This window comes from Nocardia sp. NBC_01327, assembly GCF_035958815.1.
In the GTDB taxonomy this organism is placed as follows: domain Bacteria; phylum Actinomycetota; class Actinomycetes; order Mycobacteriales; family Mycobacteriaceae; genus Nocardia.
In genome coordinates, this window is record NZ_CP108383.1 from 4,820,806 (window position 1) to 4,936,148 (window position 115,343).

61 protein-coding genes and 4 pseudogenes (2 of these 65 only partly in view) are annotated in these 115,343 nt (G+C 68.8%); 32 read left to right on the forward strand and 33 right to left on the reverse strand.

Features of this window, described 5'->3' with window-relative positions; all coding sequences use genetic code 11:
- Both meaB and OG326_RS22045 read left to right on the forward strand, forming a co-directional pair.
- Positions 1-604 carry the 3' portion of a methylmalonyl Co-A mutase-associated GTPase MeaB gene (gene meaB / locus OG326_RS22040; protein ID WP_327138991.1) on the forward strand. Its footprint begins 500 nt before the window's first position, so only the last 604 of its 1,104 coding nucleotides appear in the window; its start codon lies off the left edge, out of view; the stop codon is at positions 602-604.
- Between the two features lie 534 nt (positions 605-1,138).
- Positions 1,139-2,620 (forward strand): MFS transporter, encoded by a 1,482-nt coding sequence (locus OG326_RS22045; RefSeq protein ID WP_327138992.1) that lies wholly within the window; start codon positions 1,139-1,141, stop codon positions 2,618-2,620.
- A 12-nt stretch (positions 2,621-2,632) separates the two neighbouring features.
- Here the strand turns inward: OG326_RS22045 and OG326_RS22050 are convergent, their stop codons facing one another.
- Together OG326_RS22050 and OG326_RS22055 are read right to left on the reverse strand one after the other, a co-directional pair.
- Positions 2,633-3,268, reverse strand: a complete 636-nt coding sequence (locus OG326_RS22050; protein ID WP_327138993.1) for a response regulator transcription factor — start codon at positions 3,266-3,268, stop codon at positions 2,633-2,635.
- Positions 3,269-3,380: 112 nt separating this feature from the next.
- Complete coding sequence (locus OG326_RS22055) at positions 3,381-3,971, reverse strand: TetR/AcrR family transcriptional regulator (protein ID WP_327138994.1); 591 nt, start codon at positions 3,969-3,971, stop codon at positions 3,381-3,383.
- A 71-nt stretch (positions 3,972-4,042) separates the two neighbouring features.
- Here OG326_RS22055 and OG326_RS22060 point away from each other — a divergent pair, with 71 nt between their 5' ends.
- Positions 4,043-4,873 (forward strand): class I SAM-dependent methyltransferase, encoded by an 831-nt coding sequence (locus tag OG326_RS22060; RefSeq protein WP_327138995.1) that lies wholly within the window; start codon positions 4,043-4,045, stop codon positions 4,871-4,873.
- 38 nt (positions 4,874-4,911) lie between these two features.
- On the opposite strand, the gene OG326_RS22065 is transcribed toward OG326_RS22060, so the two are convergent.
- The 3 genes from OG326_RS22065 to OG326_RS22075 are packed head-to-tail and all read right to left on the reverse strand — an operon-like array spanning position 4,912 to position 8,071.
- Positions 4,912-5,787 (reverse strand): amidohydrolase family protein, encoded by an 876-nt coding sequence (locus OG326_RS22065; RefSeq protein ID WP_327138996.1) that lies wholly within the window; start codon positions 5,785-5,787, stop codon positions 4,912-4,914.
- Positions 5,784-6,863 (reverse strand): nucleoside hydrolase, encoded by a 1,080-nt coding sequence (locus tag OG326_RS22070; RefSeq protein ID WP_442790818.1) that lies wholly within the window; start codon positions 6,861-6,863, stop codon positions 5,784-5,786. Before OG326_RS22070 ends, OG326_RS22065 begins: the two co-directional genes overlap by 4 nt.
- Positions 6,863-8,071, reverse strand: coding sequence for an FAD-dependent monooxygenase (locus OG326_RS22075; protein WP_327138998.1), 1,209 nt, complete (start codon positions 8,069-8,071; stop codon positions 6,863-6,865). The genes OG326_RS22070 and OG326_RS22075 overlap by 1 nt, the downstream gene beginning before the upstream one ends.
- Positions 8,072-8,175: 104 nt before the next feature.
- Between OG326_RS22075 and OG326_RS22080 the strand changes: the two genes are divergently transcribed.
- Complete coding sequence (locus tag OG326_RS22080; protein ID WP_327138999.1) at positions 8,176-8,751, forward strand: TetR family transcriptional regulator; 576 nt, start codon at positions 8,176-8,178, stop codon at positions 8,749-8,751.
- Position 8,752: 1 nt separating this feature from the next.
- Here the strand turns inward: OG326_RS22080 and OG326_RS22085 are convergent, their stop codons facing one another.
- Both OG326_RS22085 and OG326_RS22090 read right to left on the reverse strand, forming a co-directional pair.
- On the reverse strand, positions 8,753-10,321 hold the full coding sequence (locus OG326_RS22085) for an MFS transporter (RefSeq protein WP_442790819.1): 1,569 nt from the start codon (positions 10,319-10,321) through the stop codon (positions 8,753-8,755).
- A 146-nt stretch (positions 10,322-10,467) separates the two neighbouring features.
- Positions 10,468-11,838, reverse strand: a complete 1,371-nt coding sequence (locus tag OG326_RS22090; RefSeq protein ID WP_327139001.1) for a CoA transferase — start codon at positions 11,836-11,838, stop codon at positions 10,468-10,470.
- Between the two features lie 18 nt (positions 11,839-11,856).
- Between OG326_RS22090 and OG326_RS22095 the strand changes: the two genes are divergently transcribed.
- Positions 11,857-12,642: a thioesterase II family protein gene (locus tag OG326_RS22095; RefSeq protein WP_327139002.1), complete on the forward strand. Its 786-nt coding sequence runs from the start codon at positions 11,857-11,859 to the stop codon at positions 12,640-12,642.
- Between the two features lie 237 nt (positions 12,643-12,879).
- Positions 12,880-13,578, forward strand: a complete 699-nt coding sequence (locus OG326_RS22100; RefSeq protein WP_327139003.1) for an alpha/beta hydrolase — start codon at positions 12,880-12,882, stop codon at positions 13,576-13,578.
- 34 nt (positions 13,579-13,612) lie between these two features.
- On the opposite strand, the gene OG326_RS22105 is transcribed toward OG326_RS22100, so the two are convergent.
- Positions 13,613-14,389 (reverse strand): O-methyltransferase, encoded by a 777-nt coding sequence (locus tag OG326_RS22105; RefSeq protein ID WP_327139004.1) that lies wholly within the window; start codon positions 14,387-14,389, stop codon positions 13,613-13,615.
- A gap of 304 nt (positions 14,390-14,693) precedes the next feature.
- Between OG326_RS22105 and OG326_RS22110 the strand changes: the two genes are divergently transcribed.
- Positions 14,694-15,509: a SigB/SigF/SigG family RNA polymerase sigma factor gene (locus OG326_RS22110; RefSeq protein WP_327139005.1), complete on the forward strand. Its 816-nt coding sequence runs from the start codon at positions 14,694-14,696 to the stop codon at positions 15,507-15,509.
- Between the two features lie 109 nt (positions 15,510-15,618).
- Positions 15,619-15,864: a microaggregate-binding protein 1 gene (mbp1, locus tag OG326_RS22115; RefSeq protein ID WP_327139006.1), complete on the forward strand. Its 246-nt coding sequence runs from the start codon at positions 15,619-15,621 to the stop codon at positions 15,862-15,864.
- Positions 15,865-16,088: 224 nt separating this feature from the next.
- On the opposite strand, the gene OG326_RS22120 is transcribed toward mbp1, so the two are convergent.
- The 4 genes from OG326_RS22120 to OG326_RS22135 are packed head-to-tail and all read right to left on the reverse strand — an operon-like array spanning position 16,089 to position 19,074.
- Entirely contained in the window at positions 16,089-16,676 is a 588-nt protein-coding gene (locus tag OG326_RS22120) for a class I SAM-dependent methyltransferase (RefSeq protein ID WP_327139007.1), read from the reverse strand.
- A complete protein-coding gene (locus tag OG326_RS22125) occupies positions 16,673-17,425 on the reverse strand; it encodes a PIG-L deacetylase family protein (protein WP_327139008.1) in 753 nt (250 codons plus the stop codon). Before OG326_RS22125 ends, OG326_RS22120 begins: the two co-directional genes overlap by 4 nt.
- On the reverse strand, positions 17,422-18,351 hold the full coding sequence (locus OG326_RS22130) for an acyl-CoA dehydrogenase family protein (RefSeq protein WP_327139009.1): 930 nt from the start codon (positions 18,349-18,351) through the stop codon (positions 17,422-17,424). The genes OG326_RS22125 and OG326_RS22130 overlap by 4 nt, the downstream gene beginning before the upstream one ends.
- A gap of 9 nt (positions 18,352-18,360) precedes the next feature.
- Positions 18,361-19,074, reverse strand: coding sequence for a glycosyltransferase (locus OG326_RS22135; protein WP_327139010.1), 714 nt, complete (start codon positions 19,072-19,074; stop codon positions 18,361-18,363).
- 165 nt (positions 19,075-19,239) lie between these two features.
- Between OG326_RS22135 and OG326_RS22140 the strand changes: the two are divergent.
- From OG326_RS22140 to OG326_RS22150, 3 genes and pseudogenes are all read left to right on the forward strand, one after another.
- Positions 19,240-19,487 (forward strand): annotated as a pseudogene (locus tag OG326_RS22140) (catalase); the annotation flags it as partial.
- Between the two features lie 1,007 nt (positions 19,488-20,494).
- The gene (locus OG326_RS22145) at positions 20,495-20,848 is read left to right on the forward strand and encodes a MerR family transcriptional regulator (protein ID WP_327139011.1); all 354 of its coding nucleotides are present in this window, start codon (positions 20,495-20,497) and stop codon (positions 20,846-20,848) included.
- A 103-nt stretch (positions 20,849-20,951) separates the two neighbouring features.
- The gene (locus OG326_RS22150) at positions 20,952-21,335 is read left to right on the forward strand and encodes a putative quinol monooxygenase (RefSeq protein WP_327139012.1); all 384 of its coding nucleotides are present in this window, start codon (positions 20,952-20,954) and stop codon (positions 21,333-21,335) included.
- Positions 21,336-21,803: 468 nt separating this feature from the next.
- Here OG326_RS22150 and OG326_RS22155 read toward each other — a convergent pair whose 3' ends face one another.
- Positions 21,804-22,358: a TetR/AcrR family transcriptional regulator gene (locus tag OG326_RS22155; protein ID WP_327146555.1), complete on the reverse strand. Its 555-nt coding sequence runs from the start codon at positions 22,356-22,358 to the stop codon at positions 21,804-21,806.
- A gap of 86 nt (positions 22,359-22,444) precedes the next feature.
- Between OG326_RS22155 and OG326_RS22160 the strand changes: the two genes are divergently transcribed.
- From OG326_RS22160 to OG326_RS22175, 4 genes and pseudogenes are all read left to right on the forward strand, one after another.
- Complete coding sequence (locus OG326_RS22160; protein WP_327139013.1) at positions 22,445-23,260, forward strand: alpha/beta fold hydrolase; 816 nt, start codon at positions 22,445-22,447, stop codon at positions 23,258-23,260.
- A gap of 525 nt (positions 23,261-23,785) precedes the next feature.
- Positions 23,786-24,552: pseudogene (locus OG326_RS22165) on the forward strand (IS3 family transposase); the annotation flags it as partial.
- A 113-nt stretch (positions 24,553-24,665) separates the two neighbouring features.
- On the forward strand, positions 24,666-25,709 hold the full coding sequence (locus OG326_RS22170; protein ID WP_327139014.1) for a hypothetical protein: 1,044 nt from the start codon (positions 24,666-24,668) through the stop codon (positions 25,707-25,709).
- Positions 25,710-25,948: 239 nt separating this feature from the next.
- Positions 25,949-26,506 carry a hypothetical protein gene (locus OG326_RS22175; protein ID WP_327139015.1) on the forward strand — a complete coding sequence of 186 codons (558 nt, stop codon included), beginning with the start codon at positions 25,949-25,951 and terminating at the stop codon, positions 26,504-26,506.
- A 76-nt stretch (positions 26,507-26,582) separates the two neighbouring features.
- On the opposite strand, the gene OG326_RS22180 is transcribed toward OG326_RS22175, so the two are convergent.
- The 5 genes from OG326_RS22180 to OG326_RS22200 all read right to left on the reverse strand — a co-directional run bounded on the left by OG326_RS22180 (position 26,583) and on the right by OG326_RS22200 (position 30,577).
- Entirely contained in the window at positions 26,583-26,993 is a 411-nt protein-coding gene (locus OG326_RS22180; protein ID WP_327139016.1) for a hypothetical protein, read from the reverse strand.
- A 257-nt stretch (positions 26,994-27,250) separates the two neighbouring features.
- The gene (locus OG326_RS22185; protein ID WP_327139017.1) at positions 27,251-27,703 is read right to left on the reverse strand and encodes a hypothetical protein; all 453 of its coding nucleotides are present in this window, start codon (positions 27,701-27,703) and stop codon (positions 27,251-27,253) included.
- Positions 27,704-28,191: 488 nt separating this feature from the next.
- On the reverse strand, positions 28,192-28,668 hold the full coding sequence (locus tag OG326_RS22190; protein WP_327139018.1) for a MerR family transcriptional regulator: 477 nt from the start codon (positions 28,666-28,668) through the stop codon (positions 28,192-28,194).
- A 10-nt stretch (positions 28,669-28,678) separates the two neighbouring features.
- On the reverse strand, positions 28,679-29,542 hold the full coding sequence (locus tag OG326_RS22195; RefSeq protein ID WP_327139019.1) for an SDR family NAD(P)-dependent oxidoreductase: 864 nt from the start codon (positions 29,540-29,542) through the stop codon (positions 28,679-28,681).
- Positions 29,543-29,758: 216 nt separating this feature from the next.
- Positions 29,759-30,577 carry an MBL fold metallo-hydrolase gene (locus tag OG326_RS22200; RefSeq protein WP_327139020.1) on the reverse strand — a complete coding sequence of 273 codons (819 nt, stop codon included), beginning with the start codon at positions 30,575-30,577 and terminating at the stop codon, positions 29,759-29,761.
- Positions 30,578-30,694: 117 nt separating this feature from the next.
- Here OG326_RS22200 and OG326_RS22205 point away from each other — a divergent pair, with 117 nt between their 5' ends.
- Together OG326_RS22205 and OG326_RS22210 are read left to right on the forward strand one after the other, a co-directional pair.
- Entirely contained in the window at positions 30,695-31,303 is a 609-nt protein-coding gene (locus OG326_RS22205; RefSeq protein WP_327139021.1) for a helix-turn-helix domain-containing protein, read from the forward strand.
- Between the two features lie 175 nt (positions 31,304-31,478).
- Positions 31,479-32,429, forward strand: coding sequence for a helix-turn-helix domain-containing protein (locus OG326_RS22210; protein ID WP_327139022.1), 951 nt, complete (start codon positions 31,479-31,481; stop codon positions 32,427-32,429).
- Positions 32,430-32,497: 68 nt separating this feature from the next.
- Here OG326_RS22210 and OG326_RS22215 read toward each other — a convergent pair whose 3' ends face one another.
- The 6 genes from OG326_RS22215 to OG326_RS22240 form a co-directional block, all read right to left on the reverse strand.
- Positions 32,498-33,322: an alpha/beta fold hydrolase gene (locus OG326_RS22215; RefSeq protein WP_327139023.1), complete on the reverse strand. Its 825-nt coding sequence runs from the start codon at positions 33,320-33,322 to the stop codon at positions 32,498-32,500.
- A 223-nt stretch (positions 33,323-33,545) separates the two neighbouring features.
- Positions 33,546-34,394: an alpha/beta hydrolase gene (locus OG326_RS22220; protein ID WP_327139024.1), complete on the reverse strand. Its 849-nt coding sequence runs from the start codon at positions 34,392-34,394 to the stop codon at positions 33,546-33,548.
- Between the two features lie 10 nt (positions 34,395-34,404).
- The gene (locus OG326_RS22225; RefSeq protein ID WP_327139025.1) at positions 34,405-35,187 is read right to left on the reverse strand and encodes an alpha/beta fold hydrolase; all 783 of its coding nucleotides are present in this window, start codon (positions 35,185-35,187) and stop codon (positions 34,405-34,407) included.
- Between the two features lie 364 nt (positions 35,188-35,551).
- Positions 35,552-35,713: a DUF2784 family protein gene (locus OG326_RS22230; protein ID WP_442791046.1), complete on the reverse strand. Its 162-nt coding sequence runs from the start codon at positions 35,711-35,713 to the stop codon at positions 35,552-35,554.
- 59 nt (positions 35,714-35,772) lie between these two features.
- Positions 35,773-37,182 carry a site-specific integrase gene (locus OG326_RS22235; protein ID WP_327139026.1) on the reverse strand — a complete coding sequence of 470 codons (1,410 nt, stop codon included), beginning with the start codon at positions 37,180-37,182 and terminating at the stop codon, positions 35,773-35,775.
- A 361-nt stretch (positions 37,183-37,543) separates the two neighbouring features.
- Positions 37,544-37,801, reverse strand: coding sequence for a helix-turn-helix domain-containing protein (locus OG326_RS22240; RefSeq protein WP_327139027.1), 258 nt, complete (start codon positions 37,799-37,801; stop codon positions 37,544-37,546).
- A 639-nt stretch (positions 37,802-38,440) separates the two neighbouring features.
- Here OG326_RS22240 and OG326_RS22245 point away from each other — a divergent pair.
- Positions 38,441-39,031 carry a DUF1877 family protein gene (locus OG326_RS22245; protein ID WP_327139028.1) on the forward strand — a complete coding sequence of 197 codons (591 nt, stop codon included), beginning with the start codon at positions 38,441-38,443 and terminating at the stop codon, positions 39,029-39,031.
- A gap of 167 nt (positions 39,032-39,198) precedes the next feature.
- Here the strand turns inward: OG326_RS22245 and OG326_RS22250 are convergent, their stop codons facing one another.
- From OG326_RS22250 to OG326_RS22260, 3 genes are all read right to left on the reverse strand, one after another.
- Positions 39,199-39,621, reverse strand: a complete 423-nt coding sequence (locus tag OG326_RS22250) for a hypothetical protein (RefSeq protein ID WP_327139029.1) — start codon at positions 39,619-39,621, stop codon at positions 39,199-39,201.
- A gap of 334 nt (positions 39,622-39,955) precedes the next feature.
- Positions 39,956-40,513, reverse strand: a complete 558-nt coding sequence (locus tag OG326_RS22255) for a Clp protease N-terminal domain-containing protein (RefSeq protein WP_327139030.1) — start codon at positions 40,511-40,513, stop codon at positions 39,956-39,958.
- 4 nt (positions 40,514-40,517) lie between these two features.
- The gene (locus tag OG326_RS22260) at positions 40,518-40,748 is read right to left on the reverse strand and encodes a helix-turn-helix domain-containing protein (RefSeq protein ID WP_327139031.1); all 231 of its coding nucleotides are present in this window, start codon (positions 40,746-40,748) and stop codon (positions 40,518-40,520) included.
- Positions 40,749-40,967: 219 nt separating this feature from the next.
- Between OG326_RS22260 and OG326_RS22265 the strand changes: the two genes are divergently transcribed.
- Entirely contained in the window at positions 40,968-41,276 is a 309-nt protein-coding gene (locus OG326_RS22265; RefSeq protein WP_327139032.1) for a hypothetical protein, read from the forward strand.
- Between the two features lie 278 nt (positions 41,277-41,554).
- On the opposite strand, the gene OG326_RS22270 is transcribed toward OG326_RS22265, so the two are convergent.
- Complete coding sequence (locus OG326_RS22270) at positions 41,555-42,166, reverse strand: TetR/AcrR family transcriptional regulator (protein ID WP_327139033.1); 612 nt, start codon at positions 42,164-42,166, stop codon at positions 41,555-41,557.
- A 144-nt stretch (positions 42,167-42,310) separates the two neighbouring features.
- Here OG326_RS22270 and OG326_RS22275 point away from each other — a divergent pair, with 144 nt between their 5' ends.
- Together OG326_RS22275 and OG326_RS22280 are read left to right on the forward strand one after the other, a co-directional pair.
- Positions 42,311-43,045 carry an SDR family NAD(P)-dependent oxidoreductase gene (locus tag OG326_RS22275; protein ID WP_327139034.1) on the forward strand — a complete coding sequence of 245 codons (735 nt, stop codon included), beginning with the start codon at positions 42,311-42,313 and terminating at the stop codon, positions 43,043-43,045.
- Between the two features lie 29 nt (positions 43,046-43,074).
- Positions 43,075-43,698 carry an NADPH-dependent F420 reductase gene (locus OG326_RS22280; protein WP_327139035.1) on the forward strand — a complete coding sequence of 208 codons (624 nt, stop codon included), beginning with the start codon at positions 43,075-43,077 and terminating at the stop codon, positions 43,696-43,698.
- Positions 43,699-43,866: 168 nt separating this feature from the next.
- Here the strand turns inward: OG326_RS22280 and OG326_RS22285 are convergent, their stop codons facing one another.
- On the reverse strand, positions 43,867-44,472 hold the full coding sequence (locus OG326_RS22285; protein WP_327139036.1) for a TetR/AcrR family transcriptional regulator: 606 nt from the start codon (positions 44,470-44,472) through the stop codon (positions 43,867-43,869).
- Between the two features lie 91 nt (positions 44,473-44,563).
- Here OG326_RS22285 and OG326_RS22290 point away from each other — a divergent pair, with 91 nt between their 5' ends.
- Positions 44,564-45,484: an SDR family NAD(P)-dependent oxidoreductase gene (locus OG326_RS22290; RefSeq protein WP_327139037.1), complete on the forward strand. Its 921-nt coding sequence runs from the start codon at positions 44,564-44,566 to the stop codon at positions 45,482-45,484.
- 216 nt (positions 45,485-45,700) lie between these two features.
- On the opposite strand, the pseudogene OG326_RS22295 reads toward OG326_RS22290, so the two are convergent.
- Positions 45,701-46,251, reverse strand: a pseudogene (locus tag OG326_RS22295) (transposase); the annotation flags it as partial.
- Between the two features lie 159 nt (positions 46,252-46,410).
- Complete coding sequence (locus tag OG326_RS22300; protein WP_327139038.1) at positions 46,411-46,881, reverse strand: hypothetical protein; 471 nt, start codon at positions 46,879-46,881, stop codon at positions 46,411-46,413.
- 505 nt (positions 46,882-47,386) lie between these two features.
- Here OG326_RS22300 and OG326_RS22305 point away from each other — a divergent pair.
- On the forward strand, positions 47,387-47,722 hold the full coding sequence (locus OG326_RS22305; RefSeq protein WP_327139039.1) for a histone-like nucleoid-structuring protein Lsr2: 336 nt from the start codon (positions 47,387-47,389) through the stop codon (positions 47,720-47,722).
- A gap of 26 nt (positions 47,723-47,748) precedes the next feature.
- Here OG326_RS22305 and OG326_RS22310 read toward each other — a convergent pair whose 3' ends face one another.
- Both OG326_RS22310 and OG326_RS22315 read right to left on the reverse strand, forming a co-directional pair.
- Positions 47,749-48,081 (reverse strand): hypothetical protein, encoded by a 333-nt coding sequence (locus OG326_RS22310; protein ID WP_327139040.1) that lies wholly within the window; start codon positions 48,079-48,081, stop codon positions 47,749-47,751.
- A 55-nt stretch (positions 48,082-48,136) separates the two neighbouring features.
- Positions 48,137-48,367 (reverse strand): hypothetical protein, encoded by a 231-nt coding sequence (locus tag OG326_RS22315; protein WP_327139041.1) that lies wholly within the window; start codon positions 48,365-48,367, stop codon positions 48,137-48,139.
- A 539-nt stretch (positions 48,368-48,906) separates the two neighbouring features.
- On the opposite strand from OG326_RS22315, the gene OG326_RS22320 reads away from it, so the two are divergent.
- The 9 genes and pseudogenes from OG326_RS22320 to OG326_RS22360 all read left to right on the forward strand — a co-directional run.
- Entirely contained in the window at positions 48,907-57,321 is an 8,415-nt protein-coding gene (locus OG326_RS22320; RefSeq protein WP_327139042.1) for a type I polyketide synthase, read from the forward strand.
- Positions 57,322-57,365: 44 nt separating this feature from the next.
- Positions 57,366-63,011: pseudogene (locus OG326_RS22325) on the forward strand (SDR family NAD(P)-dependent oxidoreductase); the annotation flags it as partial.
- Entirely contained in the window at positions 63,008-77,272 is a 14,265-nt protein-coding gene (locus OG326_RS22330; protein WP_327139044.1) for a type I polyketide synthase, read from the forward strand. The pseudogene OG326_RS22325 and the gene OG326_RS22330, both read left to right, overlap by 4 nt.
- Positions 77,273-77,443: 171 nt before the next feature.
- On the forward strand, positions 77,444-78,700 hold the full coding sequence (locus OG326_RS22335) for a glycosyltransferase (RefSeq protein WP_327139045.1): 1,257 nt from the start codon (positions 77,444-77,446) through the stop codon (positions 78,698-78,700).
- Positions 78,697-80,169 carry an NDP-hexose 2,3-dehydratase family protein gene (locus OG326_RS22340; RefSeq protein ID WP_327139046.1) on the forward strand — a complete coding sequence of 491 codons (1,473 nt, stop codon included), beginning with the start codon at positions 78,697-78,699 and terminating at the stop codon, positions 80,167-80,169. Before OG326_RS22335 ends, OG326_RS22340 begins: the two co-directional genes overlap by 4 nt.
- On the forward strand, positions 80,166-81,194 hold the full coding sequence (locus OG326_RS22345) for a Gfo/Idh/MocA family protein (RefSeq protein ID WP_327139047.1): 1,029 nt from the start codon (positions 80,166-80,168) through the stop codon (positions 81,192-81,194). The genes OG326_RS22340 and OG326_RS22345 overlap by 4 nt, the downstream gene beginning before the upstream one ends.
- A 62-nt stretch (positions 81,195-81,256) precedes the next feature.
- Positions 81,257-96,181, forward strand: coding sequence for a type I polyketide synthase (locus tag OG326_RS22350; RefSeq protein WP_327139048.1), 14,925 nt, complete (start codon positions 81,257-81,259; stop codon positions 96,179-96,181).
- Positions 96,174-108,170: an SDR family NAD(P)-dependent oxidoreductase gene (locus OG326_RS22355; protein WP_327139049.1), complete on the forward strand. Its 11,997-nt coding sequence runs from the start codon at positions 96,174-96,176 to the stop codon at positions 108,168-108,170. The genes OG326_RS22350 and OG326_RS22355 overlap by 8 nt, the downstream gene beginning before the upstream one ends.
- A 49-nt stretch (positions 108,171-108,219) precedes the next feature.
- Positions 108,220-115,343 carry the 5' portion of a type I polyketide synthase gene (locus OG326_RS22360; RefSeq protein WP_327139050.1) on the forward strand. Its footprint extends 3,184 nt past the window's final position, so only the first 7,124 of its 10,308 coding nucleotides appear in the window; it begins with the start codon at positions 108,220-108,222; its stop codon lies off the right edge, out of view.

Sequence of the window (115,343 nt, forward strand, 5' to 3'; positions counted from 1 at the left end):
CGGTGTGGCCAAGGCGACCCGCGAAACCATCGTGCTGCTCGAAGCCGCAGGCTACGACACCATTCTGGTGGAGACGGTCGGCGTCGGCCAGTCCGAGGTCACCGTCGCCAATATGGTGGACGTCTTCTGCTTCCTCACCCTCGCCCGCACCGGCGACCAACTCCAGGGCATCAAGAAGGGCGTCCTGGAACTGGCCGACCTGGTCGCGGTCAACAAGGCCGACGGCAAACACGAACTCGAAGCCAAATCCGCCGCCCGCGAACTGGCCGGCGCCATGCGCCTGATCCACCCCCGCCAATCCCTCTGGCACCCACCGGTGATCACCATGAGCGGCCTGGAAGGCACCGGCCTGGAACAGTTCTGGGACACCGTCCTGCAACACCGCCAGGTCCTCACCGACGCAGGCGAATTCGACGAAAAGCGCCGCCGCCAGCAAATCGACTGGACCTGGACCATGGTCCACGACCACCTCCTCCGCCGCCTCACCGACAACCCCGACGTCAAATCCCTCCGCCCCCAGGTGGAAAAACAAGTCCGCGACGGCTCCCTCACCCCCGCCCTGGCCGCCGAAGAAATCCTCCGCGTCTTCGACAACCGCCCCTGACCCATTCAGCTGCGAGCCAGACTTTGCCGAATCCCATCCAGCCGCAAACGGCGTGGCAGCGAGTCCGACTGTCACGCCGTCCGCTCGGACGGCACAGCCCGTGTCGCAGCGGTACAGCCGGGGAAGAGGTTGTACGGCGTTGAGACGGCCCGCACGGTCGGCTGACTGTCCGACCGCAGTGGCTAGGTGACGGCAGGTTCGAATCCGGCGCGGGTGTCGGCGCGTACGGCGCTTCATTCAACGGCACAGCCTGTGTCTCAGCGGCACAGACCTCGTAGAGGGTGTGCGGAGTTGAGACGGCCCGCACGGTCGGCTGACTGTCCGATTGCAGTGGCCAGGTGACCGTGCCGGTTCGAATCCGGAGAGGTGTTCGCTGGTACGCCGTTTCGCGTGACGACGCAGCCCGCGTCCTGGCTGCACAGACCGGGTGGAGACTGTGTGGCGTTGGGGCGGGCTGTGGCATCGAGGGAAGTGGGGGCGGGGTTTTCGAGCGTGTGGGGGATGGGTTCGGTGCGGTGCGTAGGGTCGGCGGGTGTGATTGGTTCTGTGAAGGCGTCGGAGGCTGTGGGGCACGAACGGGTGTGGGGTGCGCCGATTTTCGTGCTGGGTGGGTTGCAGTTGCTGGTGGTGCTCGACGGGACGGTAGTGGCGCTGGCATTGCCGAATATTCGGCGGGCGCTGGATTTGTCGGAGTCGGGTGGGAATTGGATCATTACCGCGTATGTGGTCGCTTTCGGCGGTCTCATGCTGCTGGGTGGGCGTTTGGGGGATACTTTCGGCCGTAAGCGGGTCTTTACGGCCGGTGTCCTGCTTTTCACCCTCACCTCGCTGCTGTGCGGAATTGCGTGGAATCCGGTTGTTCTGGTGATCGGGCGGGCGTTGCAGGGGGTGGCTGCCGCGATTGCGGCGCCGACGTCCATGGCTCTGGTGGCTACCACATACGCGCCGGGTAAGCCGCGCAGTCAGGCGTTCGCGGTATACGCGGCGCTGACGGGCGTTGGTTCGGTTGCCGGGCTGATCGCGGGTGGTGTGCTCACCGAATTGTCGTGGCGGCTGGTGTTCTTGATCAATGTGCCGATCGGTGTGCTTGTCACCGTGGGTGCGGTGCTGTGCCTGCGGGAGTCGCGCGGTATCCGCTCCGAGCTCGACGTAGCGGGCGCGATTCTGGCCACCGTCGGCGTCACGCTGGCGGTTTTCGCCATGAATGCGGGATCGGGTGGCTGGTCCCGCCCGATCGTCGTCGTGCCGGCGGTCGTCGGCGTTCTGACGCTGGCGGCTTTCCTGCTGGTCGAACGACGTGCCGCGCATCCGCTGCTGCCGTTCGGCCTGTTCGGCAATCGCAGCCGGGTCGCCGCGCTGACGGCGATCGTGCTCGCGGGCGCCATCATGATGTGCCTGGCGGTTTTCATCTCGCTGTATCTGCAAGGGGTGCTGCGTTATTCGCCGCTGCGGGCGGGACTGGCCGTCATTCCGTTCGCCTTCGGGCTCGGGGCGGCCGCCGCGCTCTCGTCGCGGCTCGCGCTGAAGTTCGCGCCGCGCTGGCTGGTCATCGCCGGGGGCGCGATCATCCTGACCGGTTGTTTGTACGCGAGCATGATCGTGTCGGACCGACCGGCGTACTTCCCGAGCATCGCGGTTCCGGTGCTGATTATCGGATTCGGGTTCGGCTTCGCGGTCATCCCGCTGACGCTGTCGGCCATTGCCGGTGTCGAAGCCTCCGAGATCGGTCCGCTGACCGCCCTCGCGCAGGTGGCCCAAAATCTCGGCGGCGCAGTCGGATTGGTGTCCGTCGGGGCGATCGTCTCCTCCCGCATCCTGTCGGAGGGCGGTTCGAACGCCACCCTGGTGAACCCCTCCGATGCCCAGCTGCACGCTCTGGCCAGTGGTTACGGGCTGGCATTCACCTGCTGCGCCGTCCTTGCCCTGGCTGCCGGAGTAGTCGTCCTGCTCATGCGATTCACACCCGAGGATGTCGCGGAGGGTCAATCCGCCCAGGAGTCCGCGCATTCCGGCTGACCGCCGCGAAGGTTATTGCCCCGTGCGCAGTTTCGAGGCCAGCACCGCCGCCTGGGTGCGGCGCTCCATGCCGAGTTTGGCGAGCAGACGCGAGACGTAGTTCTTGACTGTCTTCTCCGCGAGGAACATTCGCTCGGCGATCTGCCGGTTGGTCAGTCCGTCCCCCAGCAGCCCGAGCAGCTTTCGCTCCTGATCGGTGAGCCCGGCCAGCGGGCCGTCGGGCTGGGTACTGCGCCGCAGTCGCTGCATGAGGGCGGCGGCCGCGCGATTGTCGAGCAGCGAGCGCCCCGAGCCGACCTCCTTGATGGCCTTGGCCAATTCCATACCTTTGATGTCCTTGACCACATAGCCGCTGGCTCCGGCGAGAATGGCGTCCATCATGGCCTGCTCATCGGTGAACGAGGTCAGGATGAGGCAGCGCAGGTCATCGAGTTTGTCCAGGAGCTCGCGGCACAGCTCGATGCCATTGCCGTCGGGCAGCCGCACATCGAGCACCGCCACATCGGGGCGGAGTGCGGGAATGCGGGCCAGGGCCTCGGCGACATTGCCTGCCTCCCCGATGACGGTCAGTTCGGGATCGCCCTCCAGGAGATCGATCAATCCGCGCCGCACGATTTCGTGATCGTCGACGAGAAAGACATTGATCATGATGGGCCGTCCGATCTGTGGGGTCCTGCCGATCAACATAGACCCGGAACGCGCCCGTGACGATGGCCGAAAGTCCTCTCTTCGAAGGACAATCCGGAGGGTCGGTACCGTGCTATCGCACCAGGGCTCCGGCGACGACCGTGGTCACCACGGCGGTGACGGCCGCAGGTTCCGGCGGGGCGGCGGTGCGATCGGCGAAGAGCAGATGCCCGGCGCCGATGAGTGTGGGTGCGAGCGAGTCGATATCGGCATCACCGCGCACACGACCCAGCCCCTGCTCGGCGGCGAGATATCCGGCGACCATGGCAGTCGCCTCGGCCAGCAGCGGCACGCCGGTAGGTCGACGCTGCCGCAATCGCGCCCGCAGCTCGTCCCGGAAAATGACCAGGCTGACAATCGCCACGGCGAGAGATCCGAAGACGGTGGTCAGCGCCTCGGCCAGGTTGCCGACGACGGTTCCGGTTCCGGCGGATGCGCGTAAAGCCATGGCCTGCTGATCGATTCGGGTGATGCGGTCCAGTACCAGCTCGGCGAGGAAGTCGTCGAAATCGGCGAAGTGCCGGTGCAGGACGCCTTTCGCGCAGCCCGCCTCCGTGGTGACGGCCCGGCTGGTCAGCGCGCTCGGCCCGTCCCGGAGCACTACCCGCTCGGCGGCGTCGAACAATTGCGCCCGCACATCACGTATGGCCATCCCTGTCGGCACCGGGCATCTCTCCTTGCACTGTTCGCTCTGAACCATTGTCGAGTGGGCATGTGCCCACTTATAGTGGGCGCATGCCCACTATAAGCCCGGAACCCACCCCGCCCACACCGACTGCGCCGCACCAGTACCGGCAGGTCGCGGAGTCCTTCGGCACGAACCCCGAACGCTACGACCGGACCCGGCCCGAGTACCCCGCCGCCCTGATCAACCGGATCATCGCCGAATCTCCGGGACCGGACCTGCTCGATATCGGTTGCGGCACCGGCACCGCGGCCCGGCAGTTCCGAGCGGCCGGGTGCACGACGCTGGGAGTCGAACCCGATTCGCGGATGGCCGATTTCGCACGCCGCGGTGGAATCGACGTCGAGGTCGCGACCTTCGAGGCCTGGGACCCCGCCGGACGGACCTTCGATGCCGTCGTCGCCGGACAGGCCTGGCACTGGGTCGATCCGATTGCGGGAGCGGCCAAATCGGCACAGGTGCTGCGGCCCGGCGGCAGGCTGGCGCCGTTCTGGCATGTCTTCCAGCTGCCGCCGGAGGTGGCGCGGGCCTTCGCCGAGGTCTACGAACGCGTCATTCCCGGTTCGCCGTTCAATATCCAGCCCGAGCGCGGCCCGGTGCTGGGGGTGTATCAGCCGATATTGACGAAGGCGGCCGACGGGATCCGTGCGGCGGGCGGGTTCACCGAACCGGAGCAGTGGGGTTTCGATTGGGAGCAGCACTACACCCGGGACGCCTGGCTCGACCAGCTGCCCAGCCACGGACCCCTCACGCAGCTCCCGCCGGAGCAGTTGGCGCGGATACTCGACGGCGTCGGCGCTGCGATCGATGCGCTCGGCGGCGGCTTCACGATGCCGTACACCACGGTGGTCATCACCGCCGCGCGGACGGCTGCCCCGTGAGTGTCACCGAATAGCCAACGCTTGCAGCGCTATTCGAGTCAGGTGATCGCGAACTCCCGGGCGGCATTGCCGTAGCAGACCCCTCGCAGCCAGTCGTCGCCGAGCTCGAGGCGCTCCAGCGACTGCAGCGCATGCCCGTACGGGTAGGGGATATTGGGGAAGTCGCTGCCGAACAGAATGCGATCACCGAACTCGCGCAACCGCCCGCGCTCGCTGACCGGGAACGGATCGGCGGACTCGAAGAAATCGGTGAAATTCATGGTGGTGTCGAGCAGCACGCCCTCGTACGCCGCCGCGATATCGAGGAATTCGCTGTACTCGGGCGCACCCATATGGGCGATGATCAGCCGCAGTCGCGGAAACCGTTGCAGCAGTGCGGCAATGGGCTCCGGTCCGGTGAATTTCCCGGCGGTGGGCCCGGACCCGCAGTGTACGACGACCGGAACCTCGGCCTCCTGAATCAGCCCCCACACCTCGGTGAGCAGCGGATCGACCGGTGAGAACTGCCCGACCTGTATGTGCACCTTGAAGATTCGCGCCCCCGCCGCCAAGGCCTCGGCCACGTACCCAGCCGCACCGGGCTCCGGATAGAAGGTCGAGGTGTGCAGGCAGTCGGGTGTGCGGGCGGCGAAATCGGCGGACCACTGGTTGAGCCACGCCGCCATCTCGGCCTTGTGCGGATACACCATGGAGGTGAAGGCGCGAACCCCGAAGCCGCGCAGGGTCTTCAGCCGCACCTGCTCCTCATCGCGGTAGGCGATGGGCCAGCTGCGCCCGATCAGCGGCCCGGCGGAGTCGAAGTAGTCCCACACCTTGCGCAGCACCTGCTCGGGCATGAAATGCGTATGGATATCGATGATTCCGGACAGCCCGAGCCGGGTGCGGAAATCGGCGGCGTAGTCGTCCTCGCTCACCGGCTCCGCGGCCCTTCCTGCGGGGGATAGGTGGCCCGGGCCAGATCCCCGACGCGGCTGACGAGCAGTTCGAAGAACAACTCCGGATCGGTCCCGACCACAATGTCCGCATTGGGTTCCCGCTCCCACATACCGTCCCAATCGGCGACGGTGGTGGCGCGGGTGATGGTCCCGGCCAGTTCGACATCGACTGTCGCGGGCTTGGTGACGGCCAGTCGCGGATCCAATGCCACCGCCGCGGCGAATGGATCGTGCATATGGGCCAGATACACCTTTTCGTACAGCAGGTGGAAATCGAAGTAGAAGCGGATCGCATCGGTGAGATACCGGACGATCGGATTGCTCGCCGCCGACCGCGCCTCGGGCGGATCGGTCTCGGTCACCGTCTCCACCGGCTCGCTGCCGGCGCGTTCGGCCAAGAGCGCCAGATGCTTCGGCCGCATCTCGATGGTCTCGGTGATGTCCAGCGCGCACACGATCGGCCGCCGATCCGCCGGCGCCGCCGCGAACGCGTCGAACACCTCCTTGGCGGCCTCCGGGTCCACGTGCACATTCCACTCGTTGGTGGGTGTGGTGTTGCCGGGATGATTGAACGCCCCGCCCATGATCACCAGCCGCTGCAGCAACCGGGGGAGCTCAGGCTCGATACGCAGCGCCAGCGCGAGATTGGTGAGCGGCCCGGTGCACAGCCCGACGATCTCGCCCGGATGCTCACGGACCAGATCGACCCACATCTGCGCCGCCGAACGGTCCGACAGCCGGCGCGCGGAGACCGGCAGCTCCGCATATCCGACGCCCTGCGGTCCGTGCGTGTCCTCGGTGGTGCGCAGTGGAATGGCCAGCGGCTGCGCCGCCCCGAGCGCCACTTCGAGCTCGGGGGCCCGGCACAGGTCGAGCAGGGCGAGATTATTGGCCGCCACCCGGTCCGCGGGCACATTGCCCGCGGTGGAGGCGATTCCGACGATCTCGGCCTCGGGGGAGGCCAATAGGTAGAGCAGACCGAGGGAGTCATCGATGCCGGTGTCATTGTCCATGATGATCTTCTGCCGCACGGTTCGAGCGTAGTCGTCGCGCATCAGTAGCTGGGAAGCACATAGTCCTCCGTGGTGTCGAGCATCTTGGTCATGATCGGACGGAACGCGCGGGACATCATGAGCTTGCCGAACTGCAGCATCACCTTCAGTCCGACCTTGCTGGTCGGGATCATCATCTTGAGCCCGCCGCCCGGCAGCGTCTTGGCCTTCTCCAGGAACGGGTTCACGGCGGCCTCGTAGCGCACCAGTGCACCGTCGATATCGCCTGGGGTTGCCGCGATTTCGCCCGCGAGCAGATACGCGCCGACCAGTGCCATGGCGGTGCCCATACCGGTCAGCGGCGATCCGCAGTACCCGGCATCGCCGAGCAGGGTGATGCGCCCGGCCGAGAGCGCAGGCATATCCACGCGCACCAGTTCGTCGAAGTAGAAGTCGGTCGCCGCGTCCAGCTCCGCCAGAATCTCCGGTGCGCACCACCCGGCCGGGGCGAGCATCTCGCGAATGAGCCGCTGCTGTGCCTCGGTATCGCGGCGCAGCGCCGGATCCGCGTCGATGCGGAAGGTCAGAATGGCCTTCGAGGTTGCCGGATCGGCATCGGAGCGAACGCCGACCGAGACATGCGGGATCACGTGCATGGCCATCCAATCCGGTACGGCCGCTTCGGGAGTCGGGATGGTGTAGAAGGACATGTAGCCGCCGAGGTAGGTGGTGAACTGCTCCTCGGGGCCGAAGGCCAGCCTGCGCGTGGCGGAGTGCACGCCGTCGGCGCCGATGACCAGGTCGTAGCGCTCGCTGAGCCCGGAGGCGAAGCCGACTCTCACGCCGGTCCCGTCCTGGTCCAGGCTCTCGATCCAATCGCCGTAGCGGTAGTCGAGTTCGCCTGCGACACCGGCCAGTTCGGTGAGCAGTACGCCATTGAGGTCACCGCGGCTGATCTCGACCTCGGCGATCGCGCCGTTGCCCTCGAACATCTCCATCGGCATCTCGTAGAGGGTGCGGCCGTCGGCATCGACCTGGACCATGCCCTTCTCGTGCAACTGGTGCTTGCGTACGCCGTCCATCAGGCCCATGCGCTCGGCCACCTCGCGGCTGGGTCCGCGCAGATCGACCGCCTGGCCGCCCGGCCGGGGAGCGGTGGCCCGCTCGACGACGGTGGTGGCGATGCCGGCTCGAACCAGCTGCAGGGCAACGGCATTGCCCGCGATGCCGCCGCCGGCGACCAGGATGCGGAGTGTGGTGTCGGTGCTCATTCGAATCTCCCGTGGTGGTGAGTACGTCCGTCTAAGACATATGTCTAACAGACTTTGGCACGGCTGTCTAGAACAAATGTCTTAGACGCTGGTAGGGTGGGTTTATGGGAAATCGAGAAGACCTACTGACGGGCGCTCGCCAGGCAATCCTCGACCGTGGCCTGGCCAAGGTGACCGCCCGCGATATCGCCGCCGCCGCCGGGGTGAGCCTGGCGGCCATCGGCTATCACTTCGGCTCCAAGGATCGCCTGGTCATGGAGGCGCTCACCCTGGGCGTCGGCACCGAGATCGGTGATGAGATGGATGCGGCGATCAAGGCCGCGGGGGAGGGGCGGTCGCTCATGGACGCGCTCGCTCCCACCTGGAACGGTCTCATCGAGGTCGTCCTGCACAATCGCGAGAATCTCCTGCTGAGCCTCGAGAACGGTGTGCAGCTCGCGCGCGATGAGGAATCGCAGGGATTCATGGAGCAGGCGAGCGCCGGGGCGTACGCCGATATCGCCGAGGTGCTGCGCGCGACGCATCCGCAGCTGTCCGAGGTTCAGGCGGGCGCCCTGGCCAAAATGCTCTTCATGCTCTTTCAGGGATTGGCGATGCAATCGCTCATCGCGCCCGCCACCGTCGATCAGTTCACCGGGGACGATCTGGCCACCGCCGTCGCGGCCCTGTGCGGGAACTGAATCAGCCCGGCGGTATGTGCCGCAGCCGCAGGACCGCGATCACTGCCAGCAGCAGCGCGGCCACGGCCGCAATGGCGGAGGTCAGGTGCATGCCGGTGAGGAACGCGTGCTTGGCCGACTCCGCCACCGCATCGCCCAGTTTGCCGGGCAGCCCGTTCGCGACCTCCATGGCCGCGCCGAGGGTATCACGCGCGCTGTGCACATCGGCATCACGCAGTCCGGCGGGCAGCGTGGAGCCCAGCTGGCTGCGATAGATCGCGATACTGAGGCTGCCGAGCATGGAAATCCCCAGCGCCCCACCGAATTCGGCCCCGGTCTCGGACAGTCCGGAGGCGGCCCCGGCCTGTTCCGGCGGCGCGGTGCCGACAATGAGCTCGGTGGTGATGCCGAAGACCGGCGCCAGACCGAACGACACCAGCAGCGAGGCGATGATGGTCAATCCCACCCCGCCGGTCTCGGTGATCCTGGTCAGCAGCAGTAATCCGCCCGCCGCCATGACCATGCCGACCCCGATCATGTACGCGGGCCGTACCACCTTGCCGATCCTCGGGCCGAGCTGCGAACCGATCATGAAGCCCAAACCGGCGGGGATGGTGGCGATTCCGGCGCGCAGCGGTGACATGCCCAGCACCAGCTGGAAATACTGGCCCACGAACAGGAAGTAGCCGAACGCCGCGAAGATGGCGACCATGTTCACGGTCAGGGCCATGCGGAAACTGCTCAGCCGGAACAGTTTCAGATCCAGCATGGGCTCGGGCGTGGTGAGCTGCCGGCGAATGAACATCGACCCGATGACGAGCCCGGCCGCCAGCGCACCGACCGCCATGGGCACCGGGCCGTCCTGGGCGATCTCCTTCATGCCGTACACCACGAGCAACACCGCGCTGGTGCACATCAGCGCGCTCAGCAGATCCAGCCGGCCCGCACCCGGATCGCGGAATTCCGGCAGCACCCGCGGCGCGAGGATCAGCAGCAGCACCATGACCGGCACCGCCAGCAGGAATACCGAACCCCACCAGAAGTGCTCGAGCATCAGGCCGCCGGCCAGCGGGCCGATCGAACCGCCGACCGAGTACGAGCCCACCCACACGCCTACGGCCAGCGACCGCTGCTTGGTATCGGGAAACATGGTGAAGATCAACGAGAGTGTGGACGGCGCGAGCGTCGCCCCGGCGACGCCGAGCAGCGCCCGGCAACCGATGAGCACCGGGGCCGACGGCGCGAACGCGGCGATGATGGACACCGCCGCGAAGGCTGCCGCCCCGGTCATGAGTAGTCGCCTTCGCCCGATGCGATCGCCGATCGTGCCCATGGTCAGCAGCAGACCGGCCACCATGAACCCGTAAACGTCGATGATCCACAGCAATTGGGAACTGGTGGGTCGTAGTACCTCACTTATCTCCGGCACGGCGAGGTGCAGGACCGTGAGGTCCATGGAGTACACCAAACACGCCAGCGCCAACACCGCCAACCCGGTCCATTCCCGCCGACCAACTTTTGTAGTGGTCCCATCCGCCGGCACAGTCAGCAGGGGGCCTGGTATGTCCACGATGACGTCCTCCATCCGCATGCCGGCACAGGCGCCGGCATTATCGATGTCGGTTTCAGCATCTCACCTATTAACGACATTAAAACGATATGCGCGAAGGGAATTCGCATTGTTCGCCGATGTGTTTGCGGGTGTGCGTGCAGGCGATCGCACACCGGGTTCAGCTACTAAGAACCGTCCGGTCGGGCTGCCCAAATCGGGGCATGAGTGCCGTACTGCGAAGCCGGCCACGGATGATCGGGATATTCCATCAGCGCTGGTCTCGCTGTCGTCACGCCATCGTGGGTGACCGCGTACTCCGCCGCGGGCGTCTGCGCCGGTGGATGGCCGGGCGTGCGGCCCGGCGCCGTGAGCAGCCAGGAACCGGTACGCGCCAGTGCAACTCGCACATCACGCCCGAAACCGTCCTGCTCCCGCGCGGCGAGCGCGTCGAGCACGCCCGCGGCGAGCAGATATCCGCTGGCGTGATCGAGCGCCTGGGCGGGCAGTGCGCCGACCGCGGCCGTGGCGCTCCAATTGTCCTGTGCGCCTTCGATGAGAGATATTCCCGATGCTGCTTGCACAATACTGTCGAAACCCCGTCGATCGCCCCACGGTCCGCGCTCACCCCACGCGGAAACCCGGCCGTATACAATTCCTGGCCGAATATCGCTCGCTACCACACCGAGCCGTTCCAAGGCGCCCGGTCGGTAACCTGTGATCAATACATCAGTTTCGCTGAGAAGCTTCCGCAATACGGGAAGTTCGGTACGCAAATCCAGTAGGGTTGAGCGCTTACCCTGGCCGGTATCCAGAAATTGCCATTCGATCTCCGGGAGCTGCGGCGGATCGACCCGCAGCACGTCCGCGCCGAGCAGGGCCAGCGCCCGGGTCGCGACCGGTCCGGCGATGACGCGCGTGAGATCCAGTACCCGGATTCCGCGGAGCGGCAGCATCTGTGTTGCGGCAGTGGGGGATTGGATCTCGCCGCGATCGGCGCGCTGCTCGATGGCCACCAGCGGGCCGTCGGCGGCCGCCTTGCCCTGCGGGCTGTCGGCCCACTCCTGTTCGGTGCGCACCCGAACCGCGATGGCCCCGTATTCGGCCGCGCGCTCTTCGATGTCCGTGCCGGACAGCGCTGCGATGCGGGCCGAAGCGGCAGCCCGGTCGGTATCTTCCGGCAATCCGAGAACAGCCAGCAGCCGCGCGCGATGATGCGAATAGTTGGCGTGCGTTCGCACCCAGCCGTCCGCACTCGGGAAGAATCCCGACAGCTCTGCGAAGGCGTCCGGGGCCACGCCGTTCACCCGGAAGAGGCGCTCGCTGGAGAAGGCCGCCGCCACCCGGGCGGGGTCGAGAACGCTCCCCAGCGTCGTCAATCCGCAGGCCACTCGCCGTCTGTCGGCCGCGGCCGCGAAACTGGCCACCGCGCCGCCCGCGAGGGACCACACCGGCAGTGTCGCAGCCAGATTCGCGCCCGGATCCAGGGCGGGCATACTCGATCCGGTGATGCCAACCCCGGACTCGTAGTCGTGAACCAGCGTTGTATAGGCAGTCACGTATCCCGACCCTAGTCTGTGAAGGAGAAACCCGCCGTGGTGGTCATGCTCACCGGTACCGACTGGTTGCGCGTCCTGAAGCCCGAGGCCGAACCGCGAAACGTACTGGTGTGCTTCCCGCCCGGCGGCGGCTCCGTCACCGCCTACCGCCCGCTCGCCCAGCGTTTCGGCACGGGCACAGCCGTATTCGCGGTGCAGTACCCCGGCCGCCAGGATCGCCTGGGCGACAAGTCGATTCCCGACCTCACCGAACTCGCGGACCAGATCGCCGCGGACCTGCAGCGCTGGCCCGCCGCACCGCGACCGGCCCTGTTCGGCCACAGCATGGGCGCGACCCTCGCCTTCGAGACCGCCCGCCGCCTCGAGGCAGCCGGTCGGACCCCGGCCCACCTCTTCGTCTCCGGCCGTCCCGCACCGACCTTCGAAGAACCGGGCCGCCTGCACCTGGCCTCCGACGATGCCCTCATCACCGACCTGGAGCGCCTCGCCAACGACCCCGAACCGGTCCGCATCCTCCGCACCGAGCCGGCCCTCGCCGAACTGATCCTCCCCGCCGTCCGCAGCGACTACCAAGCGGTGGAGACCTACCGCTACCACCCGGGCGAGCCCCTGCGCACCCCGATCACCGCCCTGGTGAGTACCGCGGACCCCACCACCTCCGAGGCCCAGGCGGGCGACTGGCGCAACCACACCGCCGCCGATTTCGACACCGCCACCTTCCCCGGCGCCCACTTCTACCTCGACCTCCCCGAAAACCAGCCCGCCATAGCAGCTTTGATCACCCGTCGCCTGTCGCACACCTGAGTTGTGCGCCCCGCCGCTCCGTTCTCCTTCGGGGCGACGGACAGTGCCGTATCGGTCTTTGGGGCCGGTGAGCCCGGCATCGCCTCGGGAACACCGCATCTCAGTGAGGAGGTGGGGCCGGGAGAGGTTGCCGGCCCAGTCCGGGCCTCGATGATGCGATTAATTTCGGGCGGCCGGGGCGTCCATACTTGGAGGCGGGTCGATTCGCGGTCCGCCGGACTGCGACAAGGATTGACGATGGCGACATATGTGCTGATCCCCGGTGCCGGGTCCGACTCTTCGTACTGGTACCTCGTTACCCCGCTGCTGCAGGCGCTCGGGCACGAGGTGGTTGCCCCTGATCTGCCGTGCGAGGACGAGAACGCCGGTTTGGCGGAGTACACCCAGGTGGTGGTGGACGCGATCGGTGATCGCACCGACCTGGTGCTGGTGGCCCAGTCCATGGGCGGATTCACCGCTCCGCTGGTCTGCGAACGAGTGCCGGTCGAGCTGATGGTGCTGGTGGCGGCCATGGTTCCGGCGCCCGGCGAGACGCCGGGGGACTGGTGGGCCAATACCGGTCAGCGCGAGGCCCGGCGAGCACAGGACGCACGGGAGGGCCGCGATCCCGATGCGCCGTTCGACCCGATGGCCACCTTCCTGCACGATCTGCCGCCGGATGTGCTCGCGGTAGCGCTGCAACAGCGCCCGCTCGACCAGGCCGAGGCGCCCTTCCTGAAGCCCTGGCCGCTGCAGAGCTGGCCCGACGTGCCGACGAAATTCCTGCTGTGCCGTCAGGACCGCATGTTCCCGGCCGACTTCCAGCGCCGCGTGGTCGAGCAGCGGCTGGGTTTCACCCCGGACGAGATGGACAGCGGTCACCTCCCGGCCCTGGCGCACGCTCAGGAGCTCGTCGACCGGCTCGAGGCCTACCGCGCGGCCGCCGGGGTTCGCTGACGGGATCAGTTGTCCGGGAAGGGGTTCCGGTCCCTCATTCGCCGAGGTACTCGGATTCGAGCACGAGATCCTTCAGGATCGACTGGTACTCGACGTGGGTCTTGTGCTCGACGGTCCGCCAGGTGCGCCCTTCCTCCCGCCGCATGTAGGCGAGGTAGTCGGGGACTCCGGGCACCTTGACATTGTCGGCGACCACGATCGTGCCGGGATGCAGCCACCCGTTCTCCAGCATGGTCTTCAAGTCGGCCAGATAGGCTTCCTTGGCATGGTCGAGGAAGACGAATTCAACTGAGCCGGAAGAGAATCCGTGCTCGGTAATGAGTTTCTGCACGGTCTTGCCGCCGTCGCCGAGGGTTCCGACAACCACGGTGACACGATCCGAGAGTCCGGCGTGCGCGATTATCGCCCGCGCCACGTCGGCATTGGCGGCGTTGAATTCCACCGACACCAGGCGCGCCCCCGCCGGCAGCAACCGACCACTGCGTACAGCGCTGTAACCACAGTAGGTTCCGAGCTCGAGCAGTAGCCTCGGCTGTGCCCGGCGCACCGCGGCGTCGAGGATCAAACCCTTCTCGTCCCCGACATTGACCAGCATGCTGCGGGTGCGGGCGAACCTGTCGATGGTGACGAGCACACTCTCCGGATCGCCTGCCGTCGCATTCGCGAGCACGTAGTCGCGGGCCGCCGCTTCCCGGCCGTCACCGATCTGGCCGGTGTGAGTGAAATTCCGCATGCCCAGCGCCATCCGGGCCATCGAATACAGTTGGCGGCCTCGATCATTGAGCGTCGACACAATCGTCCTGCCGGCCATGGATTCTCCTGTGCTCACGGTGCACGGTCAGCGCGATTATGCCCGGACGTGACGCCTGCGGGACCGCCACGCCGGTCGGTGGAGCGACTGCTGACGATCTCTGCCCGATTCAGACCACTGCCTCTACCTGATCTCCCCGCCGGACTCCAGCTACTCTGTTCCCGTGCGTAGGCAATATCTACATCGTTGACAGTAGGATTACTACACTGACAATCAGACATAAGTCTTGATTCGTCCGTTTTGTATTGGTTAAGCTGGGCGCAGGAAGGACCACCCGTATCCGATCAGCTCCTCGGGGATTGATATGTCAACAGAACACGCCACCTCCGCCAGCGCACCCCGCGTCCGGGCCGACAGCGATTCCTACGACAACATCGAACCTTGGCTGGCGACGCTCGCGAGCATGGATCCCAGCGATCCGGCCCGTGAACGGCTGCGCCAGGACATCCTCACCACATGCCTGCCGCTGGGTGAGCACATCGCGCGCCGCTACACCGGTCGCGGAGTCGACTACGAGGACCTGGTCCAGGTCGCCGCGATGGGTGTGGTGTTGGCGGTCGATCGATTCGACCCCGGATATGGCGCTCCGTTCCTGGGATTCGCGATTCCCACGATCATGGGTGAGGTCAAACGCTACTTTCGCGACAGCACCTGGGCCGTACGGGTGCCGCGCAGCCTCAAGGAACTGCAGCAGCGGCTGATCACCGCGATCCCGCAGCTGGCCCAGGACCTGGGACACGAACCCACCGCGCGGGAACTCGCCGCGCATCTGCAGGTCGACCTCCTCGAGATCACCCAGGCGTTGATCGCGGCCAACAGCTATCACGCGGACTCCCTCGACACCTCCGATCGCACGGACGATGACGGCGTGGCGTTCTCGCCACTGGAATCGCTGGCCACCACCGACCCCGGCTATTGCCTGATCGAAGACTCGATCAGTGTCGGCCCCCTGCTGGCGGCGCTGCCCGACACCGAACGCGCCATCCTGATCATGCGATTCGGCCAGGACAAGTCCCAAGCCGAGATCGCTCAAATCCTGGGTGTCTCCCAGATGCAGGTTTCACGCATCCTGGCCCGCCTGCTGAGTGGACTACGCGCAGGTGTCCTGCGGGCCGCCTGACCACCGAAACCCTTGCGGTCTCGAATTGTTTTGTCCCAGGCCTGTTTTGGATGTGAACTCGCGGGTAGGACCAGTGTGTCCGTGCAATTCGACTGTGAAGGAACATCCCATGTCCGAGCATGACAAGAGTGGTCCGCGCGAAGGTATCGAAGGCGTCGTGGAGGATGTCAAGGGCCGGGTCAAGGAAGCCGCCGGCGCTGTTGTCGGTGACGACGACCTGCGCCAGGAGGGCCGGAGCCAGCAGGACAAAGCGGAATCTCAGCGTGAGGCCGCGAAGCATGAGGCGCTGGCGGAAAAGGATCGCGCTGAGGCCGAGGTGGAGGAAGCCCGTCAGCGCGCACATCAGGACCGTTGAGCAGAGAATTAGTGAACGCCGTAGCGTGCGAAGCATTTCCTCTCGGGCAGCCGGCCCTGGATGAGCGCTAGATTTCGTGTGGCGTTGTAATGCCGAAACGGGTTGCCGGGCGGGACGCCCGGCAACCCGCTCTCTGGTGGAGGATGTGGTTTGTCCTCAGCATTCTTGAAGAATGGCACGGATATCGCAAGGTGTGCGGGATGACACCCGGACCTGGATGCGGCTCAATCTCTTTCGGGGGACGGTATGACGATATCGATCCGTACATCGGCGTCGGCGTATGCGGCGGTGGGGGCGCAGTTCAGAGCGCTGAGGGCGATGTCGTTGGCTTGATCGCCGGTCAGGTGATGATCGTGTTCGGCGTGCCGCCAGTGTGACAACACAATGGTGGTGCCCGCGGTGAGTCTCTCGCTCATATCGCTGACTGTGGCAGCGAGTACGGGAGCGGGCAGATAATAGGCGACCTCGCTGAGAAAGACGAGGTCGAATTCGCGGTCCCAGCACCAAGGATCACCGAAAGCCCAGTGGTGAAAGGACACATTGGTAATGCCCGCGCAGCGATCCCGGGCAAGGGACAGGGCGTGCGGCGCGATATCGGTCGCGATGACCTGTCCGCAGCGCGTCGCCAGCGCACTGGTGATATGGCCATTGGCGCAGCCGGGCTCCAGTGCGGATCGGTAGTGCTGCTCGGGCAGTAGCGCCATCAGGAGGTTCCGTTTGCGAATCTCGTACCAATGGGTGTCGAATTTCCACGGGTCGGGATCGGCGCGATATTTGGCGTCGAAGAACTCGGAATCGGTGCGGGGGTTCACAAGAAGACCGTTTCGTTCAGTCCCAGGAGTCGTTCGATGACGTGCTCGGGGAGGATCGCGCGGTCGGCGGGGTGCGGGGAGAGCGGCTGCAACTGCGAGTGGAATGCCGCCGCGGCCCGGCGCTTGGTCCGCGAGCACCGATCCGGGAGGGCTACCCGCCGTGCACGGGTCCAAGCGATATCGGTGTCGGCCGGAAATGACCAGTGCCACAACCAGATCGGATATTCGATGACGCGCACTCGGCGCCTGCCGGCGGCGACCAGTGCGGCGCGGGCGGTGGCTTCGTGATCGGGATGTCCATCGTTGCGCAGCGGGATCGCGATCGTATCGGCGGACTCGATCGCGGTGTCGAGCAGTTCGGCCAGCCGCTGCTCGTGTTCGGTCACCGCACCGTCGGGGAGCCCGAGGCGCCGCACCTGGTCGATACCCAGGATCGTCGCCGCGTCAGCCGATTCCGCGGCACGAATCTCGGCGAGCTGAACAGGGGAGTGGGTCGGTGAATCCGGATGTGAGGCTTCGCCATCGGTGACGATGACGGCCGTCACTCGGACGCCGCGGGCCGCGAGGAACGATGCGAGGCCGCCGATTCCGAGCACTTCGTCGTCCGGGTGCGGTGCCACGATCTGCAGGTGCCGGTGCGCCAGCCGCGTCGGTTCCACCTCCGGTAGGCCCTGAATCCACGGCTGCCACACCGAGAGTGGGGTGCCGGGCGTGGTGATATCGCTGTCGGCGAACCGTTCCGTGCTCACCGCTGCTCCAGCAACTCGCCGAGGTCGGCGAGATCGTATTCGGCGTGGCTTTGTCTCAGGTACACCGTCAGATCCGCTACGCGGCGGGCATGTTCGCCGTCCAGGCTCAGTGGGCCGGCTCCGAGCGCCCTGCCCACATGCTCGAGGGTCGAGGAGGCGCTGTGCTCGACGACCGCGCGTACCCGCCGGGCCCGGATTCTCGCTGCCTGCTGATTCTCCGGATCGGCGTCGATTTCCATTGCGGCACTGTGTAATGTGCTGCGCGCGGCGTATAGCGTGGCGTCGACCGCACCTCGGTGTGCCCGCCGCAGGGGATCGCTGCCCGAGTCGTTGAGCAGCCGGTCCGCCACCCCCACTGCGGCGCCCAGCCAGCAGGCCGCGACACCGATTGCGCCGTGCCAGAACCCCGCGCGGGCAAGGTAGTCACCGGGCGCACCGACCGGTTCTGCCGGAACTCGGTCGAAGGAGACCGTCAGCGTGGACGACCTGGCCATGCCGAACCCATGCCAGGTATCAGGCACCACCCGCACCCCTGGATGTGACAGTTCCACCGCGTACAGTCGCACCCCCTCGGGCGCCTCGGCGGTGACCAGAGCATGGGTGCACAGCCCGGCTCCCGAACACCACATCTTCTCTCCTGAGAGTAAGGCGTTGTCGCCGTGTGGGTTTGCCCGCAGCACCGGTCGTGGTGGCTGTGCTGCCCACACCCCCCACAACTGCTGCGGCTGCGGCCCCGGGCTGTCCAGCTCATGGGTGATCGCGCAGGCATCGGCGTGCGCCTCGGTGAGACGGCCGACCACGACATCGCGCCGACTGATATCGATCAACGCTTGCCAGCGCCCGTCTGTCTCACCGCTGCCGGGCAACGGCCAGGTGCGAACAGCGTTGACCGGAATAATTTCGTGCACTGAGCATTCGGTGGTCATCAATCCTCCTTATGCGCAGTCCGAGGGCGCGGCTTCCAGTTCGCTCAGATACCCGGCGAATCCACCGCGTACACGGTTGCCGGATCGGTCGGAGGTGAGCACAGCGGGGGAGTCGAGCCATGCGATCCGCGCACCGGCGGCGCGGAAGCGGTCCACGAGATCCACGTCCTCATCGACTCCCTTGGCGGCGAATCCACCGATTCGGTGGTAGCGAGACGCATGAAACCCGAGATTGGCACCGTGCACATGGAGGTGCCGCCCTCCCCTCATCCCTCGCCGGTACCGTGCTTCATAGGCTGCGCGCACCGCAGGAGAACGCTCACGCCAGTCCACAACGACGGTGCCGACCGTCATATCCGCCGTCGCGGCATGGCTCAGCTGCGCGGCCAGCCACCGCGGCGGCACAACCGAATCGGCATCCGTGGTCGCGTACCACATGCCTTCGCCGACTGCCGCCTGCTGCGCGGCGAAATCGAATCCCGCCGCCCGCGCCGCCCCGACATTGCGGGCCTCGATCAGAATGCGCGCTATCGAGGACGGAATCATTTCGGCGGATCGGTCGGTGCATGAATCCAATACGACGACCGTGTGCACCGGCACCGCGACCAGGTGGGCGGCGCGCCGCACCGACTGCAGACATGCGGACAGGCGTTCCTGCTCGTTGTGCACGGGAATGACCACGGCGATCGAGTCAACGGGCTGCCCGGATCTGTGAAGGACCACGACACACTCCTGTCACCTTTCGATCTTCGGATTCGAGGAGGGTTATGCCACCGGATCAGGCTGGTAAACAACCAGTTCACTCATCCTGTTCTCGTTTCCGCCGGGCGCGCGGGCAGACCGGGGTATTCCGTGGAGCGGAATCCGGAAGCCGCTGGTGAACGGCCGCTGACGGTCATAGACCGCAGTAGGCGTCCAGTTCTGCTCCATGACGCGTATCTGATCGAAAAGATGGCGGCGTTCAACAGGGAGCGGGGTGCCTGAGCGGCAGCCACATGCCGCCGGGTAAGCGGACAGAGGTACTCGCTCGCTTTTCGACGGTCGCGGGTGAGCGCGGCAGCCCGGATACGTGGCGGGATCCGCGTGGATTCGCCCTCGAGTTCTGTACCGAACAGGGCAACTTCGACTTGGTGGGCCGCGTTCGTCGTCGGTGCCGGGTATGCGGCCAAAGAGCGTCGGTTGCTTTGGCGAGGCAGATAAGTTCGGCACAGCTGGTGCGTTCGATCGGCTGCGGCTCTGCCGGCCCGAGCCGCCTAGAACGCAGTGCCGGTGGTCGAGAGTCGCTCGGCCCATTGATCTTCCACGCACCCGCTCGGGCCGATTCGAAACGCGCGGGTTGCGGTATGACAGCTTCTTCGTCCCCTCCGGCGGCGGTCCGGCCGGGGGAGTACCGGACTTCGCTGCACCGGAGGGGACGGTCGAACCTCACGTTCCAGGCAGTTCCTCTGCCCAGCCACTGGATCTCTCCATCACAACGACAGCGAATATATGCCAAACCCGGTGGCATGTCTACACCCACCACAACAGTTTTTTACCACCCGCCAACGAGCGGTCCGTCTTTCGCGCGCCAGCACAGGCTGCGCTGTCAGGGGCTGCTGGCGTGCCGGTTGTATACGTCACCGACTGGGCACCTGACGCCGAAGGACCATGTGGCCGTTGCGAATCGCACGCACACCGTGTGGTTTCGGGACATCCAGTGACACTGGGCAGGTGCGCTAGCAGCACGTTTCCGTGTGACAAAAAATCTGTACTCATGGGTGTAGACAATCGATGCATCCGGTTGTACTGTCTCTCTTGTTCGACAAGCGGTAAGTCAAGGGCCCGGGAATGATGAACTCCCCGGAGAAGTTCGGTTTGGCCGTCCCCTGCCGGCGGGTGAAGTATTTGATCTTGGTAGTACCGCAGGAGGGGACGAAGAACCCCGCGAAAGCGCCGGGAGTCCCGTGAGGACTTCCGCAGTGGGACCGTGCCGGCAACATTCGGGTGCGGGGGTGCGCAACCTACGAGCCAGGAGGTGGTCCACGAGCACATACGTACGCAATACGCGTCCCTGTCAACACGTTCGGACGCGGTGTCTGTCAACGACCTCAGGCCCCGGCGCACTGCGCCGGGGCCTGAAGGCATGAAATTCCCGAGAGGCGCCGTGGAAGATCCACACGCGAGCCCGACCGACAGCACTCCCGCCGACCGACTCGACGATGACGACTATCCGGCCTACAGCATGGGCCGGGCCGCGGAGATCGTCGGAGTCACCCAAGCATTCCTGCGCGCTCTGGATGCCGCGAAACTGCTTACCCCGCAACGTTCCGAGGGCGGGCATCGTCGCTACTCCCGCTATCAGTTGCGGATCGCTGCGCGGGTCCGCCATCTTGTCGACGACGGTAATCCGCTCGAGGCCGCGTGCCGGATCGTCATCCTCGAAGACCAGCTCACCGAAGCCCAACGCATCAACAGCGAACTACAACAAACCCTCGACGACGGTCACCGCGGCGACTGACCGCCTACTATCGACACCAGCACGAGCACGGGTAATGGCGCTGCGTGTACGCCGAAATCATCACGGGCTCAATCGAATTGCCGACTCATGGTGGAATATCACCATGAGTTTCTTCGTACGAGCCCGTTTCGATGTCCGTGATGGCCGGCAGGCCGAATTCGAGGAGGCCGCGCTCGCACTGCGGACGCAGGCGCTCGAGGAGCCCGGGACTCTCACCTACCGGTGGTTTTCCGTGGTGCCGGGAAGCTATGTAGTGATCGAGGAGTACGTAGACTCCGACGCGGCCATGGCGCACAACGAGCGCGGTGCACGGTTGCTGGAGCGCGTAGGAGAGTGTGCGGAGATGGTTTCCGCTGAGCTTCACGGACCGGTCGGGTCTTGGGTGCGCGAGTGGGCCGGTGCACGCCCGCAGGTCACGATCTACCCGGACTTCCCTGGCCACGCGGATTCGAGCTGCGTGGACGCCGAAATGAATTCGGTCCGTTGATTTTCGGTCGTGCTGGGTGGTGCGGTCGGGCGGCCAAACAGCGGACCGGTAGCGAACACCATCCGCCACGACAACAGTGCCCCGCGGATTGACCGCAGGTTAATTCGTTACTGCCGCAACGTGATCGGTTGGGCGATACGCACTCTGGCCAATTAGTAGCGACCCGATCGTTCCGTACAGCATCATCAGCTTCCCCGGGAAGGTGTTCGACGACCCCCGCCTCATCACACGCCACATCGGTCCCTTCGTCCTGGTCACGCGACGAACCTCGGCACTGTGACCTCGCGATACTCACCTCACCGACCAGCGGTTGGCTCATTGTGGGCGAGTCCTGCTGACCTCTCGTTCGACTTCCGATCATCGGCATGAGTGCGCGCCAGGAAGTGCTGTCGGCCAACCAGTTTGGACAGACGACCAACGCGCGGGTCGCGGCAGAGCTGCGCGTTTCTTTCGGCGTGGCCTGCGGCTCTATGGCGCCTTTGGCGGGCTGGCGGCAGCGGCCAATTCGGCCAGAGGAATGAAGATTTCGTCGGTAATCGCTTGTGGGTCGACCTCGCCGATGTGATGGAGAAGGTCGTCGATGACAAGTGTGATGGGTAGGCGCAGCAATCGTGGGCTGATCGCGGCCGGATCCATCCCTGCGACCTGTAGGGCCTCGCCGAGTTGCGTGATTGCGTCCTGCGCGAGCTCGGGGCGCAGGCGGCTGCTCAACTCGGGGTCCACACCTGTCACCACCGATAGACCTCGATATCGAGCGACGACTCCGTCGAGAACTCGGAGCACGTCCTCGCGCAGATTGCCGGTCGGTGCCAGGCGCCCCAGTGCGGGGGTGCGTTGCTCGACGACAGCGCGGATGAGATCGAACTTGTCGGGCCACCGTCGATAAAGCACCGACTTCGCCGCGCCTGCACGTTCGGCGACGCCGGCCATGGTCATCTCCTGGTAGCCGACCTCGACCAGTTCGGCCCAGGCCGCGTCCAGTATCGCCTGCTCCAGGGCGGCGCCTCGTCGGCGTGTCTGCATCACACAATTAAGCTACCCGAGTTGCTTACGATCCGACGACTTGCTAGCGTCAATAAGCAACTACGGTAGCTTATGGCAGGTGTTTTATGACCGCGATACTCGACGCGCCCGGCGCGCAGATCTACTACAAGGTTCGAGGGACAGGCCCGGTGTTGTTGTTGCTGCCAGGCGGCGACGGCGATGCTGATGCATTTGACGGCCTTGCCCATCACCTGGAGCCGGACTTCACGGTGGTCACCTTCGACCGGCGCGGCCTGTCACGCAGTACGGCCACGACGGCTGCGGCGAGTCCTCGAACGCATGCCGACGACGCCGCGCTGGTCCTGGCTGCGTTGACCGACTCGCCGGCGCTGGTTTTCGGCACCAGCATCGGCGCCGTCATCGCAATGGAACTTGCAGTGCGCCACCAGGAGCGGGTTCGGATTGTGGTCGCCCATGAACCGCCCGTCGGAGCCTTGCTGCCGGACGCGGAGCGTACGGAATTGGTTCAGGCCCAGCTCGACGTCGAAGACGCGTACCGCCGCGACGGCATCGCAGCGGCCATGATGCTGTTTGTCCGGATCGCGGGATTCGATATCGCCGACCGCGAGCCCGATGTGCCTCTGGCGCCGCTGAATCCGTGCCGTATACGCAACCTCGAATATTTCCTCGCCCACGATGTGCCCGCAGTGCGCGAATACCATCCCGACACCGTCGCACTTCGTGCTGTGGCCGACTCGATCATGCCGGCGGTGGGAGAAACCAGCGTCGGTCCGGTGCCACGTTGTTCCTCGGTCCTGGCCCAGCTGCTGCGCAGCGAAATCGCGACGTTCCCCGGTGGTCATAACGGGCCATCTTTTCGGCCGCGGGCCTTTGCCGATCGGTTGCGAGAGATCCTGCGCTCGATCCCGTGCGCCGCCTGACCTCCATACCGCCTCAGCCTGTTGATCGTATTGTCCAGGTGCGACATCCCAGGCTATGCATGACGGTCGCCCGCTCATCGGGGTGCGGGCGTTCGGTCCCAGATAGATTCTGCCGGTTGATCTTCCGAGGCGCCGCGCTAGCCGTAGCGAACCGCGCGACATGCGCCATGACAGTGTGTTCGACGAGGGAGGTGGGGAGCACCTGTGGCGGACGAATACGAATGGAACGAACACGATTACGTCGAGCTGGTGGAAGGGGAGCGTCGGCGCTACGCATGGGTGATGGAGCGGTACGGCGGGCGGACTCAGGAAGAGGCGCAAGCCGAGGCTTCGGCGTTCTACTACTACGAGGATCCTGGTAAAGAGTGTCGCGGATTAGTCTTTGACGATGAGCGCATCAGCCGGGGTGAGCACCCTGAAATCCGCAGGAGAGGACGTTCGGAGGCACTGTCGGCCAACGAGTGTGGACGGCCGACCAACTGTCCATTCCCCACTGCTCCATGGGGTGAATTTCCACGGGGACACCAGCACGATCGGCAAGGACGAGGCAGACTGAACCGCCCCGGAGTGTCGGGAGACTTTCGCAAGTGGGTGCGCCAAGGCCAGATCGATACCGGAGTGCGTGCGGGTGTCGGGTCGGAGGCGTTGGCGGAGCTGAAGCGGTTGCGGCGCGAGAACGCAGAACTCAAGCGCGCAAACGGAATTCTGAAAGCCGCGTTCACGCAGAGAACTTCGGTGTCTACGGCGCGAGAAAAGTGTGGCTGCAACCGAATCGGGAAGGGCATCGGGAGGCCTGCTGCACCATCGAGCGCTTGATGGGCGAGCTCGGGCTGCGTGGCGCGGTCCGAGCTCGGGTCGAGCGCACCACGTTCGCGGATCCACTCGCACCGCGGGCGGCGGATCTGGTGCGAAGGAAGTTCGCCCCGCTGGCGCCGAAGTGGGATGTGAAAGATGTTGTGCACCATACCGGTAGAGGATCGCAATATACGTCCATTGCCTTTACCGAGTGGTTCGCCGAGTCCGGAATCCAGCCGTCGGTCGGTGCGGTCGGGTCCTCGTATGACAACGCGCTCGCCGAGACGATCAACGGTCTCCACAAGACCGAACCGATCAAGCCCGGAGGCCCCTGGCGCAGTGTCGATCACGTCGAGTTCGCGACCGCCGAATGGGTCGACCGGTTCCACCACCGCCGCCTCTACCGGTACTGCGGGGACATCCCGCCCGCCGAGATGGCGACGGCCTACTACGCTCAACAACCAGTCCAGCAACCTGCCGGGCTGTCACACCGATAAGTCTCCGGACTCGCCTGGGCGGTTCAGGGTCACCGAATCATGTTCCACGACAACTGAAAGCTGATCAGCTCGACGCGCGAAGCTTATTCGCCGTGCCATAGTCTGGGCGTTCGGTGACGAATGGGGAGCGCATGCGGTGGTCGCTGTGGTGGCGACGGACGTGGATCGCTGGACTGACGGTGCTGGGGCTCGTCATCGCCGTGGTCGTCGGAATGGTGGTCGCGCTGCGGCTGGAGTATGCGGGGACGCCGACGGCGCACACCAGGGGTCGGGACGCGCTGTGGCTGGGGCACGAGTGGATCGATGGTCGCAAAGACGAAGGCGACGTCGCCGCGTTGAAGGCGCAGTTGGCCGACACCGGCATCAAGGATCTCTACGTCTTCTCCGGTCCGCTCGACTCCGAGGGAAGTCTGCCCGACGACCGGCATCCCAACGCGTCGTGGTTCGTCGACGCCGTCCACCGCGAAATTCCCAATGCTCGAGTGCAGGCCTGGTTGGGAAACTTCGTCGCCCCGGAGTATCCGGACGAATTGCATCTCGACGCCCCCGACGTGCGGGGGAATATCCTCACGTCGACCCGGCAGTTACTGGATCTCGGATTCGACGGCGTGCATTACGATTTCGAGCCGATTCGCTCGGGCACCGCCGATTTCCTGACCCTGCTGGACCAAGCCCATGCCCTCACCACGGGGAGGCACGCGCTGCTATCGATCGCCGCGCCCCAAATCGACCCGCTCCCCGGATTGCACGCCCCCTACCTCGCTGTCGCTGGACATGAAAAGTGGTGGTCGCAAACGTATTTCGCCGCGGCGGCGCATCGGGTGGATCAAATCGCCGTGATGTCCTACGACACGGCCATGCCCTACCGATTCATGTACGGAGGCTACGTCGCCGAACAGACCACACTCGCCCTACAGGTAACGCCCCCATCCGTCGACTTACTGATGGGCCTACCGGCCTATCAGGTGGAGAACATCGCCCACCACAGCTCAGCGGAAACCGTTGACGTGGCAATTCGGGCGATCCGGCTGGGCTTGGGCCGCACAGACCCCGCACGGCCCGCTTTCGGCGTCGCCCTCTTCGTCGACTACACCGCCACACCCGCGGACTGGGCCGCCTACCGAGCCAACTGGGTGACCACCGCACCGACCAGGTGACCGAGTGGATTTCTCACCCTCGAAGTGATCGTGGGCCCACGGCGCCAGCGGAGACATCCGGACGGGGACATGCGTTCTGAGAGCTGGAGTGGCTCTGTCTCGGATGCTCGGGCCGACCGGGCGGTGCATGCAGGCAATCCTGCACAACTTCTCCACACCAGTGCCGAGATCTGCGACTGCCCAACGGATAACGTCGAATCTCGTATCAGGAACACGGGTGAGTAGGGAGTCTGGGGCGAATGCGGAAGGCGATCGGTGACGCCGGCGCAGTGCTGGCAGGCTTGGTAATTGGCTGTCTGATAATCATCGGGGCGATCTGGGTGCTCGTGCATTGGATGGAAAGAGCTGCCGCTGGTGAGGCCGCGGCTCCCACGATCACTGCCGACGAGGCCCGAGATCGGATGGACACGCTGCTTCGACACGCAGTTGCCACAATGGGACCCGAGGTGTCTCTGACGCAGACGAAAGTCGAAGTGACAGGGGCGGAGTGCAACTACGGCTGGCAGGGCGGCGATGGCCCGACCGGGGAAGTCGAGGTCTCTCTCAGCTATCTCCTGGGTGGCGTGACGCCGGATACGCAAGCTGGTGTGATCAGTGCCATGGGGATGGTGGGCCCCACCCATCACGAGGGAGACTATTTCCAGACGGTGGCAGACCCCGATCGTTCCGGCTCATATCAGTACGTGTTCACGCTGAAATACGAGCCTGACCATCAAATGTCGATCCACGCATACCACGACTGCCTCTGGGAGCATGGGACACCGGAGCCACTTCCAAGGCTGGGAACAACCAACTGAAGTGGACCGTCAGCAGGATTCGCGCGCTTCGAGCGCCGCGTTGGCAGGCCATCCGAACCTTCGACGATGCCTCGATTCACGAACTCGCCCGCCGCATGTTCGTGAAATACACCGCCGGTTCCCGCGTAATCAGCCCGTACCCGCCGTCCGGAGTCGCCGCGAACGGAGCGGGCAGATACAGCACCGGCAGCACCTCATCGATCAACGGCCGCTCCTCCCGCGTGATCCGATAACCGACCTCGACCACCGCGGGCACATCACCATCGACAACCGCACCGCCCTCGCGCCGGACGCACCGATACGGTTCGAGCCGCACCGTCCGAATAGCCGTCCGCGCCCATCGGAACAGCACCCACGTGCTCGCCGCCGGCCGCGCGTACTCCACCAACCCCACACCATCGCCCCAGAAGACGAACTGCTCATCCTCCATCGAGCTGTGATATCCGGCCTCGGCACTCCACTGTCCGATGATTTCGTCACCCTGCATCGAGCGATTGAACCACTGCGCCACCGTGCCCGGCGAGCACGTCCGCAAAGGCCGCGACCCGTGCGTTCTGAGCTGTCCGCTACTACCGAACGCAGCCGCCGGAGAGCGCACGCCTCTGCCGATGAGTGTGAATGATGAAGGAGCAACGTTGCTGTGCTGCAAGGCACCCTGCCTTGCTTCGTGGTGCCATTCGTCAGAGCCGGCCGCTGGCCGATTCCCTTCCGGCGCAACGAATTAATCCGTGCTCCCGGCTTGGGCTACTCCGGTGACCGCCATGCCCACGTGCCCGCGCCGTGGGACGGCGCGCAGACGACAGCGTGCCCGCTCGCGGCAATTCCCACCTGGTCGTCCTGCTTCCCATCGCATTTGTCGCCGAGTTCGTGTGTGCCGCTCACCGGCGTCACTTTCGTCCACTGCAGGCTCCGCGCCTCATTGGCCTGGGAACACATCAGTGTCGACCCGTCCGATGAGGTGGTGAGGTTTCCGACCTGATCCTGCTGACACGCGGCCCCCTGAATTTGGTTCTGGTTCAGCGGGCCACCTGCCGGAGCCTTGGTGGTATTCGCGTCGGATCCATTGCAGGAGTAGCCGATCGCATAGGAGTTGGAGTCGTTCTTGGCGAGGCAGCCGAACGGGACCGCGCCCGCTGAGCTGAGTTGCAGTGCGGTGCCCTGGGTTTGGTCGAGGCAGAGCAAGCCGGTTTGGTCCATGCGGCAGTCGTAGTCGTCGAAGGTGAGACGACTGCCGTAGCTCAGGGTTTCGCCGAAGCCGAGCGTGAACTGTCCGGGGTCGCCTGTGATGCGCCCGATGCCGACGGCGCAGCCTGTGCGGACGTGGTGGGCGCGGTCGAGGTCGCCGCGAATTGTGTTGCCGCCGCAGTGCTTGTGGACGATTTCCCGAGCTGTCCGCCCAGGTATACCCCGCCGACAGCGAGTACGGTCACCACCACCCCTGCGACCGCACCGATGATCAGATATCGCCGCGTCCGATCACTACGCTGGTGCTGCTTGATGTCGGCCGGTCCGACATCACCTCGCACAGGCTCGAACACATCTGTGTCCTGCGACCACAGATCATCGTTTCGCTGTCGTCCCGCCATCACCGGCGCCCTCACTCTCTCTCAAGCACAGGGCATTTCGAAGATTCCCTCCCGCCCCGCATCGAAGAATACAAGTGGAGGGCTGGTCCGACGCAGCAGTTAAACGTCGGGGCCGGTGCGGCCGCCGTAGGTGGCGATCTTGTACTCGGTCGCGGCGAGCGAGAGGGTCAGTTCGCGGATACGACGGCGGATCATGTCGCGGTGCTCGATCAGCATGTCGAGCCGTTCCGGCACGGTGTCCTCGCCGGCGTCGACGAGTTCGATGTAGTGCTGAAGATCGCGCATCGGCATGCCGGACAGCCGCATTCGGGTCAGGAATACCAGCCTCCGTACCGCTTCGGCGTCGTAGGCGCGGTAACCGCTGCTGTCGCGGCAGACCTCGATCAGCCCCGCGCGCTCGTAGTAACGCAGGGTGTGGGGCGAGACGTCGAGCATGTCCGCGACGTCGGCGATGGTCATCGGCGCCTCGATGTCCGCGGTATTCGAGAGACGATGAATCACCTCGATCGAGGCCAGGTTGTCGTCCTCGTCGCCGAGCATTGCCAGCGCCCGCTCCATCAATTCGTCCGTCGCCACGTCATCGAGCCTAAACGGGGCGAACCGCGGAGACGGCGTCGTCGAAATCGGCGCTGCGGGCGGTCTCGGCCCACTGCTCGACCTCGTGCAGGCCACGACGATAGGCGCCGGACAGCCGTTCGACCGCCTCCTGCCCGAGCGGCAGGCGCAGCGGGACGTGCTCGCTGTGCGCGAGGTGCACGATGATGCCGGCCGCTCGCACCGGATCGCCTTCCTGGACGCCGTCGGCGCCGGCCATGTCGGCCCGCAGCGCGGCAAGCGTGTCACGGTAGCTTTCCGACACCGCGCTGAACTCGAGCTCCGCGTTGAATGCGGTACGGAACCGGCTCGGCTCGACGATCATCACGCGCACCCCGAACGGTGCGACCTCGGCCGCAAGGGATTCCGACCAGCCTTCGAGGGCGAACTTCGAAGAGCAATAGGCCGACACACCGGGAAACGCCACCCGTCCGCCCTGGCTGCTCATCTGCACGATCGTGCCACTACCCTGGCCGCGCAGCACGGGCAGCGCGGCCCGCACGAGCGCCGCCGGGCCGAACAGGTGCAGGTCCATCAGGTCCCGCAATTGCGCGTCGCCGACTTCCTCGATCGCGCCGATCACGGCGCGGCCGGCATTGTTCACGAGCACGTCGAGACGGCCGAACCGGTCGAGGGTAGTGCTCACCAGACCGGCGGCCGCATCCGTATCGCGCGCATCGAAGTGAGCGAGCAGACAGGTGTCGGCGTACTCGGCCGCCAGGTCGGCCACGCTGTCCGGATTGCGCACCGCCGCAACGACATTGTCGCCCACCGCGAGTGCCGCCTCCGCCAGCGCGCGCCCGAAGCCCTTCGAAGCGCCGGTGATGATCCAGGTCTGGGTTGCGTGTGTAGTCATGACGGCGACGGTATGGCTTCGAGTGCGCTCAAAGGCAAGACCTTGCGAGAGATAGGGTTCCCACCTCCAGGCCGCTGGTCATCGGAATCCGAGATCGGCGAAGTCCGCAGCAGTGACCGAGGCGGGCTTGGTGCCGGACATCGTCTCCGGATTCCCTTGTGCTGCATGTGTTGTCGAGTCGGCATCAGGAGCGCGGTCCGTAGCCGGCGGACTCGATCAGCCGATCGGTGGTGCGAGGTATTCCAGCGCATAACCACCGCCCGAGGGAGTTATGCGGGCGATGCCGGGTGAGTCGAGGTGGGCGCCGGCCACATAGTGGTGTGGTCGGGTCAGTTGGTCGAGGAGGGCCGCTCGGGCGGCGCGGGCCTGAGACTGGTTGCCGTCGAACTCCCAGGACACGTTCGGCCGATCGAATTGCAGCGTGGGAACGTGCACTGTGTCGCCCCAGACCAGAAGGTGGCCGGTGCCGCTGTCGACGTCGTAGACGGTGTGACCGGGAGTGTGGCCCGGGGTGGGGATCGCGGTGATCCAGTCGTTGATCGCGACCTGCTCCGACACGGGGACTATCCGGTCGCGGATCGGCGCGAGCCGGCCCGTGAAGACGGAGGCGTCCGCCTCGCCGATCCATACGCGCTCGAGTTTGGTGAACGCCTCTGAACCGTCCGGCGCGATCAGGCCGCTCACGTGGTCTTCGTGGTTGTGGGTAATGGCCACATCGGTGATATCCGCGCGGTCGATTCCCGCTTCGCCGAGCGCGTCGTAGATCAATCCCATGGTGGGGTCGTGCCAGTTGTCGGACGCACCGGTGTCGATGAGAACCGACCGCGTGCCGTCGGTGACATAGAAGGCATTGACCGACAGTCGCAAGTTGCTGCCGGCCAGAGGCACCGTGGCCGGCAACTCATTAAGCGCGCACCCGTCTTCGTCGCGGAGCCGTGTGGCAGGCATGTCGATGTACCCGTCTCGCAGCGAGATCACCTGCAGGGCACCGAATTCGAACGTGGCATGGTGCTGGCCACTCGAGATCAAACGCATGGAACCGAACCTCCGTCGTGTCGGGCGCATATCGCCCAATCTCCGATAGAAGACAATATCTTCTTTAGAAGAAAGTTACACTACGGGCGGCGAGGTACTCATCGATCGAGGAGCACAGTGGTCGAGCAAGACGAAAACGCGGCGGAACCACAGCACGGTGACGATCTCGCCGGCGCGTTCGGCGGTAACGTGCGGCGACGCCGTGAGGAGGCCGGCTTGACGCTGGAACAGCTGTCGACACAGTCGTCGGTCAGCCGGGCGATGCTGTCCAAGGTCGAACGCGGCGAGAAGAGCCCGACGATCGGCGTTGCGTCCAGGATCGCCCACGCGCTCGACACGTCGCTCTCGGACCTGATCGGTGGTCAAGCTGCTGCCGCGTCCGGCGTGGCCGTTGTCATGCGCAAGCACGAACGCCCCGTTTTCCGTGACCCGGAAACCGGCTTCGAACGCCATATGGTGTCCGCGGCCCCGGGTGCGGGAGGAGGCGAGATGATCGTCCACTACCTTCCCGCACAGGTCTCGACCGGGCTACTGCCCGCGAATCCGACAGGTACGGAGAAACAACTCGTGGTGCTCGAAGGCACCCTCACCGTCGCGATCGGCGGAATCATCGAGACCCTGAACACCGGCGACTCCCTGTTCTTCCAGGCCGACGCGGACCACGGGTTCGCCAACCGAACGAATGCACCCTGCGAATACATCATGATCATCTCGCGCAGAACCTGAACGGCCCGGATCCGAACAGCCGGCCGAACGCACTCATCTGCCGCCGGATGTGCAATGGAAATCCCGGTGTGTGATGCCCTGAGACACACGGCAATTCATTTCTCGCAAACGCCAATGACTGGTTTACGCTCGTTCACGGTGTCGCCCTTCCTTGGAGGGGCCGTGGGAGGTGCGCATGGTAGTGGTGTTGGATACCGGTCTGCTCCCGATGGGCGAACGCATCGCGGCGGCGCAGGATATGCTGGCCGACAATGAGATTCCCTCGATCAATCAATTCGGCGCGGTCGCCGGCCAGTTGTGGCATCGATTCGCCGTGTGGGATCTGGGCGAGGGCGTGCACGCGACACAGTTCATCGGCACTGGCCTGAGCGTGCTGCGCGGCGCCGCGCAGTTGCGTGTGGCCGCACCCGAACGCGTCGGGCTCGGTGTGCAACTCACCGGATCCGGGACCTTCGAACACTGCGGCGCGGACCAGATCATCGACGTGGGCGAGCTCTCGCTCACAGACGGCACCAGCACCTCGGCGTACTCATCCAACGGTGTCGGCGGCTCGAAAGTGGTGATCTTCGATTACGACCAGCTGGCGCTGCCGGTGGAAACCGTTCGCAGCGCGGCCACCAAACTCAAATCGAGCCCACTGTACGGACTGGTCACCGCCCATATCGCCGCACTCGGCGAGCAAGGCGATATCGAGCCCGGACCCGCGCGGATCATGCTCAGATCAGCCACTACACAATTGGTTCGGGCCCTGATCACCACTGCCGCAGACGACCCTCGCCAGCGCGAGGACCTGCACGACACGCTCTATCTCCGCATAGCCGCGTATATAGAACAGCGTCTCTGGGATCCGGGCCTCAACCCTGACCAGATCGCGCGGGCACACAACATTTCGGTGCGGCACCTCTACAACATCTGGTCCGCGCGCGGAATCCCGTTGAGCCAGTGGATCGTCGGCGCGCGTCTCGAGGGTGCGCACGCCGACCTGGCGCGCCTGGGCCGAGGCACGCCTATCGGCGCCGTGGCGTGTCACTGGGGTTTCGCCAACCTCTCCCACTTCGCCCGGCGTTTCCGCGGTGCTTACGGTATGTCCCCCCGGGACTGGCAGCGAGCCAACGACCAACCCTGAACCACCTGCGCACACAGGTGGATTCAGGGCCGAGTTCCGTGACCGGGGGCGTCGACGAGTCTCGCTGCTCAGGAGCGAATGAATGCGAGCAGGTCGGCGTTGATGGTCGCGGCCTCGGTGGTCGGCATTCCGTGGGGGAAGCCCGGGTAGGTCTTCAGGGTGCTGTTGGGCAGCAGTTCGGCCGAGCGGATGCCGGCGTCGGCGATCGGGACCACCTGGTCGTCCTCCCCGTGCAGGACGAGGGTGGGAATCGTGATCTTCGTCAGTTCCTCGGTGAAGTCGGTCTGAGAGAACGCGACGACACCGTCGTAGTGCGCTTTGACGCCACCTGCCATACCTTGACGCCACCAGTTGGCGATCACCCCTTCCGAGGGCTGCGCGCCGGGCCGGTTGTAGCCGTAGAACGGTCCTTCGGCGAACGAGCGGAAGAAATCCGCCCGGCGGGTGGCGACTTGTTCTTGAATGTCGTCGAAGACCGACTTGTCCAAACCGCCCGGATTATCGGCGGTCTTCACCATGATCGGCGGCACCGAACTGATCAGCACGGCTTTGGCCGCCCGGTCCTGTCCGTGCCGCGAGAGGTAACGCACAACCTCGCCACCGCCGGTGGAATGACCGATATGAACCGCGTCGGACAGATCGAGATGGGTGACTACCGCGGCCAAGTCGTCGGCGTAGTGGTCCATATCGTGGCCTTCGGCAACCTGCGCGGAACGACCGTGGCCGCGCCGGTCGTGAGCAACAACCCGGAACCCGTGGGAGAGGAAGAACATCAGCTGTGTGTCCCAGTCGTCCGAGGACAGGGGCCAGCCGTGACTGAAGACGATGGGCTGTCCTGTGCCCCAGTCCTTGTAGTAGATGTCGACGCCGTCCGGCGTGGTGATGATAGGCATGGGGGACCCCTTCTGATCGGATAGTGGATGCGTTTCCCGAAGGCTCGCTGAGAGAGCTGGAACCTGTTGGACCACAGAGCTTCTGAATGATCGGCGCAGAATAAGTGTGCGCGTTCTCGGGAGCGTGCGCCCCCCTTTGTGCGCCACGAATACCGCATTTTCCGCCATGGACTCGTCTCGGATAGCGCTGGGCGCGTGTGGAGCGCACGTTCGAACAGGTGGGTCAGGCGAAGCGCTGGAGGAATTTGAGGCTGGATTCGGCTACCTCTTGCCAGCCGCTGTCGATGGTGAGGGCGTGGCCGCGGTTGGGGATTTCGAGGAACTCGGTGATGCCGGGGTTCTTGCGCTGCAGGTGGAAGGTGGCTTCGGAGATGGCGCGGGGGACGGTGTTGTCCTTCTCGCCGGAGATGACCAGCAGTGGGCCGCGTTCGGGATTCTCGGTGTCCACCTTGGCTTCCGACCAGGGGTTGAGATTGGCGGCGGCGGCCTGGAACAGCGGCGCGCCGGGGGCGGCCACGGCGAAGGTGTCGTACAGCTGGTGTGCCTCGTCCTCGCTGACCGCGTTGGCGAAGCCGAAGCGGAACTGGTCGAAGGTCAGTGGGACAGCGCGATGGCGGTTGGCCGGATTGTGCAGGACGGGGGCGGCCGAGCGCAGCGACGAGATCGGCAAGGGCAGCACGCCGCGGAACGGAGCGGCGTCGATCGCGACCGAAGCCGCCGACAGGCCACGGCCGGCGACGATCTGGGTCAGCAGTCCTCCGAAGGAATGCCCGATCACCGCGGGCTTGCGGGCCAGCTTGCCGATGATGTCCGCGACATGGTCGGCGACCTGGCCGACAGTCTTGTCCGCAAACACTTCCGGATGCTCGTGCGCCTCGGCGACGGTGGCCGGATCGTCGGGCCAGTCGGCGGTAACGGCCGCGTATCCGGCATCGGTGAAAAGCTCGGCCCAGCGGTCCCAGCTGCTGGCCAGCAGCCACAGTCCGTGCACGAAAACCACGGGGGTGCGGCCGCTTTCGTTGGCATGGGCGATCTGGTCGAGCGTGGATCGGTCAACCGGTGATGCGGTCATGGCAGTGTCCTTACTGAGCGGCTTGTTCGATGAAGCCGGCGACTACGGCCGGTTGGGAGACCAGTGAAGCGTGCGAGGCATCGACCTCGGCGGTGTGCGCGCCCATGCGCTGGGCGAAGAAGCGCTCGGCGGCGGGCGGGATCACGCGATCGGCGGCAGAGACCAGATACCAGGAGGGCGTGGTCGTCCAGGAGGCCGGACCGCTGGGTTCCAGCAGCGCGGTCGCGGCGATGGAATGCTGATGGGCGATCATATTCGCAGCGGTGGCGGCTGAAACATCCTGTGCGAAAACACTATTGAAAGAGCTGGGAGTCACGTACCCGTCGATTCCCGAGGCTACGGGCTCCAGTGCCAGTGCGGGCGGCTGCAATTGGCTGCCGGGGAAGCGGAAGGGGTCCATCGCGATCGCGATGGGTTCGCCCTGCTGTGGGGCGAAGGCGGCAATGTAGACGAGCGCCTTGACATCGGCATCGTGGACATTGGTGATCACGGCGCCGCCGTAGGAGTGTCCGACGAGGACGACCGGTCCGTCGATGCTCTCGAGTGTGTGCTCGATGGCGGCGGCATCATTGGCGGGACCGCGTAACGGGTTGTCGGGCATTACGACTCGGTACCCGTCGGTGCGCAAGGCGGCGGCGACGCCGTCCCAGCTGGTGACATCGGCGAACGCGCCGTGCACGAGCACAATGGTCGGGCGTTGTGCGTCGGCGTGCGCGGGCGCGGCGGACACGGCCGGCATGGCTGCCAGCGCGGCGGCGGCGAACGTTGCCCGCAAGCGTGTGTGAATCCGCATGACGGCTCCTTTCCGTTCGTGGGACGGTCTGTGACGAGCGGCGCGATTCATTTCGCGGTGGTTGTTGGCGAACAGACAGGATTCGGACGATAACGCGCGCATTGTCCGCGGAACGCCGTGCCGGTGAAATCCTGCACGGAGAGAACAGTTGTGATCGCTGCCGTGCGCGGGCAGCACATCGGGACCGCCGACTCGGGTATGTCATCGGTATGTCGGCCACACTGCGTGGTGCCGCACTGAGCTGACAAGGGGTCATGCCCCCCGGCTCGAAGTAGCGGTGCTCGGCCGCACCCTCACCCGAACCGTCAACGGCATCCCACCGGCATGATGTCTCTACCTGCGCAAACGTTCCCGCGGTGGCCGCTTACTCGATGGCCCGACCGTGTCGGCGATGCGAGGCACGGAACCAGAACCCGACCCAGGAGGCAAGCACGCAGACAGCAACCAGCACCCGGACCAGATCCAGGGCGCTGCGCGGGTACAGCACGCCCGTGATGTAGTGATCGATGAAGCCAATCTCTCCGATTGTTGCTGGTCAGTGGCTATTTCGCGGCGTGTAAGGCAAGCTCAGATGCGCCAGGTTGCCTAGAGCTTGCCAATTTGCCGTGCTCTGCGTGTGCCTTCCGGTCCGAAGAGCGCGGCTCCGGCCGCCTGCAACTCGTGCGGATGTGCGTGCGAGTAGATGCTCAACGACATGGCCGGATCGTGCCCGTGCCACGCCGCGACAATGTGCACCGGTATGCCCGAGGCGAGCATCAGCGACACCGACGTGTTCCGCAGCCCCTTCAACGGAATTCGGCGCAGTCCGGCGCGCGCACGGATGCGCTGGAACTCGGCCGAATACCACTCGGGCCGGACCGGGCTCCCGTCCTCGTGCACCGCGATCAGCCGATCCTCGGACCAGGGCACGCCCCGGGCCAGACACTCCGCCTTCTGCCGGGTCTTCAACGCGCGCAGCGCCGCCTCCAGATCCGGGGGCGGCGGAAGATCACGCCGGCTCCGGCGCGACTTGGGCAGGTTCTCCTCGGTCTCTCGGCCGATCGGGACCCGCCCCCGGCGCACCCGCACCGCGGTGGCATCGAGCCGGCGCCACCGCGCGCCCAGCACCTCCGAGCGGCGCATCCCGTAACAGGACATCAGCCAGCACGCAGCCAGGCGCTCCCCGGCGATCGCGGCCCGGAAGGCCCCGACCTCGCTCATGGTCCAGGACTTCGCGTTCGTTTCGTCGTCATCGGTGTCGGTGAGGACGTCAACCGGCCGGTCCACCAGCGCAATCACGTTGCGCGGCAACACACCCTGATCGACATAGGACTGCACCATCATGCTGAAGGTGCTCAGCGTCGACCGGACCGTGACCGGCTTAACCCCCGCCACCGCGGTGTTCGGCGGTGGTGTCAGGACATAAACAGCCCGTCGCGGGCGGGACACCCGACCTGCTTGGACGAGACCTGCCAGGCTATGGTGCACCTTCCTACCGAACTGGGCGGTGAGTTCGGCGGTCGAGATGCCTTCGGGGTGAAGCGCGATCAGTGCGGCGACCTGGGATGCCATGCTGTCGGGCCGAGACTGGCGGGGGGAGCGGCGTCCCTCGGTCAGCATCCACTGCACGAGTTCGTCCCCGTCCTTCTTGGTCAGTTGCGCCAGCTTCTTGCCGCCGAGTCGGCGGCGTACCGGCTTCAGTTCTTGGCGGCAGCGCTCGAGTGAGTTCCGCCGGATCCTCCGACGATCGGCCAGCCACTGGTCACACGCGTCATTGACGGTGAGCTCGGTGAGCGCGGCGAAGGTTCCGCGGGCGACTTCTGTGGTGATCCGGCGATATTCGCGCCGTGCCTCGGCCAAGGTCCGATAAGTGGACTGCTGTCGGTTGCGATTACCGTCCGGCTTGATTCCGATATCGACCTGGAACCGGTAGGTCACCGTGCCATTCTTCGCGACGTGTTTATTGATCGGCTCGGCTCGTCGTCTCCTCGGGGTCGGCGGTGGTGTGCCGGGCATCGGGGGCCTCCTCTCTACGGGTAGGTAATGCGGGGTGGATCGACGGTGGCGTTCTTGCCGTCGACTGGTGGCGTGCCAGCCGGACACGGCGAATTGCCTTTGGGCACAAGCAGTGCTGTGCCGAAGAGACGTCAACGATGCGCGGAGGCTTATGTGTGCGGGCGCGCCACTCAGGCGGTCGCATGCCGTTGTTGCCCTTGGCCGTGCAGGCGTGAACGGCAGGTGCGGGACCGCGGGATTACCCGTTCGGCCGAGCGGGAATTGGAGACCTACCGGTTATCCGGCCGCAGGGATGTGCGCTTGGTGGTAAGCGCGCGCGGCAGCTGTCGGCGGAATGCGGCGGTGGCCCGCCGCAGAAGCTCTACTGTGGGCTGATGTTCGGTTCGTCATCGACCCGAAGTGCTTGGCGAATCCATCGAGAAGGAATGCGCACTCGGCGGCCAACCCGAATAGCGGGCAGCTCACCCGATTTGGCTGCGGCATACACGGTGGAACGACCGATACCGAGGAGCCTGGCAGCGTCGGGAATCGAGACCGTCGGCTCGACCAGCAAGTGCCGCAATGCATCTCCCGCACGCGTGGCGGTGGCATCGTGTGGAATTTGAGGGTGTTCGGACATGGCGTGCTCCTGACGGGCTTGTGGCCAGGTCAGTCCCTCGCGATCTTCAGGATACCGTCCTATTCGCTCAGTGACCTCTGACCTGATCCGCTACCCATAGGGAAGGGTTGTGTCGTCGGGGGATCTCCCACAAGTTCGAGGTCGGTGCGAAGCGACTGGTCGACGGCGTCACCGATCCGACCCTGTCCAGTGGCGTGTTCTACGCCAGCGCGGCCAACAAATTGACGGGTCCCTTGGTCAACCAAGCGGAAATCTTCCCCGACTTGGCCAACCCGTCGTCAGGACCACGCCAATGAGGCCGTCCACCGCTTCATTTCATGACGACTCAATCGTGAAAACCCCCGAATTGTCCGGAAGTGGCAACGGATTTGGCAACCGGACACAGCGAAATCCGGTGGGCCCGTGGCACGCCGCGAGCAGTGCGGATGAGCGAAACCCCCGTTGGCAAGCGCAGAACGGGTTCGGGCGAAATGCGGAGGGATGGCGCGGGACGTGGCCTTCCCCCCGGAGTGGCGGGTCGCTGACAGCCCTCCACTCGGAAGCTGATTGCGAGCTGGCTTTAGTCAACTAAAGTGCGCGCTCATGCCGATTGCATGATGCTGAGATGAGACGATCCATAGCAAAATCTATGATCTTGCTATGGCCCTCGACGCCCAGTACCAGGCAATCCCCTACGAACCGCTACTGGAACGCGCGATGCGAGACCGTGAGGCCGCCGAGGACGCCATCCAGGTTTTCAGGAGCTTGGCCACCGCCGATGTCGCGAAGTCGCGCCATTGGGATGATCCGATCTGGCTGGAGCTAGCCCCGGTTGCTCGTCAGATCGTGAAGGAACGGCCCGGCATTCTGGACCGGAGGCTCTCCACGCGGGCTTGGGACGCGGTGTACTGGTTGCTCGCGCCCAACCGCCGGAACCAGGAAGGGCGCAACCCCACGGGGTTGGCCGAGATCACCGTGTTCGGGGCGGAGCCCTTCGCATCGGGTGCGACTGCGCCACAAGGGGTTACGCTCCGATTTGTTCGCCCGGATACCGCGCGGACCGTAGCCGACTACGTGGAGAACAGCCTGGAGAGTGCGTCACAGCTATTCGACGCCGAAGCGATGGAAGCGTCTGGTGTCTACAAAGGTCCGCGGGATCGCGACTACCTTCTCGATCTACTGGCCCAATACGCCACTTTCTATCGACTCGCCGCAGACCTGGACGAGTGCGTACTAGTAACGCTCGACTGAAACAATGATCAACTCGGACGTCCGCTCATGCCGCTTACAAGGCTGTTCGGACCCGCCAGGCCGAGGTCGGCCGAACGCACCATCATGCCCCGATGTGACGCCGTAATGGATGTCCCCGGCGCGTCTGCCGAGGTCGGTTGATCTGGCTACGAATGGTGGTCGGTGCTTCATTGCGTGCGTGGCGTCGGTGGATGTCCCCACCAATGAATGCCGCGGTCGTCGACTCGCAGATTGCCCGCTACGGTCCCCAGTGGTTCGCCTATATCGAAATCAGCGACATCGCGGCCGTACCGTTTCGGGTCAGGGGCTGTAGTCAACTCCGGGTCGAACATGGTCGAGAACGTGTTGTCCCGAGGGTCGTAGGTTGAGCGTCGCAACCCGAGCAGGCCGTCGAAATACGGCGATCGATAGACGACCACGAAGGTCCATTCATCCTCGACCCAGGCATCCTCCACAGCGATGAGGGCGGCTTCCGTGATCGTGCTCGACATGAGCCGTCTCAGGCATGCAGAAACGGCCTGCTCAGCCCACCGCGGAGATTCCACCGCAGCGAAGTGCTCGCTGAGCCGACGATGAGTCTCGGTGATCACACGCGGCGGAGGCTCACACCGATGGCTGGGCTCGGGATCCATATGGTCATTGTGCTGCCTTGGTGCTCGATCTCCGTGTACCAGCCCTTCCAGTAATGCGAGGCGGTTCGGGACGTGTCCACCGAACGCACTACATTGCCGCGTAGCGCGCTGACCGAAGCGGTCAGCGCGGCACCTCGGAAGATCAACCGGCAGTACCGATCTGGTGTCGGCCGAACGCGCGCTTCTGGCGATTCTGTGGCGATTACACAGGCGAAATCTCGAACCGGAACTCGGACATAGCGGTGCGCCACGCCCGTCCGTGTCTCAGTTCAAATCTGTTGGCGTGCTAGGTCTATGCGGCGTCGGTGAGGAGGATCAGGATGGCTGAGGACAGGGCAGCGGGCGTGGCTCCGGCCTTGTCCAGGACCTGGGACACCAGCTCGTCATCGAGACGAAGCAGCGCGAGGACCAAATGCGTTGGGTCAACGCGCCGGTGGTGCAGTTCGATCGAGACGCGTAGGGAGAGTTCGAGTGCGAGTTTCGCGGCGTCGGTGAACGGCGGTCGCCGACCCGGAGCCGAGGACGCGCGTCGGTCGGGAGCCGAATCCAAGGCCCCAACCCCGAAGGTCTCCTCGGCGGCCGCGCGGACCTGTTCGTAGTCGATGCCCACCGCGCGGAGCGCTTCTGGATCGATGCCGCCCGCCGTCTGTGGGGAGGGTCGGGGCAGCAGGGTACGAATAATTGCGGAGGTGACGCCGGCGTCGCGCAGTACGGCAGCGGTCTCGGTTCTGACCTCGGCGCACCCGTAGAGGAGATGGCCTACGCCGATCTCGCTGCTACCCAGTTCCTGTGCGAGGTCCTGTGCCTCGACGAGGATCGCTCGGGAAGGCTCAGTGAAGAGTTCGAACATGTCCTCAGACTCTTTTCGCTGTGGTGTCTCGCCCACCATGCTTCTGGTGAACGGATTGTTTGGTCACACCCAGCTCCGCCGCGATACGGGACCATGACCAGCCCAGTTCACGGGCTCGATCCACCTGTAGCGATTCCAGCTGTTCGGCGAGGCGGCGCAAAGACGCCACCGCGCGCAGCCCGACCGCCGGATCGGAGCTCCCGGCACCCGTTTCGAGTTCCATCGACGAAGCCATGCCGTCAGTTTATCCTGACGATCTGTATCGTCAAGATAAACTGACGATCAATCTTGTTGAAGCGCGGGGCCGTTGCCTTGGTGCGCCCATGCAACACCGCCGTCACCGATCGTTTTGGCTGCGCAGACTAGAGCGATCGCAACATCCTCTCCTGTCACATTGAGCGCGGTTACGGAGCGTCTCGGGCACACAGTGCCTGACCAGGTCGATCATCGTGTCATGGACGGCAAACCTCTGAAGGACATGCAGTTCCGGTTCTTGGTCGACAGCGTCTTCACGATCACGGGCCGCGGAACTGCGGTGATCGGAGTTATCGAGGCTGGCACGGTCTCGATAGGCGATCTGCTCAGGGTGATAAAGGCCGACGGAAAGCCCGGCCCGGCAGCCACTTGCAGAGCTATTGAGGGCGTGTATCGCGCCGGTCGGAATCCGGGGGACCCCGCGCCGGTCGGCCTCATCGTTCCGGAGCTCCAGAAGAACGATCTCGCGCCGGGTGATCTCTTGATCACCGAGGTCGAGGACCGGTAGTCGCGCCAGTTCGAACATCCTCAACTGCCGCTTACGGCGCTGACCGAACCGGCCAGCGCGGTACAGCCGAAGATCAACCGGCCGATCCGATCCGATGCCAGGGGAACGTCCGGAACTGCCGATTTCCGTGCATTCTGCGAGCCGCTGAGAGGCAGTTCTCTCCCACTCCGAGGGTTGCGCGGCGGTGGTCCGGCTGCCACATCGGCGGCCGGCGTCGTGTACCAGCGGGCGTAGCCACACGATCGGGAGCGCGTCCAGCTCGGCCGCAGAGGGTCCATTCAGCTGTGCATCTTCTCTCGTCGCCGGTCATCGGTGGTGGTGGCGGGGATGGCGTTGTCGATGAGGACGGCGGCGATGGCGGCGGCGGTGGGGAAGGCGTCGGCGTTGAGGACCCGGGTGCGGGCCGCGGCTCCGTCGATGAGCAGCGCGAGTTGCTCGCCGAGCTGTTCAGGGTCGGCGGCGCCGGCGTCGCGGGCGGTGTCGGCGAGCCGCGTGGCGACGGCTTTCTTGTAGTCGCGTGCGTACTGGGCTGCGGGGTGCTGGGGGTCGTGGAGTTCGACGGCGGCGGCGATGTAGGGGCACAGGGGGGTGGTGGGGGGGATGTCGAAGGCGGCGAGGAGCCGTTCGCGGGGCGTGAGGTCGGTGCGGTCGAACACGCCGGACAGAACAGCGGGGTCGAACCGGCGCAGGTACTCGGCGACGAGTTCGTCCTTGCCGGTGAAGTGCTGGTAGGCCGTGCGTTTGGACACCTGGGCCGCCGCGCAGAGCTGGTCCATGCCGGTGCGGTTGATGCCCTGCTCACGGAACAGTTGCTGGGACGCGCTGAGGATGCGCTCGCGGGCGCCCCGGCCGCGGCGGTGACCTGTGGGGCCCTTCTCCAACTCTGTCATGGGCCCACGGTACCCCAGCCCGGTAACGACCGGTGTACATAGCTTGCGCCCGGGCGGTCCGCCCGATACGTTAAGCACACAGATCGGTGTACATAACATCGTCACCCCAGGTGCACACGGCACCACCGACCCAAGGGAGCGACTATGGGAAAGCTTGACGGCAAGGTAGCGGTCATCACCGGCGGCACCACGGGCATGGCGCTGGCCGGCGCGAAGTTGTTCGTCGACGAGGGAGCGCACGTCTTCATCACCGGCCGCCGCCAGGACGCCCTGGACGAGGCCGTGAAGCAGATCGGCCGCAACGTCACCGGCGTGCAGGGCGACGCCTCCGATCTGGACGACCTGGACCGCTTGTACGACACCGTCAAGCGGGAGAAGGGAAGCCTCGACGTGCTGTGGGCCAGCGCCGGCGTGGGCGAGCCCGCCCCGCTGGGCGAGATCACCGAGGCCCACTTCCACGCCGCGTTCTACCTCAACGCCCGCGGCACCCTGTTCACCGTTCAGAAGGCGCTCCCGCTCTTCAACGACGGCGGCTCCATCCTCATGACCGGCTCCAACGCCTCCCTCGGCGCCTTCCCCGGCTGGAGCGTCTACGCCGGCAGCAAGGCCGTCCAGCAGGCCTGGGCCCGCGTCTGGCTCAACGAGCTCAAGGACCGCCGCATCCGCGTCAACGTCCTGACCCCCGGCCAGGTCGCCACCGCCAAGCAGGAAGAGCTCTTCGACGAGGCCACCAAACGCCAATACGAGTCCCTCATCCCGCGCGGCCAGATGGGCCGCCCCGACGAAATCGCCACCGCCGCCCTCTTCCTCGCCTCCGACGACTCCAGCTACGTCAACGGCATGGAACTCGTCGCCGACGGCGGCACCACCGCCATCTGAACCGAACAGCAACCAGGACAGGACATCTCATGAGCGACATCAGCATCATCGGCACCGGGAACATGGCCCGCACCATCGGCGCGCGGGCGGTAGCGGGCGGCAACACCGTCGAGATCATGGGCCGTGATCAGGCCAAGGCCGCTGACCTGGCCAAGGCTCTAGGCGGCGGGGCCACGGCGGGAGAATGGGGCACCGCCCCAGCCGGGGAGATCGTCATCGTGGCCCTGTTGTACGACGGTGTCGTGCCGGTCGTCGCGCAATACGGAGACGCTCTCGCGGGCAAGGTGATCGTCGACATCAGCAATCCCTTCAATTCCACGTTCGACGGGCTGGCCCACCGCCAGGAGACCTCGATCGCGCAGGAAGTCGCCAAGGTGGCCCCCGCCGGCGCCACCGTGGTGAAGGCGTTCAACACCGTCTTCCGTCAAGTCCTGGAGAAGGGTAGGCCCGACGTCTTCATCGCTGGCGATAATGCGCAGGCCAAGGCAAGCGTGGAGGCGTTCATCACGAGCCTCGGGCTGCGCCCACTGGACGTCGGCGGCCTGAAAATGGCGCACTGGCTCGAAGGAGCGGGTGTGGTCACGGTAGGCCTGGCCAACCACGGGGTGGGGAACTTGGACTTCGCCCTCAGCATCACCGAACTTCCCGTCTGAGAAACGGGTTGACAGACCACAGAACTACTTGACCAAGGACCTTCTCCGCCACGGCCCGCTCGATCCCCTTCAGTTTCCTGGACAGAGCGGTCCGCGTGCTCACCCCGCCCGGCACCACCGGGTACACCGCACCTGGCTCGCTGGTCAAGCCTCCACGCTCGGCTTGGCTCATCTGCCGATCATGAGATCGAGGACGGTATTGACTGCGGTTTCGAACGGACGGATGTCCCGTTGTACCTGGGCGAGTAGAAGCCCTCCTTGGAGCGTCGCGAGCAGCGTCGTAGCGAGGTCGTCCGGGTCGCTGTCGGGCGGGAGTTTCCCGTCGGCGTGAAGGGTTGCGAGTCCCTCGCTGATAGCGGCTGCCCACCGATCGAACCCTGCCGCGATGAGCGCTCGGGCCTCGGGGTCGCTCTCGGCGAGTTGACCACCGAGGGAACCGAGTTGGCAGCCGCCTATTGCTTGGGTGCGCCTGGCCGCAGCAATCACCATGTCCCGCCAGGCTTCGACGCCGTTCGCGCTGCCGAGCACGTGCGTGTTGCGTTCGACGATGGTGTCGGCTTGGTAGTCGATCACCGCCTGAACAAGCGCGTTCTTGTCGGGGAAGTAGTGGTACAGCTGCGAGCCGCTGACCTCTGCTGCCACCTTGACATCTTCCAAGGTGGCGCCCGCCACTCCGCGCTCATGGATCACAGCGGCGGCCGCCTCGACTATGCGCGCCCGGGTACGCGCCCCCTTGGCGGTGAGCCTGGGCCGGTCGGTCGTCTCGTCGAGCATGAGCCGAGATTAGCAGATTTTGGGTTTGACAACCCATTCTGTTGTGGTCATAGTGAGTTGTGTAACCCATTTTAGGAAGGGACACGCACGAATGACTGATCTGACAAGCAAGACCGCTCTGATCACGGGCGCCAATGCCGGGATCGGCAAGGACGTGGCCCGGCAACTGGCATTACGTCCCGAGATGGCGCGCATCTACCTGGCGTGCCGGAACGAAGACCGGGCGACAATGGCAAAGGCCGAACTCGAAGCCGCTACCGGCCGCCGCATCTTCGACATCGTTGTCATGGATGTCGCCGATCAGGGTTCGGTCCGAGCCGGCCTCGCGGCCATCGACGGATCCGTCGACGCGCTGGTCATGAACGCCGGTGTCATCGGCCCGTCGGCGATGGGATTGACCGCTGACGGGGTCACCACCGGGTTCGCGACGAACGTCCTCGGCCACGTCGTCCTCCTCGAAGGGCTCCTGGCCCAGGGGCGGCTCGGCGAGGTTGCGGTCCTCGCCGGAAGTGAAGCTGTCCGCGGAGTTCCGAAGTTGCGGATGAAGGGGCCATCCTTCGTCTCGACCTCAGCCGACGAACTCGCCACCGTCATCGACGGCAGCTACTTCGCCGGCAGAAAAGCCGACTTCAATCTGGCGTTCGGCCAGGCCAAGTACATCGGGGCCCTCTGGATGGCCTACCTGGCCCGCCAACACCCCGACCGCCGATTCATCACCGTGAGCCCCGGGAACACCACCGGCACCCAAGCCCCCAGCGACCTTCCCCTACCGATGCGGGTAGCCGCCAAATACGTCATGCCCGCCCTGGGTCTCGCCCACAAACTCGACGTGGGAGCGAAGCGACTCGTCGACGGCGTCACCGACCCGACCCTGTCCAGCGGCGTGTTCTACGCCAGCGCGGCCAACACGCTGACGGGTCCGTTGTTCAACCAAGCGGACTTCTTGCCCGATTTGGCCAACCCCACGTTTCAGGACCACGCCAACGAGGCCATCCATCGGTACATGTCATGACGACCCCTCGGCCGGGTGAGGAGTTCTTCGTCGACCTCGGCGCGACTGTGACGGCTGGCCGCTGCACCCTCATCCCACACCCTGGTCGAAGAGGCCAAACGTCACCGACCACTCAGTGCCACCTAGTTTGAAGATCGGAGACACGCTCCACGAACGCACGATAATGCCGCGACCCGCGTGTTCGGACTGACCGCCCGCCCTCGCAGAAGGCGCCACTATGCCCAGATAGATCGGGCGGTTGGCGACCTGACCGTCTCTGATCTTGACGTGGATGGCGTCGATGAACAGGACCGGATAGACGGCGTCGAGGGGCCGGTTGCACCAGTCGACCATCTCCGTGACCACATTGTCGGTGATCGTCGAGATCGTGTCCTTCGATACCGAAGTCCCGTAGACCTCGGCGAGATGCGCCGAGATCTCCCCGGTGGTCAAGCCTTTCGCGGTCAGCGACAGCACGATCTCGTCGACTCCCGACAGCCGCCGCTGACGCTTGCGCACGATCTTGGGTTCGAACGAGGAACTTGTATCGCGCGGGACATCGATCTCGACCGGCCGATCTCGGTGACCACGGTCTTGGCGCGAGTTCCGTTGCGGGAGTTGCCCGTTCCACGCCCGGCCGGGTCGTGCTTCTCATAGCCAACGTGCTCGGTCATCTCCGCTTCCAGAGCGGTTTCCAGCACGGTCTTGGTCAACTGGTTGAGCAGCCCGCCCGGCCCGACCAGATCGATGCCCTCTGCTTTGGCCTGGGCCAGCAGTTGCTCGGCCAGTTTCTTGGTGTCTACCGTGTCGTTTTCGGAGGATCTTGCTCGGCTCGGTGATCGGTTTGCCCGGCTTAGTAGCCGCCATCGGCAATGCTCAGGAGGGCTCGCGGTCTGGTCGATTTCCGAGATTGCGAGATATTGTGGCCGCAGAGTGCGACGGGTCGATCATCGTAATGGGGTTCGCGCTACCAGTTCCCGCCCCAGCTTCCGGTGGAGGGCGGTGCAGCTCGCACCGAGTGGAGCGCTCTGGACAACGTTGATCGGTCCCAATGTCAGCGATGGGCTGCCGAAGGCCATTGTCACATTGGTGTACGGGTATACCGTGAGGGTCGTCTGCCCTGCATATTCGGGCATCCAATCGATTGTCCAGTCCTGGCCGCTGGTCCAGGGCATTGAGCCCTTGGTGCTTTCGGTGCTGGAGACAAGGATGATTTGGTTGTAGGCCGGGTCCGTCTCCAACGGCACAGCGTCAGCAGCTGGCACGGTGATCGTGTACTCGGTGCGGACACAATAGGCTTGCGACGGTGTCACGGTCATGTCTGCTGATGCGGCCGTGGCTGAAGCGATGGTGGTCACCTCCATCACCGCAACAGCGGCGATACCGACTGTCGAATGCGCAAGGACCCGCATTTTCATACTTCGCTTCTCCCCGGTGTTGAAGACCCCCGTGCCGGGGGACCTTCGTAGCCTATGGGAGGTGCCCCTTACCTGGCCACGGTCAGTGAATCGCGTAGTGCAGTAACGGAATGCGCCGTCGCGGCCACATCGAGGACTGCTTGTCGGTCGGAAGTCGCTCGTCGCGTCGATCTTCCACATGTCTACCCTGGACGATTCGAAACGCGCAGGTCGCGGCAATACACGACCATGCCTGGCAGGCTTAGCTTGCTGGGCATCACAGTCAGTGGCAGCTGAGTGCGTTTTCGAACTCCGGTCGAAGTATCACCGCAGAAATCGCAGCAGGCGGCTCACCCCGCGTGTGCCGAGTCGCCATGGAACTGGGTAGTACTGCAACAGTATTCGATGAAGCGAGTACGGCGCTGAAGAGCCTCGGTGGCGCTCATCGACCTCGCGGTGGTGAACGGTGAAGTTGGGTTAGTAGCATTCAGCAGACTTCTTCACATACTCGAAGGGAACGCTGTCCATGGCACGCAAGGTCGTTGTGACTCTCGTTGATGACTTCGATGGAAAGTCCGAGGCGGAGGAGACAGTGTTGTTCGCGCTCGACGGCGCCGAATATGAGATCGATCTGTCGGGTGTGAACGCGGGCCGGCTGCGGAGTGAGCTCGAGGAGTGGACCGCGCACGCCCGGAAGGTGGGGCGGGCGCCGCGCGGTAAGGGCGGCCCGGCTCGCCCGGCTGTCGACCGCGAGCAGAGTGCCGCCATTAGGGAATGGGCCCGTAAGAACGGACATGAGGTGTCGAGCCGGGGGCGGATTCAGGCCGGAATCGTTTCGGCGTATCACGACGCCACAAAGTAGGAGGACGGCGCTTCGGTGCGTCGCGGTCATGCTGTGACGTATCGAAGCGGGCGCTCGACATCTTCGGCATCGTGTGTGGGCTGGCGGCGGTGGCGATCCGGGGAGCGGTTGACGTCGCTACTGCCCCGCAACTGGCGGCCGCGGTACAGGCCGGTCTGGACCGCATTCGTGGGTTGTACTGCATCCTCGATCTGGCCGATATGTACTTCTTGGACGGGGTGGGCTTGACCACGCTTGCTGCAACCAACCTCTAAGCCGAAATTCGCCGCGAACCGCTGCGGATCGTTGTCGATGCCAACCGCCCGGTCATCGGTCCTCTCGAGATCTCCGGCCTCGAGCATGTTCTGGCGCTCTGTCACACCGTCGAAGAAGCCTTCGCCGGCGGACCTGTACGGGCCGAGGCCCCGGCTGGGCCTATGAATCGCCGGGGGAGTCGGGCCGGTCCGGGTCGGGTGCGACGGCCATCGGGGGGCGGTGCGGGCGATCGAGGGTTAGCCCGGCCCATACCGTTTTGAATACGGCGTAGTGGATGACACCCCACGCGGTCGCAAGACGGTCGATGACGATCATTCCACGCACGCCCGCGAGGTCGGGGGTGCGGATGTGTGGGTCATGGGTGCTGTTGTCATTGACTTCGACCCGCAACCGAGTTGGGTTGGCTCGCAGGGAGAGTCGGCCACCTCATCGACGACCAGGACCGCGTCCTCGACGGTCACTCCTCTATCGGGGGCCAGCAACTCGCGCACCGTTCGCGGATCCGCCAACCCGGCACAACTACGCCGTCGGCGGGCCGATCGGAAGGCCAGGGCGAGTCCCCGTTCGGGGTTGCCGGCGGGCCGGTGCGGGGTGTCGCAGGCGTGGGCCGGCACCTCGAACCGCCTCCGGCGCCGCCGCCGAATAGATATCCGACGGTCGTCGCATTTCTTCCGCTACATATTTGTCGGTGGAATTCATCGTTCGCAGTGAGCGTCGATGAAAAGCCGGAATTTATTGTCTTCGCACCGATCGGTGATTGGATGACAAGGCCGCGACATGCGGTCTCGGTGGACGATATCGGGACGATATCGGCATGAGGAATGATCATGTTTCAGCGGATGTAAAGCTTCGATTGTCTTCACCAGAGGTAGTCAGAGGTAAAAGGAAGTCGATCTCGGCACAGCCGAGGAATTCGAGGCGTCGTTTTCATGAATTCCATCGTTCCCATCGCCGTCGTCGGCTACTCGTGCCGGTTCCCGGGAGCCGATGGCCCGGCCGAGTTCTGGCAGCTGCTGGCCGCGGGCCGGGATGCGATCACCGAGGTCCCGGCGGACCGCTGGGATCTCGTCGCGACCGCGGCGGCGCGCTGGGGGGCGTTCCTGGACGATCCCGGCCTGTTCGATGCCGGCTTCTTCGGAATTTCACCGCGCGAGGCCGCGGCGATGGACCCGCAGCAGCGCCTCGTCCTCGAATTGGGCTGGGAGGCAATGGAACACGCGGGAATCATCCCGGCGGCCGTATCCGGTAGCGGGACCGGGGTGTTCATCGGCGCGGCACTCGACGACTACGCCGTGCTCCGCGGCCGCCTGGGTGCGGGCGGCATCACCACCCATACCACCACGGGCACGCTGCGCAGCATGATCGCGAACCGGCTGTCCTACCTGCTCGGCGTGCGCGGGCCCAGCCAGATCGTCGACTCCGGGCAGTCGTCCGCGCTTGTCGCGATCCACCAGGCGTGCGAGAGCCTGCGCTCGGGCGAATGCACCGCGGCGCTGGCCGGCGGGGTGAATCTCAATCTCGCGGCGGAGACCGCGCTGGCCCTGGACGCCGCGGGCGCACTGTCCCCGGACGGGCGCAGTTACACCTTCGACGAACGGGCCAATGGTTACGTGCGTGGCGAGGGCGGTGCGCTGCTGCTGCTGAAGACGCTGGATCGGGCGCGTGCCGACGGGGATCGGGTGCGCTGCGTGTTCCGGGGCTCGGCGGTCAACAACGGCGCGGCCGCGGCCGCGCTCACCGTCCCGGAGGCGGAGATCCAGTGCGAGGTCATCGAACTCGCGCACCGCCGCTCCGGCATCACCGCACGGGATGTGCACTACGTCGAACTGCACGGGACCGGTACCGCGGTCGGTGACCCGGTGGAGGCGGCCGGGCTCGGCGCGGCGATCGGCGCGCATCGGCCTGCCGGGCAGCCGCTGCGGGTCGGGTCGGTCAAAACCAATATCGGTCACCTCGAAAGTGCCGCGGGCGTGGCCGGATTGCTGAAAGTCGTGCTCTCGCTGGAGAATCAGGCACTGCCCGCCAGTCTCAACTACCGCACGCCGAACCCGGATATTCCGTTGGCGCGGCTCAATCTGCGCGTGCAGCAGACGCTGGAACCGTGGCCGGCGTGCGGCGACATCCGCCGGGCCGGGGTGAGCGCCTTCGGGCTGGGCGGTACCAATGCGCACCTGATTGTGGAGGAAGCGCCGCGCGAGACGGGAACCGTTGCGGCGCTCCCGGAGTCGAGTTCCGCCGACCCGGCCGCGCCGGTGCTGTGGCCTCTGTCCGGGCGCAGCGCCGAGGCGGTCCGGGAGCAGGGCGTGCGGTTGTCCGCGTATCTGACCGAACACTCCGAGCTGACCTCGGCCGATATCGGCTGGTCACTGCTCGCCGGACGGACCGCCTTCGAATATCGCGCCGTAGTCGCGGGGCGCGACCGTGCCTCGCTGCTCAGGGGTCTGCAGGCCTTGGCCGAAGGCCGAACCGATGCCGCTCTGGTCGAAGGTGTGGCGGGTCCGGCTACCGGGCCGGTGTTCGCCTTCCCCGGCCGGTTGGCGCCGGGGACGCGGGCAGCGGCCCGTTTGCTCGACGAGTCACCTGTATTCGAGGCGCGAATCCTGGAGTGTGAGAACGCTATTCGCTCGCACGTCGGCTGGTCGCTCACCGCTGTGCTGCGTGGTGACGTGGAGGCGCCGCGACTGGATCAGGTCGATGTCGCGCAGCCCGTGCTGTTCGCCGTCTCGGTGTCACTGGCCGAGCTCTGGCGCTCGTACGGCGTCGCGCCCTGCGCCGTCGTGGGTCACGGTCAAGGTGAGATCGCCGCGGCGGTGGTGGCGGGCGCGATATCGCTCGATGACGGCGCGCGCCTCGTCGCGCTGGGCAGCCGGGCCTTGCGCGGGCTGGCAGGCCGGGGCGCGATGCGGGGTGTGGCCGCACCACTCGGCGAGATGTCGCGTCGCCTTGCGGCGTGGGGCGGGCGGGTCGCGGTCGCGGAGATCAATTCGCCGGGAAAGCTGACCCTCTCCGGTGATTCGGCGGAGCTGGATCGGCTGGGCGCCGAGCTGGCCCGGGACGGGGTGCTGTCGTGGCGGCTGCCGGGGGTGGCCTTCGCGGCCCATTCCATGCAGGTGGACGAGGTGCACACCGAGTTGCGGGAGGCCTTCGCCGCGATCGCACCACTGCGCTCGGAGATCCCCTTCTATTCGACGGTCACCGGCGGCCTGGTCGACGCCGCGGTTCTGGACGGTGAGTACTGGTTCCGGAATCTGCGTGCGCCGGTGGAGTTCGCGGCCGCGGTGTCGACCGTGCTGCACAACGGTCATGCGGCGTTCGTCGAGATCGGCCCGGAACCGGTGCTGGCGGACGGGCTGCGGGACGCGGTGCGGCGCACGGGCGGAAGTGGTTGTGTGGCAGGCCTTCCGGGCGACGATCGGGCCGGGCTCGACGGGTTCGTGATGGCGCTGGCGACAGCGCACGCGAACGGTATCGCGATCGATGGCGAAGCGGTCTTCGCCGGTTCGGGCGCGCGGCGGGTCGACCTGCCGACATATGCCTTTCAGCGGCGTCGCCACTGGCTCGGGCCGGTGGCCGGGTCCGGCGTATCGACGCCGATGCGGGCCGGGGTCGCGGCCGAACTGCCCGCGGCGCCTGAGCTCGCGCCGGAGCCGGTGCACGATGTGGCCGCGCTGGTCAGGTCACTGGTGGCGCAGGTGCTCGGTCACGACGAGGCCGGCGCCGTGTCGACCACAGGCACCTTCAAGGAACTCGGCCTCGACTCCCGGATGGGGGTGGAGCTGGGGGAGATGCTGTTCCGGCGCACGGGTGTACGTCTCTCGGGCACAGTGATTTTCGACTATCCGACTCCCGATGCCCTGATCGCGCATCTGCGCCGCAGACTGCTCCGGGCCGCCGGACCGCAGCCGGTGACCGGGTCGCAGACCTCGACCGCGGGGGACCTCGGCGCGACCGCTGCGCAGACCGGCGCCGCGCCGAGGTCCCCGGCGGTCACGGAGGACGATCCCGTGGCCATCGTCGGGATGGCGTGCCGGTTTCCGTCGGGAATCACGTCACCGCAACGGTTGTGGCAGGCCGTCGCCGAGGGTGTAGACGCGATCTCCGCGTTTCCCGATGATCGGGACTGGGAGCTCACCGCGCAGGGCTCGGCTGATCGGATCGGTGCGGCGCGCCGGGGCGGATTCCTCGACGGTGCGGCGGATTTCGACGCCGAGTTCTTCGGTATCAGCCCGCGTGAGGCCACCGCCATGGACCCGCAGCAGCGGATTCTGCTGGAAACCGCGTGGGAGGCCCTGGAGCACGCGGGAATTCGGCCCGACGGGCTGCGTGGCGGCCGGGTGGGGGTGTACGTCGGCGGGACCGCCATGGAGTACGGGCCGCGGCTGCACGAGCCGGTAGGAGACACCGAGGGGCTCCGCTTGACCGGGACGGCCGCCAGTGTCATGTCCGGTCGCATCTCGTATGCGCTGGGGCTGGAAGGTCCTGCGGTGACGGTGGATACGGCGTGTTCCTCGTCGCTGGTGGCTTTGCATCTGGCCGTGCGGTCGCTGCGTGCGGGGGAGTGCTCGCTGGCACTGGCCGGCGGTGTCGCGGTGATGTCGACCCTCGGCATGTTCGTGGAGTTCGGGCGTCAGCAGGGGTTGGCCTCGGACGGGCGGTGCAAGTCCTTCTCCGATGCCGCCGATGGGACGGGCTGGTCGGAGGGGGCGGGATTGCTTGTGCTGCAGCGGGTTTCGGAGGCGCGGCGCGCGGGTCGAACGGTGCTGGCGGTGGTGCGCGGTTCGGCGGTCAACCAGGACGGTGCGTCGAACGGACTGACCGCGCCGAACGGTCCTGCGCAGCAACGCGTTATCCGGGCGGCGCTGGCCGATGCGGGATTGACCACCGTCGATGTGGACGCCGTCGAGGCGCACGGGACGGGCACCCGGCTGGGTGATCCGATCGAGGCGCAGGCGCTGCTGGCCACCTACGGCCGGGACCGGCCCGCAGGGCGCCCGTTGTGGCTGGGGTCGTTGAAGTCGAACATCGGGCATGCGCAGGCGGCAGCGGGTGTGGCGGGCGTGATCAAGATGGTGCAGGCCATGCGGCACGGTGTGCTCCCGCGGACATTGCACGCGGAGGTGCCGTCGCGGCAGGTGGATTGGTCGTCGGGGGCGGTGCGGTTGCTGTCGCAGTCGCAGGTGTGGCCGGAGGCGGGGCGACCGCGGCGGGCGGGAGTTTCCTCGTTCGGGATCAGTGGGACCAATGCGCACGTCATCCTCGAATATCCCGGAAGCGGTAGCGAGGCAACGGTACCGGAGCATCGGCCCGTCGGCGGCGAGCTGATGCCCTGGGTGCTGTCGGCCGGCAGCGAGTCCGCGTTGACCGAACTGGCTGCGCGCCTGGGGAAGGTCGCCGCCGTGTCACATCCGCTGGATGTCGGCTGGTCGCTGGCGACGACGCGGGCCGCGCTGGTCCATCGCAGTGTGGTGCTCGGTCACGATCGAGACGAACTCCTGGACGGCCTGCGTGCGGTCTCGGAGGGCCGGTCGAGCGCCCGTGTCGTGCACGGACGGGCCGTGTCCGGCGGTGCCGTGTTCGTCTTCTCGGGCGAGGGCTCGCAATGGTCCGGCATGGCCGCGCGACTGCTCGAGATCTCGCCCGCCTTCGCGGACAAGATGGCGGAGTGCGCGGAAGCGCTTGCGAAGCACGCGGACTGGTCACTGCTCGCGGTGATCCGCGGCGAGGAGGGTGCGCCGTCGCCGGAGCGTGTCGACGTCGGTCAGCCCGTGCTCTTCGCCGTGAGTGTGGCACTGGCCGCGATGTGGCAGTCCTACGGCGTCCAGCCCGCCGCGGTGATCGGGCATTCCCGTGGCGAGATCGCCGCGGCGTGTGTGGCGGGCCTGCTCTCGGTACCCGACGCGGCCCGGTTGATCGCGGTCCGCGGACGGCTGCTGGCCGCGTCCGGGCTGGCGGGCCGGGGCGCGATGGTCTGGGTGGCGCTCAGTGCCGGTGAGGTGAGCGACCGGCTCACCGACGGGCTCGATATCGCCGCGGTGAACGCGCCCGGCTCGGTTGTGGTCGCGGGTGACCAGGAGGAAGTGGCCGCGTTCAGGCGGGCCTGCGAGGCCGACGGTGTTCGTACCCGTAAGACCTTCTCGGACTTCGCCTTCCACTCCGTGCAGATGAAGAGGGTGGCCGACGATCTGGCCGAGGCGGTCGCCGCCATCCGTCTCACGGCGGCGGCGGTGCCGTTCTTCTCCACCGTGACCGGCGGCGTGCTCGATGCCGAGGCCATGGACGCGGACCATTGGCGGCGGAATCTGCGCGATACCGTGCGATTCGAAGCCGCCGTCCGCGCCCTGCTCACCGGCGGGCATCAGCTTTTCGTCGAGGTCAGCCCGCACCCGGTGCTGATCCCCGCGATCGAGGAGACCGCCGAGGAACTGCGCGTGCCGATAGCGACCGTGCCGACGCTGACCCGCGGCGCGGACGATCGCGAGCGGCTGCTCACCAGCCTCGCCACCGCCTACGCGCACGGCGCCCCGGTCGACTGGACGGGCGCCTTCGCAGAATCGGATGCTCGGAGGGTCGAGCTGCCGACGTATCCCTTTCAGCGGCAACGATATTGGCTCGATTCCGGGGCCGCGGCGGCCGCTCGTGCGGTCGATCCGCAGGCGGGCGGGTTGCGCTCGGCCGCGCATCCGCTGCTGGCCGGTGCGGTCGATATCGCGGCGGTCGGTGCGGCGGTCGTGCTGACCGGACGGTTGTCGCAGCAGGCGCATCCGTGGCTCGCCGACCATGCGATCGAGGGCACCGTGCTGCTCCCGGGCGCCGCATTGATCGAATTCGCGCTCCGTGGCGGTCAGGAGATCGGGTGGGGCGTGGTCGAGGAACTGGTGCTGGAAGCACCGCTGCTCCTGCCCGCCGCGGGGGCGGTCGATGTGCAGGTGGTGATCGGCGAGGCTGCCGGAGATCAGCGGCAGCTCGGCATCTTCTCGCGCCCGGTGGAGGATCACGCCGATCACGCATGGACCCGGCACGCGAGCGGGACACTGGGCGTCGACACCCGGGCGCACCCGCCGAGCGATACGGCGCCCTGGCCACCGGCCGGCGCCGCGGTTATCGAGTTCGGCGACCTCTACGCGGGCTTCGCGGAACGTGGCTACGACTACGGTCCGGCATTTCGAGGACTACGGGCCGCCTGGCGGTCCGAGGACGAACTGTGCGCCGAAGTGGAACTACCCGTCGCCGCTGCGGCGGGTGAGTACGCCGGGGTGCATCCGGCGCTGCTGGACGCCGCTGTGCAAGCGGTGCTGCTTTCCCGGGGCGCGGACGAGGGAACCCTGCTGCCCTTCGCATGGGCGGGTGTCCGGCGATACGCCCGCGGCGGATCCGTGCTGCGGGTCCGGATCACAGCGGTCGCGGCCGATGCGGTGACGGTGACCATCGCCGATCAGCGGGGTGACCCCGTCCTGACGATCGATGCCCTGACCATGCGTGCCATCGCGCGTGGACAGTTGGCGGCCGGCGACCACGATCTCTTCGAAGTGCAGTGGGTCCCAGTGGAATCGGGCACCAGCACGCCCGTCGCCTGGACGGTATGGGCCGGTGACGCTACCCGTGCCGAGGCATCCGGGGGCGCGGTTGTGCTCGACGCGCGCACGTTCGGGCCTGGGCCCGACGCGGCCGGGTCCGGCCGGACATTGGCCGACGCCGCCCAGGGTGCGGTTCGGCAGGTGCTGGATGCGTTGCGGCGGTGGGTGAAGGACGAGGGCTTCGACGGTGCGCGTCTGGTCGTGGTGACCGCCGGTGCGACGGGGCCCGGCGCGACGGATGTCGTCGGCTCGGCGGTGCGGGGCCTGGTGCGCTCGGCGCAGGTCGAGTTTCCCGGGCGATTCGTACTCGTCGATGTGGACGGTTTTGCCGAATCCGCCACCGGCGCTGCCGAATCCGCCACCGGCGCTGCCGGGTCCTTCGGGCTGACGCCGCTGCTGGATGAGCAGGCGTTGCTGCGGTTGCCGGATTCGGAAGATCAACTGCTGGTGCGTTCCGGGCGGGTGTCGGTCCCGCGGCTGGGTCGTGTTGCCGCTGCGGGAGATTCGGGTTCGACCGTACCGGGTCGAGCTGCGGTGCAGGCAGACTCGAACGGGTCCGGGCTGGGTGACGGTGCGGTGCTGATCACCGGTGGCACCGGGACGCTGGGCAGCGTGCTGGCGCGGCATCTGGTGCGGCAGCGGGGTGTCCGGCATGTGGTGCTGATGTCGCGGCGTGGGCCGGCGGCGCCGGGCGCGCCGGACCTGGTGGCCGAGCTGGAGGGCATGGGCGCGCGGGTCGAGGTGGTGGCGTGCGACGTTGCCGACCGGGCAGCGCTGGCAGCCGCACTGGGCCGGGTGTCGTCGCTGTCGGCGGTGGTGCACGCGGCGGGGGTACTGCGGGACGTGACGCTCACGGGCATGTCGGCGCCTGATATCGATGCGGTGTTCCGGGGAAAAGCATTGTCGGCGTGGAATTTACACGAGTTGACCGCGGCGTCGGATCTCTCGGCGTTCGTGCTGTTCTCCTCGGTGATGGGTGTGCTCGGCGGTGCCGGACAAGGCAATTACGCCGCCGCGAACGCCTTCCTGGACGGATTGGCAACGCTGCGTCAGGCCTCCGGACTGCCCGCGGTGTCGATGGCATGGGGATTGTGGGACGCGGCAAGCGGTATGACGGGCGAATTATCGGCGGCGGACCGGCAGCGTATGGCACGCGGGGGCCTGGTCCCGATGCCGGACGAGCGCGCGCTGGCCTTGTTCGACACCGCTCTCGGCGCGGGACGGGCCGCGGTCGTACCCATGGGCGTGGACCTTGCCGCCCTGCGCCGCGGCGCGGCGGACCCGGCCCCGCTGTGGCGGGGCCTGGTTCGCCCTGCCCGCCGGGGCGCGGCCGTACCCGCGGCACCGCCCGATCTGCGGCGACAACTCGCGGCGCTACCGGTGGCCGAGGACCGGGAACGGCTGGTGACCGATGTCGTGCGGGCGGAGGTCGCGGCCGTGCTCGGGCAGTCGCACCCCGAATCCATCGACCTGCACCGCGCTTTCAAGGAAATCGGGTTCGACTCGCTGATCGCCGTCGATCTGCGTAATCGCCTGATCCGGGCGACAGGTTCGAGACTGCCCTCCACCCTCGTGTTCGACCACCCGCGCCCGATCGCGATCGTCTCGTATCTGCTGGGCGCGCTGATCGACACCGAAAGTGCCGCAACGGTCGCCGAAAGCGCTGCGGCGGAGCGGTATTCGACTCCGTCCGCACCGGATGAGGACGTGATCGATGGGCTGGGGATAGCGGATCTGATTTCGCTGGCGCGGGAAGGGGCTGAGCAGTGAAGGTTTCGGCGATGGGAAGTGACGTGCCGGGCGGGTCCGTCGAAGAGTTGGTCGGCGCACTGCGCGAGGCGGTGAAAGAGACTGTGCGCCTGCGTAAGCAGGTCGCGGCGGCCCGCGAGCCCATCGCGATCGTCGGGATGGCCTGCCGGTTGCCCGGCGGAGTGAGCTCGCCGGAAGGTCTCTGGGATCTGGTGGTCTCGGGCGGTGACGGAGTATCGGGATTTCCGGTCGACCGCGGATGGGATCTGGACGGCTTGTTCGACGCGGATCCGGATCGGGCCGGGCGGTCGTATGTGCGGGAGGGCGGGTTCCTGCACGAGGCGGCGGAATTCGACGCCGAGTTCTTCGGTATTTCGCCGCGTGAGGCGCTGGCGATGGATCCGCAGCAGCGACTGTTGCTCGAGACAGCCTGGGAGGCAGTGGAGTACGCGGGTATCGATCCGTCCTCGCTGCGGGGTTCGCGGACCGGCGTCTATGCCGGGGTCATGTACCACGACTACGAGCCTGCCCTGCTGGAACGGCTCCCCGCGGTCGAGGGTCAGCGCATTGCCGCTGCCACGAGTGTGATGTCGGGCCGGGTGTCGTTCGTGCTCGGGCTGGAAGGCCCCGCGGTGACCGTGGATACGGCGTGTTCGTCGTCGCTGGTGGCGTTGCATCTGGCGGCGCAGGCCCTGCGGCGGGGGGAATGCGATCTCGCGCTGGCGGGCGGTGCGACCGTGATGGCCCGGCCGGCGGTCTTCGTCGACTTCAGTCGTCAACGGGCGCTGGCCGCTGACGGCCGCTGTAAGTCGTTCGCCGCCACGGCGGACGGCACCGGCTGGTCGGAAGGCGTCGGTGTACTGCTGGTCGAGCGTTTGTCGGATGCGGTGGCCAATGGTCACCGGGTGCTGGCGGTGCTGCGCGGTTCGGCGGTCAATCAGGACGGTGCGTCGAACGGGTTGACGGCGCCGAATGGGCCTGCGCAGCAACGAGTCATCGGGGCGGCATTGGCCGATGCGGGATTGACCACCGCCGATGTGGATGCGGTCGAGGCGCACGGGACCGGTACCAAACTGGGTGACCCGATCGAAGCACATGCCCTGCTGGCCACCTACGGTCAGGATCGGCCCGCCGAGCGGCCGCTCCGGTTGGGGTCGTTGAAGTCGAACATCGGGCATGCGCAGGCGGCTGCGGGTGTGGCGGGTGTGATCAAGATGGTGTTGGCGATGCGGCATGAGTTGTTGCCGCGGACTTTGTATGTGGATGAGCCGTCGCCGTTTGTGGATTGGGAGTCGGGGTCTGTTTCGTTGTTGAGGGAGGCGGTGGGGTGGCCGCGTGGGGAGCGGCCTCGTCGGGTGGGTGTGTCGTCGTTCGGGATCAGTGGGACGAATGCGCATGTGGTGCTGGAGGAACCGGCCACCACGGACACCGCAGTCGATGGGAACAGCGAAACACCGTATCGCACTTCGGAATTCGTGTCAGCCGGCGGCGTCCTGTGGCCGATCTCCGCGAATACCGAACCAGCCCTGCGGACGCAGGCGCAACGTTTGCACACACACCTGGTGGACCGGCCGGAGTGGAGTCCCGCCGATATCGGCTTCTCGCTCGGGACTACGCGGGCATCGCTTCGGCATCGGGCCGTCGTACTCGGCGACGATCGTGAATCCCTGCTCGCGGCGCTGGCCGGACTGGCCGGGGCGGACACCGCCACCCGCATCGTGCGCGGCACACCGGTGGAAGGCGATCTCGCTTTCCTGTTCACCGGGCAGGGCGCGCAGCGACCCCGGATGGGTCGTGGGCTCGCCGCCCGGTTCCCGATCTTCGCGCAGGCGGTGGACGAGATCTGTGCCGCTTTCGGCGACCGGCTCGGCCGGCCGCTACGCGAGGTGCTCGACACCGAGGGGACGGAGCTGCTGGACCGCACGGTCTTCACGCAGGCGGGTCTGTTCACCGTCGAGGTTGCGCTCTATCGGCTGTTGCGGCACATCGGAATTCGGCCGAATCGCGTGGCCGGGCATTCGATCGGCGAGATCACCGCGGCCCATGTGGCCGGGGTCTTCTCCCTCGCGGATGCGGTCACCCTCGTCGCCGCGCGCGGCCGGCTCATGCAGGAACTGCCCGAGGGCGGTGCGATGATCGCCGTCGGGGCCACCGAGGCGGAGGTGGCCGAGCTGCTGGCCGGGCAACAGCGCCACGCCGGCATCGCGGCGGTGAACGGGCCACGGTCGCTGGTGATGTCCGGCGACGACGAGGTGGTGACCGGTATCGCGGAGCGGCTCGCCGCACGCGGTCACAGGACTCGCAGGCTGCGGGCCGGGCATGCCTTCCATTCTCCGCGCATGGCACCCATGCTGGACGAATTCGCCGCTGTGGCAAGCACTCTGACCTATCACACGCCCGGCATCCCGGTGGTGTCGAACGTGACCGGCGCGGCGGCGGGACCGGACATCTGCACACCCGGCTACTGGGTCCGGCACGTCCGCGAGGCGGTGCGCTTCGGGGCGAGTATCCGCCATCTGCACGAGCGCGGCGTCACCACCTATCTGGAGATCGGACCGGACGCGGTACTCACCGTCATGGGGCCAGAAAACCTCACCGGCGAGGAGGCCGGCACGTCCGAATTCGTTGCGGCACTGCGCAAGGACCTGCCGGAGGAGCTGTCGTTCCGGACCGCTGTGGCCCGGTTGCAGGTCCGTGGCTTCGAGCCGGACTGGACCGCCCTGTACACCGGGGCGCGCCGGGTCGAGCTGCCCACCTACGCCTTCGAGCACCAGCGGTACTGGCCGAGCACCACCGCCGGTGACGGCGCGAGCGGGCTGGGGCTCGAGGCCACCGGTCATCCGCTGCTCGCAGCCGTGGTTCGCCCGGCCGGCACCGACTCGGTGCTGCTGACCGGTCGGCTCGCGCTGGGTACGCACCCGTGGCTGAACGACCACCGGGTCTGGGATCAGGCCGTATTCCCCGGATCCGGCCTGATCGAACTGGCACTGGCCGCGGCCGATCGAGTGGGTGCGAACACCGTCGCGGAGCTGACCCTGACCACCGCGCTGCCGCTGTCCGAACACAGCGCGGTCGATGTCCAGGTCTTCGTCGCCGAAGCCGATGACGACGGTCAGCGGTCACTGACCGTGCACGCCCGGCCCGCACGCGAGGAGGCGACCGGCGATTGGACTGTGCTCGCCACCGGCACGGTCGCAAGCGATGTGGCGGTCAGCGATGTGGCCGCGGGCGGTGCGAACACGGCCGTCGACTTCCCGGCGCTGTGGCCTCCCGCGGATGCGCAGGCGGTCGACCTGACCGGCTGGTATGACGCGCTCGGTGCGAGCGGGCTGGAATACGGTCCCGCCTTCCAGGGGCTGCGCGCGGCCTGGCGCCGGGGCTCGGAGATCTTCGCCGAAGCCGGTCTCGCCGAGGAAGAGCGGCAGCAGGCGGACTCGTTCGGGCTGCATCCGATTCTGCTCGACGCGACATTGCACGCCCTCGGACTGGGTGCGCTGCCGGTCGCCGAGCAGGCTCAGGTGCCGTTCGCCTGGACGGGCGTGCGCCGCTGGTCGAGCGGGCCATCGGCGGTGCGAGTGCACATCAGGCCGGTCGGCGCGGCCGCGGTCGCGCTCACCGTGACCGATCCCGCCGGACGGCTGGTGGCGACCGTGGCCTCGCTGAGCGTGCGGCCGGTGACCGCCGATCAACTCGCTCCGGTCTCCGACTCACTGTTCGACATGCAATGGATACCCGTTGCGGCAGCACCGATCCCGCCGGCCGTCGCCTGGACCGTGGTCGGTGACGGCCTCGGACTGACCGAGCACTTGATCTCCGCCGGGCACACCGTCGACGCCTTCGCCGATCTCGAAGCCCTCGCCACCGCTCTCGCGGCGGGAGCGGCCATGCCGGAGGCGGTGCTGGTCCCGTTCGACGGCGATCCGGACAGCTCCGGGGATATGGCGGCCACTGTCCACACTGCATGCCATCGTGCCGCGGACCTGGCGCGACTCTGGCTGTCGGACAGCAGGTTCCGCTCCGCTCGCCTGGTCGTCGTCACGCGCGGGGCGGTCGTCGCGAGGCCCGGTGAGCACATCACCGACCTGGCGGCGGCGAGCGCGCGCGGGCTGCTGCTGTCCGCCCGTACCGAGAATCCGCACCGCTTCGCCCTGGTCGATCTCGACTCCGACCCGGCCTCGTACCGCGCCCTGCCCGGACTTCCGGCAACCGATGAGCCGCAATGCGCGCTCCGCACCGGAACCGTGCTCGGCGCGCGCCTGGCGAGGGCCGAAGCGGCGAGTGCGCAGCGGTCGAAAGCGACAGCACCGCAGCAGGAGTCGGCTACGCCACCGGCGGAAGCGGGTTCTCCGCGACCGGATTCTTCGCTGTCGCAGGTGGCAGCGGTCTCGCCGCATCCGGAATGGTCACGCCCGCAAGGGGAATGGCCCGCGGAGGGCACCGTGCTGATCACCGGTGCGACCGGTGCGCTGGGGCGGCTCATCGCTCGACACCTCGTGCGCGAATACGGTGTGCGGCAGCTGCTGCTGGTGAGCCGCCGCGGGGGACAGGCTGCCGGTATCGCGGAGCTGTACGCTGAATTATCCGGGCTCGGTGCCGAGATCGTGGTGGCAGCCTGCGATGTTGCGGACCGGGAAGCGCTGGCCCGGACGCTGAATGGAATTCCGGCCGCGCATCCGCTGACGGGAGTGATCCACGCGGCCGGAATCCTCGATGACGGCGTTACCGGTGTGCTCACCGCCGAGCGAATCGACGGCGTGCTGCGGCCCAAAGTGGATGCCGCATGGAATCTGCACGAGCTGACGCGGCATGCCCGGCTTGAGACATTCGTGCTGTTCTCCTCTGTGGCAGGAGTTTTCGGTACGGCGGGGCAGGGGAACTACGCGGCGGCCAACGCCTTCCTCGACGCGCTCGCGCGGCAGCGGCGGGCGGAGGGGCTGGCCGGTATCGCGCTCGGCTGGGGCGCCTGGGCCGAACGTGGCATGGCGGCGGAGCTGGGTACGGCGGAGCGCGCCCGCACCGCGCGGGCCGGGATAGGCGGCCTGAGCGACGTCGAGGGGCTGCGGTTGTTCGATATCGCCGTGCGACAGGATGTCGCGTACCTCGCGCCGATGCTGCTGGATCGCGCCTCGATCGTCGGCGAGACACCGCCGTTGCTGCGCGGCCTGATTCGCGCGCCTCGGGCGCGGCGACGCAACGCGGGAACCGGCGACCAGGACCTCCCGCAGCGGCTGGCTGGGCTGACGCCCGAGCGGCAGGAACAGGCGCTGCTGGATCTGATTCGCGCCGAAGCGGTTGCGGTACTGGACTATTCCGGATCCGGCCGACTGCCGGACGGACGGACGTTCACCGAGCTCGGCACGGATTCGCTCACCGCCCTCGAACTGCGCAATCGGCTCGCCGGGGCGACGGGGCTGCGGCTGGCGCCGACCGTTCTGTTCGACCATCCGACGCCGGCCGAACTCGCCCGCAAGCTGCGTGCGGATCTGTTCACAGCGGACCCGGAACCCGAGGACGAGGCGTTCGACGAGGACCGCTTCCGCCGGGAGTTCGCCGCTGTGCCGATCAGCAGGCTACGCGCCGCCGGGCTGCTGGAAGGGCTGCTCGCCGTGCTCGATTCGGGGCCCGGCGCCTCGGTAGTGGACGAGGACGTGATCGACGGGTTGGCAGTGGCGGACCTGATTTCTCTGGCGCGTGAGGGGGCTGAATCGTGAAGGATTCCGAGGCCGGGTCCGCCGAGTTGATCGGTGCTCTCCGGGATGCGGTGAAGGAGACTGTGCGGCTGCGCAAGCAGAATCGTGAGCTGGAAGCCGCGGCGCGGGAGCCGATCGCGATCGTGGGGATGGCATGCCGGTTGCCCGGTGGGGTGAGCTCGCCCGAGAGTTTGTGGGAGCTGGTGGCTTCCGGTGGTGACGGGATCTCGGGTTTTCCGGCCGATCGGGGCTGGGATCTGGAGAGTCTGTTCGATTCGGATCCAGATCGGGCGGGCCGGTCGTATGTGCGGGAGGGCGGGTTCCTGCACGAGGCGGCGGAATTCGACGCCGAGTTCTTCGGTATTTCGCCGCGTGAGGCGCTGGCGATGGATCCGCAGCAGCGACTGTTGCTCGAAACCGCTTGGGAGGCAGTGGAGTACGCGGGTATCGATCCGTCCTCGCTGCGGGGTTCGCGGACCGGCGTCTATGCCGGCGCCATGTTCTACGACCAGGGGCTCACGCTCCCCGGCGGCTTGTCGTCGATCGACGGGCAGCGGCTGGTAGGCAGTTCGGGGAGCGTCGTCTCGGGGCGACTGTCGTTCGTGCTCGGGCTGGAAGGCCCTGCGCTGACCCTGGATACGGCATGTTCGTCGTCGCTGGTGGCCTTGCATCTGGCGGCTCAGGCCCTGCGGCGGCGGGAGTGCGATCTCGCGCTGGCAGGCGGTGTCACCGTCATGTCCAGCCCCGCCGAGTTCATCGGCTTCAGCCGCCAGCGCGCCCTGGCACCCGACGCCCGCTGCAAGGCGTTCGCGGCGGCGGCGGACGGCACCATTTGGGGCGAGGGCACGGCCCTGTTGCTGGTCGAGCGTTTGTCGGATGCGGTGGCCAATGGTCACCGGGTGCTGGCGGTAATGCGTGGTTCGGCCGTGAACCAGGACGGGACCAGCAATGGGCTCACCGCGCCGAACGGGCCTGCACAGCAACGGGTCATCCGGGCGGCATTGGCCGATGCCGGATTGACCACCGCGGACGTCGACGCCGTCGAGGCGCACGGGACCGGTACCAAACTGGGTGACCCGATCGAAGCGCAGGCCTTGCTGGCGACGTACGGCCGGGCGCGCCCGGCCGAGCGGCCGCTCCGGTTGGGGTCGTTGAAGTCGAACATCGGGCATGCGCAGGCGGCTGCGGGTGTGGCGGGTGTGATCAAGATGGTGTTGGCGATGCGGCATGAGTTGTTGCCGCGGACTTTGTATGTGGATGAGCCGTCGCCGTTTGTGGATTGGGAGTCGGGGTCTGTTTCGTTGTTGAGGGAGGCGGTGGGGTGGCCGCGTGGGGAGCGGCCTCGTCGGGTGGGTGTGTCGTCGTTCGGGATCAGTGGGACGAATGCGCATGTGGTGCTGGAGGAACCGGCCACCGCCGTGCAGGCCGACCGGCCCGTCCCGGCTGCCGGGCCGGTGCCGCTGGTGGTCTCGGCCCGCACGCCACAGGCGCTGCGGGACCAGGCGCGGCTACTGCTGCCGCTGGCCTGCGACGACACAGTGAATCCGCACGACCTGGCACACGCCCTCGTCACCACCCGCACCGCCTTCGAGCACCGGGCGGTCGTCGTCGGCGGCCGGGCGGAGCTCTCGGAACTGTTCCCCGTGTTCGCCGCCGGGCAGATCGAACCGGGTATCGCGGTGGGGTCGGCAGCCGAGGCCGGACCCGTCGTTTTCGTGTTTCCGGGTCAGGGTTCGCAGTGGGTGGGGATGGCTCGGGAGTTGTTGGCGGAGTCGGCGGTGTTCGCGGCGCGGATGGGTGAGTGTGCGGTGGCGTTGTCGCCGTTTGTGGAGTGGTCGTTGGTTGATGTGTTGCGTTCGTCGGGTTCGTTGGTGCGGGTGGATGTGGTTCAGCCGGTGTTGTTTTCGGTGATGGTGTCGTTGGCTGCGGTGTGGCGGTCCTTCGGTGTGGTGCCTGCGGCGGTGGTGGGTCATTCGCAGGGGGAGATCGCCGCCGCGGTGGTGGCCGGTGGATTGTCCCTGGCCGATGGCGCGAAGGTTGTCGCCTTGCGGAGCCGGGCCATCGCGGCGCTGGCGGGCCGCGGGGGCATGGCCTCGATCGCCCGTTCGCCCGAGGACACCGCGCAGCTCCTCGCCCCCTGGCCCGGCCGGATTTCGGTGGCGGCGATGAACGGTCCCGGCGCGACCGTGGTGTCCGGGGACCCCGACGCGTTGATCGAACTCCTCGACCGCTGTGCCGCCGACGGGATCCGGGCGCGGCGCATCGATGTCGACTACGCCTCGCATTCGGCGCACGTCGAGGAGATCCGCACCGAGCTGCACACGGTGCTGGCCGGAATCCGCCCCGGCACCGGCGACATCCCCTTCTACTCAACGGTCGACAGCGACTGGATGGACACCGCCGAGCTGGACGCCGGCTACTGGTACCGCAATCTGCGGCAGACGGTCGCCTTCGCTCCGGCGGTGCAGGCGCTGATCGAGCTCGGCCACAACGCATTCCTGGAGATCAGCTCACATCCCGTGCTCGCCGCGAGTATCGAGGACAGTGCGACTGCCGTCGGGGCTTCGGTCGCCGCGCTGCACACCCTGCGCCGTGACGAGGGTGGCGCGCACCGCCTGCTGTGCGCCCTCGGCGAAGCCTGGGTGCGCGGCGTGCCCGTCGACTGGACCGTTGCGCTGGAGGGCATTGCGGCGCGCCCGGTCGCCCTGCCCACCTACCCGTTCCAGCGTCGCCGGTACTGGGCCGATCCGGAAATGCGCACCGCCACAGCGGAATCCGACGATCTCTGGCGCGAGCTGGAGAGCCGGTCGGTACCGGAACTGGCGCAGGCCCTGGACGTCGACGCCGAGGCGCTCGGGCGGGTCCTTCCCGCACTGTCGGCGTGGCGGGCGCGTCGGGGCTCGACATGGCGTTATCGCATTGTCTGGCAACCACTGTCACTGCCACCGGCCCCGCCTGCCGGGCCCTTGCTGCTGGTCGAGCCGGAAACCGGTGGCGGCGACGTCGCCGACGCGCTGATCGGCGCGGGGCTGGAACTGATTCGGCTCACCGTCCCCGGCCCCGGCCACGACCGAGCGGCGCTGGCCGCGCTCGTGCGCGACGCGGTCGCGGACCGGCCCGTCACCGGCGTGCTGTCACTGCTTGCCGACGAGTCGCGCGCCCATCCGGAGCATCCGGAACTGCCCGGCGGCCTGGCGCTGACTCTGGCCCTGGCACAGGGTTTGGGCGATGCCGGCGTCACCGCCCCGCTGTGGTGCGTCACCCGCGGCCTGGCCGTCCTGGATGCCGGTGAACTGCCCGGCGCCCCCGTGTACGGCGCGGTCGCGGGGCTCGGTCGCGTTCTCGCACTGGAACATCCGGACCGCTGGGGCGGCCTCATCGATCTGCCGCCGCAGTGCGACGCGCGACTCGCGGTCCGGCTGCGCACCGTCCTGGCCACCGTGCGCGACGAAGACCAGGTCGCGGTGCGCGCCACCGGCGTGTACGGGCGCCGCCTGCGACCGGTCGCGGAAGGTCCGGGCGACCAGGAGCAGTGGCCGGGCACGGGCACCGTGCTCATCACCGGTGGCACGGGCGGACTCGGGGCCCGGGTGGCCCGGCGGCTCGCCGCGATCGGGGTGCAGCATCTGCTGCTGCTCAGCCGGCGCGGGCCGGAAGCTCCTGGCGTGGAACATCTTCGGGCCGAGCTCAGCGCCGCGGGCGCCGCCGTCACCATCGGCGCGTGCGATGTCACCGACCGGGAGCAGCTCGCGGCCGCCCTGGCCGCGATACCCGCGGAGCTGCCACTGACCGCGGTGGTCCACGCGGCCGGAATCCTCGACGACGGTATGGCCGACACCATGACCGCGGCCCGGCTCGACAGCCAGCTCCGGATCAAGCTCACCGCCGCCACCCATCTGCACGAGCTCACTGCCGGGCACGACCTGACGGCATTCGTCCTGTTCTCCTCACTCATGGGCACGGTCGGCGGTCTCGGCCAGGCGAATTACGCCGCCGCCAACGCCGCCCTGGACGCGTTCGCCGCCACCCGCCGCGCCGCGGGCCTGCCGACCACCTGCCTCGCGTGGGGCATGTGGGCCGGTGACGGCATGGTGGACCGGCGCGATGCCGACCGCCTCGACAGCCTCGGCGTCCGCGCCATGGACCCGCACGCCGCACTGGCAGCGCTCGGCCGAATCCTGGCCGGTGACAGTGCCGAAGCGATTGTCGCGGATGTGGATTGGTCGCGTTTCGCCACGGCGGGCCGGACCCGTGGCCCGGCACTGTTCGGGCAGCTGCCCGGCGTCGCGGCGACACCCACCGAGACCACCGATTCACCGCGCGCGCGGCTCGCCGCGCTGCCGGCCGCGGAACGGACCCGCCGGCTCGCCGCGCTGATCGGTGAACTCGCCGCCCAGGTGCTCGGACATGACACCCCGGATGCCCTCGATACGCGAAAAGCTTTCGCGGAGCTCGGTTTCGACTCGCTCAGCGCGGTCGACATGCGCAATCGGCTCGCCCGGGCCACCGGATTGCGACTGCCCACCACGATTCTGTTCGACCACGCCACACCGCAGGCGCTCGCCGCGCATCTGGCCACCGAACTCGGCGAACCCGATACCGCGCCGCCGGCGGTCACCGCGGTCACCACTGCCGCAGACGAGCCGATCGCCATCGTGGGTATCGGCTGCCGATTCCCCGGCGGGGCACACGGACCCGACGCCTTCTGGCAGCTCCTCGCCGAAGGCCGCGACATCATGGCCGACTGGCCCGACGACCGCGGCTGGGACAGCGGGCGGCTCTACGATCCCCGTCGTGAGCGGCCGGGCACCACCTACAGCCGGGTCGGCGGGTTTCTGCCCGACGCCGCCGGTTTCGATGCGGCGTTCTTCGGCATCGCCCCGCGCGAGGCGCTGGCCATGGACCCACAGCAGCGCATTCTGCTCGAAACCTGCTGGGAGGCCATCGAAAACGCGGGCATCGAACCGGGTTCACTGCGCGGGGAGAATATCGGCGTCTTCATCGGCACCAATGGCGGGGACTATTCGGCCCGGATCGCCGAATCGGCGGACGATACCGAAGGACACTTCCTGACCGGCAACACCGCCAGCGTGCTGTCGGGCCGCCTGTCCTACACCTTCGGACTCGAAGGGCCCGCGCTCACCGTCGACACCGCCTGCTCCGCCTCGCTGGTGGCGCTGCATCTCGCCGTGCAGGCCCTGCGCCGCGGCGAGTGCGAGCGGGCATTGACCGGCGGCGTCACGATCATGAGCACGCCCACGCTGTTCCTGGAATTCAGCAGGCAGGGCGCCCTCGCCCGCGACGGGCGCTGCAAGGCGTTCTCCGCCGACGCCGACGGCACCGCATGGTCGGAAGGGGCCGGCGTCCTGATGCTCGAACGGCTGTCCGACGCGCGGCGGCACGGCCACCGGGTGCTGGCCCTCGTCACCGGCACGGCGATCAACCAGGACGGCGCCAGCAACGGCCTCACCGCCCCGAACGGTCTCGCCCAGCAGCGTGTGATCCGCGCGGCCCTCGCCGACGCCGGCGTCTCGGCCGCCGAGGTCGGCGCGGTCGAGGCCCACGGCACCGGCACCAATTTGGGCGATCCGATCGAAGCCCAAGCGCTGCAAGCCGTCTACGGCGACCGGCACCACGAATCCCGGCCGCTGTGGCTCGGATCGGTCAAATCCAATATCGGCCACACCCAGGCCGCCGCCGGCGTCGCTGGCGTGATCAAGATGGTGCTCGCGCTGCGGCACGCCGAACTCCCGCCGACGCTGCACGCACAGGTGCCCAGCCCGCACATCGACTGGGACACTTCAGGTCTGCGGTTGCTGACCGAGCCGACTTCATGGTCGCGACCGGATGGTCCACGACGCGCCGGTGTCTCGGCCTTCGGCATCAGCGGAACGAACGCACACGTGATCCTCCAGGAAGCAGCAGCGGGCGGCGACGGATCGGAAGCCGGTGACTTGGGCATAGCGCCTTCCCAGGCCCGCGAAATGCCGGGAAACGAGAACTGGGAAAGGGCAGGGGTCGCGGACCGGGATACGGCGGCAGCCCAGGATCCCGACAGGCCGACGGCCCAGGGCGAGGTTCCGGGCGACTCGGTCGTGACACCCTTGCTGTTGTCCGGGGCCACTCCGGAGGCCTTGCGTGCCTTGGCATCCCGCATCGGCGAGCATATCGCCGCCCACCCGGACGTTGCTGCGGCGGACATCGTGCACACCCTGGCCACCACTCGTGCGGGACTGCGCTACCGGGCGGCGATCCTGCCGCAGGGCGACCGGGCCGTGCGGCAGGCGCTCACCGGCTTCGGCGACGGCACTGCCCGCGGTGATGTGATCACCGGTATCGCACCGGGAAACAGGCGGTTGGCGTTCCTGTTCCCCGGGCAGGGCAGCCAATTCGCCGCGGCGGGCGCGGAGCTGTATCGCGCCGAGCCCGCGTTCGCCGCGGTACTCGACGAGGTGCTGACTCAGTTCGCGCCGCACCTCGACCGCTCCCTGCGGGAAATCATGTTCGCCGCCGAGGGTACCGAGGCGGCCGGCCTGCTGGATCGGACCCGGTACACCCAGCCCGCGCTCTTCGCTGTCTCCGTGGCGCTCTCGCGCCTGCTGGAGCAGCGGGGAGTCCGCCCGGACGTGCTACTCGGGCACTCCGTCGGCGAACTCGCCGCCGCCCATATCGCGAGCGTGCTGACCCTGTCTGACGCGTGCGCCCTGGTCGCCGCGCGCGGACGACTCATGGACGAGCTGCCCGAGGGCGGCACGATGGTGGCGGTCGAAGCGACCGAGGACGAGGTCCGCGCACTGCTCACCGAGGTCGCGGGCGGCGCCGTTGCCATCGCGGCCGTCAACGGTCCGGAATCCCTTGTGCTAAGCGGTGACAGCGAGGCCGTCGAGGTCGTTGCCGACCGGCTGCGCACGCTGGGACGCCGCACCAGGCGGCTCGCGGTCAGCCACGCATTCCACTCCACCCGAATGGAACCCGTGCTCGCGGAGTTCCGGCGGATCGCGGAATCGGTCGGCTACGCGCCTCCGCAGCTGACGGTGATCTCCAATCTGACCGGTGCGCCCGCCGCGGCCGACGAGCTGTGCACCCCCGAATACTGGGTCCGGCACATTCGCGGCACGGTGCGCTTCCGCGACGGTATCGACGCCCTGGTCGCCGAGGGGGCGACCACCTTCCTCGAGGTCGGCCCCGGCGGCGTGCTCGCCGCGCTGCTGGCCGAAGGCCTGCCCGTGAATCCCGCTGGTGCGGTACTGCCCCTGCTTCCCAAGGGGCGCAGCGAGTCCCGAGCGGTCGCCGCCGCGCTCGCCGGGCTGTACGTGCGCGGTGTCCCGGTAATCTGGCCCACGGTGGGCAAGCAGATCGACCTGCCCACTTATCCGTTCGAGCACCGGCGGTTCTGGCCCGAGAACGCCGCTCCGGCCGCCGACGCCGACTGGAATCTGTTGCGGGACAATGACGCACCGGCCCTCGCGGCGCTGTTGGGCATCACTGTCGACACTCCGCTCGCCGAGGCGCTGCCCGCGCTGACCGCGTGGCGCGCACGCACCGAGCGGGAATCCCTGGCCGCCGACCTGCGCTACCGCATCTCCTGGCAGTCGCTGACCGCTCCGAGCGGCCCCCGCCTGTCCGGACGTTGGCTCCTGGTGGTCCCGGAGGTCGAGAACGCCACAGCCGCAAGGGCATCGGCGGAGAATGCCCAGGCAGTACGGGAAGCCGGTCGCGTCGCCGCGGAGACCGGACCGGCGGTTGTGGAGGTCGCGCCGACGGCAGCAGAGACCGTGCCTGCGGTCGCGGGGACCGAGCCGGCGGCGCAGTCCGCGTCGGAGGTGGTGGAGCGGGTGCGGGCGGTGACGGAGACGTTCGCCGCGTACGGCGCCGAGGTGGCCGTCGTCACGGTCGGCGCGGGGACGACCCGTGCGGAACTGTCGCAGCGGCTGCGGGATTCGGCTCCGGCGGGGGTGCTGTCAATGCTCGCGCTGGGTGCGGATCCGCTCGGAAATACGCTCCGGCTGGTGCAGGCCGCAGGCGACAGCGACGCCGATCTCAGACTGTGGTGCCTCACCTGCGGTGCGGCGCAGGACGCGGCGCCACTGCCGGAGCAGGAACAGATCTGGGGCTTCGGACGTGTTGCCGCGCTGGAGCATCCCCGCGTGTGGGGCGGACTGATCGACCTGCCGGAGGTCCTGGACGACACCGCCGGGCGGCTGCTCGCGGCGGTGATCGGCGGCGGGCTGGGGGAGGAGGATCAGGTCGCGATCCGGCCGTCCGGGCTGTACGGCCGCCGTCTCGTCCGGGCGGTCCCGGACTCGACAGCGGATCGGCCGCACTGGAAACCGTCCGGCACCATCGTGATCACCGGTGGCACCGGCGGGATCGGCGCCGAGGTCGCTCGCAATCTGGCCGCCGACGGCGCCGGGCATCTGGTCCTGGTAAGTCGCCGCGGCCCCGCTGCCCCGGGCGCTGCGGCGCTCGGGGCCGAGCTGGAACGCACGGGTGCCCGCGTCAGCCTGGAAGCCTGCGATATCGCTGATCGCACGGCCGTCGCCGGGCTGCTGGAGCGGCTACGCGCAGCGGGTGATTCGCCGCGCGCCGTATTCCACGCCGCGGGCGAGGTGTCCGTTCGCCCGATCGGGGAGCGCACCGCTGCGGATCTGGCCGGCGAGCTGGCTGCCAAGGTGGACGGTGCGTCGCACCTCGACGCACTGCTCGACCTGCCGTCGCTGGAAGCTTTTGTTCTCTTCTCCTCGATCGCCGGAACCTGGGGCAGTGGTGGGCAGAGCGGTTACGCGGCCGCCAATGCACACCTGGACGCGCTCGCCGCGTGCCGGCGCGCTCGCGGACTGGCCGCCACCTCGGTGGCCTGGGGACCGTGGGCCGGTACCGGAATGGCACGGGGTGAAACGAGTGCAATCCTGCTGCGGCACGGGCTGATCGGACTGGAACCGGCGGTGGCCGTCGCGGCCCTGCGGCAGGCTGTCGACCAGGGTGATACGCACGTGGTCGTGGCCGCGGTGGACTGGGAGCGGTTCACGCCCACCTTCACCTCCGGCCGGCCCAGCCCACTGCTGCACGGCATTGCGGAGGCCACCCAGGCCGGCACCGGCGAGCACACCACGAGCGATACCGCCGGCGGGTGGCGGCATCGGCTCACCGGCCTGGCCGAACCCGAGCAGCAGCAGCTGGTGCGGGAATTGGTCAGCACCGAGGTCGCCGCGGGGCTCGGTCACGCTGCCGGGCACACGTTCGATCCCGAAAGGCCGCTGCGTGAGCTCGGTTTCGACTCCCTGACCACGGTCGAGGTGCGCAACCGGCTGGCCGCCGTCACCGGGCTGACCCTGCCCGCGTCGCTGCTGTTCGACCACCCGACCATCGCCGCACTGAGTGCCTGTCTGCACGACCTGCTGACCGGATCTGCGGCAGTCACGCCCGCACCGGTCGCCGGAACCGCCGCCGATCCGGCCGAACCGCTCGCCGTGGTCGCCATGGCGTGCCGTTTCCCCGGCGGCGTGCGGTCGCCGGAAGAACTGTGGGAACTCGTCACCGGCGAGGTCGACGCCTTCTCACCGATGCCCGCCGACCGCGGCTGGGACCTGGGCGCGCTCTACCACCCGGATCCGGACAATCTCGGGACCAGCTATGCGACCGGCGGTGGATTCCTCACCGGCGCAGGCGATTTCGATGCCGCGTTCTTCGGTATCTCACCACGGGAGGCGCTGGCCATGGACCCCCAGCAGCGACTGCTGCTGGAGACCGCGTGGGAGGCGATGGAACGCGCCGGACTGGACCCGCTGCGGCTCACGGACCGCACCGGTGGTGTTTTCGTGGGCGTCGCCGGGCAGGGTTACGGCTCCGGGCCCGTCTCGGCCGACGTCGAAGGGCATCTGCTCGCGGGCACCGTGACGAGCGTGGCTTCGGGGCGCATCGCCTACCAGTTCGGCCTGGAAGGACCGGCCGTCACCCTGGACACGGCCTGCTCTTCCGGACTGGTCGCTCTGCATCTCGCCGGGCAGGCGTTGCGATCCGGTGACTGCTCCTTCGCCCTCGTCGGCGGCGCGGCCGTCATGGCGGTCCCGGACGTCTTCGTCGAATTCAGCAGGCAGCGCGGGCTTTCCGCGGACGGCCGCTGCCGTTCCTTCGCCGACGCGGCCGACGGCACCGGCTGGGGCGAGGGTGCCGGCATGCTGCTGGTCGAGCGGCTCTCCGACGCGCAGCGGCAGGGCCACCCCGTACTCGCGGTGATCCGCGGCAGCGCCGTCAATCAGGACGGCACCTCCAACGGCCTCACCGCGCCGAACGGCCTTGCCCAGCAACGAGTGATCCGCCAGGCGCTCGCCAGTGCCGGTCTCGACGCCGCGGATATCGACCTCGTCGAGGCGCACGGCACCGGCACCGTGCTCGGCGATGTGGTCGAGGCGCAGGCGCTGCTGGCCACCTACGGCGCCGACCGCCGCGGGCGCGGGCCACTGCGACTGGGTTCACTGAAATCCAATATCGGCCACACCCAGGCCGCCGCCGGAATCGCGGGCATCATCAAGACAGTCCAGGCACTACGGCACGGCCTGCTACCGCGCACACTGCATATCGACGAACCCACCTCCCGCGTCGACTGGACCATCGGCGAGATCGAACTGCTGACCGAGACTCAGCCCTGGGAAACCGGAGACCGCCCCCGCCGCGCCGGCATCTCGGCCTTCGGTATGAGCGGCACCAATGCCCACGTCGTGCTCGAGGAGGCAGTGCCCGGCGGGCGGCCTCCCGCGGCGCTCGGGGCGACTATCGGTCCGGTGCCCTGGATACTCTCCGCGCGTACTCAGGCGGCGCTGCGCGGGCAGGCCCTCCGATTGCGGGATCACCTGATCGTCCATGCGGAGCTCGAAATCGACGAGGTGGCAGGGGCATTGGCTGCGCGGTCGGACTTCCCGGTGCGTGCCGTCGTGGTGGGCGCGGATCGGGAGACACTGCTGCGGTCGCTGACCGATCTCGCCGAAGACCCGGCCGCCCCCGGAATCGTTCGGGGCGAGGCCGCGGCGGGGCGCACGGTATTCGTGTTCCCGGGGCAGGGCGCGCAGTGGCCGGGAATGGCCGCCGAACTGCTGGACACCGCACCGGAATTCATCGCTTCGATCGCCGAATGTGAAGCCGCACTGGCGCCTTGGACCGACTGGTCGCTGACCGATGTGCTGCGTGCGAAGCCCGGCGCGGCATCGCTCGAACGGGTCGATGTGGTGCAGCCCGCGCTGTTCGCGGTGATGATGGCGCTCGCCGCCCAATGGCGTGCCGCCGGTGTGCATCCCGATGCCGTGATCGGCCACAGTCAAGGTGAGATCGCAGCCGCCTGCGTCGCGGGTGCGCTGTCGCTCGCCGACGCGGCCAAGGTGGTGGCACTGCGCAGCCGGTCGCTGCGCGGTCTGTCGGGCGCGGGCGGCATGGTGTCCCTGGCGGTGGGACGCCGGCGCGCCGAAGAGCTGATCGCCCCGTACGGGGACGGTATCTGCGTTGCCGCCGTCAACGGCCCGGGTGCGGTGGTCGTCGCGGGCACACCCGCGGCGCTGGCCGAGTTGGTGAGCGATTGCGCGGGCCGCGGCGTCCGCGCCCGCCCCATTCCGGTGGACTATGCCGCGCACTCCACTCAGGTGGAGCGGCTCCGGGATGAACTGCTGTCTCTGCTCGCCGACGTACGGCCGCGCGACGGGGAGATCCCGCTCTACTCCACGGTCACCGGCGAACGGATCGGCGGGGCGTCGCTCGATGCCGGCTACTGGTACAGCAACCTGCGCGAGACCGTCGAATTCGACCGTGGCACAGCAAGTCTGCTTGACGCCGGCATTACGCGGTTCCTCGAGATGAGCCCGCATCCCGTCCTGACCGCCGCGATCGAGGGCGCCGCGGAGGAGGCCGGCCGCACCATCGCCGCCATCGGCTCGCTGCGCCGCGACGACGGCGGCAGGCAACGCCTGCTGACCTCGCTGGGTGAGGCCTGGTGCTCCGGCGCGGCGGTGTCGTGGCGCCGGGTGGCCGCACCAGGCGGCGAGGCTGCCCAGTCCGACGCCGCGCACCGCGGCCGCGTCGTCACCCTGCCCACGTATGCCTTTCAGCGCCAAAGCTTCTGGCTACCGGCACCGGGTCGCCACGCTCCCGCGGCGGGCAGCGTCCCCGCGGCCGAAGCCGGACGGGAGCTGACCTACCGCATCGGCTGGCAACCCGTCTCCGAGCCGCCCCCGGCGCGGCTGTCCGGCGACTGGCTGCTGCTCGTACCGGGCGACCGACAGGGGCACCGGGCCGTCGAGGTCTGCGCGCGGGCGCTGCGGCACGGTGGCGCGCGACCTGTGAACGTCACCGTGCCTCCCGGCGCATCCGCCGACGATGCGCTGGCCGATCCCGCACTGCCCGGACAACCGGCGGGCATCCTCTCGCTGCTCGGACTCGACGAGGATCCGGCTCCGGACCACGGCGCCACGCCCGCCGGACTGATCGCGACCGTGCAACTGCTGCGGGCACTCGACGCGCGCGAGATCACCGCGCCGCTGTGGTCTGTGACGACCGGTGCGGTCGCCGTCGGCGACGAGGCGCTCGAGCATGCGGATCAGGCGGGCCTGTGGGGACTTGGCCAGGTGCTACTGCTTGAACAGGAGACCCGCCTCGGAGGTCTGCTCGACCTGCCCGCCACGGACCTGGATGCACTCGTCGCGGACGACGACGTGCTCGCCGGCCGCGTGGCCGCAGTGCTGACCGGCGGACACGGGGAGGATCAGATCGCGCTGCGGGCCACCGGCACGTACGGAAGGCGCTTGCAGCGCACCGATATTCACGATGGTCCGGTGCTCCGCGACTGGTCGCCCACCGGCGGCACGGCGCTGATCACGGCGGGTATGAGCGAGCTGACGGCCGAGCTGTCGCGGTGGCTTGCCACCCGGGGCGCCACGCATGTGGTGATCGCCGGAGGCCGCCGCAGTGGCGAGCCCGCCTCGCACCCGCTCGCCAACGGCGACGCCGCAGCGAACTCGCTCGGGAACGGTCGTGCCGCCGTGGCCACCGCGGGCAATGACAAGACCGGCACCGGCACCCTCGGTGACGGTGCGGCCGCCGCAGACCCGCTGGGCAATGGCGAGATCGCCGTGGCCCTGGCCGGCCACCGCCGAGGCGCGCTCCGCGAAGAAGAGACGCTTCGCGAAGATCTGGCCGACCTCGGCGCCGATCTGACCGTAATCGACTGCACCGCAACCGATCCGGAGTTGGCGGCAGAGCTGGCAGACCTGCCGCCCCTCCGCATCGTTGTGCACTCCGCTGTGCCGGAGCAGCCGGGTGCCACCGTCTCGATTCTCACCGCGCGCGAGCTCGGCGATACCGTGCACGCGGCGCTGGCGGCAATGCGAAATCTGGAGGCGCTCAGCGCATCCGGAGACGCGACCCTCGTCGTACTCACCGCGCCGAGCGGAACCTGGGGTGCGGCCAGGCACGGCGCGGCCACCGCCGCCTGTGCGGCGATCCAGGCACGGCTGCGACAGCGCCGCGACCGCGGCGCGCACACGTTGGCGGTTGCCGTCGGCGGACAGGACAGCCGGTCGGTCGCGACCGACCGCCCGCTACCGGCCGGGACCGTCACCGCACTCCTGCAGCGACTGCTCGACCACGACGAGGCCGACGGCTTCCTGGCCGATATCGATGTGGACCGGATCATCGCCTCGGTGCCGAATCGCCGTGCGCTCGGCCTGATTCGCGACCTGCCCGAGATCGCGCAGGCACTGCGCGGGCAGCCGGAGAGCGATACCGCGCCCACTGCGCTCGCTGGACGGCTCGAGCCCCTCGGCGAACCGGCCCGTCGCCGCATGCTGCTCGATATCGTCACCGGTCACGCGGCGACCGTGCTCGGCCACAGCGACCGCTCGGCGGTCCGGTCCGAACAGGCCTTCGCCGACACCGGCTTCGACTCCATGCTCGCCGTCCAGTTCCGCAATCAATTGCGTGCCGCCACCGGGGTTCAGCTACCCGCCACCGTGGTCTTCGATCATCCGACGCCGAGCGCGCTGGTCGAGGTGCTCTACGCCGAACTGTGCTCCGACACCGCCGCGGGCGCGCGGGCGCTGACCGAACTCGAGCGCCTGGAGTCGGCACTCGCGGGCCTCGCCCCCGGCGTACCGGGCGGGCAGGAGATCGGAGTGCGCCTGCAGCAGCTCGTGCGCCGCTGGACCGAGCCCGAGGCCCCGGCCCCGGAGCGGGACGTACTCGGCGCCGCCACCGCGGACGAGCTCTTCGACCTTCTCGACAACAACTACGGACTGGACTGAGGGCGGATATATGCCGGACAACCAGAGATTCCCCGAATACTCGAGGCCCCCTGTCGCCGGTCCGGTGTGCGCGTGCACACGCGGCGATATCGAGATGATAACCCGGCGGATTACGGTCGGTTCATCCGTATTTCCCTTCTCCGACAGCGAGTTTCGCCGAGAGGAACGTCGATGCGCATAGCCCTGTCGACCATCGGATCGCGTGGTGACGTGCAGCCGCTGGTGCTGCTCGGCAGCGCCCTGCGCGCACGCGGTCATGATGTATGGCTCGCTACCACACCGGAATTCGAGGACCTGGCGCGCAGCGCGGGGCTGGAGTTCCGGCAGCTCGGAAATATCGGCGCCGGCTACGTCGACGAGATCATGTCGCACCCGAAGGTGCAGCAGGCGCTGCGCCGCGGCCCGTCGATCTATCGCATGGCGATGGCCGCGCCCCGGCCGAGCGCCGCCGAGCAGCTGGCGCTCACCGAGGCGATGGTGGCGTCGGTGGAGGGCGCGGATCTGATCATCAACTCCAATCTGACCAGAATCGGTGCGCTGGTCCGGCCCGGGGTGCCGTGGTGCTCGATCTCGGCCTGGCCGATCACCGAAACCGCGGCCTGGCCCGCGCTCGGTGCACCCGACCTGCCGCTCGGCGGTGCGTACAACCGGTTCACCCATCGGGCCATGGGCGCACTGGAGTGGCTGGTGTACCGCGCCAGCGTGAACCAGGCACGACGTGCCGCGGGCCTGCCCCGGGCCGGTTTCCGGTCGCCGTTCCGCGACGACGGGCGCACGCGGCCGATTCTCTACCAGTTCAGTCCGCAGGTGATCGCACCGCCGCCGGACTGGCCGGCGCAGTGCCACGTCACCGGCTACTGGTCCGACGACACCCATTGGGAACAGTCGCCGGAACTGACCGCCTTCGTGGAGCGCGGCGCGCCGCCGCTCGTCGCCGCCTACGGCAGTTCGTGGCTGCCCTGCGGTACGGATCTGCTGCGCGCGACCCTGGACGCGGTCGCGGTGACCGGCCACCGGATGGTGATCATCGGTGGCCCGGAGTTCGAGATTCCGGACGGCATGGACGTGTTCCGCAGTGAGACAGCGGATTTCACCTGGCTGCTGCCGAGAGCCGCGGCGGTGTTGCACCACGGCGGCCAGGGCACCACCGCGGCGGCGGTGGGCGCGGGCGTCCCGCAGGTCGTCGTACCCTGCTACGCCGACCAGCCGCTGTGGGCGCGCCGGATACACGCCCTCGGCGTCGCCCCGGCGCCGGTGCCGTACGCCGGGCTGACCGGTGAGCGGCTGGCGGCCGGGGTGCGCATCGCCACCACCGATACCGAAATCTCCGCGCGCGCAGTGAAATTGGCCGACGCCGTGCGCGGTGAGCGAGGCGTGGAGGCGGCCGCCGATGTCGTCGAGGCCTACGCCGCGAGCGTGTGCCGATGACCGGACCGCTCCACCGCCAGGACCGCGGTCAGCCGATTCGGCTGGCCCGGTCGGCGGTGGCCACCGCGGGCGCGGTCGACTCGGCGGCGCAGTTCCACCGCTGGTTCGCCGCGCGGGCCGCCGCCGATCCCACCGTCGTCACCCGAATCGACTTCTCCGACCTGATCAATTGGCGCTTCCACCCGGAGACCGGCAACCTCGTGCACGAGAGCGGCAAGTTCTTCGCCGTCGAGGGTCTGCGGGTGAACACCAGCTTCGGCCCGGTGCCGCACTGGTCCCAGCCGATCATCGATCAGCCAGAGACCGGCGTGCTCGGCATTCTCGTCAAGCAATTCGACGGTGTCCTGCACGGCCTGATGCAGGCGAAGATGGAGCCGGGCAACCACAACACGCTGCAGCTCTCGCCGACGGTGCAGGCCACCATCAGCAACTACACGGCGGTGCACCACGGGCGGCCCGTGCCCTACCTCGAATACTTCTCCGGCGCACGGCCGGACGTGGTGCTGGCCGACGTGTTGCAGTCCGAGCAGGGGGCCTGGTTCTACTGCAAGCGCAACCGCAACATGGTGGTCGAGGCCACCGGGCCGGTCCCGGTGCGCGACGGCTTCCGCTGGCTGTCTCTCGGCCAGCTCTACTCGCTGCTGGCCTACGACGACCTGCTGAACATGAACACCCGCACGGTGCTGTCCTGCCTGCCGTTCTCCGGCGGGCGACTCGTCGAGGAGCTGCCCAGCGTGCAGGGGAGTTTCCGTGCGGCCCTGGTGCGTTCGCTCGATACCGAGCAGGGTGCGCTGCACACCAGCGCGGAAATTCTCAGCTGGGTGACCGGCCTGCGGGCGCGCCGGGAAGTCGTGGCGACCCGGATCACCCTGCCGCAGGTACGGGACTGGACTCGCCGAGCCGACCGGATCGAGCACGATTCCGGCGCGTTCTTCGACATCAGGGCGGTCGCGGTCGACGGCGGCAACCGTGAGGTGAACAGCTGGACCCAGCCCATGATCGCCCCGCACGGACTCGGCGTCATCGCGTTCCTGGCCGCCCGGATGCGCGGCGTCCTGCATGTACTGGTCAATGCCAGATCGGAGCCGGGCTTCCTGGACTTCGTGGAGCTGGCGCCCACCGTGCAGTGCACCCCGGACACCTACGATCAGCTGCCGGCGCTGACCCGGCCACCGTTCCTGGACGACGTGCTCGGCGCGCCGCCGGATCGGATCCGGTTCGACACCATCCTGTCCGAGGAAGGCGGCCGGTTCTTCCACGCCCGCAACCGCTACCTGGTGATCGAGGTCGACCCGCTGCCCGAACCGGACAGCGGACCGTCGCGATACCGCTGGATGACCGTCGCCCAGTTGGTCGGGCTGACGCGGTACAGCCACTACGTCAATGTGCAGGCCCGCAGTCTGATCGCCTGCCTGCACAGCCTGATCGCCGCGGAGGACGATCGCGTCGAGACGAGGTCGAGCCGGTGAGCGCAGCAGACTCGGCGACAGCACCCGTGCGCATCGGCGTACTGGGCGCGGCCTCGGTGGCGTGGCGGCGAATGCTGCCCGCCCTGGCCGCGGCCGCGGGTGTCGAGATCACGGCGCTGGCCAGCCGGGAGTTGGCCAGGGCAACCCGATTCACCGACCGGTTCGGCGGCGTTCCGGTGCGCGGATACGCCGAATTGCTGGCACGCCCGGACGTGGACGCGGTCTACTTGGCCCTGCCCAACGGCCTGCATCACCGGTGGGCAGCGGCCGCACTGCGGGCGGGCAAACACGTACTCGGCGAGAAACCGCTGACCACCGAGGCGGCCGCGACCGCCGATCTGCTCCGGCTGGCCGGACAGCGCAATCTGGTACTTCGCGAAAACTTCACGCCCGCACACCATCCCATGCATGGCGTCGTACGTGATCTGCTCGCAGCCGGCCGGCTCGGCGCGCTGCGGCACCTCACCGGCTCGTTCTGCTTCCCCCCGCTGCCCGGCGGCGATGTGCGCTACCGGGCGGACCTGGGCGGGGGCGCCCTGCTCGATGCCGGGGTATACCCGCTGCGCCTGGCCCAATTGCTGCTCGGTGACGAGGACCGGCTGGAAGTGAGCGGCGCCGTGCTGCGGATCGATCCGGCCTCCGGCGTCGACGTGTCCGGCAGTGCCCTGCTCGCCACCCGCAGCGGCGTGATCGTGACCGCCGAATTCGGTTTCGAACACAGTTATGCCTCGCGCTATCAGCTGTGGGGCGCGGCCGCACGGCTCGCGGTAGACCGTGCGTTCACGCCACCGCCCGAACACCGTCCGGTACTGCGCATCGATGAGCAGGACCACACCGAGGAGCTGGTGCTGGCCGCGGCCGATCAATACGCTTGCACGGCAACGGCATTCGCCGTAGCGGTCCGCGCCGCCCGGTCCGGTGCGCCCGCCACGGCGCCGGATGCGGCGGCCACGCTGCGCACCGCCGAACTGGTGGACGAGATCCGCGCGACCGCGCGCCGGATCACGGTGCCCGGAAGCGGCTGACGGCCTGCGCTTTCCACCGAATCCGACAACGACAACGGCATGGCCTGAGGACGGATACGAAGATGCCGAACGACGAGAAACTCCTGGAATACCTGCGGCGCGCCACCGCCGACCTGGGTGAGGTGCGACGCAGGCTGCGGGAGACGGAGGATGCCCGGCACGAGCCGATCGCGATCGTCGGGATGGGCTGCCGGTATCCGGGCGGCGCGAATTCGCCCGAACAGCTGTGGGATCTGGTCACCGCCGGCACGGACGCCATCACCGAATGGCCGCGCGACCGCGGCTGGGACGTGGACGGACTCTACGATCCGGACCCGGACAACCCCGGTACCTCCTACACCCGCAACGGCGGATTCCTGTACGACGCAGGCGAATTCGATCCGGGATTCTTCGGCATCTCACCGCGCGAGGCACTGGCCATGGACCCGCAGCAGCGGCTGCTGCTGGAGGTGGCCTGGGAAACCCTGGAACGCGCCGATATCGTGCCCGCCACCCTGCGCAACAGCGCCACCGGTGTCTTCATCGGCGCCATGGTCAACGCTTACGGCGCCGGCTGCGCCACCGTCCCGGAGGTCGAGGGCCTGCTGCACACCGGGACCACCGGCAGCGTCGTTTCCGGTCGGTTGTCGTATGTGCTCGGCTTGACCGGACCGTCCTTCACCGTCGATACGGCCTGCTCGTCCTCGCTGGTCGCACTGCACCTGGCCGTGCGTTCGCTGCGTTCGGGGGAGTGCACGATGGCGCTGGCCGGCGGTGTGACCGTCGGCGCCGAACTCGGCGCCTTCGTCTCGTTCAGCCGCCAGCGCGCCCTCGCCCCAGACGGCCGCTGCAAGGCATTCTCCGAGACCGCCGACGGCACCGCCTGGTCCGAGGGCGTGGGAGTGCTACTGCTGGAACGGCTTTCGGACGCGGTCGCCAACGGTCACCGGGTGCTGGCGGTGGTAGCCGGTTCGGCGGTCAACCAGGACGGTGCGTCGAACGGTCTGACCGCACCCAACGGTCCCGCACAGCAGCGGGTGATCCGGGCCGCACTGGCCGACGCCCGATTGTCCACGGCCGAGGTAGATGTCGTCGAGGCGCACGGGACCGGCACCAGGCTGGGCGATCCGATCGAGGCGCAGGCCCTGCTGGCCACCTACGGCCGTGCGCGGCCGCCGGACCGGCCGCTGTGGCTCGGATCGCTGAAATCGAATATCGGGCACACCTCCGCGGCCGCGGGCGTGGGCGGGATCATCAAGATGGTGCAGGCGCTGCGGCACGGCGTGCTGCCGCGCACATTGCATGCGGAAGTGCCGTCCTCGCAGGTGGATTGGTCCTCCGGTGCGGTGCGGTTGCTGTCCGAGGCCCAGGCCTGGCCGGAGGTCGGGCGGCCGCGGCGTTCGGCCGTGTCCTCGTTCGGGGTGAGCGGGACCAATGCGCATGTGGTGCTGGAACAGGCGCCTGAATCCGACGCCGGTGAACATGAAACCGAGATTCCCGCAACAACTTCGGAGGACGCACCGGCGCTGCTTCCGTTCGTGGTCTCCGCCCGCACCGAGGAGGCGCTCGCCGCCCAGGCTCGCGGCCTGTGCACGCTCGTGGAGCGGGAGGGCGACACCGGAACGCACCGCATCGCACGGGCTTTGGCCACCACGCGTACCGCGTTCGAGCATCGTGCGGTCGTGATCGCCGACAGCCGCGGCGACCTGCTGGCGGGATTGCGCGCACTCGAATCGGGTGATGATGCGCAGCGGCTGGTTCGTGGCAGTGAAACACACACCGGCCGAGTGGTTTTCATGTTTCCCGGGCAGGGCTCACAGTGGGTGGGCATGGCCCGCGACCTGTGGGAGCAGTCTCCGGTGTTCGCGGCACGGATGGCCGAGTGCGAGGCGGCGCTGGCGCCGTTCGTGGAATGGTCGCTGCGCGAACGCGTTGTCGAGGGTGATACCTGGGACCGGGTGGATGTCGTTCAGCCCGTGCTGTTCTCGGTGATGGTGTCGCTGTCCTCGCTGTGGCGGTCCTTCGGTGTGGAACCTGCCGCGGTGGTGGGCCATTCGCAGGGCGAGATCGCCGCCGCGGTGGTGGCGGGTGGACTGTCGCTGGCGGACGGTGCGAAGGTTGTCGCATTGCGGAGCCGGGCCATCGCGGTGCTGGCGGGCCGCGGCGGTATGGCCTCGGTACCGCTGCCGGTCGCGGAACTGACTGCTCGCCTTCGTGATTGGACGGACCGGATCTCGATCGCGGCCGTCAACGGGCCCGCGTCGACGGTGGTCTCCGGCGACGCCGACGCCATCGAGCGATTCGCCGCCGATCTGGTGGCCGCCGATATCCGCGCCCGGGTGATCCCGGTCGACTATGCCTCGCATTCGCCGCAGGTCGAGGAGATCCGTGCGCGGCTGCTGGCGGCCCTCGCCGATATCGCGCCGGCCCCCGCCGAGATTCCGTTCTTCTCCACCGTCGATGCCGACTGGCGTGACACCGGAACGCTCGACGCCGAGTACTGGTATCGCAACCTGCGTCAGCCCGTGCGCTTCGCCGACGCCACCCGGACCCTGCTCGAGGAGGGCTACACCTTCTTCGTCGAGCCGAGCACCCATCCCGTGCTGACGGTCGGCGTGAATCAGACCGCCGAGACCGCCGATGCCGACGCCACGGCAGTCGGTACGCTGCGCCGCGATCAGGGCGGTCTGGACACCGCGCTGCTCTCCTTCGCCGAGGCGCAGGTCCGGGGACTGTCTCCGGACTGGTCCGTTTTCTTCGCCGAGACACCCGGCAGCCCGGTGCCCCTCCCGACCTATGCGTTCCAGCGCCGCTGGTTCTGGCTGCAACGCCCGCAGGACGCCGATATGGCACCGGCGGCCGCGCACCCCGCGGAGACCGCCTTCTGGCAGACCGTCGACGACGGCAACCTCGCGGCCTTCACCGCCACCCTCGGCATGGATCCCGCCGATACGGTGGGTGCGGTACTGCCCGCCCTCGCGGCCTGGCGGCGCGGGCTCGAAGACCGTGCCACCGCCGACTCCTGGCGCTACCGCGTGGACTGGGAACCGCTCACCGACCTGCCGAGCGTCACACTCACCGGCACCTGGCTGCTCGTCTCCTCCGCGGCGACCAGCGGCGATCCGCTGACCGCCGGATGTGCGCGGGCGCTCACCGCCGCCGGCGCCACCCTCGTGCCGATCGTGCTCGACGCCTCCGCCGACGAGCGGGTGGCGCTGAGCGCGCTGCTCGCCGACGTGCTCGCCGGACTGCCGGAGCCGGCGGCCGGGGTGCTGTCCATGCTCGGTCTCGACGAATCCCCGCACCGGCGCAATCCCCAGATGACCGATGGCACCGCGTTGAGTCTGGTGCTGCTGCAAGCCCTCGGCGACAGCGGCTGCGCCGCTCCGATGTGGTGGGCCACCCGTGGCGCGGTGGCCGTCGATGCGGCCGATGTGCTCACCAGCCCGGCGCAGAGCCTGCTCTGGGGTCTCGGTCGCGTTGCGGCACTGGAACATTCGGCCCGCTGGGGTGGTCTCGTCGATCTCCCTGCCACCCTCGACGAGCAGGCCGCGCTGCGGCTGCGTCAGGTGCTCGCTCGCCCGGACGATGAGGATCAGGTCGCGATCCGGGCCGCCGGAATCCACGGCAGGCGGCTGGTCCGCGCCGAACTCGGGGACAGCGCGGCGGTGCGTCCATGGCAGCCGCGCGGCACGATTCTGATCACCGGCGGCACCGGTGGCGTCGGCAGGCATCTGGCCCGCTGGTTCGCCGATCGCGGCGCGAAACACATTGTGCTGGTGGGCCGTCGTGGCGCGGTCGGGGTGGACGGTCTGAGCGAGCTGACCGAGCAGCTGACCGGCGGTGGCACCCGGCTGACGATCGCCGGCTGCGATGTCGGGGACCGGGCGGCACTGGCCGCGCTCGTCGCCGAATTGCGGAGCGGCGGAGCAGATATCCGCACGGTGATCCACGCTGCCGGGACGGGTGTGCTGATCCCGCTCGCCGACACCGATCCCGATCACTTCGCCGAAACCCTCGACGCCAAGGTTCGCGGCGCCGAGAATCTCGACGCCGTGTTCGGCGCCGACGCGCTGGATGCCTTCGTCCTGTTCTCCTCGATCTCCGCGGTCTGGGGCAGTGATGCGCACGGCGCGTACGCTGCCGCCAACGCCTACCTCGACGGCCTCGCCGAGAACCGCCGAGCCCGGGGCCTGAGCGGCACCTCGATCGTGTGGGGTATCTGGGATCCGGCCGAGGGCGGCGGGATGGCGGCCAACCTCGCCGAGGCGCAATTGCGCGGCCGCGGCATTCCGTTCATGCCGCCCGCGGTGGCGCTCGGCGCCTTGGGCCGGGTGCTCGACAACGACGACACCGTCATTCTGGTGGCCGCCGTCGACTGGGAGCGATTCGCACCGGTGTTCACCTCGGTGCGGCCGAGCCCTCTGATCGCGAGCCTGCCGGAGGTGCGGCGCATCCTGGCCGCCGAGGATGCGCCCGGTGCGGACGACGGGGCCGGCGCGACACTGCGCCGCCGATTGCGCGAGGCCGCCCCCGCCGACCGCGACCGCCTCCTGATCGATCTGGTGCGCACCCACGCCGCCCGGGTCCTGGGCCACGACTCCGCCGCGCAGGTCGAACCCGAAAGAGCCTTCCGCGACCTGGGTTTCGACTCGCTGACCGCCGTCGAGATGCGCAACCGGCTCAATACCGCCACAGGGCTGCGCCTGCCGGTGACGGTCATCTTCGACTACTCCTCGGCCACCGCGCTCGCCCGGCGCCTGGGTGAACTGGCGCTGGGCGCCGCGACCGACACGTCCGAGCCGCTGCCGCTCGTCACCGTGGACGACCGGGACCCCATCGTGATCGTCGGCATGGCCTGCCGCTATCCGGGTGGTGTGCACGATCCGGACGACCTGTGGGACCTGCTGGTCGAGGGCCGCGACGCCGTCGCCGAACTGCCGGCCGACCGCGGCTGGGACCTGGCGGCGCTCTACGACGCCGATCCGGACCGGCCCGGCTCGACCTATGCCGTCGAGGGCGGATTCCTCAGCGACGCAGCCGAATTCGACAACGGCTTCTTCGGCATCTCGCCGCGCGAGGCGCTGGCCATGGATCCCCAGCAGCGACTGCTGCTGGAGACCTCGTGGGAGGCGCTGGAGCGCGCGGGCATCGACCCGGCCACCCTGCGCGGCAGCCGGACCGGCGTCTTCGCCGGCGCCGCCTACCAGGGGTACGGAAACCACGAGGTGCCCGCGGAAGTGGAGGGCCATCTCATCGCGGGCGTGTCCACCAGCGTGCTGTCCGGCCGCATCGCCTACAGCCTGGGACTCGAGGGTCCCGCCATGACGGTGGACACCGCCTGCTCCTCGTCACTGGTCGCGGTGCATCTGGCCGCGCAAGCCCTGCGCAGCGGAGAATGCACGCTCGCCCTGGCGAGCGGCGTCACCGTCCTCGGATCGACCTTGTCGCTCACCGGTTTCAGTCGCCAGCGCGGCCTGGCCGCCGACGGGCGCTGCAAGTCCTACGCCGCCGCCGCGGACGGCTTCGGCATTGCCGAAGGCGTCGGTGTGCTGCTGCTGGAACGACTCTCCGACGCGCGGCGCAGCGGTCATCCGGTGCTGGCCACGATCCGCGGGTCCGCGATCAACCAGGACGGCGCCAGCAACGGCCTCACCGCCCCGAGCGGGCTGGCGCAGCAGCGGGTCATCCGCGCGGCACTCGCCGGCGCCGGGCTCACTGCGGCCGATATCGACGTGGTCGAAGGACACGGCACCGGCACCAAGCTCGGCGATCCGATCGAGGCCGACGCACTGCTGGCCACCTACGGGCGCGACCGGCCCGCGGACCGGCCGCTGCGGCTGGGGTCGGTGAAATCGAATATCGGCCACACCCAGGCCGCTTCGGGCGTCGCGGGCATCATCAAGATGGTGCAGGCCCTGCGGCACGACCTGCTGCCGAAGTCGCTGTACGCCACCGAACCCACCCCGAACGTGGACTGGTCCACCGGCGCGGTCGATCTGCTGGCGGAGGCCGAGCCGTGGACGCCGAACGAACGGCCGCGCCGCGCCGGGGTCTCCTCCTTCGGACTCAGTGGCACCAATGCGCACGTCATCATCGAGCAAGCGCCCACGTTGGATCCGGAAAGCATTGCGCCGCAGCTTGATCGGCCGATGCCGGAAGCCATCGCGCCGCAACCGGGCCGCCCGGTGCTGTGGCCGCTCTCGGGTCGCACCGAGCAGGCGCTGCGGGCCCAGGCGGCCCGGCTGGCCGAGTACCTCGAGGCCCGGCCGGAGGTGTCTGCCGCGGATGTCGGGTACTCCCTGATCCACGATCGGACACTGTTCGAACATCGGGCTGTGATCGGCGGCGACAACCGCGACGCCATGCTCGCGAGCCTGACCGCACTGGCCGCAGGACGTGCCGACCGCCTGCTCGTCCAGGGCACGGCGGCCGCCGCCGGCAGGACCGTTTTCGTGTTTCCGGGTCAGGGTTCGCAGTGGGTGGGGATGGCTCGGGAGTTGTTGGCGGAGTCGGCGGTGTTCGCGGCGCGGATGGGTGAGTGTGCGGTGGCGTTGTCGCCGTTTGTGGAGTGGTCGTTGGTTGATGTGTTGCGTTCGTCGGGTTCGTTGGTGCGGGTGGATGTGGTTCAGCCGGTGTTGTTTTCGGTGATGGTGTCGTTGGCTGCGGTGTGGCGGTCCTTCGGTGTGGTGCCTGCGGCGGTGGTGGGTCATTCGCAGGGGGAGATCGCCGCCGCGGTGGTCGCGGGCGCACTGTCGCTCGCGGACGGCGCGCGCATCGTGGCCCTGCGCAGCAAGGCACTGCTGCCCCTGGTCGGCCGAGGCGGGATGCTGTTCGCGGCTGTTCCGGTGGACGCGATCACCGACTACCTGCGGCCATGGGCGGATCGGGTTTCGGTGGCCGCGGTGAACGGTCCCGGCTCGGTGACGGTATCGGGGGATCCCACCTCGCTTCAGGAGCTGAGCGAGCGGCTGGCCGACGCCGGAATCATGTCGTGGGCGCTGCCCGGCGTCGACTTCGCCGGGCACTCGCCGCAGGTGGAAGACCTGCGCGCCGAACTGGATACCGCCTTCGCCGGTGTGACGCCGCAGGCATCGGACATCGCGTTCTACTCCGCGGCCGCCGGCGCGCGACTCGAAAGCACTGCGCTGGACGCGGACTACTGGTACCGGAACCTGCGGGAGCCGGTCCTGTTCTCGGCCGCCGTCGCAGCGCTGCTGCGTGATGAGCACACGGTGTTCGTCGAGGTCAGCCCGAATCCGGTGCTGTCGGTGTGGCTGCGGCAGGCGATCGACTCGGCCGAGGTGACCGGATGCGTCACCGGCACCCTCGCCGACGGTGACGGCGGTCTGCGCCGTTTTCTGCTCTCCCTCGGCTCCCTGCACACCTGCGGCGCCGACATCGGCTGGGAGGCAGTACTTTCCGGCACCGGTGGGCGCCGCACCGAACTCCCGACCTACGCCTTCCAGCGTTCCCGGTACTGGCTGCAGGCCCCCGGCGCCGACCGCGCCCAGGCGGGAACGGCCGGCGCGGACCCGGTCGCGGCCGGATTCTGGACGGCGGTCGAAGGCGGTGACGTCGCGACCGTGGCGAGCACACTGCGGATGGCCGGCGACGAGGCGCAGGCCTCGCTGCGCGCGGTACTGCCCGCCCTCTCCTCGTGGCATCGCGACCGCCGCGACCGTTCCGTGGTGGACGCCTGGCGCTACCGGGTGATCTGGAAACCCCTGACGATCAGCGCGGAAAGACCGGTGCTGCAGGGTATCTGGTGGTTGATCGTCCCCTCCGGGGCGACGGGCGACCCGGCCGTCGCCGCCTGCGCGAGCGCCCTCGAACGACACGGCGCCACCGTCGTGGCCGTGCCGCTCGGCAATGACGACCGGGCGGCTGTTGCCGACCAGCTGCGCGAGGGCCTCCGAGCCGCCGCACCCACCGGGGTGCTGTCGCTGCTGGGACTCGCGTCCGGCGGGCACGCGTCGGCGCCGGTACTGCCGTCCGGTCTGGCCCTGAGCGTGACGCTGGTGCAGGCGCTGGGCGATGCCGGTGTCTCGGCACCGGTGTGGGCCGCGACCGTCGGTGCGGTCCGGGTGGGCCGCTCGGATCCGGCGCCCGTCGCGGACCAGGCCATGACCTGGGGATTGGGTGCTGTCGCGGGTATGGAGTACCCGCAGCGCTGGGCCGGTCTGATCGATCTGCCGGTGCGGTGGGACGAGGACCGGGTGCTCGACCGGCTGGCCCGCGTGCTCGCCGGACTCGATGGTGAGGACCAGCTCGCGCTGCGCGCCTCGGGTGTCTTCGCTCGCCGCCTGGTGCGGGCCGAGCCCGTCGCGCCGGACGCCACCTGGACCACTTCGGGGACCGCGCTGATCACCGGCGGCACCGGCGCTCTCGGTGCGCATGTCGCGCGGTGGCTGGCGCACGCCGGGGCCCGGCATATCGTGCTTGCTGGTCGGAAGGGGGCCGCTGCGCCCGGCGTGGCCGCACTGGTGGCCGAGCTGGCGGACCTGGGTGTGGCGGCGGCGGGTGTCGCGTGCGATGTCACCGACCGGAATGCCCTTGCCGCCCTGCTGGCCTCGATTCCGGCCGACCGGCCGCTGCGCACCGTGGTGCACGCGGCGGGTGTCCTGGACGACGGCGTGCTCGATGCGCTCACCCCGGAACGCGCTGCGGCCGTGCTGCGTCCCAAGGTCGAGGCGGCGGTGCACCTCGACGAACTCACCCGCGATCTGGAGCTGGACGGTTTCGTCCTCTACTCCTCGCTCGCCGCGACCCTGCCGGGCAGCGGTCAGGGCAGCTATGCGGCGGCCAACGCCTATCTGGACGCCCTCGCGGAACAGCGCCGGGCACTGGGCCTTCCAGCCACCTCGATGGCCTGGGGTCTGTGGGCGGGTAACAGCGCGGCTGCCGCGGTGGGTGATCGGCTCGTGCGCGCCGGGCTGCAATCGATGGCACCCGACCTGGCCCTGTCCGCCTTGGGCGCGGCTCTGGCGGACGGTGACACACGGCTCATCGTCTCCGGTTTCGACTGGGAGCGATTCACCCGTACTTCGGTCATGTTGCGGCCCAACACCTTACTGCGCGACCTGCCCGAGGCCGTACCGTTCCTCGGCACGAGCACCGGTGACGGCGAGGAGGGTGACTCCCTCGCGGGACGGCTCGCCGGACTGTCCGCCGCCGAGCGCGAGGAGCAACTGACCACGCTGGTCCGAGCGGAAGTCGCAGCGACACTCGGCTATTCGGAGGTGGGCGGCATCGAGCCCGGCCGGGTCTTCCGGGATCTCGGCTTCGATTCGCTGACCGCCGTCGATCTGCGCAACCGGCTGGCGGCAGCCACCGGGCTGGGGCTCTCGGTCACCCTCGTTTTCGACCATCCCACGATTACCGCTCTCGTCGCGCACATCGGCGGACTGCTGGGCGTCGGGGCCGCGGCGACCACCGGGCCGGCGACCGCGACCGCTGCGGTCCCGGTGCCGTCGATAGCTGCCGGATCCGTTGCGACGGAGGATGATCCGATCGCGATCGTGGCAATGAGCTGCCGCTTTCCCGGCGATGTCGAATCCCCCGAGGACCTGTGGCAGCTGGTCCGTGACGGCGTCGACGCCATCTCGCCGTTCCCGGTCGGCCGCGGCTGGGATCTCGAGGAGCTCTACTCCGGTGATCCGGGGCAGCTGGGCACCTCGTACACCCGGCACGGCGGATTCCTGCACCGCGCAGCCGAATTCGATCCCGCCTTCTTCGGCATCTCCCCGCGCGAGGCGCTGGCGATCGATCCGCAGCAGCGGCTGCTGCTCGAGATCGCGTGGGAGGCGTTCGAACGGGCCGGGATCGATCCGCTGTCGCTCACGGGCAGCCGCGCCGGTGTGTTCGTCGGTTCCAGCTACCACGACTACGGCGCCCGCGTGCGGCAGCCGTCCGAGGAGCTCGAAGGCTATCTGGGCCTGGGCAGTGCGGGCAGTGTCGCCTCCGGCCGCATCGCGTACACCTTCGGGATCGAGGGGCCCGCGGTGACCGTGGATACGGCGTGCTCCTCATCGCTGGTCGCCATTCACCTTGCGGCGCAGGCGTTGCGCGGCGGTGAGTGCACGCTCGCCCTGGCGGGCGGTGTGGCGGTGATGGCCACTCCCACCTCGTTCGTCGAGTTCAGCCGGCAGCGCGGGCTCGCCGAGGACGGCCGCTGCAAGCCCTTCGCCGCCGCGGCCGACGGCACGGCGTGGGCGGAGGGCGCGGGCGTCATTGTGCTGGAGCGGCTTTCGGACGCACGCCGGAACGCGCATCCGGTGCTGGCCCTGGTCCGGGGCAGCGCCGTCAACCAGGACGGCGCCAGCAACGGCCTCACCGCACCGAACGGCCCGGCCCAGCAGCGCGTCATTGCGCAGGCCCTGGCCAGTGCCGGAGTCACCGCCGCCGAGATCGACGCGGTCGAAGCGCACGGCACCGGCACCCGGCTCGGCGATCCCATCGAAGCACAGGCGTTGCTGGCCACCTACGGGCAGGATCGGCCGGCGGATCGGCCACTGCTGCTCGGCTCGCTGAAATCGAATATCGGGCACGCGCAGGCGGCCGCCGGTATCGCCGGAGTCATCAAGATGGTGCAGGCCATGGCGCACGGTGTACTGCCGGGCACACTGCACGTGGACCGGCCGACCCCGCTGGTCGACTGGTCCGCGGGCGCGGTGACCGTGCTGACCGAGAACACCGCGTGGCCCGAGACCGGCCACCCGCGCCGGGCCGCCGTATCCTCCTTCGGGGTCAGTGGCACGAACGCGCACACGATCCTGGAACACGTTCCCGCAGAACCAGAGTCGGCCCCGGTGCCGGAATGCGCGGGTGGCGGGCTGTGGCTCGTCTCCGGTCGCAGCGCTTCCGCCCTGCGGGCACAGGCGGCCCGACTGCTGGCGTATGCGGAGCACCGTCCCGCGCTCGGCGTCGAGGAGATCGGCAGGGCGCTAGCGTTGCAGCGCAGCGCCTTCGAGCACCGTGGCGCCGTCGTCGCCGGGGACCGCGAGACGGTGCTGGCGGGCTTGCGCGCGCTGGCGGACGACGGTACCGCGCCCGGTGTGCTGCGCGGGCGGTCCGGTGCGGGCAAGACGGCCTTCCTGTTCGCCGGACAGGGCAGTCAGCGACCCGGTATGGGTGCGGAGCTCTACCGCGCCCAACCGGTCTTCGCCGACGCGCTCGACGCGGTGTGCGCCGAGTTCGACACCGTCCTCGACCGGCCGTTGCGCGAGGTGATGTTCGCCCCGGCCGGTTCGCCCGAGGCCGCCCTGCTCGACACCACCGCCTTCACCCAGCCCGCGCTGTTCGCACTGGAGACCGCTCAGTTCCGGCTGCTGGAGCACTGGGGTGCGAATCCCGCACTGCTGCTCGGGCATTCGGTGGGCGAGCTGGCCGCGGCGCACGTCGCGGGCGTGCTGTCGCTGCCCGATGCAGCCCGCCTGGTCGCGGCTCGCGGACGGCTGATGCAGGCGCTGCCGGAGGCCGGCGCCATGATCGCCCTGACCGCCTCGGAGGCGGAGGCGTTGGCGCTGCTGGCGGGGTTGCAGGACCGGGTGTCGATCGCGGCGGTGAACGGCCCGGCCGCCACGGTCGTCTCCGGTGACGCCGACGCCACGCTCGATATCGCCGCGCGCTGGCAGTCGGCGGGGGGTAAGGCGCGGCGGCTCACGGTCAGCCACGCCTTCCATTCCCCGCACATGGACGCGATGCTCGACGAGTTCCGGCGGATCGCCGAAACCGTCGACTACCAGGCGCCGCTGATCCCGGTCGTCTCGAATCTGACCGGGCGGGTCGCGAGTGCCGAACAGATCGGCACCGCCGACTACTGGGTCGCGCACGTACGGGCGGCCGTTCGCTTCCACGACGGCATGGCGTGCCTGCACGCACAGGGCGCCACCCGATTCCTGGAACTGGGCCCCGACCAGTCACTGACCACCATGGGCCGCGACAGCCTCGCCGAGCACGGTGTCGATCCGGACGCCCTGATCTCGCTGCTACGCCGCGATCGTGCCGAGACCACCTCGGCGACAACGGCGCTGGCGCAGCTGCACACTCGCGGCCTGGCGATCGATTGGGCGCGGTTCTTCGGCGGCCCGGCCGGCGCGCACGTGGACCTGCCCACCTACGCCTTCCAGCGCGAGCGCTACTGGCTGGAGGCCGACGCGGGCACCGGTGATGTCGGGTCGGCGGGCCTGCGCCCCGCCGGGCATCCGCTGCTGGGCGGACTGGTCGAACTTCCGGACACCGGCGGATTCCTGTGCACCACCAGGCTTTCCCTCCGCAGTCACCCGTGGCTAGCGGACCACGCCATTCTGGGCGCGGCCCTGTTCCCGGCGACGGCCTTCCTCGAACTGGCCATCCGCGCCGGCGACGAAGCCGGCTGCAGCGAGGTCGACGAGCTGCTGCTGGAGGCGCCCCTGGTGATCGCGCCGGACAGTGCTGTGCTGCTGCAGGTTTCGGTGGGCGCATCCGATGCGGACGGCAGCCGGTCGATCGCCGTCTACTCGCGACCGGAGACGGCGTCTCCCGGACAGTCGTGGACCCGGCACGCCAGCGGCCTGCTCACCGATACCGAACCGAACGAGCCTGCCGCCGTGGATGAGTGGCCGCCCCGAGGCGCCGAACCGATCGACGTGACGGACCTCTACGCGCACTTCGAACAGGGCGGCTTCGCCTACGGACCCGCCTTCCAGGGTCTGCGGGCCGCCTGGCGGCTGGGCGACGAGGTGTACGCCGAAGCGAGCCTGCCGCAACAGCATCGCGGCGACGCGGCCGGATTCGGCCTGCACCCCGCCCTGCTCGACAGCTCCCTGCACGCGCTGACCTTCGGGATCCTCGCGGGTTCGACCCAGAGCTGGCTGCCGTTCTCCTGGAACGGCGTTCGCCTGCACGCCTCGGGCGCGTCCGCCCTGCGAATCCGAGTGCGACCGGCGGGCCGCGACGCCGTGGAGGTGCTGGCCATGGACGCCGCGGGCGATCCTGTCGCCACGATGCGCTCCCTGGTACTGCGGCCGGTGTCCGCCGATCAGGTCGGCGCCGCCCGCCCGGCCGCCGGACACGAGGAGCTGTTCCGGGTCGAATGGCCCGCCGTGCCGGTGAAAATGCCGGGGGCCGTGGGCAACTGGGTGGTCCTCGGCGACGAGGTGACGCAGTGGGCCGCGGCGGGCGCCACCCGCGCGGTGGCTGACCTCGCCGAGTTCACGGCGGGCGACCTGCCCGCTGTCGTGCTGGCCCCGATCCCGCACGGCCTCGAGGAGCAGGCGGACGGTGCGCCGGTGCCGCCGCTCGCGTCGGGATCGGCGCCGCGCCAGGAGGTCTCGGCGGTGCGGTTCGCCACCGAGTACGCGCTCGCACTGGTCCAGGGTTGGCTCGCGCAGGAGCGGTTTCGGGGCGTCACGCTGCTGATGGTGACGCGCGGCGGGGTGGCTGTGCGGCCGGATGCCGATGTGCCGGACCTGGCGCACGCCGCGGTCTGGGGGCTGGTGCGTACCGCGCAGACCGAGCATCCCGGCCAATTCGTGATCGCGGATCTGGATGGTGACGTCGCCTCGGTGGCGGCGTTGCCGGTCGCGATCGCATCCGGCGAGCCGCAGGTGGCCGTGCGTTCGGGTGTGGCGTATCAGGCTCGACTGGGCCGGGTTCCGCGAGCCGAGGAACCCGAGACGCCGGTGTGGGAGCGGGGCGGCACCGTCCTGATCACCGGCGGCACCGGGGCGATCGGGCGGCATATCGCGCGCCACCTCGTGTCCGAGCACGGCGTGCGGCGGCTGGTACTGACCGGCCGGCGTGGACTCGCCGCGGACGGCGCCGGGGCACTGCGGGACGAATTGATCGCCCTCGGTGCCGATATCGATATCTTCGCCTGCGATGTCGCCGACCGGGATCGAGTCGCGGCGCTTCTCGCGGGGATTCCGGCGGCGCATCCACTCACCGCGGTGGTGCATGCGGCGGGTGTGCTCGACGACGGCGTGATCGGTGCGATGACACCGCAGCGGTTACGAGAAGCCATGCGGCCCAAGGTCGATGCCGCCCTGCATCTGCACGAGCTGACCGCCGGGTCGCAATTGTCGGCGTTCGTGATGTTCTCCTCCATCGCCGGTGTCTTCGGCGGGATGGGCCAGGCCAACTACGCCGCGGCCAATGCCTTCCTCGACGCATTGGCGCATCGGCGGCGGGCGTGCGGCCTGCCCGCGGCCGCCCTCGACTGGGGACTGTGGACCACCGAGGGCGGTATGAGCGGTTCGCTCGACGAAGCGGATCTGCGCCGCATCGCCCGCGGCGGCATCCTGGCCTTCACCCCCGAGGACGGCGTCCGCCTGTTCGATCTGGCGGTCGCCGCCGACGAACCGGCCGCACTGCCACTGCGCCTGGACCTGGAGGCGACCGCGGCCGCCGGCTACCCGCCCATGCTGCGCGGCCTGATACGCCCGCGGTCGCGGCGAGTGGCGGGCGCCGCCGCCACCGAGTCCATCGCGCACCGGCTGCGCGGCCGGAATACAGCCGAGCGCGAACGCATTCTGCTGGATCTGGTCCGGCTGCAGGCGGCCACGGTGCTCGGCTTCGGCGATCCGGAAGCGGTCGACGACGATCGCGGGCTGCTGGAAATCGGGTTCGACTCGCTCACCGCGGTGGAACTGCGCAACCGGCTCAACGCGGCGACCGGCCTGCGCCTGCCAGCCACGCTGCTGTTCGACTACCCGACCTCGGCGGGTATCGCAAAACACCTTGCCGCCGAACTGACGCCAGAGGACGCCGAACCAGTGTCCGGCGGCCTGGCCGAGCTCGAACAACTGGAGCAGGCGTTCGGCGACAGCCCGGCCGATCCGCAGCTGCTGGACCGATTGCAGATCCTGCTGAACACCCTGCGCGCCAACGCCGATCCCGGGCTCGGGGACCGCATGGACCGCGCGACCGACGACGAACTCTTCGACTTCATCGACAACGAACTCGGAATGGGGGAGAGCGCGCAACTCCCGTCCTCGATCTACGAAGGTGACGATATCCGTGACTGATGACAAGCTGCGCGAGTACCTCAAGCGGGTGGCCGCAGACCTGCACCACACCCGGAACCGCCTCACCGAGGCCGAGGCCAGGGGCCGCGAACCCATTGCCGTCATCGGCATGAGCTGCCGGTATCCGGGCGGTGTCGACACGCCCGAAAAGCTGTGGGAGATGGTCGAATCCGGTACGGACGCCATCGCCGGATTCCCGGACGACCGCGGCTGGGACCTGGCGTCCCTGTACGACCCGACCCGGCAGCGGCCGGGCAGCACCTATTCCGCCGAGGGCGGCTTCCTCGACGAGGTCGCCGATTTCGAACCGGAATTCTTCAACATCTCCCCACGCGAGGCGCTCGCCATGGATCCGCAGCAGCGACTGCTGCTGGAGACCACCTGGGAGGCGTTCGAGCGGGCCGGGATCGACCCGAACACGCTGCGCGGCAGTGATACCGGAGTCTTCGCGGGCGTGATGTATCAGGATTACGCGCTGCGCCTGCACCGGGTGCCCGACGATGTGCAGGGCTACCTCGGCAACGGTCAGTCCGGCAGCGTCGCCTCCGGTCGGATCTCCTACACCTTCGGTCTAGAGGGCCCGGCGATCACGGTCGACACCGCCTGCTCGTCCTCGCTGATCGCCATCCACCTGGCGGCGCACGCATTGCGCCGCCGCGAATGCGGGCTGGCCCTGGCCGGCGGCGCCATGGTGATGTCGACGCCCGTGCCCTTCACGGAGATGAGCCGGCAGGGCGGCCTCGCCGGTGACGGGCGCTGCAAATCCTTCGCCGACGAGGCCGACGGCACCGGCTGGGGCGAAGGCGTGGGAATGCTACTGCTGGAACGCCTTTCGGACGCCCGCCGCAACGGGCACCCGATCCTCGCGGTGGTCCGCGGCAGCGCCGTCAACCAGGACGGCGCCAGCAGCCGGCTCACCGCCCCCAACGGGCCTGCCCAGCAGCGCGTCATCCGCCGCGCGCTGGCCGACGCGCAGCTGCGCCCGGACGCGGTGGACGTCGTGGAGGCGCACGGTACCGGCACCGCGCTCGGCGACCCCATCGAGGCGCAGGCGCTGCTGGCCACCTACGGGAAGAACCGCGACGGCAACCGGCCCCTGCTGCTCGGGTCGCTGAAATCCAATATCGGCCACACCCAGGCCGCCGCCGGCGTCGGCGGCGTCATCAAGATGGTCATGGCCATGCGCCACGGCACCGTGCCGCCCACCCTGCACGCCGCCCGCCCCACCACCCAGGTGGACTGGTCCGCGGGCACCGTCCGGCTCGTCACCGAACCGACGCCGTGGCCGGAGACCGACCATCCGCGGCGAGCCGCCGTGTCCTCCTTCGGAATCAGCGGCACCAACGGGCACATTATCCTCGAACAGGCCGAGGCGGAGCCGAGTGAAGGCGCGGTGGCTGAGCCGAATGCCGCGGGGCGGGCCGAATCGATTGCCGCGGAGTCGAAGTCGAACGAGGGCCCGTGGACGGCCACCGCTGCCGCCCTGCCGTGGCTGCTCTCCGCGCGTGACCGCGCGGGTCTGCGTGCTCAGGCCGAGCGGCTGCGCGCCCATCTCGCCGGGCACCCGGACCTCGACCTCGACGGGACCGGCCGGGCTCTGGCGGGCCGTACCGTCTTCGATCATCGGGCCGTGCTGTCGGCCCGGGACCGGGCGGGCCTGGTGGACGACCTGACGGCGCTGGTGGACGGGCTGCCGTCACCCACCGTGGTGCGTGGCGGTGAAATCCGCACCGGCCGAGTGGTGTTCGTTTTCCCGGGGCAGGGTTCGCAGTGGACCGGGATGGCTCGGGAACTGCTGGACGAGTCGCCGGTGTTCGCGGCGCGGATGGCCGAGTGCGCGGCGGCTCTGGCGCCGTTCGTGGAGTGGTCACTGCTGGGGCTCGTTCGCTCGGGAGCGGTGTGGGACCGGGTGGATGTCGTTCAGCCGGTGCTGTTTTCGGTGATGGTGTCGCTGGCCGCCGTATGGCGGTCACTCGGGGTGGAACCCGCTGCGGTGGTAGGGCATTCGCAGGGGGAGATCGCCGCCGCGGTGGTGGCGGGCGGGTTGTCACTGGAGGACGGCGCGCAGGTGGTGGCCTTGCGCAGCCGTGCGCTGCGTGCGATCGCGGGCGCGGGTGCGATGGCCTCGGTGCACCTTCCGGCCGACCGAGTCCGAACGGAACTGGCGCCGTGGGGTGATCGGCTCTCGATAGCCGCCGTCAACGGGCCCGCCGCAGTAGTGATCTCCGGTGAGCTCGCGGCGGTCGACGAATTTCTCGCCCACGCGCAGGCCCGGGACCTGCGGGCCCGGCGCATCGACGTCGACTACGCCTCGCACAGTGGCCATATCGAGCAGATCCGCGACGAACTGCTGACCTTGCTGGCCGGGATCACCCCGGGTGCGGCGCAGGTTCCCTTCTACTCCACGGTGACCGGCTCGACGCTCGATACGCGCACCCTCGACGCCGGTTACTGGTATCGCAATCTGCGGCAGATCGTCGAGTTGCGCGACGCCGTCACCACCGCACTGGACGCGGGGCTGCGCGCCTTCGTCGAGGTGAGCCCGCATCCGGTGCTCACGGTCGCGATCGAGGAAACCGTCAGCGCCGCAGGGCATGACGCTCAGGTCGCCGGCACCCTGCGCCGCGACGACGGTGGGCTCGCCCGGTTCCACGCCTCGGCAGGTGAACTCTGGACCGCGGGCATCCCCGTACAGTGGCGGCCCGTCTACGCCCATCTACCCGCCGCGCCCGCGGACCTGCCCACCTACCCGTTCCAGCGGCAGCGGTACTGGCTGGAGGACACCGGCCCGGCGACCGGTGACGTGACCGCGGCAGGCCTCGCCGCAGCCGGGCATCCACTGCTCGGCGCGGTCGTCACCCTCGCCGACGGCGACGCCCTCGTACTGACCGGCCGCCTGTCCACACGAACCCACCCGTGGCTCGCCGAACACTCGGTGCTCGGCGCGGCGCTACTACCGGGCACCGCCTTCCTCGAACTCGCCGCCCGCGCCGCCGAGCAGGCAGGCCTGCGCCGGGTGCAGGAGCTCACCCTGGAAGCGCCACTCGTCCTGTCCGCGAACCCCGTCGACGTGCAGGTGACCGCCGGCGCACCCGAGGCCGGCGGTCTGCGCGCGATCAGCGTCTACGCCCGCCCCGCCGACGCTGCACCCGAGGACCCCTGGAACCGGCATGCAAGTGGCTCACTGTCCGACGAACTCCCGCCGCCGGCCGCCCGGTCCGCCGCGCCGCCCACTGCTCCCTGGCCGCCGCCCGGTGCGACGGCGATCGACCTGACCGGCCTCTACGAGCGTTTCGCCGCAGGCCGATTCCGCTACGGGCCCGTGTTCCAAGGGCTGCGCGCCGCCTGGCGCCTGGGCGAGGACATCTACGCCGAGGCCGTGCTGCCGCCCGAAACACACGCCGAGGCAGCGCTTTTCGGCCTGCACCCGGCCCTGCTCGATGCCGTGCTGCACGTCACCGGCCTGTCCGGAGACGAGACGGGCCGGATGCCGTTCGCCTGGACCGGGTCCGCCTTGCACGCCCACGGCGCCACCGCGCTGCGGGCCAAGGTCGCGCCAGCGGGGGAGAACGCCGTCTCACTGCAGGCGTGGGATGCCGCCGGGCAACCGGTGATCTCCATCGACGCCCTGCTGCTGCGCCCCGTGTCCGAGTCGCCGCAGCAGGCCGTCCGCCACGAATCGCTCTTCCGCCTGGACTGGACTCCCGCGCGTTTCACCGGACGTCCCACCGTCATGACCGAGTCGAGCGTGCCGGCCGGCCGCGCCGAACGCAGCGTGCCGCCCGCCGCCGAGCCGATCGTGCTCGGCACCGACCGCTACCCGGACCTCGCCGCTTTACGTGCCGCTGTCATCGCCGGCGACGCCGCGCCCGGGCTGGTCGTCGCGCCGATGTTCGTCACTGCGGTCGCGGATCCGATTGCCACGACTGCGGATCCGGTTGCCGAGGGCATGGAATCCGTTGCCGTGTGCGCGGATTCGGGTGTCTCCGCCGCTGTCGGTGCCGACCCGGTCGATACCTCCGACGCCTACGCGGCTGCCACCCACCGTGCCGTGCACGCCGCCGCGGCGCTCGTGCAGGACTGGATCGCCGAGGAGCGGTTCGAGGATGCGCGCCTGATCGTGGTCACCCGAGGGGCGGTCGCGGCGGCTGCGGGCGAGGACATCGCCGATCTGCCAGGGGCCGCGATCTGGGGGCTGCTGCGCACGGCGCAGTCGGAGCATCCGGGGCGGTTCGTCCTGGCCGATGTGGATGATCCGGGTGAAATCCCTTCCCTGACAGCGATTATCGCAACTGTCGAGGAGGATCAGCTGGCGGTGCGGGGCGGGGAGGTCCGCATACCCCGGCTGGTGCGGGCCACCATTGCCGAGCGCCTCGAGCCCTTCGCCGATCCGGACGGCACGGTTCTGATCACCGGTGGCACCGGTCTGATCGGTTCGCGGATCGCCCGGCACCTGGCCGCCGCCGGCGCGCGCCGCCTGGTGCTGGCAGGCCGCGGTGGTCCCGCCGCGGCCGGTGCGGCCGAACTCGTCGAGGAGCTCGCTGGTCTCGGCGTCCAGTGCGTGGCCATCGCCTGCGATGTCGCCGACGGCGCGGCACTGCGGCAGCTGCTCGACGACATCCCCGCCGCACACCCGCTCACGGCGGTGGTGCACGCCGCGGGCGTCCTCGACGACGGTGTGATCGCGGCGCTCACCCCCGACCGCATCGACGCGGTGCTGCGGCCCAAGGTGGACGCCGCCCTGCATCTGCACCGTCTCACGGCCGGTGAGAATCTGCGCGCATTCGTGCTCTTCTCTTCTGCCGCAGGCGTTTTCGGTGGTCCGGGGCAGGGCAACTACGCGGCCGCGAATGCGTTCCTGGACGCGCTGGCCCAGCATCGCCGGGCCAACGGTCTGGCCGGGCAGTCGATCTCGTGGTCGCTGTGGGAACAGCGCAGTGCGATGACCGGTCATCTCGGGGAGGCCGACGCCCGCCGGATCGCCCGGTCCGGCATGCCTGCGCTGACCGATCGGCAGGGACTCGAACTCTTCGACGCCGCCACCGCGTCGGAAGAACCGCACCTGGTCGCGATGCCGCTCGACCTCGCGACACTGCGGGCCCGCGTCGCCACGGAACCGATACCCAGGCTCCTGCACGGCCTCGTCCGTCCGGCCGCGCGCCGGGCTGCGGTGACGCCGCTCGGTGGTGACGATGCCGCCGGCCCGTCGCAACGCCTGACCGCTCTGCCCGCGGCCGAGCGCCGCCGGGAACTGCGGGAATTGGTCCGCGCCCAGGTCGCCGCGGTGCTCGGGCATGCCGCCGCGGAGGCCGTGGAACCGGGCCGGGCGTTCCGGGATCTCGGCTTCGATTCGCTGGCGGCGGTGGATCTGCGCAACCGGCTCAACCTCGCCACCGGACTGCGCCTACCCGCCACCCTGGTCTTCGACCATCCCAACCCGGCCGCCCTCGCCGACCACCTCGACACCCGGCTGGCCGGTGCGACCGCACCGGTACCGGTGGCGCCCGCCGCGCACGGCGATGCCGTCGACGAGCCGATCGCGATCGTCGCCATGGGCTGCCGGTTCCCCGGCGGCGCGAACTCGCCGGAGGCGCTGTGGGACCTGGTCGCCTCCGCCACCGACGCGGTCTCCGATTTCCCCGCCGACCGCGGCTGGGACCTCCCCAACCTCTACGATCCGGACACCGAGACCGAACGGCACGGCACCTCGTACGTGAAGGAAGGCGGATTCCTCTACGACGCAGCCGAATTCGACGCCGGATTCTTCGGGATCTCACCGCGTGAGGCGCTCGCGATGGATCCGCAGCAGCGGCTGCTGCTGGAGACCTCCTGGGAGGTGCTCGAACGCGCCGGCATCGATCCGGCGACCCTGCAGGCCAGCCGGACCGGCGTGTTCACCGGCGTCATGCATCACGACTACGCCGTCCGGCTGATCGGGAACGTGCCGGAGGAAGTGGAGGGGTTCCTCGGCTCCGGCAACTCCGCGAGCGTCGCCTCCGGCCGCGTGTCCTACGTCCTCGGGCTCGAGGGTCCGGCGGTCACCGTGGACACCGCCTGCTCGTCGTCGCTGGTCTCGCTGCACCTGGCGGTGCGGTCCCTGCGGACGGGGGAGTGCGATATGGCGCTGGCGGGCGGTGTCACGGTGATGAACAGCCCCGAACTGTTCGTGGTGTTCAGCCGCCAGCGCGGGCTCGCCCCCGACGGCCGCTGCAAGGCGTTCGCCGATGCGGCGGACGGCACCGGATTCGGTGAAGGGGTGGGCGTGATACTGCTGGAACGCCTTTCGGACGCGCTGGCCAACGGTCGCCGGATACTGGCTGTGGTGCGCGGCACGGCCGTCAACCAGGACGGCGCCTCCAACGGCCTGACCGCCCCGAACGGTCCGGCACAGCAGCGAGTGATCCGGGCGGCGCTCGCCGACGCCCGGCTGAGCGCCGCGGACGTGGACGCGGTCGAAGGCCACGGGACGGGCACCCGGCTCGGCGATCCGATCGAGGCGCAGGCCCTGCTGGCGACCTACGGCCAGGATCGCGCCGAGCGTGCACCGCTGTGGCTGGGATCGCTGAAATCCAATATCGGGCACACCTCCGCGGCGGCCGGTGTCGGTGGCGTCATCAAGATGGTGCAGGCGCTGCGGCACGGCATCCTGCCCGCGACCTTGCACGTGGATCAGCCTTCCTCGCAGGTGGATTGGTCCTCCGGCGCGGTGCGGCTGCTCGCGGAGTCGCAGGCGTGGCCGCAGACGGGACGCCCGCGCCGCGGCGCCGTCTCGGCCTTCGGGGTGAGCGGGACGAATGCGCACGTGGTGCTCGAACAGGCGCCCGAACCCGCGGACTCGCCTCGGGCGCCGGACGCACATTCCGCACCGGGCCCGGTGCCGCCCGGCGAGCGCCCGGTCGCCTGGGTGCTGTCCGCGCGGTCCGTGAGGGCACTGCGAGCGCAAGCCGAACAGCTGCTCCGGCACCTCGACGCGCGGCCCGAATTGCCTTGCGCCGATATAGGTTTGTCCCTCGCTGTCACCCGGAGCCGGCATCCGCACCGTGCGGTGCTGGCCGGTGACCGTGCGCGGCTGATGACCGGACTGCGGGCACTCGCGCAGGACACCCCCGCCGGCGGGGGTGCGCAGGGCACCGCCGGGGCCGTGGGCCGCACGGTGTTCGTCTTTCCCGGCCAGGGCGCGCAATGGGCGGGTATGGCGCTCGAATTACTCGGCACGAGTGCGGTTTTCGCGGAATCGATGGCAGCGTGCGAACGCGCCCTCGCCCGGTACGTCGACCGCGCGCTGGTGGACATCCTCGGTGACCCGGCCGCGCTGGAACAGGTGGATCTGGTGCAGCCCGCGCTGTTCGCCGTGATGGTCTCGCTCGCGGCGACCTGGCGTGGGTACGGCGTCGAACCGGATGCCGTGCTCGGACATTCGCAGGGCGAGATCGCCGCAGCCGTGGTGGCGGGCGCACTATCACTCGAGGAGGGTGCGAAGGTCGTCGCATTGCGTAGCGGGCTGCTGCGCGCGATCGCCGGTAAGGGGGCGATGGCCTCGCTGTCGCTTCCCGTCGCGGAAGTCCGAATCCTCTTGGAGTCCAACGGTGGTGGACTCGCCATCGCCGCAGTCAACGGCCCTGCCGCCACGGTGGTGGCCGGGGATCCGGCCGCAGTCGACGCACTGCTGGCCGCCTGCGAACGCGACGGGGTGCGGGCTCGCCGCATCGAGGTCGACTACGCCTCGCACTCCGCGCACGTGGATGCGATCCGGGACGAGTTGATCGCGGCACTGGAGGGGCTCCGGCCCGGAACCTGCCGGATGCCCATGTATTCCACGCTCGACGCGACCTGGCTGGCGGGCCCCGAACTGTCCGCCGAATACTGGTTCCGCAATCTGCGCGGCACCGTCGGCTTCGAACCGGCGGTGCGCGCGCTCGCGGACACCGGGCACACCACCTTCCTCGAGATCAGCCCGCATCCGGTACTCACGGCCGGGATCGGCGAGACGCTGGCGGACTCCGCACCCTCGGCCGTCGTCACGGGCACACTGCGCCGCGGCGAAGGCGGCCTCGAACGGCTGCTGCTCTCGCTCGGCGAGGCGCATGCGGGCGGCGTCGATCTCGACTGGAATGCCCTGTATCCCGGGGCTCACCAGGTGGAGCTGCCGACCTATCCGTTCGAGCGCACCCGGTACTGGCTCGATGCCGCCACCGGCCCGGCTGATGTCGCCGCCGCGGGGCTCGCCGCCACCGGTCATCCGCTCCTCGGCGCCGCCGTGGACCTGGCCGACTCCGACGAACAACTGTTCACCGGGCTGCTGTCCCGCACGACCACGCCCTGGTTGGCCGAGCATGCAGTATCGGGCATCACCCTGCTGCCCGGCACCGCCTTCCTCGAGCTCGCGCTCCGCGCCGCCGACGAGGTGGGCTGCGGCCTGATCGACGAGCTCACCCTGCAGACCCCGCTCACCGTGCCCGAGCGCGGCGCGCTGCGCCTGCAGGTACGAGTCGGTCCGGCCGCAGCCGGCGGATATCGCACCCTGAGCGTGCACGGCCGACCCGATCAGGACACCGTCACCACAGACCGGGACACCGCGGCGGAATGGACGGCCTACGCCACCGGCACGCTCGCCCCGCGCGGCGAGGATCGCGAGGACAGTGTCGTGGCCTGGCCGCCCGCCGATGCGGAACCGCTCGACACCTCCGAGCTCTACGACCGGTTCACCACGGCCGGATATCACTACGGGCCGATCTTCCGTGGTGTGCGAGCGGCCTGGCGTCACCACGGCGAGATCTTCGCCGAGATCGCCCTGCCTCAGCAGCGCGACGGCGATGGTTATCTCCTGCACCCGGCGCTGCTGGACGCGGCCCTGCAAGCCTCCGCGCTGCTGCCCGGCCGCGATGACGTTGCGCGGCTGCCGTTCTCGTGGACCGGTGTGACCGCGTACGCCACCGGAGCGTCCGCACTCCGCGTCCGCATCAGCGCCCGTGATGCCGAGGACGTGTCACTGGAAGCCCGCGACGTCACCGGCCGCCTCGTCCTGACCGTCGATTCCCTTGCGCTGCGCCCGTTGCCCGCCGGCGGTCTGCGCCCGGACGCGGCGGGGGTGCTGCACGTGGAGTGGACGCCCTTGTCCAGGTCCGGTGAAACCGCGCTCACGCCAGGCGAATCCGTACCCGGGGACGGCGATTCGGCGGGCGCGGGTCGCTGTGCGGTACTCGGCGGCGGCCTGCACGCCAGGCTGTCCACCGCGACGGCCTGGCCGGACCTCGCGGCGTTGAGCGCGACAGCGGAGCCGATCCCTGCCTTCGTGCTCGCGAGCGTTTCGGGCGGCATCGAGGACGAGCCGCGCATTGTGTGGCAGGCCGGCACCGTTCGCGCGCTCGAGCTGGTTCAGGGCTGGCTGGCCGACGAGCGTTTCGCGGAGTCGGGCCTGGTGGTCATCACCCACGGCGCGGTTCGGACCGGGCCGGGGGACCGCGCGGCGAACTGGGCGGAGGCCGGTGTGTGGGGGCTGCTGCGTACCGCACAGATCGAACATCCCGGACGATTTCTGCTCGCGGACGTCGATACCCACCCCGCATCGCTTAATGCGCTGGTGACAGCACTTTTCACCACGGGTGCGGCCGAGGGGCAGTACGCGGTCCGTGGCGGGCGGGTGTTCGTGCCGCGCCTGAGCGCCGATACCCGCGACGTGCTCACCCCGCCGGACGAACCGGCCTGGCGGCTGGGGCTCGGTCACGACGCCACGATCGACGGGCTGGCGCTGCTGCCCGCGCCCGCGGCGCTGCTCCCGCTGCGGGCGGGTCAGGTGCGCATTGCCGTGCGCGCCGCCGGCCTCAACTTCCACGATGTCGTGGTCGCCCTGGGTCTGGACCCCGACCAGCCGACCATCGGCAGCGAAGGTGCGGGCACGGTCCTGGAAGCCGGTCCCGGCGTGACCGACCTGATGCTCGGCGACCGGGTGATGGGTGTTTTCGGCGGGGCGTTCGGCCCGGTCGTCGTCGCCGATCGCGCGACCGTCGCCCGGATTCCCAGCGGCTGGTCGTTCGCGCAGGCGGCGTCCGCACCGATCGCCTTCCTCACCGCCTACTACGGACTGTTCGATCTCGCCGGTCTCCGCCGCGGACAGTCCGTGCTGGTGCACGCGGCCACCGGCGGTGTCGGGATGGCCGCGGTGCAGCTCGCCCGGCATGCCGGAGCCGAGGTCTTCGGCACGGCCGGGCCTGGTAAATGGGATGTGCTGCGCGCCAACGGGTTCGATGACGCGCACCTGGCTTCCACGCGGACACTCGAATTCGCGCAGCATTTCCGGGAGGTCACCGAAGGTCGCGGTATGGATGTCGTACTCGACTGCTTGGCAAGGGAATTCGTCGACGCCTCACTCGGCCTGCTGCCCCGCGGTGGCGCCTTCGTCGAGATGGGCAAGACCGACGTGCGCGACGCCGGCGAGGTCGCGAGCCGATATCCGGGCGTGCGATACCAGGCCTTCGACCTGGTACAGGCGGGCCCGCAGCGCATCGGCGAGCTGCTCACCGAGGTACTGGCACTCTTCGAGCAGGGCGGGCTCAGCCCCCTGCCGATCACCTGCTGGGACGTCCGGCAGGCTCCGGCGGCGTTCCGTCACCTGAGCAAGGCCCGGCACATCGGCAAGAACGTACTGCTGGTGCCCGCCCCGATCGACCCGGCGGGCACCGTGCTGATCACCGGCGGGACCGGCGCTCTCGGCCAGCTCGTGGCCCGGCACCTGGCGGCCGAATACGGTGTGCGGCACCAGATCCTGATCAGCCGCCGCGGCGCCGAGGCGCCGGGCGCGGCCGAGCTCGCCGCTGAGCTCGCCGAACTCGGTACGGAGGCAACGGTTCTCGCCTGCGATATCACCGATCGCCATGTCCTCGCGTCCGTACTGGACGCCATCGCGGCGGACCATCCGCTCACCGCGGTCGTCCATGCCGCGGGCGTCCTCGACGACGGCGTCCTCGGCACGCTCACCCCGGCCCGAGTGGAACGGGTGTGGCGCCCGAAGGTGGATGCCGCGTTCGCCCTGCACGAACTGACCCGTGATCGCGACCTGGCCGCCTTCGTCCTGTTCTCCTCGGGGGCAGCGCTGCTCGGCGGCGCCGGGCAGGCGAACTACGCCGCCGCCAATGCCGCCCTCGACGCCCTGGCGGCCGAACGGCGCGCGCAGGGCTTGGCCGGTGTCTCGATCGGCTGGGGCCTGTGGGAGGAGCGCAGCGAGATGACGGCCGGCGCCGACGAGCACCGTATGTCCCGTTCGGGCATCGGCGCGCTGAACTCGGCCGAGGGGCTCGCACTGTTCGACGCGGCCTGTCGCTCGGTGCATCCGTATGTCTTCGCCGCTCGGCTCGTTCGTTTCCGGCCGGCCGCCGGAACCGTGGTGCCACCCGTGCTCAGTGGCCTGGTCCGGGCGCCCCGGCCGGCCCTGCGCCGGGCCGGAGACGCGGCCGCGACCGCGGCGGCGGGGCTGGCCGATCGGCTGGCCGGGCTCGCCCCGGCCGAGGCGCACCGGATCCTGCTCGAGGTCGTGCGCGCCAATGCCGCGGCTGTGCTGGCCCATGCGTCGGCCGCGGAGATCCACCCGGTGCGCCCGTTCAAGGACCTCGGCTTCGACTCGCTGACCGGCGTGGAACTGCGCAATCGGCTGGCGAACGCGGTCGGGGTGCGGCTGCCGGCGGCCCTTGTCTTCGACCATCCCACTCCCGAAGCCCTGACCCGGTTCCTGCTCGGCAAGGTCACCGCCGCGGCCCCGCCACCCGTCCCGCCACTGCTCACCGAGCTGAGCCGGCTCGAGGCGCAGATCGACGCCCTGCTCCCGCAGCACGAGGCGGACCTGTCCGCCGAACTGGCCACGAGATTGCGCCGGGCCCTGGCGCGCGTCGAGGCCTTCGGTACGGAATCCATTGGGGCACAGCCGGAACAGGCTATCGAGTCCGCCAGCAATGACGAGCTGTTCGACCTCATCGACAAGGAATTGGGCATCTCGTGAAGCCCGTGACAGCGGACCGGCGTGGTCCCGGACGTATCGGAGGAGCACGGTGACCGAGCAGAAGCTTCGTGAGTACCTGAATCGGGTCACCATCGACCTGCAGCGCACCCGCCGGCAACTTGCCGAGGCCGAGGCCGCCGGACACGAACCGATCGCGATCGTCGCCATGGGCTGCCGCTTCCCCGGCGGGGTGCGCACGCCCGAACAACTGTGGGAGCTGCTGGCCGAGGGCCGCGACACGACGACCGCGGTGCCGGAGGACCGCGGGTGGGATCTCGCCTCGCTCAGCGCGGGCAATGTGTCCTGCCGCGGCGCCTTCATCGACGGGGTCGCCGACTTCGACGCCGCGTTCTTCGCCGTCTCCCCGCACGAGGCGACCGCGATGGATCCACAGCAGCGACTGCTGCTGACCACCGTCTGGGAGGCCGTCGAGCGGGCCGGTATCGATCCGGCCGCGCTGCGCGGCACCGCCACCGGTATTTACGCCGCGGCCGTCGACCAGGGGTACGCCCAGGTGGCTCTGACCGCCCCCGAAGCGGTACGGAACTTCATCGTCACCGGCAATTCGATGAGTGTGCTGGCGGGCCGGGTGTCGTATGCGCTCGGACTCGAGGGACCGGCGCTGACGGTGGACACCGCATGCTCGTCCTCACTCGTCGGCGTGCACCTGGCCACCCAGGCGCTGCGCCGGCGCGAATGCACGCTGGCCCTGGCCGCGGGCGTCACCGTGATGTCACTGCCGCTGGTCTACGCCGAATTCGGCAGGCAGGGAGCGATGTCCGCCGACGGCCGCTGCAAGGCGTTCTCGGCCACCGCGGACGGCACCGGCTGGGGTGAGGGCGTCGGTGTCCTACTGCTGGAACGGCTTTCGGACGCCCACCGCAACGGGCATCCGGTGCTGGCCGTGATCCGCGGTTCGGCCCTGAACCAGGACGGCGCCAGCAACGGCCTGACCGCCCCGAACGGCCCCTCCCAGCAACGCCTGCTGCGCGCAGCGCTCGCCGACGCCGGACTCACCGCCGCCGACGTGGACGCCGTCGAAGCGCACGGCACCGGAACCACCCTCGGCGATCCCATCGAAGCCGACGCGCTGCTGGCCACCTACGGCCAGGATCGGCCCGACGACCGGCCGCTGTGGCTCGGCTCCCTGAAATCGAACATCGGGCACACCCAGGCCGCGGCCGGGGTGGCCGGGGTCATCAAAACCGTCCTGGCTCTCGAACACGGAGTGCTGCCGCGCTCCCTGCACATCACCGAGCCCACCACCCACGTCGACTGGTCGGGCGGCAATGTCCGGCTGCTCACCGCGGACCAGCCGTGGCCCCGGGCCGAAAGACCCAGGCGCGCCGGAATTTCGGCGTTCGGCATGAGCGGCACCAACGCCCACGTGATCCTCGAACAAGCGCCCGACCCCGAACCCGGCGGCGCCCGGTCGCATCCACCGGTCGCTCCCTACGTACTGGCCGGCCGGACTCCGGCCGCGCTGCGTGATCAGGCGGTGCGGCTGGCCGGGTTCGTGTCGGCCGACCCGGCCCAGGGCCTGGCCGATATCGGGTTCTCGCTGGCCACCACCCGCACGGCCTTCGAACACCGGGCCACCGTGATCGCCGCGGACCGCTCCGAACTGCTCGCCGGTCTCGGTGTGCTGGCCCGCGACCTGGACGGTGTGCGGACCGGACCGGCGACGCCGTCGAATATCGTTGTCGGCGAGACTGATTCGAACATCGGCGGGACTGTGCTGGTGTTCCCGGGCCAGGGGGCCCAGTGGGACGGTATGGCCCGCGCCCTGCTCACCGAATCACCGGTTTTCGCGGCCTCGATCGCCGAGTGCGAACAGGCGCTGGCCGGGCTGGTGGACTGGTCGCTGACCGACGTGCTGTGCGGTGCCGCCGGGGCGCCGTCGCTCGAGCGGGTCGATGTCGTGCAGCCCGCACTGTTCGCGATGATGGTCTCCCTCGCCGCGCTGTGGCGCTCCTGGGGAGTCGAGCCCGCCGCGGTCGTGGGGCACAGCCAGGGGGAGATCGCGGCCGCGGTGGTGGCGGGCGGGCTCTCGCCGGCGGACGGCGCGAAGGTGGTCGCGCTGCGCAGTCGTGCGATCGGGGCGCTGGCCGGGCGAGGCGGGATGGTCGCCCTGGCGCTCGGGCAGGAAGAGGCCGAGGCGGAGATCGCGCCCTGGACTGGTCGGCTCGCGGTCGCGGCCGTGAACGGTCCCGCCGCGGTCGTCGTCTCCGGTGATCCGGACGCGCTCGCCGAGCTGGTCGCCCGCTGCGGTGAGCGCGGCGTGCGCGCGACGACCGTGCCTGTCGACTACGCCTCGCATTCGGCCCAGGTCGAGGCGATCCGGGATGAGCTGCGCACGGCGCTCGCCGATATCGCACCGCGGTCCGGCCGTATCCCGCTGTTCTCCACCGTCACCGGCGAGTGGCTCGACACCGCCGAGATGAACGCCGACTACTGGTATCGCAACCTGCGCAGCACAGTCCGGTTCGACGCCGCCATCCGCGATCTGGCGCGAGCGGGGCACGCTGTGTTCGTCGAGGCCTCGCCGCACCGCGTCCTGACCGTGCCGATCCAGGACACCCTGGAAGCCGCCGGCCTGCACGCCGCGGCGGTGACGGGCACCCTGCGACGCGGCGAAGGCGACCTGCGGCAGATGCTGACCTCCGCCGCCGAGCTCTGGACGCGCGGCGTAACCGTAGACTGGACAACAGCTTTCGCGGGCGCCCGCCCGGTCGTGTTGCCCACCTACCCTTTCCAGGAACGGCGGTTCTGGCCGGAACCCGCCGAGCCGGCCGGCGACGCCGGCACACCCGCCGACAGCGGTTTCTGGGATCTGGTCGATCGCGGCGACCCGGACGAGCTGGCCAGGGTGCTCGCGGTGGATGCCGAGCCGCTCGCCAAGGTGCTCCCCGCGCTCGAGGCCTGGCGCCGGGGCCGCGGCGAACCCGTCGATCCACTGCGCTATCGCATCGTGTGGCGTCGGCTCGCCGACCCGCCGGCCGCGGTACTCACCGGCCGGTGGGTGCTCGTGCTGCCTGCTGGGGAGGGCGAATCGCCTCACGCCCAATGGATCACGCGCACCCTGACCGACATCGGCGCCGAGGTCGAGCACGTCGAACTCGCCGACACGGACGCCGACCGCGAGTCGGCCGCTGCCCGTCTCGCCCACCTCGAGCGGGCCGGCCGTGACGGGCCGACCGGCATCGTCTCCTTGTTGGCCATCGCCGAGCACCCGCACCCGCGGTATCCGGCCCTGCCCGCCGGTACGGCGCTGACTGTCGCTCTGCTGCAAGGGCTTTGCGATCTCGGCTGGACTGCCCCGCTGTGGTGTGTGAGCACCGGCGCGGTCACCACCGGCGCCGCCGATCCGCTCACCGCTCCCCGGCAGGCGATGGTCTGGGGCACCGGCCTGGTGGCCGCCCTGGAGCAGCCGCAGCGCTGGGGCGGGCTGCTCGATCTGCCGCCGCAACCGGATGAACTCGCCCGGTTGCGATTCGGCGCCGCCCTGAGCGGGGCAGGCGATGTGGCGGGCGAAGATCAGCTCGCACTCCGGGCGAGCGGATTGTTCGCCCGAAGGCTGGTGCACGCCCCCCGTCCGGTGGCAGCTCACGCGGTCGCGGCGCTTGGCGCCGCCGCATCGGGTGGGCCCGAAGGCCCGGATCGCCGCCCCTGGCGTCCGCGTGGCACGGTCCTGTTGACCGGCGGCACCGGGGCCGTGGGCGGGTATCTCGCCCGCTGGCTGGCCCGCGGCGGCGCCGAGCACCTGGTGCTGCCGGGCCGGCGTGGCGCGGACTCGCCCACCGCCGAGCGATTGCGTGCCGACCTCACCGCGCACGGCGCCCGGCTGAGCATGCCCGTCTGCGACCTCGCCGACCGTGACCAGGTCGAGCGGCTGCTCGCCGACCTCGACGCACAGGGCACGCCGGTCACCGCGGTGGTGCACGCCGCCGCGTTCATCGCCCTCGCACCGCTCGCGACCGCCCCGATCGGAGCATTCGCCGACGTGGTGGCGGCCAAGGCCGCCGGCGCCGCGCACCTGGACGCGCTGCTGGACCGGGACCTCGACGCCTTCGTCCTGATCTCCTCGATCGCGGGCCTCTGGGGCAGCGGCGACCACGGGGCCTACGCCGCGGGCAACGCCTACCTGCACGCGCTGGCCCAGCACCGCCGCGCCCGCGGACTGACCGCGACCACCGTCGACTGGGGCGTCTGGCAGAGCGGTGAACCCGGCGCATCTCCGGATGCCGATCTGTTCAAACTCGACGAGCACGGCCTGCGCCGCATGCATCCGCGCACCGCCATCGCCGCTCTGCAGCAGATTCTCGACGACGACGAGACCGTCCTGGCGGTGGCCGACGTGGACTGGGAACGGTTCGCTCCCGTCTTCGCCTCGCACCGGCCCAGCGCACTGCTGCACACCATTCCCGAGGCCCGCAGCGCGCTGCAGGGCGCACCGGCCGAATCGCCGGATTCGGTGGCGGCGCCACTGCGCCGGCGGCTGGACGGCCTGCCCGCCGCCGAGCGCACACGGGCCCTGCTCGACCTGGTCCGTGCCCAGGCGGCCGCGGTGCTCGGCCACGACTCGCCGCGACAAGTGCCGCCGGGCAAGGCATTCCAGGAGCTGGGCTTCGCCTCGCTGACCGCCGTCGAACTGCGCAACCGGCTCAATACCGTCACCGGGCTGCGACTGCCCTCCTCGCTCGTCTTCGATCACCCGTCCTCCACCGCGCTCGCCGCACACCTCGACACGGAGCTGTTCGGCACGCGGACAACCGATCCCAGGCGTTCGGCGCCCACCGGGACCCCGGAGACGCCGGCCGCGGCGGACGATGACCTGATCGCGATCATCGCGATGAGCTGCCGCCTGCCGGGCGGGATCGACACGCCGGAGAAGCTGTGGCAACTGCTGTACGAGGGCGGCGATACGGTCTGCGGCTTCCCGGTCGACCGCGGCTGGCCGGCGGCGGCGGAACTCTACGATCCGGACCCCGACAATCCCGGCACAACGACCACGCAGCACGGCGGATTCCTCTCCGACGCAGGCGAATTCGACGCAGGCTTCTTCGGCATCTCGCCGCGCGAGGCCGTCGCCATGGACCCGCAGCAGCGACTGCTGCTCGAAACCTCCTGGGAGGCAATGGAACGCGCGGGCCTGGACCCCGACGCGCTGCGCGGCTCCCGGACCGGCGTCTACGTCGGTGTCAACTACGGCGACTACGGCGCCGCCGTCGCCAGATCCGGGCAGGGTGAGGGCCACCTGCTCACCGGCAGCGCGCCGAGCATCGTCTCCGGTCGCATCGCCTACACCTTCGGACTCGAGGGCCCCGCTCTCACCGTCGACACCGCATGCTCGTCCTCGCTGGTGGCGTTGCACACCGCGGTCCGCGCCCTGCGCGGCGGCGACTGCACACTCGCGCTGGTCGGTGGCGTCGCGGTGATGTCCACACCGGGCGCGATCCTGAGCTTCTCCCGCCAGCGCGGTCTCGCGGGCGACGGCCGGTGCAAGGCCTTCGCCGAGGCCGCCGACGGTATGGGCATGGGCGAGGGCGTCGGCGTCCTGCTCGTCGAACGCCTCTGCGACGCCCGCCGCAGCGGGCATCCGGTACTGGCCGTGCTCCGCGGCTCCGCCGTGAACTCCGACGGCGCCAGCAACGGCCTGTCCGCACCCAACGGTCCGTCCCAGCAGCGCGTCATCCGGGCCGCGCTCGCCGATGCGGGTCTGTCGGCCGCGGACGTCGATGTTGTCGAGGCGCACGGCACCGGCACCACCCTCGGCGACCCGATCGAAGCACAGGCGTTGCTGGCCACCTACGGACAGGACCGTCCGGCCGGGCGACCGGTACTGATCGGCTCGCTCAAATCGAACATCGGCCATACCCAGGCGGCCTCGGGCGTGGCCGGGGTCATGAAAATGGTGCTGGCACTACGCGCCGCGCAGGTTCCGCGCACCCTGCACATCGATCGCCCGACCAGCCACGTCGACTGGGACAGCGGCGCGGTCACCCTCGCGACCGAACTGTTGCCGTGGCCGGAGACCGGACGGGCGCGCCGGGCCGCCGTCTCCTCCTTCGGACTCAGCGGCACCAACGCGCACGTCGTGGTGGAGCAGGCCCCGGAATGGGAAGTCGCGCAAGAGAAGCCAGCGCGCGGACCACTGGCCTGGGTGTTGTCCGCACGCACCCCGGAAGCGCTGGCGGATCAGGCGGTGCGGCTACGGGAACACCTGGACGCGGACCGCAGCGTCGACGCCGCCGACGTCGGGTTGGCGCTCGCCGGACGCACCGCGTTCGCGCATCGCCGGGTACTGGTGGGCGACGGCGCCGACCTCGCGGCCGCCCTGCATGCGGTGGCCGACGGAATCGACACGCCCGCAACGGTATCCGGCGTACGGGACGCCGAGGGCCGGACCGTGTTCGTGTTCCCGGGGCAGGGCTCCCAATGGGTGGGCATGGCCCGCGATCTGCTCGCCGAATCACCGGTGTTCCTCGACCGGATGACCGAATGCGATGCCGCCCTGTCCGCCCACGTCGACTGGTCGCTGCTGGATGTGGTGCGGTCGGCCGCTCCGCTGGACCGGGTGGATGTGGTGCAGCCGGTGCTGTTCGCGGTGATGGTGTCGCTGGCCGCCGTCTGGCGCGCGCACGGCGTCGAACCCGGCGCGGTGATCGGCCACTCCCAGGGCGAGATCGCCGCGGCCGTCGTCGCGGGCGGACTGTCCCTCGCCGACGGCGCGAAAGTGGTGGCGCTGCGCTCGCGCGCGCTCGGCGAACTCGCCGGATCGGGTGGCATGGTCTCGATCGCGCTGCCGCTACCGCGGGTAGCGCAGCTGCTCGCACCGTGGGGCGAGCGCCTGTCCGTCGCCGCGGTGAACGGGCCTGCGGCCGTGGTCATCTCGGGTGAGACCGCGGCGATCACCGAGCTGCTCACCGCCTGCGACAGCGACGGTATCCGGGCCCGGCGCATCGACGTGGACTACGCCTCGCACTCGGCGCAGGTGGAGCCGATCGAGTCCGGGTTGCTCCGCGCGCTGGACACGATCACTCCGGTCGCCGCCGCCGTGCCGCTGTATTCCACGGTGACGGGGGAGTGGCTCGACACGAGCGTCATGGATGCCGGCTACTGGTATGAAAACCTGCGTCGCACAGTCGGTTTCGAACCGGCTGTGCGCGACCT

Excerpts from the sequence above, each read along its gene's own strand:
- OG326_RS22050 (WP_327138993.1), bottom strand. The coding sequence starts at position 3,268 with ATGATCAATGTCTTTCTCGTCGACGATCACGAAATCGTGCGGCGCGGA.
- OG326_RS22060 (WP_327138995.1), top strand. The coding sequence starts at position 4,043 with ATGCCCACTATAAGCCCGGAACCCACCCCGCCCACACCGACTGCGCCG.
- OG326_RS22070 (WP_442790818.1), bottom strand. The coding sequence starts at position 6,863 with ATGCGCGACGACTACGCTCGAACCGTGCGGCAGAAGATCATCATGGAC.
- OG326_RS22075 (WP_327138998.1), bottom strand. The coding sequence starts at position 8,071 with ATGAGCACCGACACCACACTCCGCATCCTGGTCGCCGGCGGCGGCATC.
- OG326_RS22080 (WP_327138999.1), top strand. The coding sequence starts at position 8,176 with ATGGGAAATCGAGAAGACCTACTGACGGGCGCTCGCCAGGCAATCCTC.
- OG326_RS22085 (WP_442790819.1), bottom strand. The coding sequence starts at position 10,321 with ATGCGGATGGAGGACGTCATCGTGGACATACCAGGCCCCCTGCTGACT.
- OG326_RS22100 (WP_327139003.1), top strand. The coding sequence starts at position 12,880 with ATGGCGACATATGTGCTGATCCCCGGTGCCGGGTCCGACTCTTCGTAC.
- OG326_RS22105 (WP_327139004.1), bottom strand. The coding sequence starts at position 14,389 with ATGGCCGGCAGGACGATTGTGTCGACGCTCAATGATCGAGGCCGCCAA.
- OG326_RS22110 (WP_327139005.1), top strand. The coding sequence starts at position 14,694 with ATGTCAACAGAACACGCCACCTCCGCCAGCGCACCCCGCGTCCGGGCC.
- mbp1 (WP_327139006.1), top strand. The coding sequence starts at position 15,619 with ATGTCCGAGCATGACAAGAGTGGTCCGCGCGAAGGTATCGAAGGCGTC.
- OG326_RS22130 (WP_327139009.1), bottom strand. The coding sequence starts at position 18,351 with ATGACCACCGAATGCTCAGTGCACGAAATTATTCCGGTCAACGCTGTT.
- OG326_RS22150 (WP_327139012.1), top strand. The coding sequence starts at position 20,952 with ATGAGTTTCTTCGTACGAGCCCGTTTCGATGTCCGTGATGGCCGGCAG.
- OG326_RS22155 (WP_327146555.1), bottom strand. The coding sequence starts at position 22,358 with ATGCAGACACGCCGACGAGGCGCCGCCCTGGAGCAGGCGATACTGGAC.
- OG326_RS22160 (WP_327139013.1), top strand. The coding sequence starts at position 22,445 with ATGACCGCGATACTCGACGCGCCCGGCGCGCAGATCTACTACAAGGTT.
- OG326_RS22175 (WP_327139015.1), top strand. The coding sequence starts at position 25,949 with ATGCGGAAGGCGATCGGTGACGCCGGCGCAGTGCTGGCAGGCTTGGTA.
- OG326_RS22180 (WP_327139016.1), bottom strand. The coding sequence starts at position 26,993 with ATGCAGGGTGACGAAATCATCGGACAGTGGAGTGCCGAGGCCGGATAT.
- OG326_RS22185 (WP_327139017.1), bottom strand. The coding sequence starts at position 27,703 with ATGGACCAAACCGGCTTGCTCTGCCTCGACCAAACCCAGGGCACCGCA.
- OG326_RS22195 (WP_327139019.1), bottom strand. The coding sequence starts at position 29,542 with ATGACTACACACGCAACCCAGACCTGGATCATCACCGGCGCTTCGAAG.
- OG326_RS22200 (WP_327139020.1), bottom strand. The coding sequence starts at position 30,577 with ATGCGTTTGATCTCGAGTGGCCAGCACCATGCCACGTTCGAATTCGGT.
- OG326_RS22210 (WP_327139022.1), top strand. The coding sequence starts at position 31,479 with ATGGTAGTGGTGTTGGATACCGGTCTGCTCCCGATGGGCGAACGCATC.
- OG326_RS22215 (WP_327139023.1), bottom strand. The coding sequence starts at position 33,322 with ATGCCTATCATCACCACGCCGGACGGCGTCGACATCTACTACAAGGAC.
- OG326_RS22220 (WP_327139024.1), bottom strand. The coding sequence starts at position 34,394 with ATGACCGCATCACCGGTTGACCGATCCACGCTCGACCAGATCGCCCAT.
- OG326_RS22225 (WP_327139025.1), bottom strand. The coding sequence starts at position 35,187 with ATGCGGATTCACACACGCTTGCGGGCAACGTTCGCCGCCGCCGCGCTG.
- OG326_RS22235 (WP_327139026.1), bottom strand. The coding sequence starts at position 37,182 with ATGCCCGGCACACCACCGCCGACCCCGAGGAGACGACGAGCCGAGCCG.
- OG326_RS22240 (WP_327139027.1), bottom strand. The coding sequence starts at position 37,801 with ATGTCCGAACACCCTCAAATTCCACACGATGCCACCGCCACGCGTGCG.
- OG326_RS22245 (WP_327139028.1), top strand. The coding sequence starts at position 38,441 with ATGGCCCTCGACGCCCAGTACCAGGCAATCCCCTACGAACCGCTACTG.
- OG326_RS22255 (WP_327139030.1), bottom strand. The coding sequence starts at position 40,513 with ATGTTCGAACTCTTCACTGAGCCTTCCCGAGCGATCCTCGTCGAGGCA.
- OG326_RS22260 (WP_327139031.1), bottom strand. The coding sequence starts at position 40,748 with ATGGCTTCGTCGATGGAACTCGAAACGGGTGCCGGGAGCTCCGATCCG.
- OG326_RS22265 (WP_327139032.1), top strand. The coding sequence starts at position 40,968 with ATGGACGGCAAACCTCTGAAGGACATGCAGTTCCGGTTCTTGGTCGAC.
- OG326_RS22270 (WP_327139033.1), bottom strand. The coding sequence starts at position 42,166 with ATGACAGAGTTGGAGAAGGGCCCCACAGGTCACCGCCGCGGCCGGGGC.
- OG326_RS22275 (WP_327139034.1), top strand. The coding sequence starts at position 42,311 with ATGGGAAAGCTTGACGGCAAGGTAGCGGTCATCACCGGCGGCACCACG.
- OG326_RS22280 (WP_327139035.1), top strand. The coding sequence starts at position 43,075 with ATGAGCGACATCAGCATCATCGGCACCGGGAACATGGCCCGCACCATC.
- OG326_RS22285 (WP_327139036.1), bottom strand. The coding sequence starts at position 44,472 with ATGCTCGACGAGACGACCGACCGGCCCAGGCTCACCGCCAAGGGGGCG.
- OG326_RS22290 (WP_327139037.1), top strand. The coding sequence starts at position 44,564 with ATGACTGATCTGACAAGCAAGACCGCTCTGATCACGGGCGCCAATGCC.
- OG326_RS22300 (WP_327139038.1), bottom strand. The coding sequence starts at position 46,881 with ATGAAAATGCGGGTCCTTGCGCATTCGACAGTCGGTATCGCCGCTGTT.
- OG326_RS22305 (WP_327139039.1), top strand. The coding sequence starts at position 47,387 with ATGGCACGCAAGGTCGTTGTGACTCTCGTTGATGACTTCGATGGAAAG.
- OG326_RS22320 (WP_327139042.1), top strand. The coding sequence starts at position 48,907 with ATGAATTCCATCGTTCCCATCGCCGTCGTCGGCTACTCGTGCCGGTTC.
- OG326_RS22335 (WP_327139045.1), top strand. The coding sequence starts at position 77,444 with ATGCGCATAGCCCTGTCGACCATCGGATCGCGTGGTGACGTGCAGCCG.
- OG326_RS22340 (WP_327139046.1), top strand. The coding sequence starts at position 78,697 with ATGACCGGACCGCTCCACCGCCAGGACCGCGGTCAGCCGATTCGGCTG.
- OG326_RS22350 (WP_327139048.1), top strand. The coding sequence starts at position 81,257 with ATGCCGAACGACGAGAAACTCCTGGAATACCTGCGGCGCGCCACCGCC.